General features: G+C 29.6%; 108 protein-coding genes, 14 tRNA genes, 1 other RNA gene and 2 pseudogenes (1 of these 125 running past the window's edge). 35 read left to right on the top strand and 90 right to left on the bottom strand.

The annotated features are described in order from the left end of the window. The 36 genes from aroC to rplM all read right to left on the bottom strand — a co-directional run. Positions 1 to 363: the beginning of a chorismate synthase gene (aroC, locus tag VF849_00815; GenBank protein HEX9232579.1), read on the bottom strand. It extends 708 nt beyond the left edge of the window; only the first 363 of its 1,071 coding nucleotides appear in the window; it begins with the start codon at positions 361 to 363; its stop codon lies off the left edge, out of view. A 168-nt stretch (positions 364 to 531) separates the two neighbouring features. Next, positions 532 to 672 (bottom strand): hypothetical protein, encoded by a 141-nt coding sequence (locus VF849_00810; GenBank protein HEX9232578.1) that lies wholly within the window; start codon positions 670 to 672, stop codon positions 532 to 534. A 5-nt stretch (positions 673 to 677) separates the two neighbouring features. Further along, positions 678 to 872: a hypothetical protein gene (locus VF849_00805; protein ID HEX9232577.1), complete on the bottom strand. Its 195-nt coding sequence runs from the start codon at positions 870 to 872 to the stop codon at positions 678 to 680. Between the two features lie 427 nt (positions 873 to 1,299). Then, positions 1,300 to 1,707, bottom strand: a complete 408-nt coding sequence (gene rplQ, locus VF849_00800) for a 50S ribosomal protein L17 (protein HEX9232576.1) — start codon at positions 1,705 to 1,707, stop codon at positions 1,300 to 1,302. Next, on the bottom strand, positions 1,704 to 2,708 hold the full coding sequence (locus VF849_00795) for a DNA-directed RNA polymerase subunit alpha (GenBank protein ID HEX9232575.1): 1,005 nt from the start codon (positions 2,706 to 2,708) through the stop codon (positions 1,704 to 1,706). The genes rplQ and VF849_00795 overlap by 4 nt, the downstream gene beginning before the upstream one ends. Positions 2,709 to 2,722: 14 nt before the next feature. After that, positions 2,723 to 3,340: a 30S ribosomal protein S4 gene (gene rpsD / locus VF849_00790; protein HEX9232574.1), complete on the bottom strand. Its 618-nt coding sequence runs from the start codon at positions 3,338 to 3,340 to the stop codon at positions 2,723 to 2,725. 10 nt (positions 3,341 to 3,350) lie between these two features. Further along, on the bottom strand, positions 3,351 to 3,722 hold the full coding sequence (gene rpsK / locus VF849_00785) for a 30S ribosomal protein S11 (protein ID HEX9232573.1): 372 nt from the start codon (positions 3,720 to 3,722) through the stop codon (positions 3,351 to 3,353). Between the two features lie 4 nt (positions 3,723 to 3,726). Then, a complete protein-coding gene (gene rpsM / locus VF849_00780) occupies positions 3,727 to 4,104 on the bottom strand; it encodes a 30S ribosomal protein S13 (GenBank protein ID HEX9232572.1) in 378 nt (125 codons plus the stop codon). A 2-nt stretch (positions 4,105 to 4,106) separates the two neighbouring features. Then, entirely contained in the window at positions 4,107 to 4,223 is a 117-nt protein-coding gene (rpmJ, locus tag VF849_00775) for a 50S ribosomal protein L36 (protein HEX9232571.1), read from the bottom strand. 1 nt (position 4,224) lies between these two features. Further along, positions 4,225 to 4,443, bottom strand: coding sequence for a translation initiation factor IF-1 (gene infA, locus VF849_00770; GenBank protein ID HEX9232570.1), 219 nt, complete (start codon positions 4,441 to 4,443; stop codon positions 4,225 to 4,227). After that, positions 4,419 to 5,783 carry a preprotein translocase subunit SecY gene (gene secY, locus VF849_00765; protein HEX9232569.1) on the bottom strand — a complete coding sequence of 455 codons (1,365 nt, stop codon included), beginning with the start codon at positions 5,781 to 5,783 and terminating at the stop codon, positions 4,419 to 4,421. Before secY ends, infA begins: the two co-directional genes overlap by 25 nt. Beyond that, positions 5,752 to 6,210, bottom strand: a complete 459-nt coding sequence (gene rplO, locus VF849_00760; protein ID HEX9232568.1) for a 50S ribosomal protein L15 — start codon at positions 6,208 to 6,210, stop codon at positions 5,752 to 5,754. The genes secY and rplO overlap by 32 nt, the downstream gene beginning before the upstream one ends. Positions 6,211 to 6,229: 19 nt before the next feature. Continuing rightward, positions 6,230 to 6,718 carry a 30S ribosomal protein S5 gene (gene rpsE / locus VF849_00755; GenBank protein ID HEX9232567.1) on the bottom strand — a complete coding sequence of 163 codons (489 nt, stop codon included), beginning with the start codon at positions 6,716 to 6,718 and terminating at the stop codon, positions 6,230 to 6,232. A gap of 2 nt (positions 6,719 to 6,720) precedes the next feature. Next, the gene (gene rplR, locus VF849_00750) at positions 6,721 to 7,056 is read right to left on the bottom strand and encodes a 50S ribosomal protein L18 (GenBank protein ID HEX9232566.1); all 336 of its coding nucleotides are present in this window, start codon (positions 7,054 to 7,056) and stop codon (positions 6,721 to 6,723) included. A gap of 3 nt (positions 7,057 to 7,059) precedes the next feature. After that, positions 7,060 to 7,605, bottom strand: a complete 546-nt coding sequence (gene rplF / locus VF849_00745) for a 50S ribosomal protein L6 (GenBank protein HEX9232565.1) — start codon at positions 7,603 to 7,605, stop codon at positions 7,060 to 7,062. Positions 7,606 to 7,617: 12 nt separating this feature from the next. Then, complete coding sequence (gene rpsH / locus VF849_00740) at positions 7,618 to 8,019, bottom strand: 30S ribosomal protein S8 (GenBank protein HEX9232564.1); 402 nt, start codon at positions 8,017 to 8,019, stop codon at positions 7,618 to 7,620. A gap of 16 nt (positions 8,020 to 8,035) precedes the next feature. Further along, entirely contained in the window at positions 8,036 to 8,305 is a 270-nt protein-coding gene (rpsN, locus tag VF849_00735) for a 30S ribosomal protein S14 (protein ID HEX9232563.1), read from the bottom strand. A 4-nt stretch (positions 8,306 to 8,309) separates the two neighbouring features. Further along, positions 8,310 to 8,858, bottom strand: a complete 549-nt coding sequence (rplE, locus tag VF849_00730) for a 50S ribosomal protein L5 (protein ID HEX9232562.1) — start codon at positions 8,856 to 8,858, stop codon at positions 8,310 to 8,312. A gap of 16 nt (positions 8,859 to 8,874) precedes the next feature. After that, positions 8,875 to 9,243 (bottom strand): 50S ribosomal protein L14, encoded by a 369-nt coding sequence (gene rplN, locus VF849_00725; GenBank protein HEX9232561.1) that lies wholly within the window; start codon positions 9,241 to 9,243, stop codon positions 8,875 to 8,877. Beyond that, positions 9,213 to 9,488 carry a 30S ribosomal protein S17 gene (gene rpsQ, locus VF849_00720; GenBank protein HEX9232560.1) on the bottom strand — a complete coding sequence of 92 codons (276 nt, stop codon included), beginning with the start codon at positions 9,486 to 9,488 and terminating at the stop codon, positions 9,213 to 9,215. The genes rplN and rpsQ overlap by 31 nt, the downstream gene beginning before the upstream one ends. Positions 9,489 to 9,499: 11 nt before the next feature. Next, positions 9,500 to 9,898, bottom strand: coding sequence for a 50S ribosomal protein L16 (rplP, locus tag VF849_00715; protein HEX9232559.1), 399 nt, complete (start codon positions 9,896 to 9,898; stop codon positions 9,500 to 9,502). A gap of 7 nt (positions 9,899 to 9,905) precedes the next feature. Continuing rightward, positions 9,906 to 10,574: a 30S ribosomal protein S3 gene (rpsC, locus tag VF849_00710; GenBank protein HEX9232558.1), complete on the bottom strand. Its 669-nt coding sequence runs from the start codon at positions 10,572 to 10,574 to the stop codon at positions 9,906 to 9,908. Continuing rightward, positions 10,564 to 10,956 (bottom strand): 50S ribosomal protein L22, encoded by a 393-nt coding sequence (rplV, locus tag VF849_00705; GenBank protein HEX9232557.1) that lies wholly within the window; start codon positions 10,954 to 10,956, stop codon positions 10,564 to 10,566. The genes rpsC and rplV overlap by 11 nt, the downstream gene beginning before the upstream one ends. Before the next feature lie 2 nt (positions 10,957 to 10,958). Next, entirely contained in the window at positions 10,959 to 11,255 is a 297-nt protein-coding gene (gene rpsS / locus VF849_00700; GenBank protein HEX9232556.1) for a 30S ribosomal protein S19, read from the bottom strand. Positions 11,256 to 11,259: 4 nt separating this feature from the next. Further along, a complete protein-coding gene (gene rplB, locus VF849_00695; GenBank protein HEX9232555.1) occupies positions 11,260 to 12,072 on the bottom strand; it encodes a 50S ribosomal protein L2 in 813 nt (270 codons plus the stop codon). 234 nt (positions 12,073 to 12,306) lie between these two features. Next, positions 12,307 to 12,939: a 50S ribosomal protein L4 gene (gene rplD / locus VF849_00690; GenBank protein HEX9232554.1), complete on the bottom strand. Its 633-nt coding sequence runs from the start codon at positions 12,937 to 12,939 to the stop codon at positions 12,307 to 12,309. Next, positions 12,929 to 13,558: a 50S ribosomal protein L3 gene (gene rplC, locus VF849_00685; protein ID HEX9232553.1), complete on the bottom strand. Its 630-nt coding sequence runs from the start codon at positions 13,556 to 13,558 to the stop codon at positions 12,929 to 12,931. The genes rplD and rplC overlap by 11 nt, the downstream gene beginning before the upstream one ends. A gap of 20 nt (positions 13,559 to 13,578) precedes the next feature. Further along, a complete protein-coding gene (gene rpsJ / locus VF849_00680; protein HEX9232552.1) occupies positions 13,579 to 13,881 on the bottom strand; it encodes a 30S ribosomal protein S10 in 303 nt (100 codons plus the stop codon). Next, the gene (gene fusA / locus VF849_00675; protein HEX9232551.1) at positions 13,878 to 15,971 is read right to left on the bottom strand and encodes an elongation factor G; all 2,094 of its coding nucleotides are present in this window, start codon (positions 15,969 to 15,971) and stop codon (positions 13,878 to 13,880) included. The genes rpsJ and fusA overlap by 4 nt, the downstream gene beginning before the upstream one ends. 3 nt (positions 15,972 to 15,974) lie before the next feature. After that, positions 15,975 to 16,508, bottom strand: a complete 534-nt coding sequence (rpsG, locus tag VF849_00670; GenBank protein ID HEX9232550.1) for a 30S ribosomal protein S7 — start codon at positions 16,506 to 16,508, stop codon at positions 15,975 to 15,977. Beyond that, positions 16,477 to 16,860, bottom strand: a complete 384-nt coding sequence (gene rpsL / locus VF849_00665) for a 30S ribosomal protein S12 (protein HEX9232549.1) — start codon at positions 16,858 to 16,860, stop codon at positions 16,477 to 16,479. The genes rpsG and rpsL overlap by 32 nt, the downstream gene beginning before the upstream one ends. Beyond that, positions 16,820 to 17,659, bottom strand: coding sequence for a type I methionyl aminopeptidase (gene map, locus VF849_00660; GenBank protein HEX9232548.1), 840 nt, complete (start codon positions 17,657 to 17,659; stop codon positions 16,820 to 16,822). The genes rpsL and map overlap by 41 nt, the downstream gene beginning before the upstream one ends. 16 nt (positions 17,660 to 17,675) lie before the next feature. Further along, on the bottom strand, positions 17,676 to 18,446 hold the full coding sequence (tsf, locus tag VF849_00655; GenBank protein ID HEX9232547.1) for a translation elongation factor Ts: 771 nt from the start codon (positions 18,444 to 18,446) through the stop codon (positions 17,676 to 17,678). A gap of 5 nt (positions 18,447 to 18,451) precedes the next feature. After that, a complete protein-coding gene (gene rpsB / locus VF849_00650) occupies positions 18,452 to 19,186 on the bottom strand; it encodes a 30S ribosomal protein S2 (protein ID HEX9232546.1) in 735 nt (244 codons plus the stop codon). 30 nt (positions 19,187 to 19,216) lie between these two features. Next, positions 19,217 to 19,612, bottom strand: coding sequence for a 30S ribosomal protein S9 (gene rpsI / locus VF849_00645; protein HEX9232545.1), 396 nt, complete (start codon positions 19,610 to 19,612; stop codon positions 19,217 to 19,219). Positions 19,613 to 19,615: 3 nt separating this feature from the next. Then, positions 19,616 to 20,071 (bottom strand): 50S ribosomal protein L13, encoded by a 456-nt coding sequence (gene rplM / locus VF849_00640; protein HEX9232544.1) that lies wholly within the window; start codon positions 20,069 to 20,071, stop codon positions 19,616 to 19,618. A 64-nt stretch (positions 20,072 to 20,135) separates the two neighbouring features. On the opposite strand from rplM, the gene dnaK reads away from it, so the two are divergent. Then, positions 20,136 to 22,016 carry a molecular chaperone DnaK gene (gene dnaK / locus VF849_00635; GenBank protein ID HEX9232543.1) on the top strand — a complete coding sequence of 627 codons (1,881 nt, stop codon included), beginning with the start codon at positions 20,136 to 20,138 and terminating at the stop codon, positions 22,014 to 22,016. 20 nt (positions 22,017 to 22,036) lie between these two features. Here the strand turns inward: dnaK and ftsH are convergent, their stop codons facing one another. Then, the gene (gene ftsH, locus VF849_00630; GenBank protein ID HEX9232542.1) at positions 22,037 to 23,920 is read right to left on the bottom strand and encodes an ATP-dependent zinc metalloprotease FtsH; all 1,884 of its coding nucleotides are present in this window, start codon (positions 23,918 to 23,920) and stop codon (positions 22,037 to 22,039) included. A gap of 905 nt (positions 23,921 to 24,825) precedes the next feature. Between ftsH and metE the strand changes: the two genes are divergently transcribed. Beyond that, positions 24,826 to 27,102: a 5-methyltetrahydropteroyltriglutamate--homocysteine S-methyltransferase gene (gene metE / locus VF849_00625; protein HEX9232541.1), complete on the top strand. Its 2,277-nt coding sequence runs from the start codon at positions 24,826 to 24,828 to the stop codon at positions 27,100 to 27,102. Here the strand turns inward: metE and lpdA are convergent. The 5 genes from lpdA to alaS are packed head-to-tail and all read right to left on the bottom strand — an operon-like array spanning position 27,099 to position 36,274. Continuing rightward, positions 27,099 to 28,511 carry a dihydrolipoyl dehydrogenase gene (lpdA, locus tag VF849_00620; GenBank protein ID HEX9232540.1) on the bottom strand — a complete coding sequence of 471 codons (1,413 nt, stop codon included), beginning with the start codon at positions 28,509 to 28,511 and terminating at the stop codon, positions 27,099 to 27,101. The genes metE and lpdA overlap by 4 nt on opposite strands. Positions 28,512 to 28,567: 56 nt before the next feature. Beyond that, positions 28,568 to 29,746, bottom strand: a complete 1,179-nt coding sequence (gene sucC, locus VF849_00615; GenBank protein ID HEX9232539.1) for an ADP-forming succinate--CoA ligase subunit beta — start codon at positions 29,744 to 29,746, stop codon at positions 28,568 to 28,570. A gap of 4 nt (positions 29,747 to 29,750) precedes the next feature. Beyond that, complete coding sequence (locus VF849_00610) at positions 29,751 to 30,884, bottom strand: 2-oxo acid dehydrogenase subunit E2 (GenBank protein ID HEX9232538.1); 1,134 nt, start codon at positions 30,882 to 30,884, stop codon at positions 29,751 to 29,753. A gap of 17 nt (positions 30,885 to 30,901) precedes the next feature. Continuing rightward, positions 30,902 to 33,604: a 2-oxoglutarate dehydrogenase E1 component gene (locus tag VF849_00605; protein ID HEX9232537.1), complete on the bottom strand. Its 2,703-nt coding sequence runs from the start codon at positions 33,602 to 33,604 to the stop codon at positions 30,902 to 30,904. A 30-nt stretch (positions 33,605 to 33,634) separates the two neighbouring features. Beyond that, the gene (gene alaS, locus VF849_00600; protein HEX9232536.1) at positions 33,635 to 36,274 is read right to left on the bottom strand and encodes an alanine--tRNA ligase; all 2,640 of its coding nucleotides are present in this window, start codon (positions 36,272 to 36,274) and stop codon (positions 33,635 to 33,637) included. A 25-nt stretch (positions 36,275 to 36,299) separates the two neighbouring features. On the opposite strand from alaS, the gene VF849_00595 reads away from it, so the two are divergent. Then, positions 36,300 to 36,376, top strand: a tRNA-His gene (locus VF849_00595). A 620-nt stretch (positions 36,377 to 36,996) separates the two neighbouring features. Here the strand turns inward: VF849_00595 and VF849_00590 are convergent. From VF849_00590 to VF849_00580, 3 genes are all read right to left on the bottom strand, one after another. Continuing rightward, complete coding sequence (locus VF849_00590) at positions 36,997 to 37,677, bottom strand: hypothetical protein (GenBank protein ID HEX9232535.1); 681 nt, start codon at positions 37,675 to 37,677, stop codon at positions 36,997 to 36,999. Positions 37,678 to 37,789: 112 nt separating this feature from the next. Next, positions 37,790 to 37,863: transfer RNA gene (locus VF849_00585), tRNA-Val, on the bottom strand. A 317-nt stretch (positions 37,864 to 38,180) separates the two neighbouring features. Next, positions 38,181 to 38,312, bottom strand: a complete 132-nt coding sequence (locus VF849_00580) for a hypothetical protein (protein HEX9232534.1) — start codon at positions 38,310 to 38,312, stop codon at positions 38,181 to 38,183. A gap of 765 nt (positions 38,313 to 39,077) precedes the next feature. Between VF849_00580 and aspS the strand changes: the two genes are divergently transcribed. Genes aspS through thrC form a run of 4 tightly spaced genes read left to right on the top strand, consistent with a single transcriptional unit; the run spans position 39,078 to position 44,127 of the window. Then, positions 39,078 to 40,781 carry an aspartate--tRNA ligase gene (gene aspS, locus VF849_00575; GenBank protein HEX9232533.1) on the top strand — a complete coding sequence of 568 codons (1,704 nt, stop codon included), beginning with the start codon at positions 39,078 to 39,080 and terminating at the stop codon, positions 40,779 to 40,781. After that, positions 40,778 to 41,890 carry a hypothetical protein gene (locus VF849_00570; GenBank protein ID HEX9232532.1) on the top strand — a complete coding sequence of 371 codons (1,113 nt, stop codon included), beginning with the start codon at positions 40,778 to 40,780 and terminating at the stop codon, positions 41,888 to 41,890. The genes aspS and VF849_00570 overlap by 4 nt, the downstream gene beginning before the upstream one ends. Continuing rightward, positions 41,878 to 42,804, top strand: a complete 927-nt coding sequence (locus tag VF849_00565) for a homoserine kinase (GenBank protein HEX9232531.1) — start codon at positions 41,878 to 41,880, stop codon at positions 42,802 to 42,804. Before VF849_00570 ends, VF849_00565 begins: the two co-directional genes overlap by 13 nt. 15 nt (positions 42,805 to 42,819) lie before the next feature. Next, a complete protein-coding gene (gene thrC, locus VF849_00560) occupies positions 42,820 to 44,127 on the top strand; it encodes a threonine synthase (protein ID HEX9232530.1) in 1,308 nt (435 codons plus the stop codon). On the opposite strand, the gene VF849_00555 is transcribed toward thrC, so the two are convergent. From VF849_00555 to glyA, 6 genes are all read right to left on the bottom strand, one after another. After that, a complete protein-coding gene (locus VF849_00555) occupies positions 44,110 to 44,463 on the bottom strand; it encodes a 4Fe-4S dicluster domain-containing protein (protein ID HEX9232529.1) in 354 nt (117 codons plus the stop codon). The two genes, thrC and VF849_00555, sit on opposite strands and share 18 nt — an antisense overlap. Before the next feature lie 285 nt (positions 44,464 to 44,748). Further along, positions 44,749 to 45,900, bottom strand: coding sequence for a hypothetical protein (locus tag VF849_00550; GenBank protein ID HEX9232528.1), 1,152 nt, complete (start codon positions 45,898 to 45,900; stop codon positions 44,749 to 44,751). 33 nt (positions 45,901 to 45,933) lie between these two features. Then, positions 45,934 to 46,668 (bottom strand): shikimate dehydrogenase, encoded by a 735-nt coding sequence (aroE, locus tag VF849_00545; GenBank protein HEX9232527.1) that lies wholly within the window; start codon positions 46,666 to 46,668, stop codon positions 45,934 to 45,936. Positions 46,669 to 46,673: 5 nt separating this feature from the next. After that, positions 46,674 to 46,758: transfer RNA gene (locus tag VF849_00540), tRNA-Ser, on the bottom strand. Further along, entirely contained in the window at positions 46,759 to 49,140 is a 2,382-nt protein-coding gene (gene lon, locus VF849_00535) for an endopeptidase La (protein HEX9232526.1), read from the bottom strand. A gap of 43 nt (positions 49,141 to 49,183) precedes the next feature. Continuing rightward, on the bottom strand, positions 49,184 to 50,428 hold the full coding sequence (gene glyA / locus VF849_00530) for a serine hydroxymethyltransferase (protein HEX9232525.1): 1,245 nt from the start codon (positions 50,426 to 50,428) through the stop codon (positions 49,184 to 49,186). Positions 50,429 to 50,459: 31 nt separating this feature from the next. Here glyA and rpmF point away from each other — a divergent pair, with 31 nt between their 5' ends. Beyond that, positions 50,460 to 50,642: a 50S ribosomal protein L32 gene (rpmF, locus tag VF849_00525; GenBank protein HEX9232524.1), complete on the top strand. Its 183-nt coding sequence runs from the start codon at positions 50,460 to 50,462 to the stop codon at positions 50,640 to 50,642. 47 nt (positions 50,643 to 50,689) lie between these two features. Here rpmF and VF849_00520 read toward each other — a convergent pair whose 3' ends face one another. Together VF849_00520 and VF849_00515 are read right to left on the bottom strand one after the other, a co-directional pair. Further along, complete coding sequence (locus VF849_00520; protein ID HEX9232523.1) at positions 50,690 to 51,769, bottom strand: bifunctional 3-deoxy-7-phosphoheptulonate synthase/chorismate mutase type II; 1,080 nt, start codon at positions 51,767 to 51,769, stop codon at positions 50,690 to 50,692. Positions 51,770 to 51,857: 88 nt separating this feature from the next. After that, positions 51,858 to 52,682, bottom strand: coding sequence for a prephenate dehydratase domain-containing protein (locus tag VF849_00515; protein ID HEX9232522.1), 825 nt, complete (start codon positions 52,680 to 52,682; stop codon positions 51,858 to 51,860). 11 nt (positions 52,683 to 52,693) lie between these two features. Here VF849_00515 and ileS point away from each other — a divergent pair, with 11 nt between their 5' ends. Then, positions 52,694 to 56,086 carry an isoleucine--tRNA ligase gene (gene ileS, locus VF849_00510; GenBank protein HEX9232521.1) on the top strand — a complete coding sequence of 1,131 codons (3,393 nt, stop codon included), beginning with the start codon at positions 52,694 to 52,696 and terminating at the stop codon, positions 56,084 to 56,086. Positions 56,087 to 56,099: 13 nt separating this feature from the next. Here ileS and VF849_00505 read toward each other — a convergent pair whose 3' ends face one another. From VF849_00505 to VF849_00470, 8 genes are all read right to left on the bottom strand, one after another. Then, positions 56,100 to 56,810 (bottom strand): NAD(P)-dependent oxidoreductase, encoded by a 711-nt coding sequence (locus VF849_00505; GenBank protein HEX9232520.1) that lies wholly within the window; start codon positions 56,808 to 56,810, stop codon positions 56,100 to 56,102. A 24-nt stretch (positions 56,811 to 56,834) separates the two neighbouring features. Next, on the bottom strand, positions 56,835 to 58,463 hold the full coding sequence (locus tag VF849_00500; GenBank protein HEX9232519.1) for an NADPH-dependent assimilatory sulfite reductase hemoprotein subunit: 1,629 nt from the start codon (positions 58,461 to 58,463) through the stop codon (positions 56,835 to 56,837). A gap of 6 nt (positions 58,464 to 58,469) precedes the next feature. Further along, entirely contained in the window at positions 58,470 to 60,161 is a 1,692-nt protein-coding gene (locus VF849_00495; GenBank protein HEX9232518.1) for a flavodoxin domain-containing protein, read from the bottom strand. Between the two features lie 4 nt (positions 60,162 to 60,165). After that, a complete protein-coding gene (gene cobA, locus VF849_00490) occupies positions 60,166 to 60,918 on the bottom strand; it encodes a uroporphyrinogen-III C-methyltransferase (GenBank protein ID HEX9232517.1) in 753 nt (250 codons plus the stop codon). After that, complete coding sequence (gene cysK / locus VF849_00485; GenBank protein ID HEX9232516.1) at positions 60,915 to 61,832, bottom strand: cysteine synthase A; 918 nt, start codon at positions 61,830 to 61,832, stop codon at positions 60,915 to 60,917. Before cysK ends, cobA begins: the two co-directional genes overlap by 4 nt. Beyond that, positions 61,783 to 62,628, bottom strand: a complete 846-nt coding sequence (locus VF849_00480; protein HEX9232515.1) for a serine O-acetyltransferase — start codon at positions 62,626 to 62,628, stop codon at positions 61,783 to 61,785. The genes cysK and VF849_00480 overlap by 50 nt, the downstream gene beginning before the upstream one ends. Before the next feature lie 3 nt (positions 62,629 to 62,631). Beyond that, entirely contained in the window at positions 62,632 to 63,321 is a 690-nt protein-coding gene (locus VF849_00475) for a phosphoadenylyl-sulfate reductase (GenBank protein HEX9232514.1), read from the bottom strand. 11 nt (positions 63,322 to 63,332) lie between these two features. Beyond that, a tRNA-Pro gene (locus VF849_00470) sits at positions 63,333 to 63,409 on the bottom strand. Positions 63,410 to 63,491: 82 nt separating this feature from the next. On the opposite strand from VF849_00470, the gene VF849_00465 reads away from it, so the two are divergent. After that, positions 63,492 to 63,562: transfer RNA gene (locus VF849_00465), tRNA-Cys, on the top strand. Here VF849_00465 and rsmI read toward each other — a convergent pair. Next, a complete protein-coding gene (gene rsmI, locus VF849_00460) occupies positions 63,561 to 64,223 on the bottom strand; it encodes a 16S rRNA (cytidine(1402)-2'-O)-methyltransferase (protein ID HEX9232513.1) in 663 nt (220 codons plus the stop codon). The two genes, VF849_00465 and rsmI, sit on opposite strands and share 2 nt — an antisense overlap. 15 nt (positions 64,224 to 64,238) lie before the next feature. On the opposite strand from rsmI, the gene ybeY reads away from it, so the two are divergent. After that, positions 64,239 to 64,673, top strand: coding sequence for an rRNA maturation RNase YbeY (gene ybeY / locus VF849_00455; protein HEX9232512.1), 435 nt, complete (start codon positions 64,239 to 64,241; stop codon positions 64,671 to 64,673). After that, positions 64,658 to 66,517: a tRNA uridine-5-carboxymethylaminomethyl(34) synthesis enzyme MnmG gene (gene mnmG / locus VF849_00450; GenBank protein ID HEX9232511.1), complete on the top strand. Its 1,860-nt coding sequence runs from the start codon at positions 64,658 to 64,660 to the stop codon at positions 66,515 to 66,517. The genes ybeY and mnmG overlap by 16 nt, the downstream gene beginning before the upstream one ends. Positions 66,518 to 66,521: 4 nt before the next feature. Here the strand turns inward: mnmG and leuS are convergent, their stop codons facing one another. Further along, positions 66,522 to 69,254, bottom strand: coding sequence for a leucine--tRNA ligase (leuS, locus tag VF849_00445; protein HEX9232510.1), 2,733 nt, complete (start codon positions 69,252 to 69,254; stop codon positions 66,522 to 66,524). A 65-nt stretch (positions 69,255 to 69,319) separates the two neighbouring features. Here leuS and VF849_00440 point away from each other — a divergent pair, with 65 nt between their 5' ends. From VF849_00440 to VF849_00420, 5 genes are all read left to right on the top strand, one after another. Beyond that, entirely contained in the window at positions 69,320 to 70,564 is a 1,245-nt protein-coding gene (locus VF849_00440; GenBank protein ID HEX9232509.1) for a peptidase U32 family protein, read from the top strand. Continuing rightward, entirely contained in the window at positions 70,552 to 70,782 is a 231-nt protein-coding gene (locus tag VF849_00435; GenBank protein HEX9232508.1) for a ferredoxin, read from the top strand. Before VF849_00440 ends, VF849_00435 begins: the two co-directional genes overlap by 13 nt. A gap of 107 nt (positions 70,783 to 70,889) precedes the next feature. Further along, a complete protein-coding gene (locus tag VF849_00430; GenBank protein HEX9232507.1) occupies positions 70,890 to 71,825 on the top strand; it encodes an RluA family pseudouridine synthase in 936 nt (311 codons plus the stop codon). 4 nt (positions 71,826 to 71,829) lie between these two features. Then, positions 71,830 to 72,402, top strand: a complete 573-nt coding sequence (pth, locus tag VF849_00425; protein ID HEX9232506.1) for an aminoacyl-tRNA hydrolase — start codon at positions 71,830 to 71,832, stop codon at positions 72,400 to 72,402. Positions 72,403 to 72,407: 5 nt separating this feature from the next. Beyond that, positions 72,408 to 72,480: transfer RNA gene (locus VF849_00420), tRNA-Arg, on the top strand. Positions 72,481 to 72,883: 403 nt separating this feature from the next. Here VF849_00420 and VF849_00415 read toward each other — a convergent pair. Then, the gene (locus tag VF849_00415) at positions 72,884 to 73,468 is read right to left on the bottom strand and encodes a tetratricopeptide repeat protein (protein ID HEX9232505.1); all 585 of its coding nucleotides are present in this window, start codon (positions 73,466 to 73,468) and stop codon (positions 72,884 to 72,886) included. A 19-nt stretch (positions 73,469 to 73,487) separates the two neighbouring features. Between VF849_00415 and ssrA the strand changes: the two genes are divergently transcribed. Next, positions 73,488 to 73,869: a transfer-messenger RNA gene (ssrA, locus tag VF849_00410) on the top strand. A gap of 4 nt (positions 73,870 to 73,873) precedes the next feature. After that, positions 73,874 to 73,947 (top strand) — tRNA-Asn (locus VF849_00405). A gap of 5 nt (positions 73,948 to 73,952) precedes the next feature. On the opposite strand, the gene VF849_00400 is transcribed toward VF849_00405, so the two are convergent. The 3 genes from VF849_00400 to VF849_00390 all read right to left on the bottom strand — a co-directional run bounded on the left by VF849_00400 (position 73,953) and on the right by VF849_00390 (position 75,947). Beyond that, positions 73,953 to 74,024: transfer RNA gene (locus VF849_00400), tRNA-Phe, on the bottom strand. A 20-nt stretch (positions 74,025 to 74,044) separates the two neighbouring features. After that, positions 74,045 to 75,652 carry a peptidylprolyl isomerase gene (locus VF849_00395; GenBank protein ID HEX9232504.1) on the bottom strand — a complete coding sequence of 536 codons (1,608 nt, stop codon included), beginning with the start codon at positions 75,650 to 75,652 and terminating at the stop codon, positions 74,045 to 74,047. A 34-nt stretch (positions 75,653 to 75,686) separates the two neighbouring features. After that, positions 75,687 to 75,947, bottom strand: coding sequence for a hypothetical protein (locus VF849_00390; protein ID HEX9232503.1), 261 nt, complete (start codon positions 75,945 to 75,947; stop codon positions 75,687 to 75,689). A gap of 245 nt (positions 75,948 to 76,192) precedes the next feature. On the opposite strand from VF849_00390, the gene VF849_00385 reads away from it, so the two are divergent. Further along, the gene (locus VF849_00385) at positions 76,193 to 77,299 is read left to right on the top strand and encodes an aspartate-semialdehyde dehydrogenase (GenBank protein HEX9232502.1); all 1,107 of its coding nucleotides are present in this window, start codon (positions 76,193 to 76,195) and stop codon (positions 77,297 to 77,299) included. Further along, positions 77,259 to 78,023, top strand: a complete 765-nt coding sequence (locus VF849_00380; protein HEX9232501.1) for an RNA methyltransferase — start codon at positions 77,259 to 77,261, stop codon at positions 78,021 to 78,023. Before VF849_00385 ends, VF849_00380 begins: the two co-directional genes overlap by 41 nt. A gap of 56 nt (positions 78,024 to 78,079) precedes the next feature. On the opposite strand, the gene VF849_00375 is transcribed toward VF849_00380, so the two are convergent. The 3 genes from VF849_00375 to VF849_00365 all read right to left on the bottom strand — a co-directional run bounded on the left by VF849_00375 (position 78,080) and on the right by VF849_00365 (position 81,681). After that, positions 78,080 to 79,318, bottom strand: a complete 1,239-nt coding sequence (locus VF849_00375; protein HEX9232500.1) for an aspartate kinase — start codon at positions 79,316 to 79,318, stop codon at positions 78,080 to 78,082. 1,284 nt (positions 79,319 to 80,602) lie between these two features. Next, complete coding sequence (tsaB, locus tag VF849_00370; protein HEX9232499.1) at positions 80,603 to 81,247, bottom strand: tRNA (adenosine(37)-N6)-threonylcarbamoyltransferase complex dimerization subunit type 1 TsaB; 645 nt, start codon at positions 81,245 to 81,247, stop codon at positions 80,603 to 80,605. After that, positions 81,238 to 81,681: a SufE family protein gene (locus tag VF849_00365; protein HEX9232498.1), complete on the bottom strand. Its 444-nt coding sequence runs from the start codon at positions 81,679 to 81,681 to the stop codon at positions 81,238 to 81,240. The genes tsaB and VF849_00365 overlap by 10 nt, the downstream gene beginning before the upstream one ends. A 1,892-nt stretch (positions 81,682 to 83,573) precedes the next feature. Here VF849_00365 and VF849_00360 point away from each other — a divergent pair. The 6 genes from VF849_00360 to VF849_00335 all read left to right on the top strand — a co-directional run bounded on the left by VF849_00360 (position 83,574) and on the right by VF849_00335 (position 88,662). Continuing rightward, positions 83,574 to 83,708: a hypothetical protein gene (locus tag VF849_00360; GenBank protein ID HEX9232497.1), complete on the top strand. Its 135-nt coding sequence runs from the start codon at positions 83,574 to 83,576 to the stop codon at positions 83,706 to 83,708. 305 nt (positions 83,709 to 84,013) lie between these two features. Next, a complete protein-coding gene (locus VF849_00355; GenBank protein ID HEX9232496.1) occupies positions 84,014 to 84,682 on the top strand; it encodes an ATP-dependent Clp protease proteolytic subunit in 669 nt (222 codons plus the stop codon). Between the two features lie 12 nt (positions 84,683 to 84,694). Next, entirely contained in the window at positions 84,695 to 85,942 is a 1,248-nt protein-coding gene (clpX, locus tag VF849_00350; GenBank protein HEX9232495.1) for an ATP-dependent Clp protease ATP-binding subunit ClpX, read from the top strand. A gap of 57 nt (positions 85,943 to 85,999) precedes the next feature. Continuing rightward, positions 86,000 to 88,510: a DNA mismatch repair protein MutS gene (mutS, locus tag VF849_00345; protein ID HEX9232494.1), complete on the top strand. Its 2,511-nt coding sequence runs from the start codon at positions 86,000 to 86,002 to the stop codon at positions 88,508 to 88,510. Next, positions 88,501 to 88,573 (top strand) — tRNA-Gly (locus VF849_00340). Before mutS ends, VF849_00340 begins: the two co-directional genes overlap by 10 nt. Before the next feature lie 3 nt (positions 88,574 to 88,576). Then, positions 88,577 to 88,662: transfer RNA gene (locus VF849_00335), tRNA-Leu, on the top strand. An 11-nt stretch (positions 88,663 to 88,673) separates the two neighbouring features. Here the strand turns inward: VF849_00335 and VF849_00330 are convergent. The 3 genes from VF849_00330 to VF849_00320 all read right to left on the bottom strand — a co-directional run bounded on the left by VF849_00330 (position 88,674) and on the right by VF849_00320 (position 88,929). After that, positions 88,674 to 88,747: transfer RNA gene (locus tag VF849_00330), tRNA-Arg, on the bottom strand. Between the two features lie 7 nt (positions 88,748 to 88,754). Beyond that, positions 88,755 to 88,829, bottom strand: a tRNA-Pro gene (locus VF849_00325). A gap of 10 nt (positions 88,830 to 88,839) precedes the next feature. Then, a tRNA-Ser gene (locus VF849_00320) sits at positions 88,840 to 88,929 on the bottom strand. A 16-nt stretch (positions 88,930 to 88,945) separates the two neighbouring features. Between VF849_00320 and tsaD the strand changes: the two genes are divergently transcribed. After that, positions 88,946 to 89,959, top strand: coding sequence for a tRNA (adenosine(37)-N6)-threonylcarbamoyltransferase complex transferase subunit TsaD (gene tsaD / locus VF849_00315; GenBank protein ID HEX9232493.1), 1,014 nt, complete (start codon positions 88,946 to 88,948; stop codon positions 89,957 to 89,959). 9 nt (positions 89,960 to 89,968) lie between these two features. On the opposite strand, the gene VF849_00310 is transcribed toward tsaD, so the two are convergent. Further along, positions 89,969 to 90,211, bottom strand: a complete 243-nt coding sequence (locus VF849_00310; protein HEX9232492.1) for a type B 50S ribosomal protein L31 — start codon at positions 90,209 to 90,211, stop codon at positions 89,969 to 89,971. A gap of 169 nt (positions 90,212 to 90,380) precedes the next feature. On the opposite strand from VF849_00310, the gene VF849_00305 reads away from it, so the two are divergent. From VF849_00305 to VF849_00290, 4 genes are all read left to right on the top strand, one after another. Further along, positions 90,381 to 90,659 (top strand): hypothetical protein, encoded by a 279-nt coding sequence (locus VF849_00305; protein HEX9232491.1) that lies wholly within the window; start codon positions 90,381 to 90,383, stop codon positions 90,657 to 90,659. Between the two features lie 199 nt (positions 90,660 to 90,858). Further along, positions 90,859 to 91,113, top strand: a complete 255-nt coding sequence (gene rpsO / locus VF849_00300) for a 30S ribosomal protein S15 (GenBank protein HEX9232490.1) — start codon at positions 90,859 to 90,861, stop codon at positions 91,111 to 91,113. Between the two features lie 29 nt (positions 91,114 to 91,142). Next, the gene (locus VF849_00295; protein HEX9232489.1) at positions 91,143 to 93,302 is read left to right on the top strand and encodes a polyribonucleotide nucleotidyltransferase; all 2,160 of its coding nucleotides are present in this window, start codon (positions 91,143 to 91,145) and stop codon (positions 93,300 to 93,302) included. Between the two features lie 28 nt (positions 93,303 to 93,330). Beyond that, entirely contained in the window at positions 93,331 to 94,215 is an 885-nt protein-coding gene (locus VF849_00290; GenBank protein ID HEX9232488.1) for an RNA polymerase sigma factor RpoD/SigA, read from the top strand. On the opposite strand, the gene VF849_00285 is transcribed toward VF849_00290, so the two are convergent. From VF849_00285 to VF849_00275, 3 genes are read right to left on the bottom strand one after another with little or no spacing between them, the layout of a single operon-like run. Next, positions 94,204 to 94,644 (bottom strand): nucleoside deaminase, encoded by a 441-nt coding sequence (locus VF849_00285; GenBank protein HEX9232487.1) that lies wholly within the window; start codon positions 94,642 to 94,644, stop codon positions 94,204 to 94,206. The two genes, VF849_00290 and VF849_00285, sit on opposite strands and share 12 nt — an antisense overlap. Further along, positions 94,641 to 95,168 carry a 50S ribosomal protein L25 gene (locus VF849_00280; GenBank protein ID HEX9232486.1) on the bottom strand — a complete coding sequence of 176 codons (528 nt, stop codon included), beginning with the start codon at positions 95,166 to 95,168 and terminating at the stop codon, positions 94,641 to 94,643. The genes VF849_00285 and VF849_00280 overlap by 4 nt, the downstream gene beginning before the upstream one ends. After that, positions 95,165 to 97,057, bottom strand: coding sequence for a VacB/RNase II family 3'-5' exoribonuclease (locus VF849_00275; GenBank protein HEX9232485.1), 1,893 nt, complete (start codon positions 97,055 to 97,057; stop codon positions 95,165 to 95,167). Before VF849_00275 ends, VF849_00280 begins: the two co-directional genes overlap by 4 nt. Positions 97,058 to 97,298: 241 nt before the next feature. Between VF849_00275 and VF849_00270 the strand changes: the two genes are divergently transcribed. Beyond that, a tRNA-Leu gene (locus tag VF849_00270) sits at positions 97,299 to 97,380 on the top strand. 17 nt (positions 97,381 to 97,397) lie between these two features. Here VF849_00270 and VF849_00265 read toward each other — a convergent pair. Then, positions 97,398 to 97,919 carry an OmpH family outer membrane protein gene (locus VF849_00265; protein HEX9232484.1) on the bottom strand — a complete coding sequence of 174 codons (522 nt, stop codon included), beginning with the start codon at positions 97,917 to 97,919 and terminating at the stop codon, positions 97,398 to 97,400. A 53-nt stretch (positions 97,920 to 97,972) separates the two neighbouring features. Further along, the gene (locus VF849_00260; GenBank protein HEX9232483.1) at positions 97,973 to 100,408 is read right to left on the bottom strand and encodes a POTRA domain-containing protein; all 2,436 of its coding nucleotides are present in this window, start codon (positions 100,406 to 100,408) and stop codon (positions 97,973 to 97,975) included. A 235-nt stretch (positions 100,409 to 100,643) separates the two neighbouring features. Here VF849_00260 and VF849_00255 point away from each other — a divergent pair, with 235 nt between their 5' ends. Then, positions 100,644 to 101,066 (top strand): type II 3-dehydroquinate dehydratase, encoded by a 423-nt coding sequence (locus VF849_00255; protein ID HEX9232482.1) that lies wholly within the window; start codon positions 100,644 to 100,646, stop codon positions 101,064 to 101,066. Here VF849_00255 and yihA read toward each other — a convergent pair. The 11 genes and pseudogenes from yihA to der form a co-directional block, all read right to left on the bottom strand. Next, positions 101,058 to 101,678 carry a ribosome biogenesis GTP-binding protein YihA/YsxC gene (yihA, locus tag VF849_00250; protein HEX9232481.1) on the bottom strand — a complete coding sequence of 207 codons (621 nt, stop codon included), beginning with the start codon at positions 101,676 to 101,678 and terminating at the stop codon, positions 101,058 to 101,060. The genes VF849_00255 and yihA overlap by 9 nt on opposite strands. Next, on the bottom strand, positions 101,665 to 102,900 hold the full coding sequence (gene fabF, locus VF849_00245) for a beta-ketoacyl-ACP synthase II (protein ID HEX9232480.1): 1,236 nt from the start codon (positions 102,898 to 102,900) through the stop codon (positions 101,665 to 101,667). Before fabF ends, yihA begins: the two co-directional genes overlap by 14 nt. Beyond that, a complete protein-coding gene (locus VF849_00240; GenBank protein ID HEX9232479.1) occupies positions 102,888 to 103,139 on the bottom strand; it encodes an acyl carrier protein in 252 nt (83 codons plus the stop codon). The genes fabF and VF849_00240 overlap by 13 nt, the downstream gene beginning before the upstream one ends. Positions 103,140 to 103,639: 500 nt before the next feature. Next, positions 103,640 to 104,062, bottom strand: a pseudogene (locus VF849_00235) (F0F1 ATP synthase subunit beta). A gap of 307 nt (positions 104,063 to 104,369) precedes the next feature. Continuing rightward, a complete protein-coding gene (leuB, locus tag VF849_00230; protein ID HEX9232478.1) occupies positions 104,370 to 105,425 on the bottom strand; it encodes a 3-isopropylmalate dehydrogenase in 1,056 nt (351 codons plus the stop codon). Beyond that, entirely contained in the window at positions 105,425 to 105,985 is a 561-nt protein-coding gene (gene leuD, locus VF849_00225; GenBank protein ID HEX9232477.1) for a 3-isopropylmalate dehydratase small subunit, read from the bottom strand. The genes leuB and leuD overlap by 1 nt, the downstream gene beginning before the upstream one ends. Continuing rightward, positions 105,963 to 107,390 (bottom strand): 3-isopropylmalate dehydratase large subunit, encoded by a 1,428-nt coding sequence (leuC, locus tag VF849_00220; protein ID HEX9232476.1) that lies wholly within the window; start codon positions 107,388 to 107,390, stop codon positions 105,963 to 105,965. Before leuC ends, leuD begins: the two co-directional genes overlap by 23 nt. After that, positions 107,371 to 108,567, bottom strand: a complete 1,197-nt coding sequence (locus VF849_00215) for a 2-isopropylmalate synthase (GenBank protein ID HEX9232475.1) — start codon at positions 108,565 to 108,567, stop codon at positions 107,371 to 107,373. Before VF849_00215 ends, leuC begins: the two co-directional genes overlap by 20 nt. A 103-nt stretch (positions 108,568 to 108,670) precedes the next feature. Further along, a pseudogene (locus VF849_00210) lies at positions 108,671 to 109,815 on the bottom strand (malic enzyme-like NAD(P)-binding protein). 516 nt (positions 109,816 to 110,331) lie between these two features. After that, entirely contained in the window at positions 110,332 to 110,568 is a 237-nt protein-coding gene (locus VF849_00205) for a hypothetical protein (GenBank protein ID HEX9232474.1), read from the bottom strand. Between the two features lie 209 nt (positions 110,569 to 110,777). Further along, complete coding sequence (der, locus tag VF849_00200; GenBank protein ID HEX9232473.1) at positions 110,778 to 112,076, bottom strand: ribosome biogenesis GTPase Der; 1,299 nt, start codon at positions 112,074 to 112,076, stop codon at positions 110,778 to 110,780. 2,357 nt (positions 112,077 to 114,433) lie between these two features. Between der and VF849_00195 the strand changes: the two genes are divergently transcribed. Beyond that, positions 114,434 to 114,742 (top strand): iron-sulfur cluster assembly protein, encoded by a 309-nt coding sequence (locus VF849_00195; GenBank protein HEX9232472.1) that lies wholly within the window; start codon positions 114,434 to 114,436, stop codon positions 114,740 to 114,742. Positions 114,743 to 115,343: the final 601 nt, after the last annotated feature.

The following is a 115,343-nucleotide window of genomic DNA, read 5'->3' as shown; positions in this document are numbered from 1 at the left end:
TCTATAATCTCTTAATCCATATTTTTTATCATATGTAAAATCCGAATGGGAAGGTCTATATACAGATTTTATATGCTCATAATCTATTGATTTTTGATTTCTATTGTAAATAGAAAATCCAATAGGGGTCCCTGTCGTAATTCCATTAAAAATTCCAGAGAAGAAGGTTACAAAATCATCTTCTCTACGTTGAGTAACAATGGATGATTGTCCAGGTTTTCTTCTAGATAGTTCGTATTGGATTTTTTCAAAATTTACTGAAAGCCCAGATGGGCATCCATCTATTATTCCACCTATAGCTCCTCCGTGACTTTCCCCGAAAGTGGTCAGCTTAAAAAGTTTACCGTAAGTATTACCAGCCATAATTTTAGAAAAATTAATACATTTACTTTAATTTGCTTATTTTTTTTGTAGCTACACAAGCAAGCTACTGTCAGAAATGAAGCAAAGCCCCAAAAAGCTAGCATTTATTCAATTATTATCAATTGATTATACTTCGCCATGCGAGAGAAGCTGATCCAGTTTTAAAAGCTACCGATAAATCATATATCGTATAATATTCACAGAACGATGAGACATTATCGTTCGTATAATTATGACCCTACCTTCCTTTAATCTAGAAAGATTTGTAACGAATAGATCATCCCCTACTAATTGGACATTTTTTCCTATTTTTTTCAGTTAAAAGTTTCCCAATCGTTTTGATCCATTCCATATTCAATAGAGATTATTGGATACTTTTCAATAAGCTTAATTAAATAATTAACTTGTTCTTCACTAGAACGTAAACAACCTTTTTCCCCTTCAAAACGAGTATAATCATATTTTACGTTTAAATAAAATTCGGAAGAAGCGCAATCTAAAGCAAGCATTATTTCTTCAACAGGTTTATATCCTGATTTTTCAATGGATTATGCATCTAATGCTTCTTCAGTACTATCAAATTTTGATTAAAATCCACCTTCATCTACAACTGAGACTACGTAAGAGTTACTCCCATTCTAACAGTTTACGAAAAGCTATTAGCAGATACTGGAACAATCAGAAATTATTGAAAATAAATAGGAGGAACTATATTCATCATGGTAACAGTATAAGCTGAGGCAGCTTTAGCATCAGCTAATGAAAAGAATAGCATTAGCTCCAAGACTACTTTTATTTTCTGTTACGTCAATATCAATCATTAATTGATCTCTAAGACTTTGAGACCCTTTATTTATGGAGCAATTATTTCATTCACACTGCTTCCATCCACTTCAATAGTGGGTATAATCTAATATTTTAAGGGCAAAAACATCTTTAATTTTGCTCATCTATTTTACTGATTTTCTTGTTTTTTTTGTATATTTCATTAAAATCAACTATTTCAATAATAGCAGTATCTGCTCCATCTCCCAATCTATACCCTGTTTTAATAATTCTTGTATAACCTCCTGGACGACTAGATACTTTTTCTGAAATAGAGTTAAAAAGTTCTGCAACCATAGCTTTATTTTGTAACCGTTTAAATATCATTCGCATAGAATGAATATCTCCCTTTCTACTTTTAGAAATTATTGGTTCTATATACCTCCTTAATGATTTAGCCTTTGCTAGAGTAGTATTTATCCTCTTATGTTTGAGAAGTGAATTCGCCAAATGAGCTAGAAGAATTTTTCTATGAGGTGCACTTTTTCCTAAGTGATTTATTTTTTTTCCGTGTTTCATGGATTATTGTCTCTATTTAGAAGATCTTTCGATGGATCCATTCCGAAATATAAACCTCTTTTCTTCATTTCATATTCTACTTCTTCCAAAGATTTTCTACCAAAATTCTTCAATTTAAGAAGAGTCTCTTCATTATAATAAACTAAATCTGAAAAAGTCTTTATTCCTGCTGCTTTAAAGCAGTTCAAAGTACGTTTTCCTAAATTTTCTACATCAGAAATATTTGTTTTTAACAGTCTCCAAATTTTTTCAGTATCCTCCTTTTTAGCTTCTTCATAAGTTTTTCTGAACTCGTCAGAGTCAGAGACAATAGAAAAATGTTGCATTAATATATTTGAAGCTTTTTTTAAGGCATCTTCTGGAGAAATGGAACCATCCGTTTTTATTTCTAACAATAGGGTCTCCAAGTTATGTTTTTTCGCCAAACAATATTTTTCTTCTATAGAATATTTAACATTTTTAATAGGGGTATGGATAGAATCCATGAATATAGTACCTAGAGACAACTCTTTTTTCTTATTATTTTCAGCAGGAACATATCCTATCCCTATTTCTATAGTAAAAATAATAGAGAGCGGTTCAGATTTATATTTGTTACAAATAATTAAATCTGGATTCAGTACTTTAAATGAAGTAATGAATTTTTCTAGAGACTCTGCAGTGACGCAGTCATTATCAATAAGATTTGCATAAACAGTCTCAATGTTTTTCTCATTACCGCTTTTTTTTATTTTTTTAAAGCGGATTTTTTTAAAATTTAGTACAATTTCAGTTACATCTTCCAGAACTCCTTTTATTGTAGAAAATTCATGCCCTACTCCCTCAATTTTTATTGAGGTAACAGCAAATCCATCCAAAGACGACAAAAGAACTCTTCTAAGTGAATTTCCAATGGTGCAACCAAAACCTGGAGCTAAAGGTTTAATCTGGAAAAGACCAGATTCTTGGTTTGAATTTAAAACTAAAGGTTTATCTGGTTTAATGAAATTTTGTAAATCCATTTATTTATTTATTTTTATTTGGAAAAAAGTTCAACAATTAATTGTTCTTTAATATTTTCTGGAATCTGTTCCCTTCTAGGTATACTTTGAAAAATCCCCGTCATTTTTTTGCTATCCCAAAACAACCAATCATTTATAGGATGAGTTCTCATACTTAGAGATTTATGAATTATTGGATGTTTTTTAGATTTTTCTCTAACTTTTATAGTATCTCTAGGTTTTAGGCTATAAGAGGGTATATTTACTATTCTATCATCCACCATAATGTGTCTATGAGAAACTAATTGACGAGCTGAAGCTCTTGAAGGAGCCAATCCAAGTCTATAGACCACATTGTCTAAACGAGATTCACAACTCTGCAAGAGTAATTCACCAGTAACACCTTTTTTTTTAGAAGCTTTTTCAAACATATTGAAAAACTGCCGTTCTAATATACCATATATATGCTTCACTTTCTGTTTTTCAGATAACTGAATAGAATATTCCGATCTTTTTACGATTCCTATTTTTTTTCTATTTAAGCCATGTTGGCCTGGAGGATATTTTTTTCTGCTAAAAGCTTTAGTTTTACCATATAAGGGTTCTCCAAATTTTCGTTCAATTTTTCCTCTAGGTCCTATGTATTTTGCCATAACTGTTAAATTAAACTCTTCTTTTTTTAGGAGGACGACATCCATTATGGGGTAATGGAGTTACATCTCTAATTGCCAGGATTTTCATACCTGTATTGCTTAATGCACGTAGAGCTGAATCTCTACCAATACCTGGGCCTTGTATAATTACGTCGATTTTTTTTAATCCATATTCCATACCTTCTTTGGCTACGGTTTCTGCTGTAATTTTAGCCGCATAAGGAGTATTTTTTTTTGCCCCCCTAAATCCTATTCTACCAGCTGAAGCCCATGCAATAACGTCTCCTTTTTTATTCGTAAGAGTAATGATAATATTATTAAAAGTAGACTTTATATGAGCCTCTCCAACATAATCTACAATAACTTTTTTATTTTTTTTCATAATTCTACTTGAAAGCTTTTTTCTTATTGGCTACAGTTTTTCTCTTACCTTTTCTAGTTCGACAATTATTTTTTGTTCGTTGACCTCTAACTGATAAACCTAGTTTATGCCTAATACCTCTACGACATCTTATGTCAATAAGTCTTTTTATGTTCATCTGATTATATGAACGTAATTCCCCTTCCACCTTAACCAGATTAAGAATATGGGTTCTAATACGGTTAATTTGGTCATTTGACCAATCTTTCACCTTAATATTCTCATCAATGTTTATCCTAGCTAAAATTTTTCTAGCTGTACTTTTTCCTATTCCATAGATATAGGTTAATCCTATAATCCCCCTTTTGTTTTTCGGTAAATCTACCCCTGAAATTCTAGCCATCTTTAACCTTGTTTTTGTTTAAATTTAGGATTTTTTTTATTGATTATTCGTAGACACCCTTTTCGTTTAACGAATTTACAATCATCGCTTCTTTTTTTTAATGATGTTCTTACTTTCATTTCAATATCTATACTTTATTCTAGCTTTGCTTAAATCATAAGCAGAAATTTCAAGTTTCACTTTATCACCTGGGTATAACTTTATATAATGCATTCTCATTTTTCCTGAAATATAAGCAGTTATTATTGATTTATTTTCCAACGCAACGCGAAACATTGCGTTAGGGAGAGATTCAATAATTTTTCCGTCAATTTCTATGTATTCTTTATTCCTATCCATAATTTTTGATGATACAAGCTAAGAAGATGATCATAATGATCATTTAAAAAATAGGGATCAATCTGCTGCATGGTATCTAAAAGAGATCCTACTATGATTAGTAGGGAAGTCCCACCATAGAATAAAGCTAAATTATTAGTAACCCCTATTTTAACAATAAAAGAAGGGAGTATAGCAATAATAACTAGTAAAAATGATCCAGGAATAGTTACTACTGCCAAAATATAATCCAAATAATCCAAAGTTTCTTTCCCAGGTTTCACTTTGGGAATATGTCCTCCATCCCTTTTAAGATCATCTGCAATCTGATGAACTGGAATCGTAACAGCTGTATAAAAAAATGTAAAAAATATAATAAAAATAGAAAAGACTAAATTATACCAAAACCCATAAACATTTTTAAATGTTTCTCTTAAATTAGCAGAAAGAATCATCGTAAAAAGCATAATAGACTGAGCAAATATAATTGGCATAACGCCTACACTAATGACCTTTAATGGTATATAATGTCTAGTCATTAAACGTATAGAATTCTGTTCAATTCGACCAACGTATTGAACGGGGACTTTCCTTACAGCCTGTATCAACGTTACGCAAAAGCAAACAACCAGCAACCATAACAAACATTCAAAAAACAAAAAAAATAATCCTCCCCTTGCTCCTAAATGACTAACTATTTCAGTATAAAGAGCGTTAGGAAATCGGTCCACAATACCAGACATAATAATCAAAGAAACCCCATTTCCTATTCCTTTATCCGTAATATTTTCCCCTATCCAAATAGTGAAAAATGTGCCAACTGTAAGAACTACGATAGAAATAACCCAAAAAAAAACTTTTTCCATAGAAATAGAAAGATCCAAGAGATAAGCTTTAGGTGCATAGGAAAAAGGAATAAATTTTGTGGTAAGAATATCACAATAAGTGGGAGCTTGTATAAAACAAGCTATTATTGTTACCATCCGTATAATCCTATTAATTCGGCCACTCTCCCCATCTTTTTTAAGAGAAGGAAAAATTAAAGAAATTAAATGTACAAAAATGGAGGAAGATATAAAAGGCATAATTCCTAAAGCCAAAACAGATGCTCTACTAAAAGCTACTCCAGAAAACGAATAGATAATTTGCAGTAGCCCTTTTTCCCCAGTATTTCCATTTTCCATAAAATGAATAACTCCTTGTGGATTTATTCCAGGAAGTGGAACATAAGAACTAAATCTGTAAACTAGAAGAAACCCTAAAGTTATTCCTATCTTAAAGCGGAGATCCTCTATTTTACAAATCTTTTTAATAGAACTGAAAAAGTATTCAAACATTGTCAAATAGAATTTTTCCTCCATAAATTTTAATAGCTGTTCCAGCTTTATGACTAAACTTATGTGCTGATATTGTAAGTCTTACATTTAATTCACCTCTACCCAAAATTTTAATAAAATCATTTTTTCCTATTATTCCATAATCTAATAAAACATTTTTCGATACGTTTTTCCCTTCCTTAATTCTTCCTTGATCTACCAGGTACTGTAAAAAATCTATATTAATTACGGTAGACTTTTTTTTAGAAATTTTTTTAAATCCTACTTTTGGTATTCTCCTATGCAAGGGCATCTGCCCTCCTTCGAAGCCTAATTTTCTAGAATTTCCTGAACGTGACTTTGCTCCTTTATGGCCTCTAGTACATGTTCCCCCTTTTCCAGAACCTTGGCCTCTTCCAAGCCTTTTTTTTTTATTTTTTCTATTGCTTTGGTTTAAACTACTTAAATTCATAATTTTTACAGTTAAAAAACTATCCATTGTACATTTTATCGATAGATATACCCCTTCCCTTAGAAATTTCAGAAGCACTTCTCATTTTAACTAAGGCTTTTATAGCTGCTTTAACCATATTGCAAGGATTCGAAGAACCCTTAGATTTAGATAAGATATTTGTAATTCCAGCTAATTCAAAAACAGCTCTTATTGATCTGCTTGAAAGTATTCCTGTTCCTGTAGAAGCTGGTTTAAGAAAAATTCTTACCCCTCCAAATTTGGCTTCTTGTTCATGTGGGATTGTCCCCATAGATATTCTGGTGATTTTTACCAGGTTTTTTTTAGCATTTTCCCCAGCTTTATAAATAGCATCAGAAACTTCTTTAGATTTTCCAAAACCATATCCCACAGTTCCATTTCCATTTCCCCTAACTACAATAGCATTAAAACTGAAACATCTTCTCCCTTTAGTTACTTTACATATTCTTTTTACTGAAATTAACCTTTCTTTAAACTCAAATGGCATATTCAAAAATCCAATCCCATTTCTCTAGCTCCTTCAGCTAGAGATTTTATCCTTCCGTGATATTTATATCCGTTTCTATCAAAAACTACTTTTACAAGTCCAAACTTTTTAGCTTTTTCCCCTAAACCTTTCCCAACTTCTCCAGCTAAGAAGACTTTTGTTCCATTTAATGATGTAAAACATTTTTCCCTTGAAGAAGCAGATATCAAAGTTATTCCTTTCATATCGTCTATAATTTGAGCATAAATTTCTTTATTACTTTTAAATACAGAAATCCTTGGCCTTTCGGCAGTTCCAAAAATCTTTCTAATTATATTTTTTATACTTTTCTTTTTCATTATTTAAGCTGATTTTCCAGTTTTTCTTAGAATAATTTCTCCAACATATCTTATTCCTTTTCCTTTGTATGGTTCAGGTTTTCTAAGGGAACGAATTTTAGAAGAAACTATTCCAAGAAGTTGTTTGTCATAAGATGTAAGAATAATAAAAGGATTTCTACCTTTTTCAGTTAAAGCTTCTATTTTTATTTCAGAAGGATATTTGATGATAATATTGTGAGAAAAACCCAAATTTAATTCCAGAATATTCTCTCTAGCAGAGGCTCTGTATCCGACTCCAACTAATTCAAGTTCTTTTTTAAATCCTTCCTTAACGCCTATTATCATATTATTTACAAGTGCACGAAATAAACCATGAAATGCACGATCCTTTTTGTTATTGCTGAACCTTCTAACCAACAACATTTCTCCTTCAATACTTAATTGAAGATTATTAGGAATCTCTTTAGATAATTCTCCTAATTTTCCTATAACCTTTATTCTCTCTTCCTCTATTTTTACAATAACTCCCTTTGGAAGTGTAATAGGAAGCTTACCAATTCTAGACATTAGAGATTCATTTCAATAAATATAACATATAATTTCCCCCCCTATGTTTATTTTTTTGGCTTCTTTATTGGTCATTATTCCTTTCGAAGTCGAAAGGATAGCTAAACCCAATCCATTCAAAACACGAGGTAAATTATCAGCACCGCAATATTTTCTCAACCCAGACTTACTTACTCTCTTTAGAGACTTTATAATGGGGTTGTTTGTAACTCGGTCATATTTAAGATAAATTTTTATCTTCCTTATAGGTTTTATCTCATCTTCAAATTTATATCCAGAAATATATCCTTGATAAAATAAAATCTTAGTTATTTCCTTCTTCATCTTGGATGAAGGAATAGAGACTATCCTATGTCCAGCTTTATATGCATTCCTTATGCAGGTTAAATAATCAGATATAGGATCTATATTCATATTTTTTTTTTTAAATTTACCAACTGGCCTTTCTAACTCCAGGAATAAATCCCTGAGATGCTAATTCCCTAAATTTTATACGAGAAATACCAAAATCCCTCATATACCCCCTTTTTCTACCAGAAATACTACATCGATTACATAATCGAACAGGAGAAGCATTTTTTGGCAACCGCTGCAATCCTTCATAATTCATAGATTTTTTTAATATTTTACGTTTTTTAGCATACTTTTGCACAATTTTTTCTCTTTTTCTTTGTCTTGCTTTCACAGATTCTTTTGCCATAAGATTATTTTTTTTTAAAAGGAATACCCAAAAAAGACAATAAAAACCTTGCCTCTTTATCGCTTTTAGCAGAAGTTACAAAAGTAATATTCATTCCTGATATTCTCTTAATATGATCAATATCTATTTCTGGAAAAATAATTTGTTCTAAAATTCCCATGTTATAATTTCCTTTTCCGTCAAATATAGTTTTAACTCCGTTAAAGTCTCGAATCCTTGGCAAAGCTACCGTAATTAACCTATCTATAAATTCATACATTTTAAGATGACGCAAAGTAACTTTACACCCTATTGGAACATTTTTTCGTAATTTAAAACCAGACTCATCCCGTTTAGATAAACAAGGAACTGATTTTTGTCCAGCTATCGCTGTAATTTCTTTTAAAGCATGTTCCAAAATTTTTTTATCATAAATAGATGCTCCGAGTCCTTGATTAAGAACCACCTTTTTAACTCTTGGGGCTTCCATCAAAGAACGATACCCAAACTCTTCCATTAAAAGGGGGATAATTTTTTCCTCGTATAAGATCTTAAGTCTTGGAAAATAGTTCATTGAAAATATTTTTTAGTCAAAAGACTTCTGTAGCTAGGGAAATAATTTTCATATATTCTTTTTTCCTTAATTCTCTAGCTACTGGTCCAAATACGCGAGTTCCTCGCATTTCGCCTGAAGCATGTAAAAGTATGCATGCATTATCATCGAAGTTAATGTAAGATCCATCACTTCTTCGTATTTTTTCTTTAATCCTAACAATTACAGCTTTAGAAACCTGCCCTTCTTTTACACTTCCTTTAGTAGAAGCTTCTTTCACAGAAACAATGATGGAATCTCCTATAGAGGCATATCTTTTTTTACTTCCCCCTAATACACGAATAATTAACGCAATCTTAGCTCCTGTATTATCTGCTACTCTAAGTCTAGATTCTTGTTGTAACATTTTTTCTCAATTTTTATTAATCTCCAACGTTTTTTTTTGCTAAGAGGTCTAGTTTCCATAATTCTGACAATATCATTCTTATTAGCACTATTTTCTTCATCATGTACAGTGTATTTTTTTGTTTTAAAAATACCTTTTCCATATCTGGTATGGGGAACCCTTTTCTCATCATAAACTATGATAGTCTTATTCATTCTATTTTTTAAAACTATCCCTATTCTTTCTTTTCTAGAATTTCTTTTCATATTTTAAAATGTTAAATAAATTTAGTTTTTAAAGGTAATTTATGAGAGGCTAATCGAAGAGCTTCCTTAGCTGTTGTTCTATCAACTCCATCAACTTCGAAAATAATCCTACCTGGTTTAACTACTGCAGCCCAAAATTCTACAGATCCCTTCCCCTTCCCCATTCTAACTTCTTGGGGCTTTTTTGTCATTGGTTTATCAGGGAAAATACGAATGATTAACTTTCCTTCTCTTTTCATAGATCTAGTAGCAGCGATTCGTGCAGCTTCTATTTGACGTGAGGTTATCAAAGTTAACCTCAACGCTTTAATACCATAAATTCCATATGAAAGTTGAGTTCCCCTAATTGCTTTTCCTTTTATCCTTCCTTTTTGTTTTTTATTATATTTAGTCTTGTTAGGCTGTAACATAAGTCAATTAGCTAATGGTTGAAAATTCTCTTTTCCCATAAACTTCCCCTTTATTTATCCAAACTTTAATCCCTATTCTACCATATGTAGTATGAGCTTCTGCTGTAGCATAATCAATATCCATTCGGAAAGTAGAAAGAGAAATTTTGCCCTCTTTGCAAGATTCAGTACGGGCAATTTCAGCTCCATTTAAACGTCCAGAAACTTGAATTTTTATCCCATACACGCTATTCTCCTTATTCTCATCGCTAATTCGCATAGCGGCATAAACGGCCTGTTTAATTACCTTCTTAAACGAAACTCTTTTCTCTATCTGACTTGCAACATTCTTAGCTATTAAACGAGCATCTAACTCAGGCCGTTTAACTTCATGGATATTAACTTGAATATATTTTTTTTTTGTAATGACTTTTAACTCTCTTCTTAACTTATCCACTTCCTCTCCACCTTTTCCTATAACTAAAGAAGGACGAGAAGTAAAAATAGTAACGGTTAGGAATTTAGGGCGCCTCTCTATGTAAATGAGGGAAACGATTCCTTTTAATAAAGATGCTTCTATGTGTTTTCTTATTTTGTAATCTTCTTGTATTCTTTCTGGATAACGTCCAAACCAACTAGATTTCCACCCAGAAATGATACCTAATCTATTAGATATAGGATTTGTTTTATTTCCCATATTTTCTATTTTCTATTTTAACTCTAACGTGGTTAAACCTTTTTCTTATTTGGTGGCCTTGTCCCTGAGGAACAGGGCGCAGTCTTTTCAAAAAGTAAGAATTATCCACTTTAATTTCTTTAACGTACAAATATTCTTCGCTAATGTCTTTGTTTTTCATTTTCCAATTAGCTAAAGCTGAAAACAAAAGTTTCCTCAAAAAGTAAGAGGCCTTTTTTTTATTGAATTCCAAAATGCTTAAAGCGTTCTCTATTCCTACACCTCTAATAAGATCAGCCATAACACGCATTTTTCTAGGAGATATTGGATTACTTCTCAAAGAAGCATATACTATTTTTTTTTTCTTCCGTTTTTCTGAACTTTTTTTATTTAAAATGCCCATTTTTATTTTTTTAATTTTTTCATCTTACTAGTTCTAGTTTTTGATCCTGAATGACCACGAAATACTCGTGTTGGAGAAAACTCTCCTAACTTATGGCCAACCATGTTCTCCGTTATATACACGGGTATATGTTTTTTACCATTATGCACGGCAAAAGTTTGACCCACAAATTCAGGAATAATTGTAGAAGATCTAGACCAAGTTTTGATCAAAACTTTTTTTCCAGATTTCTTATTTGAAAGAACTTTTTCTATTAGTTTGTAAAATACAAACGGACCTTTTTTTAAAGAACGTGCCATATACTTACTTTTTATTTGTAAAATATTTTTGGTATCGAATAGATCTGGTTCTTAATCCTTTGGAGTATAATCCCTTTCTACTACGTGGAAGACCACCTGAAGCTTTACCTTCTCCACCACCCATTGGGTGATCCACAGGATTCATTGCTACGCCTCTTACACGAGGCCTCCTTCCTAAATGACGTGATCTTCCTGCTTTTCCTGATTTAACAAGCTGATGTTCTGAGTTAGATACAGAACCTATAGTTGCCAGACAAGAAGCAAGAATCCTTCTAATTTCACCTGAAGGTAATTTAACAGTTGCGTATTTTCCTTCTTTAGCAGATAATTGTGCATATGAACCTGCACTCCTAGCAATAACTGCACCTTTACCAGGGTTTAATTCTATGCAAGAAATTAACGCTCCAAGCGCTATTTTAGATAAAGGAACAGCATTTCCTAATTTAGGGGTAATCTCTTTTCCAGAGATGACTTTTTGTCCAATATGGATACCCTCCGTAGTAATAATATACCTTTTTTCTCCATCAACATAGAATAATAAAGATATAAAAGAAGATCTATTAGGATCATATTCAATAGATTTCACTATCGCAGGAATTCCAAATTTATTTCTTTTATAATCAATCTTCCTATATTTTCTCTTATGCCCTCCCCCAACATTACGAATAGTCATTTTCCCATAATTATTTCTCCCTCCCCTCTTTCGGATTCCTTTAGTTAGAGACTTTTCTGGAGTCCAGCTAGTGATTTCTTTAAAACTATTCAAGACTTTAAATCTCTGAGATGGAGTCGTTGGTTTAAGTCTTTTTACTGACATATTATTTTTTTTATTTTTTTTAGATATTAAGAATCTCTCCTTTTTTAAGCTCTACTATAGCCTTTTTTCTTTTATTCCGACATACTATGGTTCTTACTCGCTTAACAGTAACATTATACAAGTTGGATATTTCATTTTTAATTTTCATTTTGTTAGAATTAGGATTTACTAAGAAAGTGTAAAAAGCCCCTAAATTATATACAGATTTCTCTGTAATCCAATATTTAATTAATATCATACTTCCATTAAATTTTTATGGACTTCTTCAAGTGAATCTTCCATGAATAAAATGTTCGAAGCATTTAACAGATCATAACTGCTTACCTCATTATAGGTTGCTAATTTAATCTTTTCTAGATTTCTAGAAGAAAGAAATAAATTTTTATTTGGTTTTCCATAAACCATCAAAACCTTTTTTTTCCTTAGATTGAGTAAACTCAATATCCCTAAAAATAGCTTAGTTTTTGGATTTTTTAATAAAAAATTTTCTATTACTTTTAATTTACCTTCTTTCAATCTTTGACTTAGTATAGAACGTTTAGCCAATTTTTTAAATGATTTATTCAATTTAAAAAGGTATTTCTTTGGAATAGGGCCAAAAACTCTCCCTCCTCCTCTAAATAAAGGATTATTGATATCTCCTTTTCTAGACCCTCCTGTTCCTTTTTGACGATGTAACTTCCTAGTACTTCCAGAAACTTCACTACGTTCTTTAGTTTTATGAGTACCTTGACGTTGTGCAGATAAATATCTCTTTATTTCCATGCTAATAGCATGAGTATTAGGATTTATACCAAAAACCTGGTCCTGCAAAATTACTTTACGTCCTGTTTCTTTTCCAGTTATATCAAAAACTTTAACCTCCATATTTTTTAATAATTAAGTAGGAATATTTAGTACCAGGTACTGAACCTTTAACAATTAGAAGATTTTTTTCCAAGTCTATTTTTAGTATTCTGAGATTTTTTACTGTAACCCTTCTATTTCCCATTTTCCCAGACATTCTAACCCCCTTAAATACCCTTGAAGGATCTGATCCTGCTCCAATAGATCCTGGAGCTCTAAGTCTATTATGTTGACCGTGTGTTCTTTCTCCCACTCCAGAAAAACCATGCCGCTTAACAACTCCTTGAAAGCCCCTTCCTTTGGAAAATCCAGTTACATCTACAAATTCTCCTACATTAAAGGAGTTTACAGTAATTTTTTCTCCTAATCTTAATTTATCGCATTTATTTACATAGAATTCTGCTATTTTTTTTTTAGGAGAGACATTTGCTTTTTTAAAATGTCCCAGTAAAGATTTACTGATGTTTTTTTTCTTTTTATCTTCAAATCCTAATTGGATCGAAGAATATCCGTCTTTTTCAAGTGTTTTTATCTGAATAATTGAGCAAGGACCAGCTTCTATAACTGTAGAAGGGATGTTTCTCCCTTGTTCATCAAATAAACTGGTCATTCCAATGTTTTTACCTATTATACTTTTCATAAATAAAAATTAATAGATGCTTAAACTTTAATTTCAAGTTCAACCCCGCTATACAATTCTATTTTCATCATAGCTTCAACAGTTATTGAATTAGCGTTTATTTCTAAATATCTCCTATGTTTGGGCAATAAGTACTGTTCCCTAGATTTTTTATTAACATGTGGAGAACGCAAAACAGTATAAATTTTTTTTTTAGTAGGTAAGGGAATAGGGCCATGAATAATAGATCCAGAACATAATGCAGTTTTTAAAATTTTATTAGCATATCTATCTAGCAATATATGATCATATGACTGCAATTTTATTTTAATTTTTTTATTCATTTTACTTTTGATTTTTCGATTATTTTTTCAGATATGTTAGTTGGTACCTTTTCATAATGAGAAAATTCCATAGTGGATATAGCTCTTCCAGAAGAAAGTGTACGAAGAGAAGTTACATAACCAAACATTTCTGATAGAGGAACTTTAGCTTTGATTATCTTCGTATTATTTTTATCTTCTACGCCTTGCATTATTCCTCTACGTCGGTTAATGTCACCGACGATATCTCCAATATTCCCTTCGGGTGAAACAATTTCTAACTTCATAATAGGTTCTAAAAGAATAGGATTAGCATTTTTTGCAGATTCTTTAAACCCTATTTTAGCAGCTAGTTCAAAAGAAAGTTGATCTGAATCTACTGGATGATGTGAACCATCTATCAAAGTAAGTTTCATAGAATCTACTTCATACCCAGCTAAAGGGCCATTTTTCATAGCCTCCCTAAATCCTTTCTCTATAGAGAGAATGAATTCTTTTGGAATATTTCCCCCTTTCACCTTATTCACAAATACTAAGCCAGATTCTCCCTTTTCAGTTGGTCCTAAATAAAAAATAATGTCTGCAAATTTTCCTCTTCCTCCTGTTTGCTTTTTATATACTTCTCGATGAGAAACCGTAGAAGTTAAAGATTCTTTATACTCAACTTGAGGTTTTCCTGGATTAACTTCTACTTTAAATTCTCGCTTCATTCTATCGATTAGAATTTCTAAATGAAGTTCCCCCATTCCAGAAATGATTGTTTGACCTGTTGATAGATCGTTTCGGACTTGAAAAGTAGGATCTTCTTCTGATAATTTAGAAAGAGCTAAATTCATCTTATCTTGATCAGCTTTAGACTTCGGTTCTACAGCTAAACCTATAACTGGTTCAGGAAAGGATATACTGTCTAAAACAATGGGGTAATTCTCATTACAAAGAGTATCTCCTGTCTTAATATCTTTAAAGCCAACAACAGCTCCAATATCACCTGATTCAAGATTTTCAATTGGATTTTGTTTATTAGCATGCATTTGATATATTCTAGATATGCGTTCTCTACTCCCAGAACGAGAGTTCAGAACATGAGAACCTGCATGAAGAGTACCTGAATAAACACGAATAAAGGCTAAACGACCTACGAATGGATCTGTAGAAATTTTGAAAGCCAATGCTGAAAAAGGTTGATTATTTCCTGGGCTCCGCTTTTCCTCTTTTTCATTTTTTGGATTCTTTCCAAGAATTTCTTTCCTATCAAGTGGAGAAGGAAGGTATTGACAAATCGCATTTAATACGCATTGTACCCCCTTGTTTTTAAAAGAGGAACCACATAACATTGGTGTTATATTCCTGTTAATAGTCGCTCTTGTTACAGTTGAAATAATTTCCTCTTCTGACAAAGAATTTTGATCTTCAAAAAATTTCTCCATTAGAGATTCATTGGATTCTACAATCTTCTCTAAAAGTATTCTACGATATTCTTTAACCTTTTTTTTTAAATTTATAGGAACTGGAATTTCTTTATAAGTCATACCAAAATCATATTCATTCCAAACTAAAGCCTTATTATAAATTAAATCAACTACGCCCTCAAAATACTCTTCACTCCCTATAGGTAGTTGCAAAAGCAAAGGCTCTCCTCCAAGAATTTCTTTTACTTGACGACAAACTTCAAAGAAATCAGATCCCTTACGATCCATTTTATTAACGAATCCGATGCGAGGTATACGATATTTATTCGCTTGTCTCCAAACGGTCTCTGATTGAGGTTCTACCCCTTCTACAGCACTAAAAAGCGCTATAATACCATCTAATACCCTAAGAGATCTTTCTACTTCAACAGTAAAATCTACATGCCCAGGCGTATCAATTATATTTATTTTATATTTTTTATCTCGATACAGCCATTCACAACGAGTGGCTGCTGAAGTGATTGTAATCCCTCTTTCTTGTTCTTGTTCCATCCAATCCATAGTAGCTTCTCCATCATGGACTTCCCCTATTTTATGAGTAATTCCAGCATAGAAAAGAAAACGTTCTGTTGTCGTAGTCTTTCCTGCGTCTATATGAGCTGCTATTCCTATATTCCTTGTATATTTTAGTATTTTTTCCATACATCAAAATCTAAAATGTGAAAATGCTTTATTAGCTTCAGCCATTTTTTGGAGATTTTCTTTACTCTTAACGGCCATTCCTTCTCCTTTGGACGCAGCTATACTTTCTAGAGCCAATCTATCTGCCATAGACTTTCCTTTTCTTTTTCTTGCAGATTCAATTAAATATTTGATAGATCGAGTTATCTTAATTTCTGAAGGGAGAATAACAGGAATTTGTATATTGGATCCTCCAACACGACGAGCTTTTATTTCTACATGAGGCATAACATTTTTTAAAGCTTCTTTCCAAATTTCTAATGCTCCCATTTTTTGATTTCCTTTATTTAAATCTATACTTTTCATAGAATCATAAAATATCTTATATGCCAAGGTTTTTTTTCCCTTTTTAATAATATGACTAACAAAGCGAGTTACTAACGGATCATTGAATTTATAATCAGGTAAATATGTTTTTTTTCTAATTTTTAATTTTCTTAAATAATCTTTTTGATAGATTAATGATTTATTTTTTTTCTTTAGTACGTTTGGTTCCATATTTGCTTCTACTTTTTTTTCGTTTAGATACACCTTCTGTATCTCTACACCCACGCTCTACATGAAGTCTTACTCCTGGTAAATCTCTAGCAATTTTCCCTCCGCTTACTAAAACTATGGAATGCTCCATTAGATTATGCCCTTCCCCTCTAATGTAAGCAATTACTTCTTTTCCATTAGTTAATCTTACTCTACAGACTTTCCTCATAGCTGAGTTAGGTTTTTTAGGAGTAGTTGTGTATACCCGTGTACATACCCCCTTTTTTTGAGGGCAAGAATCTAGAACAAGAGATTTACTCTTTTTTTTCGTTTTATTCCTCCCCTTTCTTATGAGTTGTTGTATTGTTGGCATTGTAAGCAAAAATTTCTTCTTCGGAAGATTCAATATTCAAAACTTCATAAATATATTTAAAAGTGGAAAGCAATCTAGGAAAACCGTCAATTATAGCAATGTTATGTTCAAAATGTGCAGATAGTTTTTTGTCGAGAGTAGTAACTGTCCATCTATCTGGATGAAATTTTATTTTATTAGTTCCTTCGTTTACAATGGGTTCTATGGCTAGAACAAGCCCATCATTTAATTTATTTCCTTTACCAATTTTTCCATAATTAGAAACTATAGGGGGCTCATGTATTTTTCTGCCTAATCCATGCCCTGTGAATTCTCTTACGACAGTAAATCCATTCTTCTCAACGTTATTTTGAATAGCATATCCAATATCTCCAATAAAATTTCCTTTTCTACAAGATTTTACGCCTAGGTATAAAGATTCTTTAGTTATTTTTAACAGCCTTTTGGCTTTAAAAGAGACTTCTCCCACTTCGAAAGTGTAAGCTTGATCACTATAAAAATTATTCATAAAAACTCCACAATCAATAGAAATAATGTCTCCATTAAGTAACGGCTTATTATTAGGGATACCATGTACAACTTGTTCATTCGTGGATCCACAAATTGTATGAGAAAATCCGTAAAGACCTAAGAAAGCTGGAATACCACCATAATCCTGAATAAACTCTCTTGCTAAACGATCTAAATAAAGTGTATTAATTCCTGGTTTTATCTCAGATGAGATCATACCGAGAGTTTTAGAAGCAAGAATAGCACTTTTACGAATCAAAATAATTTCCTCTTTACGATGACTCATCATCTCTAAGCGCTTTAATTCATAAACTAACCCTTATAAAATCTACAATTTTTAAATAAGGATCAAAACTTTTCAAATACTCTCTTACTTTTATTTTTCTATCCAGAAGATAAGATTGATTCAATAAAGTAACTTCAGAAAAGAAGTTTATTAACTTTCCATCAAAAATTCTTCTTTTTACTGATTTTTCTTCTATAATTTTTCGTACACTAGGGTTTTCATCTAAATTCATCGAAGCTATTTGCATAGCAATATTTTTAGATACTTCCTTTATGGAAGGTAAAGCATGAGAAAAACCAACCAATGCTGCTATTCTATTTCCTGTGTGTACGTAAGAATTAACAAAAGAAGCTTGTACTTTTTGAAAATGGCTCAATACAATTTTTTCTGAGAAAAAACCAGATTGCTCTACAATTTTTTCTTTAAATGTTAAATTTTCTGAATAAAAACTATTCAATAACTCTTCTTTTGTATTAACAAAGAAAGATTTATCCACTATTTTCGTAGATAATTTAACGAAATTCTCGTTTCTAGATACGAAATCAGTCTCACTGTTTAATGCTATAATGACTCCTAAATTATGTTCCGAATTTACCTTAGCTGTTAATACTCCCTCGTTAGTTCCTATATGGAAACGTTCTTTAATAATCCTTTTACCTTTCTTTCTAAGTATGCCAATGGCTTTTTCTAAGTCTCCCAAAGATTCCTTAAGAGCCATTTTGCAATCTATCATTCCAGCTCCTGTGTTTTTTCTAAGCTCTTTAATTTGAGAAATTTTTACTTTATACATTTTTTTTATTTATCAGAATCTGTATGATTTTCCTCATTTTCTGTTTTTCTTAAATTAAATCCCTCCAAAATAGATTTTGAAATATAGGATGCTATTACTCTTATAGATTTAGAGGAATCATCGTTAGATGGTATCGGATAATCTACCTTTGTAGGATCAGAATTCGTATCTACCATAGCGAATACTGGTATTTTAAGCTTTTTAGCTTCTGATAAAGCTATATGCTCTTTGCAAATATCTACAATAAAAAGAGCAGATGGTATCTGGTTAAGATTAGATATGGAACTTAGATTTCGTTTAAGTTTTTCCTTAATTCTATCTGCAAATAGTCGTTCTTTTTTTGATAGCATATCGTAAATTCCTTCCTTTTTCTGATTTTCCATATCATCCATATTTTTTATCGATTTTCGAATAGTTGAAAAATTCGTCAGAAGACCAGCCATCCAACGTTCCGTTACATAAGGCATATTTACCGTACGGGCAAAATCCTCTATAACATATTTACCCTGCTTTTTCGTGCATACGAATAAAATTTTTTTGCCTAAAGAAGCAATAGTTCGTAAAGAATTGCAAGCTTCTTCAAGCTTTTTAATTGTTTTTGATAAATTTATCAGATGAATACCCTTTTTTTTAATGAGAATATAAGGCTCTATTTTAGGATTCCATTTTCTAGTTAAATGGCCAAAATGAACCCCAGCCTTTAAAAACTCTTGTTGAATTTTAGCATTTTTTATTTGCATTTTATGTAAATTTTATTTTGATTTAAAATCTTACCGCTTTGTAAATTGAAATTTTTTTCTTGCCTTCTTTTGTCCAAATTTTTTACGTTCTACTTTTCTGGAATCACTAGATAAAAACCCATGGGATTTTAAAATACTCCTATTTTTGGGAGTGAACAAACAAAGAGCCCTAGAAATAGCCAATCGGCATGCTTCAGCTTGCCCATTTATTCCTCCTCCAGAAACATTAATCCTAACCTCAAATTTTTCCAGAGATTCTGTTAAAGAAAAAGCTTTTAAAAGCTTTTCCAGAAGAAGAGTATTACTAAAATACTCTTTATAATTTCTTCCGTTAACTTTCATTTTACCCTTTCCTTCTTTTAAATAAACACGTGCAATCGCACGTTTTCTTCTCCCTATGGAATGATGGGGGTAGTTTAGACTCATTAATTAAATGTCTTTTAAAATTTTAGGATATTGCGAAGCAAATTTATGTTTTTCCCCTTGAAAAACAAAAAGGTTTTTTCTAAGAATTTCTCTTCCTAATTTACCTTTCGGAAGCATTCCTTTTACAGCTCTTTCTATTAATATTTTAGAATTTCTCTCAAATATAAATTTTGCGGGTTCTGTTTTTTTTCCTCCAGGATACCCTGTATAACGTATGTAACATTTTTTTTTCCATTTATTTCCACTTAAATAAATCTTCTTGGAATTAAGAACCATTACTTTATACCCGTTATTTAAATTTGGGGTGTAATTAGTTTTATGTTTTCCTCTAATTATTTTTATTATCTTAGAGGCAAGACGCCCTAGACACTGGCCATTTGCATCAAGTACTACAATTTCTTTTTTATTATTTTCTTTTTTATTACTTGCCAGAATAGTTCTAAAATTTAACGTTTTCATATAATATTACTTCTTATATTTATAAGTTCATATAACTAAAAAAAAAAAAATAAGTATGAGTAAAATTAGTAAAATAATAGGCATAGATTTAGGTACGACAAATTCTTGTGTTGCAGTAATGGAAGGAAATGACCCAGTCGTTATACCAAATTCAGAAGGAAAAAGAACTACTCCTTCCATTGTAGCCTTTGTAGATGGAGGAGAAAGGAAAATCGGAGATCCAGCTAAAAGACAAGCAGTTACCAACCCTGAGAAAACTATTTCCTCCATAAAACGTTTTATGGGAAGAAAATTTTCTGAAATATCAGAGGAGGTAACCCATATTCCTTATAAATTGGTTAAAGGTGAAAATAATATACCAAGAGTGGACATAAATGGGAGGTTCTATTCTCCTCAAGAAATTTCAGCAATGATTCTTCAGAAGATGAAAAAGACTGCTGAAGATTATCTTGGACAAGAAATAAATCGTGCAGTAATAACTGTTCCTGCATACTTCAATGATTCACAGCGTCAAGCAACTAAAGAAGCTGGAGAAATTTCTGGATTAAAAGTAGAAAGAATCATTAACGAACCAACTTCTGCAGCTCTAGCTTATGGCTTAGATAAGAGCAAAGAAAATAAAAAAATTGCTGTATACGATCTTGGAGGAGGAACTTTTGATATTTCTATTCTAGAACTTGGCGATGGGGTTTTCGAGGTTTTATCAACTAATGGAGATAGCCATTTAGGGGGAGATGACTTTGATAAAAGTATAATTGATCTTCTAGCAGAGGAATTCATCTTGAATGAGGGAATAGATCTTAGAAAGGATCCTATGGCTTTACAACGCTTAAAAGAAGCTGCAGAAAAAGCTAAGATTGAGCTTTCTTCTGGAGCTAAAACGGAAATAAACTTACCATATATTACGGCCACTGATTCAGTACCTAAGCATTTAGGAATGAATCTTTCACGTTCTCAATTTGAACAATTATCGGAACGTTTAATTCAACGGTCAATTGATCCTTGCAAAAAAGCATTAGAAAGTACTGGTTTGAGCTATAGAGATATTGACGAGGTTATTCTTGTTGGAGGATCTACAAGAATTCCAAAAGTTCAAAAAGAAGTGGAGAGTTTTTTTGGTAAAAAACCATCAAAGGGAGTTAATCCTGATGAAGTTGTTGCAATAGGTGCCGCGATTCAAGGAGGAGTTCTTTCAGGTGATGTGAAAGATGTTCTTTTATTAGACGTTACACCTCTATCTCTAGGTATAGAAACACTAGGTGGAGTATTTACTAAACTAATTGAAAGCAATACTACAATTCCTACAAAAAAATCAGAAGTTTTTTCTACTGCATCAGATAATCAGCCAGCTGTAACTATTCGCGTAGGACAGGGAGAACGTCCACTCTTTAAAGATAATAAAGAGATAGGTCGTTTTGATTTGATAGATATTCCTCCAGCACAAAGGGGTATTCCTCAAATTGAGGTAACTTTTGATATAGATGCTAATGGTATTTTAAACGTTTCAGCTAGAGATAAAAGTACCAACAAAAAGCAATCCATACGAATTGAAGCTTCTTCAGGATTAAGTTCTGAAGAAATTGAAAGAATGAAGAAAGAAGCTGAAGAAAATGCAGCTAAGGATCAGAAAACTAAAGAAGAAATTGAAAAATTAAATGCATCCGATAACTTAATCTTTCAAACTGAAAAGAATCTAAAAGAATATGGAGAAAAATTCTCTAAAGAGAGTAAAGAAAAAGTGGAGAATGCATTAAAAAAGCTAAAGAAGGCTCATAAAGAGAAAAAAATTGGGGAAATAGAATCTTATATGAAAGAACTTAACGATGTTTGTTCAGGTATTTATAAAGACCTTTATAATCAGAAAAATACTGAAAACACAGAAAAGAATAAAAACAAAAAAACATCTGAAGATGTTCAAGATGTAGACTTCGAAGAAGTTAAGTAAAATAATTAATCTGCACCACACTAGTGTGTGGTGCCCCTACTCTGGGGTTTTTTCCCTAATAGTTCTTCTAAATTTTCTTTTAAAATTACTTCTTGCTCTAAAAGTCTATCTGCTAATAGATCCAATTTATCCTTATTTTTATTAAGTATAGATTTAGCTCTTTTATACTGAGTATTTATAAGTTTTGATACTTCTTCATCTATAATTTGAGCAGTTTTGTCACTATACGGGTTTACAAAAACGTACTCAATCCCATTTTTAAGACTGGAATACGAAATATTCCCAATCCGATCGTTTAACCCCAACATAGAAACCATAGATTGGGCTTGTTTTGTTATTCGCTCTAAATCATTCAAAGCTCCTGTCGAAATATCATTGAAAATATTTTCTTCTGCAGCTCTTCCTCCTAAAAGAGCACAGATTTCATCTTTCATCTGGTCTCTAGTAATAATTTTTCGATCATCTGGAAGATACCAAGCAGATCCCAGTGATTTTCCTCTTGGAACTATAGTTAGTTTAACTAATGGAGCTGTATGCTCAATAAACCAACTTACTACAGCATGCCCTGCTTCATGATAAGCAATTCTTTTTTTTTCATTTGTCGTAATTATTTTACCCTTTTTTTCCAGTCCCCCAATAATACGATCGATTGCATCAATAAAATCTTGATTTTCTACACTTTCTTTGTTTTTTCTTGTGGCTATAAGAGCTGCTTCATTACAAATATTAGAAATATCAGCTCCGCTAAATCCAGGAGTTTGCTGGGCTAACAAATCAATATTTATTTTTTCTGAAAAAATAATCTTTTTCATATGTACTTTAAATATTTCTTTACGTTCGTTTAGTTCTGGGAGGTCTATAAAAATAATTCTATCGAATCTTCCAGGACGAAGCAAAGCTCTATCTAATATTTCAGCACAATTTGTAGCTGCTATAACTATTACGTTTGTATTTGTATCAAAACCATCCATTTCAGTAAGTAATTGATTTAGGGTATTTTCTCTTTCGTCATTAGAACCATTGATACTAGACCTTCCACGTGCCCTACCTATTGCATCAATTTCATCAATGAAAATAATTGATGGAGATCTCATTTTCGCTCTGTCAAAAATATCCCTTACTCTTGAAGCTCCTACACCAACAAACATTTCCACGAATTCAGAACCAGCTAATGGAAAAAAAGGTACTTTAGCTTCACCAGCTACAGCCTTTGCTAATAGAGTTTTACCTGCACCAGGTGGTCCTATTAATAGAGCCCCTTTAGGTAGTTTTCCTCCAAGTCTAGTATATTTTTGAGGATATTTTAAAAATTGAACAATTTCCTGAACTTCTTCCTTCGCACCTTCCATTCCTGCTACGTCATCAAACTTAATTTTTGTCTCCTCAAATGAGTGTATTTTAGATTTTCCAATCTTAAAAAGATGTCCTCCTACTCCAGGAATAATTATTCTAGCTGCGAAAATACAAAGGTAAATAAATAATCCAATAAAAAAGCCATAATCTAAAATAACCCTGATTAGAGGCCAATACTGATTATTTTTGAAATCAATACTTGTATTAAGTTTATATATTCTTCTATATTCCTCGAATTTTTTTTGAAATAATTGAAGATCTCCAATTTCAAATTCATATTTTGTAAAACTTATAATGTTTTTGAGTTTTTTTTCAAAAAAACATCCATTTTTTTTATAAATATTCCTTTTTTTTAGGAATACATCAACTATTTCTTTACGACGAACAGTAACTTTTTCAATTTTTCCCAAAGAAAGTATTTTAAAAAACTTATCCTGATCGATCCTTCTAATCTTAGAGAAGGAAGATTTGTAGGAAACAAATACTCCTATAAAAAAAAATAGGATAATTGCGTATATACAAAATATATTCTTTTTATATTTTTTTTCCATACTTAATTTTTTTTTAAAAAAAACTATAAAAAAAAAAGTAGTTGTATTAAAAATTTTTTAGTTTATATTTTTTTCCTAATTTTATTTTCGTCCAACAAAATTAAATGCTTAATGAGAAATAAAAAAATATATTAATTATATTATCCCTTATGGAATATAAGTAAATAGCATAGTTGTTTATGAATAATAACATCAAAATATATAATCCATAGGTATAAAGCCTGTCCTGGATATATTTGAGTAATATACAAAAAAAAAACCAAAGCTGATATAAAAGTAAGTGTAGGTAGTTCTAAAATAGAATCTTAATAAGTTAAGTCATTTACCCATAGAAAACTTTTTACTCTTAGATTAAGAAGATTGGTAAAAAATCTCAATATAGAAGAAAAAATGGTAAGTTGTAGAAAAGAAGAACTGACATTGGACTAATGCCAATTTATACTGCTGTTTCTTTTTAATATGCACTTTGCTTCTCATATAGATAGATATTCCATAATGAATTTTTTTTCTAAATATATAAACATATTCCAGTAAATTTGACTTAAAACTTAGTCGTAAATAGTCTCTCTCCTCTTTTAGTTTTGTCAAGTAACAAGTATTAATTGTATATTTCGATAACAAACTTATATTTGAATAAAAAAGAAAACTTTTTTAAGGATTAAATGCTTTTTGTCATATTTAAATTTTTTAACTCAATACAGTTCCCCCTATATTAGAAACTTCTATTTTCAATACATCATTTTCCAAAATTGTTTTTCTAGAAGAAGGATCTTTTTGAGAAAAAAGTTTGTTAAAAATAATTTACCTTAGAGACCATTTTCCTGAAGAAAAGGGTTAAAATAGAGAAAAATAGTCCATATTAACCCAATTCCTACAATAAAATGATCTTTTAGCATCAAACAATAATGTTAAAACACAATCTGGGCTATCCAAGAATAGGGGTCCATAGAGAGTTAAAAAAAAACTGTGAAAAATATTGGGCTGGAAGCCTCAGTAAGAAACATTTTTTGTATTTATCCAAAATACTTCGGAAAAAAAATTGGTCTATACAAAAAGACGCTGGATTAGACCTTATTCCGTGTAATGATTTTAGCTTTTATGATCATGTACTAGATGTGTCTTTTCTACTAGGAGCTATTCCCCATAGATATTTTTCATTACTTTCTGAGTCTGAGGTAGAACCGATAGACTTATACTTTACAATGGCAAGAGGATATCAAAAAAATAAACGAGATATACCTGCGATGGAAATGACAAAGTGGTTTGATAGCAATTATCACTACCTCGTTCCAGAGTTTTCGTTGGATCAGACCTTTTTCCTATTTTCGAAAAAAGTTTTTGATGAATTTATACAAGCTAAAAAAATTTTAGGAAAAAAAGCTAAACCAGTTTTACTTGGACCTATTTCCTATCTCCTATTAGGTAAGGAAAAACAAGAGAATTTTTATAGAATTGACTTAATTTCAAGAATAATAACAGTATTTATAGATGTTTTAAATAATCTTAAAACTCTTGGTGCAGAGTGGATACAATTAGATGAACCTTTTTTATCCTTTCATCTAACAGAAAAAGATAAAAAAGCTTTTCTGTATGTTTACCAAGAAATAAAAAAACACACAGAACTCAAAATTATTTTGAGTTCTTATTTTGAAAGTATTGATCTAAATATAGATTTAGCATTTAATCTTTCTACAGAAGCTATTCATGTTGATTTAATTCAAAATCCTAATCAATTAGATGTCATATTAAAATTTTTTCCTAAAAATTGTTTTCTTTCCCTAGGCGTAGTAGACGGAAGAAATATATGGAAGAATGATTACACGGAATCAATAAAAAAAATTAAAAAAGCAAAGGAGTTTTTAGGTGAAGATCGTTTAATGCTTGCTCCAAGTTGCTCCCTCATCCATGTTCCTATGGATTTGGATTTTGAATATAAAATTCATCCTGATCTTAAAGAAAGAATGGCTTTTGCCAAGCAAAAACTTAAAGAACTTTATGAACTTGATAGAATCATCAAAGGGGAAACCAATTTGCTTCAAATAAATAAAAAAGAAAGGTCTGCATTTATTCCCAATAAAAGTGGGAAGGATCGTGTAAAGATGGAGCTAGTGGAAAAGGATCTTAATCGTAAAAATTCTTTCAAAATACGGAAGAAAATTCAGAAAAAAAAACTTCTATTACCGAATTTTCCAACAACAACTATAGGATCTTTTCCACAAACGCCTGATCTAAGAAGTCTTCGATATAAATTTAAAAATAAACTTCTTTCTCAGAAAGAGTATAATGGAATCATTAAAAAGTTCATCAAAAAGTCTATAAAAATCCAAGAGGAAATTGGATTAGATGTTTTAGTACATGGAGAGTTCGAGAGAAACGATATGGTGGAATATTTTGGAGAACAACTTAATGGCGTATTATCCACGAAAAATGGATGGGTTCAAAGTTATGGTAGTAGATGTGTTAAGCCTCCTATTATTTATGGAGATGTAAGCCGAGCTAAGGATATAACTGTATATTGGTCTAGTTTTGCTAAAAGCCTAACTAGAAGGCCCATAAAAGGAATAGTAACAGGTCCTGTTACTTTTCTGCAATGGTCATTTGTACGAAATGATCAAAACAGATCTCTAACAGCTTTAGAGCTTGCTTGTGCTATCAGGGATGAAGTCCAGTCTTTAGAGAGAGCTGGAATACAGATCATTCAAATTGATGAACCAGCTTTAAGGGAAGGATTACCCCTGAAAAAAGAAAAATGGGAAAATTATTTTGATTGGGCCATTCAAGCTTTTCATATTTCCTCTAACGGAGTGAAAGATGAAACGCAAATTCATACTCATATGTGTTATAGTGAATTTAACGATATATTAGAATATATCGCTAATATGGATGTGGATGTAATTTCCATAGAAAACGCTCGTTCTCATATGGAATTATTAAAGGCTTTTTATAATTTTAAATATCCCAATGATATTGGTCCAGGTATTTATGATATTCACTCTTCTAGAATACCATCAATAGAGGAGATGTGTTCCTTACTTGAAAAAGCTTCTATGGTTTTATACGGTAAAAATATTTGGGTTAATCCAGACTGTGGGCTTAAAACTCGAAAATGGCCTGAAACAATTGAATCCCTAAAAAATATGGTAAAAGCTGCTCAAATAGCTAGGGAAAAATTTTTAAACTAAATATGTAAAGGATTCCCATTAAAAGCAGAAAGTGCTGATTCACGAATAGCTTCAGAAAAAGTTGGATGTGGATGAGAAATTCTATATAGATCTTCAGAAGAAGCCCTAAATCCCAGAGCTATTACCGCTTCCATAATTATATCTGAAGCTCTCGCCCCAATCATATGTACTCCCAGTATCTCATCTGTCTCTTCAGATGCTAAGATTTTCACAAATCCTTCTACATCTCCACTAGATGTAGAACGTCCCAAAGCAAACATTGGGAAACTTCCTATTTTGTATAGTATATTTTTCCTTTTTAATTCTTCTTCGGTAAACCCGACAGATGCTACTTCAGGCCATGTATAAATTACTGCAGGGATAAGATTATAGTTAATTTTCAGGGGTTTTTGGCCAGACAAATGTTCAATTACAAATAAAGCCTCTTCTTCAGCTTTATGAGCTAGCATGGATCCTCCTATTACATCCCCTATTGCGTAAATATTATTTACATTAGTTTGTAAATATTTATTGACTAGTATGTACCCGCTCTTATCTATTTCGATTCCAATATTTTGTAATCCCAGACCTTCTGTATAAGGTTTCCTACCAATAGCTACTAAACAATAGTCTCCAGAGATTTCGAAATCTCTTTCTCCTTGAGATTTACCTTTTATAATGACTTCATTATTTTTAAACTTTACTTCTTTAACATAGGAAGAAAGGTTAAATTTAATCCCTATTTTTTTTAGAATTTTTTGTAGATATTTACTTATACCTTTATCCATTTTTGGAATGATACGATCAGAAGATTCAATAATGGAAACTTCACTACCCAATCTTTGATAAGCTACTCCTAATTCTAAACCTATTACTCCTCCCCCAATAATCGTTAACCGTTTAGGTACCTCAGTTAAAGAAAGAACTTGGGTAGACGAAAGGATTTTTTTTTTGTCTATTCTTAGAATGGGTAAATCACTGGGCTTAGATCCAGTAGAAATAATAGCGTTTTTAAATTTTATTTCTACAATATTATCTGGTTGATAAACCATTAAATGATTTTCTTCTTTAAAGCTACCTACTCCATGATAAATATCTATCTTATTCTTTCGAAGAAGAAACTTTAACCCCTCTAGAATTTTCTTTACGACTTTTTCCTTTCTGAAAATCATTTTCTGGAAATCTAAAGTTAGAGAGTTAAAACTGATACCGTGATTTAAAAAAGTTTTTTGGGATTGAAAGTAATGTTCAGATGAATCTAAAATAGCTTTTGATGGAATGCAACCAACATTTAAACAAGTTCCACCTAAAGTATTATATTTTTCAACAAGTGCAGTTTTAAATCCAAGTTGAGAAGCACGTATAGCTGATATATACCCTCCAGGTCCAGATCCTATAACAACGATATCATAATTAATTAATTCATTCATCATAATGCCTTTTTTTAGTAGCATATTGACTTATTGTACATACAATGCTTTGTGATTTAAGAACTTTTATATAAAGTTTTCAATTTTTCTGCGGCTTCTTTCATAGAATTTACTGAATGAAAGTGTAACCCGCTTCGATTAATTATTTCCCTAGATCTTTCAAAATTAGTCCCTTTCAATCTAATAACAATAGGAATTGTATCACAAAAATCCTTTGTGCAAGTAATGATTACCCTTGCGACTAAATCGCAACGTACAATACCTCCAAATATATTAATAAGGATAACTTCAACAGATGAATCTTTCAAAATTATGCTAAAAGCATTTTCGATGCGATTTTCATCCGCTGTTCCCCCTATATCTAGGAAATTAGCTGGACTTCCACCTGAAAATTTTATCATATCCATTGTTGCCATAGCTAATCCTGCTCCATTCACCATACAAGCTACATTACCGTTTAATTTAACAAAGTTTAATCCAGCTTTAGAAGCTTCCACTTCTTCAGTATTTTCTTCTTGATTATCCCGCAAAGTTTTGTAATAAGAATGACGAAATAAAGCATTTTCATCGATAACTACCTTAGCATCTACAGCTAGAATTCTCTCATCATAAGTTTTAATCATTGGGTTAATTTCCAATAATGAAGCATCACTTTTAACATATGCTCTATATAAAGTAGTAATAAATTTTACGAAAGCTTTAAACGCTTTTCCTTTTAAATGGAGATTAAAAGCAATCTTTCTTGCTTGAAAAGCTTTCATCTCTTCTGAGTCTATAATCTCTGTTTTAACCTTTTCTGGATTAGAGACACTTTCTATATCCATACCTCCTTCTGGAGAATACAAAATCATATTTTTTCCTAAGGACCTATTTAGAAAAATCGAAATATAATACTCCATAGTTCCAGGATAATAAACATCTTCAGAAACTAAGACTTTTCGGACAAGTTTTCCTTTTTCAGAGGTTTGAGGAGTAACTAAATACATTCCTAAAATTTTATAAGCCTTTTCTCTAACCTCTTTTAAGTTTTTTGCCAGTTTAACTCCTCCACATTTACCCCTTCCTCCTGCATGGACTTGTGCTTTAATAACATAAGATTCTAAACAGGAGAAATTTACAGAAAGCCTTTTAGCGGCTTCTAAAGCCTCTTGTTCCGTATAAACCAAAAATGATTTCGGAGTTTCAACTACGAAAAAATTTAGTATTTCTTTTCCTTGAAATTCGTGGACATTCATTTTTCTAGAATAATTCTAAAGATTTTTCTGGATCTGATCCCATCAAATAATTTATGGGATCTTCTATTGATTCTTTTATTGAGAGTAGAAAACCTACAGCCTCTCTCCCATCAAGAAGACAGTGGTCATAAGAAAGAGCTAAATACATTATAGGTCGTATTTGTACTTTACCATTAATTACAACAGGACGTTCTACAATTTTATGCATTCCTAAAATTGCACTCTGAGGTGGATTTATAATAGGAGTAGAAAGCATGGACCCAAAAACACCACCATTAGTTATGGTGAAAGTTCCTCCTGTCATTTCATCAACAGAAATGACGCCCTTTTGCACACGTATATAAAGACGTTTTATTTCTTGTTCAATACCCTTAAAGGAAATAAACTCAGCATTTCTCAAAACTGGAACAACTAATCCTTTAGGCCCAGAAATTGCAATACTTATATCGCAATAATCAAAACTAATTTTATTTTCTCCATCAATCATTGCGTTAACATCAGGATATAGCTTCAAAGCTCTTACACAACTTTTTGTAAAAAAAGACATAAATCCTAAGTTTACCCCGTGTTTTTCTTTAAATTTTTCCTGGAATTTATTTTTCAAATAAAAAATTTGGCTCATATCTACTTCATTAAAAGTAGTGAGAATGGCTGTATTATTTTTTACTGAAACTAATCTTTCTGAGATTTTTCTTCTAAGTTTAGAAAGCATAGATATTTTAAACGATCGGGAAGTCCTTGTAGTAAAGCTTCCCATATTTGCATTTAAAGCATCTTTTTTTAGAATTTTGCCTCCTTTAACTGTATCAATTCCTTTTTCAGAAAAAATTTTTTTTCCAGATGGAGCCTGTATGTAAAGAGTTACTTCTTCTTCTGGTACTTCTGGGGCCTCTTCCAAAGAGTAATCGGTATCGATTAGCCCAATAATATCACCAACTGATACTATATCCCCTTTTTTAGCTTTTAGCCTAATTTTTCCACTATCTGGGGCTGATATTTCCAATGTTGCCTTATCTGAATCTATTTCTGCAATAATTTTTCCTTTAGGAACATAACTTCCATCTTTTACGAGCCAAGATGAAATTTCTATTTCAGTTATTGATTCTCCAGTGGAAGGAGCTTTTATTTCTAAAATCATAATTTTTAATAAATTAACTATTGAAACGCTTTTTCTAGTAGAGATACCTGTATTTTTAAAAAGTTTTGATAAGATCCAGTAGATGATACAGAGCTTTCTTTAGGAGAAATTAGCTCCCAAGGAAACTCTCGAAAACTTTTTATTAAATAAGACCAAGCCCCCATATTTTCTGGCTCTTCTTGTACCCATATCATTCTATTTTTACTAGGATAACGCTTTAAAATTTTTTCAATACAAGATCTTTTTAAAGGATAAAGTTGTTCAAAACGAATAATAGCCGTTTTTTCATTTAAAGTTTCTTTCCTCTTATTAAAGAGGTCGTAATAAATTTTTCCAGAACAGAATATTAAATTCCTCACTTTTTGAGGATCCACAAAATCATCGTCAAGAATTTCCTTAAAAAAACCATTAGCCAATTCTTCTAAAGAAGAAGAACAAAGAGAATGTCTTAGTAGACTTTTAGGAGTAAAAACAATTAATGGTTTACGAAAGGAAACCTTCATTTGTCTTCGTAAAAGATGGAAAAAATTAGCTGGAGTACTGCAATTTGCCACTAAAATGTTTTTATCGGAGCAAAGCTGAAGAAAACGTTCTACTCTAGCGGAAGAATGTTCAGCTCCTTGTCCTTCATATCCGTGTGGAAGGAATAAAACTAATCCACTCTGGATCTTCCATTTTTCTTCAGCTGAAGAAATATATTGATCAATTATGACTTGACCAACGTTACTAAAATCCCCAAATTGAGCTTCCCAAATAGTTAAAGTATTAGGAGAAGTTATAGAATATCCAAAATCAAATCCTAGTACCCCATATTCAGAAAGTGGGGAATTATAAACCTGAATTTTTCCTTGTCCATTTCTTATATAATTGAGTAAAATAAAGGGTTCTTCATCTTCTGACTTTATTAAAGAATGACGATGGGAAAAAGTTCCTCTTTCCACATCTTCCCCAGATACACGAATATGGTATCCCTCGTCAAGAAGACTCCCATATGCTAATAGTTCAGCTATTCCCCAATCAACTCTTTTTTCTTTTGAAACTATTTGATATCGATGATCAAATAGTCTTTCAGTTTTTTTAGAAAAATTTCTTCCAAGTGGAAGTGTAAAAATTATTTTTCCAATATCACATAATCGATCTATGCAAAATCTAGTGTCAATTTTTTCAAAAACTTTTTTGTATTTTGAAAACCTTTTCCAGGCATCGGACATAAAAACATCAAGTTTATTGAATTCAATTTTCTTCGATTCTTCGAAAGATTTTTCTAGAGATTTTTTGTAGTTGTTTTCAACTTTTTTTCTAAAAGTAGAATCAATTACCCCCTCTTTTTCTAATTTTTTTCTGTAACTCTCTTTAGTGCTAATTTTTTTAGCTATTATTCTATAGAGAGATTTTTGAGTGAAACGAGGTTCGTCACTTTCATTATGTCCGTATTTTCTATAACCAAGTAAGTCAATAAAAACATCTTGGTGATATCGCATTCTAAAATCGACGGAGAAACGAATAGCATGTATTACAGATTCCATGTCTTCAGAATTAACGTGAAGCACTGGAGAAAGCAAAACCTTGGCTATATCCGTACAATAAATGCTTGATCTACCAGAAAAATAGTTTGTAGTAAATCCAACTTGATTATTAATAACAAGATGAATAGTTCCTCCAGTTTTGTATCCTTTAAGAAAGGATATTTGAACCACTTCGTAAACTATTCCCTGTGCAGAAATTGCAGCATCGCCATGTATGATAATAGGAAGCACTTTATCTGAATCTCCCGCATAATGCAGATCAATTTTGGCCCTACTAATCCCTTCTACAATAGCTCCGACAACTTCTAGATGAGAGGGATTCGGGGTCATATTTATTTGGATGGAATTACCCCTTCTACTTTTTTTTATAGTAGTTAATCCCAAATGATATTTTACATCTCCAGAAAAAGAAGAATTTTCATATTCTTTACCTGAAAATTCAATAAAAATTTTAGAAAAATTCTTCTTGAAAAGATTGGAAAGAACATTTAATCTTCCCCTATGTGCCATTCCAAAAACAATATTCTCTACTTTATAAAAATCAGAGGCATATTCCACTAACTCGTAAAGAGCTGGGACAAGAGATTCATTTCCTTCAATAGAAAATCTTTTATGTCCAATGAATTTAGTATGAAGAAAATCTTCTAGAAGAACAGCCTTACTAAGTTTTTCAAATAAAAGTTTTTTTTTCTCGAAAGAGAGTTGGGGATGATTTTTCTTGTAATTAATCCACTTTTGTATCCATTCTATTTTTTCAACATCATGAATATGCATGTATTCAATACCAATAGATTCGCAAAAAACAGTTTTGAGATGTTTCAAAATCTTTTTTAAGGAAGTGGGGGGTAACCCAATTATCTTGGGTGCTTTAAAAACTGTATCTAAATCTTCTTCAGATAAACCAAAAGAATCTAGTGCTATTTCGGGATGTTTATTTAGTAGAGGATTTTTTAGAGCAAAAAAATGGCCTCTAGTTCTAGAGGCATTTATCAAATCAATAACCTTGAATTCTTTAGAAGAAATTTCTGAGGAAAGACAATCTTTTTTTCTAACGTAATTTTCTTGGAAAAAATCAAATCCCTGAAAAAAAGATTTCCAGGTTGGTTCGATAACATCTGAATCCTCCAGATATTTATGATAAAGCTCTTCTATATGTTCTGGATGTACAGCGTTTAAAAAGGAGTATTTTTCCATAATTTTTAAAAAAGTTTACCCTAAAAAATTCTAGTAAAAAGAATAGTTCATAGAATTTATGAACAATTTGGCTTTACGAAAAGCTTCTTCCAAACCTTCCAGATTATCTACTTTAGCTTCAGCAAAAAAACTTTTTCCCCCAAATTTTACTCCTATGTTAGTAGCTAAATATTGAACAATAGCATAAGCACTCATACCCCTATGATGAATAAGATTATCCGAAATAGCGGAAAAAATCACTACTTTTTTTTTAGAATGAAAGCAAACTAAAATAATTATTAGGCTGGAGATTTCTCTCCGAAGCTCCAAAGCAATTTTCTTTAAAGAATCAGTATTTAAATCTGATTTTTCAACAATTAGTTTTAAATCCTTCTCTTTTTTAGAGTCTTTGAATCTAGAAGACAATTTTTTTTTTAAAAAATTCATCTTTTGCCTAGTAATATTTTTTAAATCGCATTTAAAAATATTATTTTCTTCTAACAGATTTTTTACTTTTTTAATAGTATCATTGGGGAAATTTAAAACTTCTAGAAGTACGTTATACTTTTTACATACCTTTTCAAGGTATCGAACTACTTCAATTGAAGTAATTGCTTCAATTCGACGAATTCCAGAGTAAATGGAAGATTCAGAAAGAATTTTAAAGTATTCTATATGCTCTGTATTAGAAACGTGAGTAATACTGCAAAGTTCCACTGAATTACCAAAACGGATGCTTCGGACTTTTTCTCTATACTTTTTAGATAAAAGAGCGATTCCTCCTTCTCTTCTAGCTTCTAGCAATAAAATAGATTTATTCTCCTCTATTGAAAGTTTTTCTTGAATCATTTTATTTACACGATCTTCTACTAACTCAAGAGTTGAGACACTTAATTTTTCTGAGTTAGAAAAATCTAAACGAAGTCTATCTGGTCCTATATAAGAACCTTTTTGCCTAATTACTAGAATCTCCCGGAGAATATAATAAAGTAAATGTGTCGCCGTGTGATTTTTTTCTATTTTTCTCCTTCTAATAGCATCAACACGTATTTTAAAAAATTTTAAAGGATGCAGTGGTATATTTTTCACTAAGTGAACAATGAGATTTTCTTCCTTTTTTGTATTAAAAATATGAATATTATCTTCAGACTTATTAATAATCCAACCAGTGTCTCCTAGTTGCCCACTTCCTTCAGGAAAAAATGGAGTTTTATCAAAAACAATTTGGAAATATTTTCCAGAAGAATCTTCCATTTTTCTAAATTTTCTAATTTTAGTATCAATTTCTAGTTGATCAGACACGATCAAACAATTCTCTGAATTTTCTAGTAGTACGATCCAATCAAATTTTTCTGTATATCCTCCTTTTTTAGATCGTTTTTTCTGTTTCATCATTTCTTTTTCAAAGCCATCTTTGTCTATTTTTAAATCGTTTTCTCGGGCTAAAATTCTAGAAAAATCTAGAGGAAATCCATAAGTATCATATAATTCAAAAATATGAACTCCGTCAATAAATTTTTCTTTTTTGTTTTTGTATTCTTTTATAAGATTATTCATGCGAATAATTCCTTGATTAAGAGTTCTCAAGAATATATTTTCTTCTTCTTTAACAATTTTTTTTATGGATGCTTTATGCTTGAAAATATCAGGGTAAATTTCGCCCATTTCATCAGACAAAGTATCTACAAGTTTGTATATAAAAGCCTGTTTTTTGGATAAAAAACGGAAGGAGTATCCCATAGCTCTCCTAAGTATTCTGCGAACAATGTATCCTGCTCCAGTATTAGAAGGATTCTGGCCATCAGAAATAGCGAATGAAACTGCACGTATATGGTCTGCCAAAACTCGCATAGAAATATCCAGATTTTTATCTTCTCCGTATTTTTTTCCAATGCATTTTTCAATTTTCCTAATTAATGGAAGAAAAAGATCAGTTTCGTAGTTGGAAGATTTCTTCTGTAAAATTCTACAGAGACGTTCAAGCCCCATTCCTGTATCAATATGACGATCAGGTAGCCTATATAGAGAATTATCTGATTTTCGAAAGAATTCTATAAATACCAAATTCCATATTTCTATAACATAGGGATGTCCTTTATTGATTAATTTTGAAGCAGGTTTTTTAGCTTTTTCTTTATGATTTCGTAAATCTATATGAATCTCTGAACATGGGCCACATGGCCCAGTAAATCCCATTTCCCAAAAATTATCTTTTTTCCCAAAAGGGATTATGCGATTTTTAGTTAAAATTTCTTTCCAAGAGTTATAAGATTCTTCATCTGCTGGTAAATTGGGATCTCCGTTAAAGAATGTAACGTAGAGATTTTCTTCAGAAATTTTATATTTTTCTGTTAAAAGTTCCCATGCCCAAGAAATTGCTTCTTTTTTAAAATAATCTCCAAAAGACCAATTTCCTAGCATTTCAAACATTGTATGATGATAAGTATCATTACCAACATCATCTATATCGTTATGTTTTCCAGTAACACGAAGACATTTTTGACTATCGACTATTCTTGTATACGGAGGTTTTTCATTTCCTAAAAAATAATTTTTGAATGGATTCATTCCAGCATTAACAAAGAAAAGGGAAGGATCATCTTTTAAAACTATAGGAACTGAAGGAATAATTTTATGATTTTTTTTTTGGAAAAATTTAAAAAATTTTTTTCTAACCTCTATAGATTTCATCTATTTGTAGATTTGGATTTTTTTTGGTGGATATAGCTCAGTTGGCTAGAGCATCAGATTGTGGTTCTGAAAGAACACCGGTTCAAATCCGGTTTTCCACCCAAACTAAAATGTTTGTTCCAAACGTTAATATATCAGCTCCTTTCTCTAAGTGATAAGAAGCATTCTTCTCCTCCATCTATCTCAATTAATGCAGGTTTTGAAAATTAAATCCTTAGTATCGGAAAGTTTTTGATAAATATGTACAATAATTTATTGTACACCAAAACCTGGATTTACCCATCAATAAAATAATATCTAATTCTTTAGATACATTTGGTAATATCTTAACCAGAGTATATTGCTACTCCAGCTTTTATCCTTAATTAAGGAAATGGTTCTATGAAGATTACGTCTTCTTTCTGAAGCATGAAAGTAGATACAATCTACACCTAATTTTTTAATTATTTGAATATATCTTTCAGGTTCTAATATCATCAAATGTATATAAAGGTTTTTTTTTCATATTTTTTAACATATTTTAAACCGTAATTCCAAATGAAATGTTCGGTACCTAATAGGATGTTAGCATACTAGCCTAATATCGCATACTATTAGGTACAAACATACTATCCATATTGATATCAATAATCCGCTTTGTTATTGTTTAGCATTTTTCTCTCTTTATGAATATTAGAGAAATTTACTGATAGTATCGAAAGTGAAAGAATTTTTTTCAGAAATCATTCATTAAACGTGTAATCTAGTCCTAGTCTAAAACTAAGAATATGATTAGGAACCACGTCTCTTTTCCCATAAACTTTTGTTATATTCATTTTACATGTCAAATTTATACCAAAATTTTCTGTTATCTCATAATTTATTCCTAATAAAGATCCAATAGAAAAAATATTAGGCACAAAATTTTTTATTCTTTCTATATTATACTTATACGCCTGAGTAACAGGAGTTTTGTTTTTCTTCTTTTTCTCTCGTATTAAATCAATTTTATCACCAGTTAATTTTAACCCAAACACAGGGGAAAAATAGAAATTTACCCCACCAATAAGATTATATCTGAATCCAGGAGAAACCTCCAGATATATTATTTTTTTTTTGACTTTGACCATAAATTTTTTTCCTATTTTTCTTCTCATTTGATAAAATCCCTGAAAACTATGAATAGAAAGAATAAAATCAATTTGATAAGCCATATAATCATCAATAACATGCCCTCTATAAAGACCTGCATAAAAGTCTATCTCAAAAACAGAGTTAAATCCTTTAATCATTGATAGATTGGGTCCAATTTGGATTCCAAAAAAGTTTGCCCCAAAACTACGATTAAATCGGGCATAGGAAGGAAGAAAAATAAAAAATGAAAAAACAAGAACCCAAATATTTTTTAGCATATTTTTATTCATATTTTTTTTATATTTTTGTTTAATTAAAAAACATTTAAAATAAAATTAAAATAAAATAAATAAAATAAATAATAAATAAAATTAATAAAAAAAATTAAATAAATAAATAAAATGGGTGATGCTGGATTTGAACCAGCGACCTTTTGATTGTAAATCAGCTGCTCTAAACCTCTGAGCTAATCACCCTTAAAAAGTAAATATAAACAAATATTATAGAAAACAAAATTTTCTAAAAATTATTAAATAATTTATAAAAATAAAGTCCTATTCTGATTCTGAGGCTGAGAAATCAGCCTCAAAAAGAGCTTCTTTTACCGTAAAAAAATATTTTGCATTTTTTTTTATAGTTATTACGAACCAATTTTTCAATATCTTCTATCTGTAAACGTCTAGGTAAATTCGGTTTACAAAAATAATAATAAGCTTTAGTTGTAAAATGATATAGTATTTTTAATACCTCTTTTACTCTAACAAAACCTAAAATTAAATGCAGTTTATTTCCCTCATAAGTTTATCGTTACCCATTTTATCCCTTCTTCATTATGTACAGTATCACAGATAATTTTAGGTTTTTGTCTTATCACTTGCCACCGTCCTTGTAGATTAGTATTCTTAATAACATTTTTAAACCCCAAAATTATGGAGTTTTCAGGAATTTTTAATCCTAAACTTTGGAAAACATCTATAGATTTTATTACTGTTTTTTATTTAATATTTGATAGTTCCCATTTAATGGGATTGCATAGTAATCAGAATTACTGCAATTATCAGAATAGAAAATTGGTGCTTTTTTTTTTAAAAGCAACTTATCGAAAAACTTTATCCGTTTCATCATGAAACGATCCTAAAACTACTGGAATTTTTGGCATTAATAATGCCTTCTTTTTCATAAGCAATTTTAGATAAATTTTTTCAGCGCAAATTTTGGTGAAACGAACATAACTAACGAGAAAATCTTCTTCAATTAATAAACCGATATAACGGATACGTTAACGCAAATTTTTCATATGAGGAGAAGTAAGCAATCCTGTTTTTAATCCTGATTATTGAAGAATGGAAGATAACATGTGAGCCACAGATCCTTTACCATTAGTTACACCAATGTGAATTGATTTAAAACTTTGTTCAGTATTTACCAAATAATTGCAGGAAGATTGGATTCTTAGCAAATCAGTTTTACGATTATTGCGTATCTTATCTGGGTGTAATTTCCTTAAAATCCATTGTTCAGATTGATAATATTCCATATAAATTTATATTTTAATAATTTATTTAAATTATATAGAAAAAAATATTAAAATATATTTTTTTTTTAGGATTTATAAATTAAATTATAAATATAAGCAATTTTTATTTACCCAAAAACATCTTTTCGTCCATAAATCTCTAATTTAAAAAAAATGTTTCGAACATATAATTGTGGAACTCTTCGTAAAAAAAATGTTGGGGAAGAGGTTATTTTAGCTGGATGGGTTAAAAGAGTTCGAAATTTAGGAACAGTAAGTTTTATAGATTTAAGGGATCATTATGGAATAACTCAACTAACTTTTTATGGAAAAAATACTTTAAAAAAGAAAGCAGATCAATTGGGTAGAGAATTCGTTATACAAGTATGCGGAAAAGTTATTGAGAGAAAATCTAAAAATCTTAAAAATCCAACAGGATTTATTGAGGTTGTTGTTTCTAAACTTAGAATTCTAAGCTATTCAAAAATACCCCCATTTATTATAGAAGAAAAAACAGATGGAAATGAAGATCTTCGAATGAAATATCGTTATCTTGACTTACGTAGAGATTTTATTAAAAAAAAACTTATTACTCGTCACAAGATAGTTTTCGAAATCCGAAAATATCTTTCAGAAAACGGGTTTCTGGAAATAGAAACCCCCCTTTTAGTAAAATCCACACCAGAAGGAGCACGAGATTTCGTGATTCCATCAAGAATAAATCCTGGACAGTTTTATGCTCTCCCTCAATCTCCTCAATCTTTCAAACAACTCCTAATGATAGGCGGAATAGATAAATATTTTCAAATTGTTAAATGCTTTCGTGATGAAGATTTGCGTTCAGATAGACAACCAGAATTCACTCAAATTGATTGCGAAATGTCTTTTGTTGAAGAAGAAGATGTCATTAAGATATCCGAAAATCTTATTAATTATATTTTTAAAAAAATAAGGAATTGCAGATTTGCAAAGAGTTTTCCAAGAATTTCCTATAAAGAGGCTATTAAACGATACGGATCTGATAAACCAGATATACGTTTTGATATGATTATTAAGGAATTAAATGATGTAATCCCAAATAATAGAGTAGCAGGCATTTCGATACCTGGATGTGCGAATTACAGCATAAGACAATTAAATGATATTACCGAATGGTGTAAACTCCATCATATAAGAAATCTTACGTGGGTGAAATGTTTGATTGATGGAAAATTTCAATCCCCCTTTTTTGGTCAAAAATATTTTAAAATTTTTTCTGAACGCTTAAGCGCTAAACCTGGAGATCTTTTATTAATACTTTCAGGTTTAGATGAACAAACAGTTAGTAGACAACTAGGAAAAATTCGAATTGAGATGGCTGACCGTTTAGGCTTGCGAAAAACGAATCAATTTTCCCCTATTTGGATAGTTGATTTTCCTTTGTTTGCGTGGAATAATGAAAATAATCGTTATGATTCTTTTCATCATCCTTTCACTTCTCCTAAAGAAGAAAATATTTACCTTCTTCAAAAGAATCCAGAAAAAATTATCGCCAAATCTTATGATTTGGTTATTAATGGAAAAGAAATCGGAGGGGGATCTATTAGAATAAATAAACGTTCCATACAAGAATCTATTTTCAATCTATTGGGATTTTCTAGAAAAGAAATTTTATCTAAATTTGGGTTTATAATGGAAGCTTTTGAATATGGGACTCCACCACATGGTGGAATTGCTTTAGGACTTGATCGTTTGGTAGCTCTTCTTGAAGGCGAAGAGAGTATAAGGGATTTTATTGCTTTTCCAAAAAATAATTCTTTTAGAGATCCAATGATAGGAACTCCTTCATATTTAAGTGACTCTCAATTAAAAGAGCTTCATATTTTCATAAAGCGATGAGATCATATTTTGAGAACGTTGGAAACGCTCATAAAATGAATATTTTCATCATTGGTCTGGGAAAAGTAGGTGCAAGCTTTCTTAAGAAAATCTTCCAACAGAAAAATTCTTTACAAAAAACGCTAAAACTTGATATTCGAATTATCGGATTAGCTAATAGTAGAAATATGTATTTTAACGAATTCGGAATTGAATTCAATGAATGGGAAAAAAAGTTATCAGAATCTGATATAATGAACGTAGAAAAATTTCTAGAAAAAATAGAAAAACTTGATCTATGTAATAGTTTTATTATTGATAATACAGCTAGTGAAGAAATAGCACTGATTTATGAAAAAATTTTAAAAAAGGGGATTGGAATAATTACTTGCAATAAAATTGCTTGTTCTTCCACTTACTCGTATTACAAAAAACTAAAAACGGTATCAACTAATTTGGGAGTTCCTTTCTTTTTCGAAACTAATGTAGGAGCTGGTCTTCCAATTATTGATACTCTAAATAGTTTAATAAAAAGTGGAGATGATATTCGTTCCATAGAAGCTGTACTTTCTGGTAGTTTAAATTTTATCCTTAACAAATTTTCTGAAGGAACCCATTTTTATGAATCCGTAAAGGAAGCTCAAAAACTAGGATTTACTGAACCTGATCCTCGCATTGATTTAAGTGGAAAAGATGTTATGAGAAAAATACTTATTTTAGCAAGAGAATGTGGAGAAAAACTTGAATTAGAGGATATTTTTAAAAAATCCTTTATTCCTGATTTCTGCTTAAAAGCTACCTCTATTGAGAGGTTTTATGGAAATCTAGTAGATCTGGAATCTAGTTTTTTCAAAAAAATAAGAATATCAACGAAAAAGAATAATAGACGGTTGCGTTTCGTTGCCAGATATAAGAAAGGTATTGCTTCAGTTGGATTAGAAGCTATCAATTTAGGCCATCCATTTTATCAGCTTGATGGAAAAGATAATATAATTTCATTTACTACTAGGCAATATATTGATCATCCTTTAACAATAAAAGGAGCAGGAGCTGGTTCAGAAGTAACTGCTTCTGGAATTTTTTCAGATGTTATTAAAGCCAGTAGTAGATCAATAAAATGGAAAAAATAAAAATATTTGCTCCAGCTACTGTTGCAAATTTAGTTTGCGGGTTTGACGTAATAGGATTAGCGTTGAATAATCCTAGTGATGAGATTCTTTTGAAAAGATTGAATAAATCAGGAATAAGTATTCTGAAAATAGATGGAGCTGACTTCCCTAGAGAGACAAACAAAAATGTTTGTCTTGTTTCTTTACAAGAGTTTATTAATGAATGTCCCTTTCCTTTAGGATTTGAGATAGAAATACTAAAAAAAATAAAACCTGGTAGCGGAATAGGATCCAGCGCTGCAAGTTCGGCAGGAGTTGTTGCTGGAGCTAATCTCCTATTAGGAAATCCTTTCAGTACTCTAGAATTGATACTATTTGCTATGGAAGGGGAACGTTTAGTTAGTGGGGGTAATCATGCTGATAACGTGGCTCCAGTTTTAATGGGAGGAATTACGTTAATAAGAAGTTATAATCCTTTAGATATGGCAAATATCCATGTCCCTAATGATTTATGGATTAGCGTAATTCATCCCACGATTGAGATAAAAACATCTGACGCACGTAAAATTCTAAAGAAAAAAGTATTTATGAAGGATGCCGTAAAACAATGTGGAAATTTTGGATCTTTTATTGCAGGTTTATATCAAGGAAATTATGAGCTAATAAGTAGATCATTAGAAGATGTAATGATTGAACCAATCCGAGGTCTGCTTATTCCCTCCTTTTACAAAGTAAAAGCTAAATGTCAAGAAGTTGGAGCTTTAGGAGGAGGTATATCTGGATCTGGACCTTCGATATTTATGTTAAGCAAAGGTGAAAAAACTGCATATATTGTTACTTCAGTTATGGAAGGTATATATGATTCTCTAAAAATAGAATATCAAGTTTACACTTCCTCAATAAATCAAAAAGGAGTAAAATGGTATGATATTTAAAATTTTCGAATAGTTATGATATATCATAGTCTAGGAAAGACTAAGCATTATGTTTCTTTTAAAGAAGCTGTAATAAGAGGATTGGCTCCAGATAATAGTCTTTTCTTTCCAGAAAAAATACACAAAATAGAAATTAAAAATTTTTCATCACAAAGCATATATTCCATAGCAATGGAAGTGATTAAACCTTACATAGTACCTGATATACCAGAAAAAATTTTAGAAGAAATCATAGAAGATACACTTTGCTTCCCATTCCCTTTAGTAAATATTCACAAAGAAATTTATGCGCTAGAGCTTTTTCATGGACCTAGCATAGCATTTAAAGATGTCGGTGCTAGATTTATGGCAGGGTGTTTAAGTTATTTACGAAAAGAAGAAAGTAAACCCATAACTGTTTTAGTGGCTACTTCTGGAGACACAGGAGGTGCTGTAGCTAAAGGATTTCATCAAATAGCAGGAGTAGAAGTGGTTCTAATTTTTCCACAGTCTAAAATTAGCCTGTTTCAGGAAAAACAGCTTTCTTCGGTGAAAGATAATATTACTTCTCTAGAAATAGAAGGTACTTTTGATGATTGTCAAAAATTGGTAAAAGAAGCTTTCCTGGATAAGGACCTACAAAATAAATGTGCCTTAACTTCAGCTAATTCAATAAATATAGCAAGATTGTTGCCACAAATTTTGTATTATTTCATAGTTTACAAAAATATAAGTCCTTCTGAAGCTGAAGAAGTCTTTTTCTCTATTCCATGTGGAAATTTTGGAAATCTTTGCGCAGGTATGTTGGCAAAAAAAATGGGACTCCCTATAAAACATTTTATAGCTGCAATAAATTCTAACGATACGGTAAATCGATTTATAAAAACTGGAAAATATGCTTTCCTTCCAGGAAAATATACTTTATCAAATGCTATGGATGTAGCTGATCCAAGCAATTTCACTAGAATTTGGCATCTTTCTGATAGAAGCTTTTCTAAGCTAAAGGAAAAATTGGATACTTATAGCTTTACTGATGAAGAAACTATTTGTGCAATAGAATCTATTTTCCATAAAAATGGGTATATACTGGACCCACATGGAGCCTTAGGGTATCTAGGGCTTCAAAAATATTTTCAAGTGAACTCTCAAAACTCAAGAGTTTTGGGTGTTTTTTTAGAGACAGCTCATCCATTGAAGTTTACGGAGAAAATTCCTTATGATCTGCAAAAGCAAGTCATCCTTCCTAAGCACTTAAAAAAGTTACTTAAATCAGAAAAAAAATCCATTATACTTCCTAATAATTACCCTGCCTTAAAAGAGCATTTATTAAATAGGGGGATGTAAAAATTTTTTTTTCTCAAGTAGAGATTTCTTGGATTCTACATTTTCTTCATCTAAAACACAGCAATCAACTGGGCAGACCGCCATACATTGAGGTTCATTATAAAATCCTACACACTCTGTACATTTATCTTTTACAATAAAATAAATATCCCTTTTCTCTGGAGTTTGAGAAGACTCTGCATCAATTAAAAGTCCTGAACTTATTTTTACTATTCCTTTAATATTTGTTCCCTCTGAAAGAGACCATTCTTCAGATCCCTCATAAATAGCGTGATTAGGGCATTCAGAGGCACAAGCCCCGCAATTAATGCATTCATTAGTTATTTTTATAGACACCTTTTTGGAATTTTATAAAGTACCACTACAAAATAAAAATAATATCTTGTTTGTTCATAACAACTAAAAGTGTTTCACTAAAACCTGCTACCACTTCTATTTATATTCAACTTACTTTTTCCTTTCACTCTTTCGTTCGTACCCCTTGAAATTATTTTTTTTTTATAATTAAATAGGAGCTACTTAAGAGGCACGTAAATAGTAGTTATTCAGCATGACATCCTTCTCACTTTTTTCTTTCCCTCCATTTTTAGCTTCTTTTCAGTAAAACTTACTGTCATCTATCTAAATGATCTTTTCTAAGATTTCTAAAAATTCAATTATATTATTTGTATAATTGAATTTATTCATAAAAAAATTAACATTTTTATGATCTAATGATTTTTTTTTTAAAAACGCTTTTTTATCCAAAAATAAAGTTAGGATATTTTTACGATTTTTCAATATTTCGTTTGAAATTATTTCCATATACTTTAAAAGCTTTTTTTCTAAAAAGTCATATTTATCAAATAAAAATTTGGAATAAAGTTTTTTAAATCTAAGAGATGTTAATTCCTTTAAGAAAGTATCAATAGAAAACTCAGTATAAATAGAAAAATCATTGAATTTTTTGATAATATCTATCTCAAGTCTTTTATTAATAAAATAATTTGAATTATCTTGAAATTTTCCAATTTTTTCACTATAATACTCGTTATAGTAATGTATTTTTGCTTTATGTATTTTTTTAAAATGATAAAATGATTTAATAGATTCTTTATTTTTAAAAGAAAAAAATTTGAAAAAAAAATCATTTAAATTATTTATTTTTTCTATGATTTTTTTAGATATTAGTAAATAGTTGGTTTTCCTACATTTTTTTTTTCTTAGGTGATGCAAGTGATAAAGTTCATTTAAATTCTTTGGAAGTTTGGTCTCTTTAATAAGCTCTTTAACCCTAGAAATAATCTTAAGTTTTTGAATCTTATGCTCATATTCTAGAGATTGAAAATTTTTGTTGAAGTTTAAATACTTCAAAAAGTTTTCCAAATGGAAACGATAAGTTTTAAAAACGTATTCCACTTTAGTGTGAAAAATATTCCTAGAATGTTCCCAACGATCTTTAATATCTTTTATTTTTTTAAGAATATTTAAAACCATTTTGTCATTATCTGTAAATCTATAAAGATTTTTTAAATATTCTATTATTTTATAAAGAACATTTAGTTTTTTATTAAATTCTTTAAAAGTTTTAGTTTGTTTTTTTTTAAAAAAAAAATGATAAAATTTTTTATTTAATGTAAACGACAAATACACTACGAAAAAATTTAAAAGTTTTTCTTTTCTAATTTTTTGTATTTTTTCCAAAAATTTTTTGTATAATTGATGAACTTTATTTCTAAGTTGGTTAACTGGATAATTTTTAATTAAAAAATGTAGATACAAAAATCGTTCCATTTAGTTTTCACATTAAAAAACATATAGCCTTTATCATTTTCTATTCCAGAGACTCCAGGCTTTATCTGCCTGTAATTGCAACATTTCAAATCCATTTTTCGTAAAGCATCCCATTTTACAGCCCTCTCTAAGTAATCTACTTTCAATAGGGTTGTATACCATATCATATAGATAATGTTTTTGGTATATTTCCCAATATGGAATTTTTGGACAATCATTTATGATTGGATAAGTACCAACTGGTGTACAATTAATAATTACTTTAAAATCTTTTAAAACGTATTTTGTTATTTCTTCGTAAGTATAATTTTTATATTCATTTCTAGAAACACATCGAAAATCGATTCCTAATTTTTTTAGGACAAAAATTACAGCTTTAGAAGCTCCACCTGTACCTAATATAAAGGCTTTTTTATGATTAAATTTTATATGTTTTTTGAAAGAAAATTCGAATCCAAAAATATCTGTATTGGATCCAATATACCCTTTTTGCATTATTTCAATAGTATTAACTGCTCCAACATTACTGGCATCCGTACTAATATCATCAATAAAATGGATAATATTTTGCTTATAAGGGATAGTAACGTTCAATCCAGAGATATCTCTTTTTTTTATTCGAAGAAACTCTTTTAGTTTATTAATATTTTCGATATAAAAAAGTTTATAACTAGAATTTCTGATATTTTTTTTAATAAATTTTTCTGAAAAATATTTCTTTGAAAAAGAATAATGAATATTTCTTCCAATTAATCCAAAAACTTTCATTTGAGCGGAGAGAGAGGGATTCGAACCCTCGGAGGAATAAACCTCAACGGTTTTCAAGACTGTAGCAATAGACCACTCTGCCATCTCTCCTTATCTCTCTAAAGCTAGTTCAATTACTTCTTTCATGTTAGAAACATAATTAAAAAAAATTCCGAGTACCTCTTTTGACTTAATATTATCCACGCTTTTTTTATTTTCTTTTGGAAGAATTATTTCATGAATCTCAGCTCTCTTAGCTGCTAAAATCTTTTCTGGGATTCCTCCAACAGCGAGTACTTTGCCTCTAAGTGTTATTTCCCCAGTCATAGCTAAATGAGATTTAACCTTTTTTCCAGTGTAAACAGATATTAAAGAGCAAAGAATTGCTACTCCTGCAGAAGGGCCATCTTTAGGTACAGATCCACCTGGTACATGCAAATGTACATTGTACGTTTCAAACATTTCTGGATCAATTCCAAAATCCTCATTATAAGCTTTCGCGTATTGCCAGGCAATATACGCAGATTCTTTCATCACCCAACCTAAGTTGCCAGTAAGATTCAATTTTCCGTTACCTTTTGCAAGAATTGACTCGATAGATAAAATCTCTCCTCCATATGGAGTCCAAGCTAATCCAATGACAACTCCAGGAATATTATTTCCTTCGTAATTAAGGAAAGGGTAAGGAGTTCCTAGTATCTCTTCAATTTTATCAAAATTCAAACGTTTAACATATTTTTTATTCATTGCTTTTTGTCTTGCCGAAGACCGAGTTAATTTAGAAATCTTTTTTTCAAGACTTCGTATTCCTGATTCAGATGTATACCCTAATATAATCTTTTCAAGATTTTTAGAATTGACTTTCAAGTCCCCTATATTAAGACCGTTTTTTTCTAATTGTATAGGTAATATATGTTTTTTTACTATTTGAATTTTTTCCTCAACTGTATAACCATTTATCTCAAGGAGTTCTAAACGATCTAAAAGAGCTGGCTTTATTGAAGAAATTGAATTGGAGGTAGCGATAAACATTACCTTGGATAAATCATAACTTATATCAAGATAATTATCATAAAAATGCACATTTTGTTCTGGATCTAGAACTTCCAAAAGTGCAGCAGAAACATCTCCGTGTAAGCCAATTGAGATTTTATCAATCTCATCAAGGATGAAAACAGGATTTGATGTTCCTGATTTTATCATTCCCTGAATCAATCTTCCAGGCATAGCCCCAATATAAGTTCTTCTATGCCCTCGTATTTCAGATTCATCATATATTCCACCTAAAGATATTCTCACATATTTTCTATTTACGGCTGATGCTATAGATCTTCCTAAAGAAGTCTTTCCAACTCCTGGAGGCCCATAAAAACATAAAATAGGAGATCGCATATCCCCTTTAAGCTTTAAAACGGAAAGATATTCAATAATTCGTTCTTTTACTTTTTCTAGACCATAATGATCTCGATCTAGAATTTTTTTAGCATGTTTAAGGTCGAAATTATCCTTAGAATATATTTTCCAGGGCAAATCAAGCATTATTTCAAGGTAATTTATCAATGAAGGGTATTCTGGCAAATGAGGACTAGTGCGTTGTATTTTAACTAATTCGCGTTCAAATTTTTCTTGAGCTTCTTTAGTCCAATTTTTTTTTTCCCCCATTTCCCGAATATTTTCAATTTCCTTATCGACCGAGAACTCTCCAAGCTCTTCTTGAATAACTTTTATTTGTTGTTGCAAGAACAACTCACGTTGTTGTTGATCTATATTGTTACGCACACGATATTGTATATCATTTTTTAGCCTAATTTGCTGATACTCAATAGTTAAAAAACGAAAAGCTTCCATTGCTCTATTTTTCATATTGTTCTGTTCAAGTAAGCTTTGCTTATCTTTGATAGATAAATTCATGTTTGTCGATATAAAATTAACCAAAAAATAGTTATTTTCTATATTCTTTAGGGCAAATCCTATTTCAGAAGGAAGATTAGGATTTTCTTGAACTACTTTTATAGACAAATCTTTGATAGCTTCTATTAAAGCATTATATTCTTCATCCTTGTCAGTTGGAATATTCTCGTTTAAAATTATATATTCTACTTTTATATATGGTTTATATTGTATAACACGATTAACCTTGAAACGACATTTCCCTTGAATAATTACTGTAATGCTGCCATCTGGCATTCTTAGAAGTCTAAGAATCTTAGCTACAGTACCTATTGTGTAAAGATCTTTTTCAGAAGGATTTTCTACCCTAAAATCTTTTTGGGTAAGAACCCCTATAATTTTATTATTCGAGTTATAGGAATCTTGCAACAGTTGCAAAGACATATTTCTGCCAGCTGTAATAGGAGCTCCTACTCCAGGAAACAAAACTATATTCCTAATAGGGAGAATGCATAATTGATCTGGGATTTCTTCCCTTGGAAAAGTATCCTCTTCCTCCTGTACAATTAATGGTATGAATTCAGTTTCTTCAGTTAGCATCATATTTATTTAATTTTATTAAATTTATAAAAACTAAATGCGAGATCTATCCTTTAAATAAGGGATAATATCTCATTTTATTGTTAATTTCCTTTTTAATTATATCAATTTTTAATGAATCGTTTTTCCAGCGTAAAACTTCATCGATCCAATTAGCTATTTCTTCCATGTCATTATCTTTTAGCCCTCTAGTGCTAATAGCAGATGTTCCTATCCTAATTCCTGAAGGAACAAAAGGAGACTGGTTATCAAAAGGAATCATATTTTTGTTAACTGTAATATCGGCAGTTGCCAAAAGTTGTTCTGCTTCTATCCCTGTGATATTTTTATTACTTAAATCAAGTAGCATACAATGATTTTCCGTTCCATTTGAGATAATTTTATAACCTAGGGAAACAAAGGATTTTGCTAATTTTTTAGCATTTTTTACAACTTGCTTAACGTAACGCTCAAACGACTCTGTTAAAGCTTCTCTAAAAGAAACAGCTTTTGCGGCAATAACATTTTCTCCCCCTTTAAATCCTGTAAATACAGCATTTCTAATAAGTTGGGATATTTTTTTTGATTTTCCGAGTTTAGAAAAATCTTTTCCCAAAAGTATCATTCCTCCTATTGGCCCTCGAAGAGTTTTATTCGTAGTAGAAGTTACTATATGACAATGGGGAAAAGGATTGTTTAGGAATCCTTTAGCAATTAATCCAGCTGTATGCGATATATCTGCCATCAGAATAGCTCCAATTCTATCTGCGGTCTTTCTAAAGATGGAATAGTCAATATCCCTAGAATAAGAAGAAGCCCCACATATAATCAATTTAATTTTTTTTTCTTTTTCCACTAAATTTTCTACTTGTTCATAGTTAATCAATCCACTTTCTTTTTTTAAACCATAAAATAAAGATCGATAAATTTTTCCAGAAAAACTTCCATAAGAACCATGTGGAAGATGGCCTCCATGTGTTAAATCAAACCCAAGGATTTTATCTCCTGGGTTTAAGCAGGCCATGTAAACCGCTGCATTTGCCTGAGATCCTGAATGAGGTTTAACATTTACATATTCAGCATGAAACAGTTTTTTAGCTCGATCAATAGCTATCCTTTCTATTTTATCTACAATTTCACATACCCCATAATATCTTTTACCTCCTTCAGCGTATTTGTTTGTCAAAATTGACCCCATAGCTTTTAGTACATTCGTACTTACGTAATTTTCCGAAGCGATAAGCTCAAGTCCTCTAACTTGTCTATCTTCTTCTTTTTTAAGAAAATGAAAAATAATCTCATCTAGAGTCATTAATTTTTTTTTTCTTTTTAATATTAAAAATATGGCACATCCTAAAAAGAGACAATCTAAATCTAGAAAACGAAAGAGGAGGACTCATCATAAATCTAAAGCTACTCAACTAACGATTGATCCAATAACAAAGAAGTTACACCCTTACCACCAGGCTTATTGGTTCGAAAATAAATTATACTATATAGGTCAAGTTCTTTTTGTTAAAAATTAGATGTCAGTAGCTCCTTTTGTTGACATACAAGATAATAAAGAGCATTATTAGAATTGTTCTTGAATATTTATAGATTCTTTATGTAAGAGATTTAATATTTTTTCTATGAATTCTTCTGAAATTCCGAAATATTTCGACAGTTTTTTGTTTTTTAGCAAAATTTCTTTCCAGCGATTTATCTGAATAACAGATTTATCATATTTGTTTTTTACATAACCAATCTCCTTAGAGAGTTTCAATCTCTCATTCAAGAGAAAAATAAATTTCTGATCTATTTCATCAATCTGAATTCTAAGTTTTTCTAGAATATCCTTAGATGGATTGATTTTTTTTAGAATTTCTGAAAATTTTTCAGGAGTTATTTGTTGTTGAGAATCGCTCCAAGCTTTGTTAGGAGAACAATGAGTTTCCACTATAAGACCATTATACTCAAGGTTAAATGCTTGCTTTACTATATCATAAATTTTTTCCCTATTACCACAAATATGAGAAGGATCACAAAGTACAGGAATATGGGGATAAAGATTTTTAAAATCTAATACCATTTTCCAATTAGGCTGATTTCTAAATGGTATTAGATTCTCAGAAGAGAACCCCCTATGAATCACACCTAAATTTTCAACACCTTTACTTAAAAAACGTTCCAAGGCACCTATCCACAAATCAAGACTAGGATTAATTGGATTTTTTACCAAAACAATTTTATCGGATCCTTCAAGAGCATTTGCTATTTCTTGTACAGAAAAAGGATTCACAGTACTTCTAGCTCCTATCCAAAATACATCAACAACATTATGTTTGAGGGATATTTTTACGTGTTCAGCTGAAGCTACTTCAATGGCTATCTTTAGCCCAGTTTTATCTTTAACCTTTTTAAGCCAATAAAAGCCTTTTTCTCCAATTCCCTCAAAAGAATTAGGTCTCGTTCTAGGTTTCCAAATACCAGCTCTAAAGATTTGAACATAAGATTTATCAAGCCTTTGGGCTGTCTCTAGCACTTGCTCTTCACTTTCTGCACTACATGGGCCTGAAATAATTAAGGGGGTGTTGAATTTCTTTATCCAAGACTGCTCTATGTCATTAAGCTTTTTCATCATTTTTAATGATTTCAACACAGTTGAATTCATTTTCATTTATAAAAATAAAGAATTTTGGAAATTTTCTTATTAAAAACGCAATATTTTCTAGTAATAGAGGATTTTCTTTTAGAGAAAATTAAATTATTTTCCACCCATTTTTATATTCTCCAAATATGAAAATATCAAAGGTTTCTTTAGAAAGAAGATCCATCATTTTCTTAAAATGACCATATTCTTCGAAAGAAAAATCCATAAAAAAAATATTTTCCCAAGTTTTTTCAAAGAAAGTAATTGACTGAATACTTGTTATATTCCAATTTTTTGAAAATATACGAAGCAACCTAGAAATAGTGGCAATTTTAGAATCTATTCGTAATTTAATAGAAGCTCTATCAGAAAAATTTTTAGAAGAATCTTTTGAAGAACTTACGATAAAAAAACGCGTAAAATTATAAGAATGATCTTGAATATTCTTTTCTAGAATATTCAAACCATAAATGATAGAAGCAATTTCTGTGGCTATAGCTGCTAGATTTTTCATTTTATTTTTAGCAATATATCGAATTCCTTCTGAAGTATCAGTACATTCAAGTACTTTAATATTTGTAAACTGATTAAAGTATTTTTTACTCTGAAGAAGAGCCATTGGGTGAGAAATTAATTCCTTAACATTTTTTAAAGATTGACCTGAGAAAGTAATTAAACACTGATTTATAGGAATAAAAACCTCTCCAATAATTTTAAGTTTATATTTGGATAGCATCACATAATTTGTTAAAATAGAACCAGCGATAGAATTTTCCATCGCCATTATTCCCTTCTTAGGATTAAGAGAAAAAACTGATTTGACAACTTCTTCGAAAGAAGAACACTCCATTAAGTGACACTCTTCCCCAAAAAATTTAATAGCAGCAATATGATGATAAGATCCCATTATTCCATAGATAGCAATTTTATGCATTCTAAAAAAAAATGTTTAAAAATTACAAAAAATTAGATCTTCAAAAGATTTTTGAAGAAATAAATCAATATTGGAAGGATCATCAAATTTTTCAAAAAAGCGTTTACTCTAGAAATGGTAAAAAACTTCATGTTTTTTATGAAGGCCCACCATCTGTAAATGGTATGCCTGGGATACACCATTTAATGTCAAGAACTATTAAAGACATATTTTGTAGATACCATACTTTAAAAGGAAAACAAGTTAAACGTAGAGCAGGTTGGGATACACATGGATTGCCTATTGAACTTAGCGTAGAAAAATCTCTGGGTCTTACTAAGGAGGATATTGGTAAAAAAATTAGCATAGAAAGTTATAATAAAGCTTGTAAAAAAGCTGTAATGCTTTATACTAAATTTTGGAAAAATATTACTGAAAAAATTGGATACTGGGTAGATTTGAATGAACCTTATATAACTTTTGAATCAAAATATATAGAAAGTATTTGGTGGTCTTTAAAGAAACTTTATAAAAAAGGTTTTTTATACAAAGGATATTCGGTACAACCTTATTCTCCAACATCTGGAACAACCCTAAGTTCTCATGAATTGAGTCTACCTGGATCTTACAAAGAGATTACAGATACTGCACTAGTTGTTAAATTTAAAACTATTAAAAATAGTCTTTCGGAAAATTTTAAAAAAATCTTGGGTGACATCTTCTTTTTAGCCTGGACAACAACAGCTTGGACCCTTCCTTCCAATACAGCAATTGGTATTGGACCTAACATAGATTATGTTATTGTAACAACTTACAATCCTTATACCTTTCTAAAAGAAAATCTTATACTTTCCAAAAATAGAATTTGGAAACTTTTTCCAAAAAAGTTTTTTTGGGTAAAAAATGAAAAAGAATTCAAAAAATTTAAAAAAACGGATAAAAAAATCCCTTATAAAATTTTAAAAGAATTCAAAGGATATAGTCTTATAGGAAGTCGTTACGAACAATTATTATCTTGGGTCCTTCCTTCTAAAGGAGCAGAAAAAGCGTTTAAAGTTATTCCGAGCGATTTAATCAACACAAATGAAGGAAGCGTAATTGTCCACTTAGCTCCTACATTTGGAGTAGAAGATTCTTATGTAGCTAAACAGAACGGAATTCCTTCAATGTTAGTAAGAGATGAAAAGAGTAAAAAACAAATTCCACTTGTAGATTTACAAGGGAGGTTTATCAAAAACCTCCCTATTGAAGGAGAATATGTTAAAAAAGAATACTCTAAAAATCTCTTAAATCAGAGATCTGTAGATGATAAAATTGCAGAATTATTAAAATCTGAAAACAGAGTTTTCTATAGAGAAAACTATACCCATTCCTATCCACATTGTTGGCGAATGGAAAAACCATTATTGTATTATCCGTTAGACTCATGGTTTATGAAAACTTCTAAAAGAAGACGTAGAATGGTAGAATTAAACAAATCCATTCATTGGAACCCTAAAACTATAGGAGAAAATAGATTTGGAAAATGGCTAGAGAATATTAATGATTGGAATCTATCCAGATCTAGATTTTGGGGAGTTCCTCTTCCTATATGGAAGAATGACGGAGAAGAAATAATTATAGGTTCTGTTGAAGAATTAGTTAATGAAATTGAAAAATCAATCCAAAAAAAAATTATGAAAGAAAATCCTTTCAAAAACTTTATTAGGGGGGATATGAGTCCAAGAAATTATAAACAAATTGATCTACACAAACACGTGCTTGATAAGATTATATTGGTATCTCCTTCTGGTCTACCAATGAAAAGAGAACCTTATTTAATAGATGTTTGGTTTGATTCTGGAGCTATGACATATGCTCAATTTCATTATCCTTTTGAAAATTCTGATTTTATCGAAAAAAGAAAAGAATTTCCAGCTGATTTTATAGCTGAAGGAGTAGATCAAACTAGGGGGTGGTTCTATTCTTTACACGCTATTTCCTGTATGCTTTTTGATTCTATTTCTTACAAAAATGTTGTAGTTAATGGATTAATTCTTGATAAGAATGGGCAAAAGATGTCTAAAAGTAGAGGAAATACGATAGATCCTTTTGATATAATTGAAAAATTTGGACCTGATGTTATTAGATGGTATCTGGTATCGAATACATCATTTTGGGAAAATATTCGTTTTAATCCAGAAGGCATAGAAGACGTTAAAAAAAAATTTTTTGGGACTCTTTATAATTCTTACACTTTTTTTGCTCTATACGCAAATATAGATGGATTTCTTTTTAAAGAAAAACTTTTTTCGTTAGAAGAACGTCCGAACGTAGATCGGTGGATTTTATCAGAATTAAACAACTTAATCCAAAAAGTTGACAAATATTATTCAGAATATAATCCTACAAAAGTAGTTCGAGAATTAAATAACTTTGTTATAGATCATCTCAGTAATTGGTATATCAGAATTTGTCGTAAACGTTTTTGGAAAGAAACATATAATAATAACAAAATTTCAGCTTATCAAACTCTTTACTATTGTCTTTTTAATGTATCGAAGCTAATTTCACCTATTGCTCCTTTTTTTTCTGATAGACTTTATCAGGATTTAAATAAAATCACAAATAAGGAGACTTTTGAAAGCGTCCATTTGTCATATTTTCCTATATTCAATCCAGATCTTCTGGATGAAGATCTTCAAGAACGTATGTACCTTGGCAAAAAGATTAGTTCGATGGTTCTTTCTCTAAGAAAGAAAAAGAATCTTAAAGTTAGACAACCTTTACAAAAGGTATTAATAATAACGAAGAATGAGCGTATAAGAAAACAACTAAAATTAGTATCAAGATTTATAGCAAAAGAAGTTAATGTAAAAAAAATAGAGGTTTCAGATCCTGAAGTATCTATTTTTAGAAAACAGATTAGTCCTAGTTATAAAAAATTAGGGCCAAAATTTAAAAAATCTCTAAAAAAGATAATATCTGTTATAGAAAAATTTACACAATCTGATATTGTGCAAATAGAAAAAAGGGGAAAAAAAGAAATTTTTTTAGAAAAAAAAAAACTATTTATTCATTTAGAGGATGTTTTAATATCTACCAAAGAAATTCCTGGTTTTTCTGTATTTTCAGATCCAGAAAAAAAATTTACAGTAGCATTAGATGTTCGTTTAACGAATAGTCTTAAACAAGAAGGGTTAGCTAGAAGCTTTGTTAACAAAATGCAAAATCTTAGAAAACAAAAAGGATTTAATCTAACTGATAAAATTATCAGTTATATAGATTCTTCTAAAGAATTCATTGAGGCTATTGAAAATAACAATAATTATATTTGTGAAGAAACACTCTCTGTTGATCTTATTTTATCTCCAACTTTTGAATGGGAAGGGGAAGAAGTAAAAGTTGAGGGATTTCAAGCAAAAATTGCTATTATGCAAATATGAAATATATTAATTTTTAATAAAAATATTTATTAATACGACTAAATATGTTTTCACTTTTTTGATCAAAAAAAATAAAAGAAAAGAGAAGAATAATATAACCAAAAATGTATATAAAAAATATACATTTATTTTTTTTCCATATGATTACCCTATTTAATTTTTCTCTAATTAACTCAGAAGTTATAATGTTTAAAACTCTCATTTTAGAAGACAGATTTCCTTTAAGTTTTTTTCGTACTGTGTATAACCTATCTAATATAAGACTAATATCTTTGGTTAAAACTTCTGATAGTAGATCTCTAAAACGTTTAGACAATGTAGGGGATTTTCCATTAGTTGAAATAGAAATTTTAAGATTTACTTTCTTTAAAAGTGACCCAAAATAAAAATCACAAAAAGATGGAAAATCAGAAAAATTTATAAGCTTACCAAATTTTTTAGCATCCATCCAAATCTTCTCTAGAATAAAAAAGTTATCCTCAGCTAAAATAAGGATATCCGTTTTTTCAATTTCTTTTTTATTAAAAAAAAATTTACTCAATTTAATTTTTTTATTTATTATATAGTTTATTTTTATAGGTTTTTCCATCTTATCAGAGATAAGGGAAACAGAAGTAAAAGTAAAATTTTTTTTAATAAAAAAAAGTCTATTTAAAACTAAATGCCCACCTCCCAAAATAAAAAAATAAAAATTTTTTTGATGTAAAAAAAAAAGGTAATAAATTGTTTTTTTCTTGTTTTATTCCCTTCATTTAAAATATACCAAATTATCTTTAGTGTAACTAGAAAAATAAGCAAAAAGAATATCAAATTCACGAATAATTTCCGTTTCATTTATATTTTCTTTATAACTCTTATTTAGTAGCAGACCATGCTTATCTCCCCCTAAATTGATATTATAACAGCCATAAGAGCTCCCAATTAATCCAATTTCAGCTACATATGGACGAGAACATCCATTTGAACATCCAGTAATCCTGATAATTATTTTTTCTTTATTCAAGAGATGTTTCTTAAGGAGAAGATAAATCTTAGAAAGAAAAATAGGAAAGTAACGCTGACTTTCAGAGTAAGCTAAAGGGCAAGTATTAAAAGCTACACAAGCCATAGAATTTTTTCTAATCTTCGAAAGAATTTCCATATAAGAATTTATACCATATTTCTCTAAATAGAGATTAATTTCATGGAAGTATTCCACTCTAACATCACTAAAAATTATATTTTGATGACAGCTCAGTCTAAACTGAACTTTTCCAAGTTTAGCGATTTTAAGGAAAAAAGTTTTCCTAAAAATAGGAGGTTCATCGAAAACTCTTCCATTTTCTATAAAAATGGTAGAATAAAAAAATCCATTTGAATCTTTATTCCATCCAAATAAGTCTGACCGATCGGTAAAAATAAATACTTTCGTATTTTTTAAAAAAAAACCGCATCTTTTTTCAAGTTCATTCTTAAACCAAAGATCTCCGTATTTATCAAAAGTATATTTTAAACGAGCTTGATTTCGCTCATTTCTATCTCCGTAATCTCGTTGAATCTTGAGGGTTTCATAAACTACTTTAAGTATTTTTTCTTCTTTATCCGCAAAACCAATTAATGTTCCTAAACGGGCATAAGTTTTTGAATTTCCAGGGGTAGTAGAAAGTCCCCCACCAATCGTGATGTTAAATCCTTTTAGTTGTTTATTTTTAACAATAGCAATAAGTCCTATATCATTTGTGAAGACATCTACGTCATTATTAGGTGGAATAGCAACTGCAATTTTAAATTTCCTGGGCAGAAAATGATCTTTATATAGAGGATCTTCTTCATATCTTTCAAGGATTTTTTTTTCATCTAACCATATTTCATAATATGCCCTTGTTTTTGGCAAAAGAAAAAGGCTTATTTTTTTTGCATAATGAAAGATTTCGTAAAAAGCAGGAGAAGTGTTTATTTGTGTGCTACAAATTACGTTTCTATTAATGTCTCCACAAGTAGCAAGAGAATCAAGACCAGCTAGATTAAAAGCTTTAACAGTAGGTTTTATTTTTGATTTTATTATTCCATGTAATTGGAACGTTTGTCTGGAAGTAATTTTTATTGTTTTTTTAGCTTTTTTGCAAGCGATACTATCTACAATTACCCATTTTTTAGGGGTCAGAAAACCTCCTGGTAGTCTAAGCCTAATCATGAAGGAATATGATCTTTCAAGTTTTTTAAAGGCTCGTTCTTTTCTTCTTTCACGATTATCTTGCTGATATACTCCATGAAATTTAATAATAAATTGATCACTCTCATTTAAAGATCTAGTAATTTCATTATTTATTCCGTCAATAAGACTCCCTCTTAAACCTTTACTTGACTTTTTAATTTTTTCAATTGGAGAATGATTCATATACAATCAATAAACGTCTTTTAAATAATGTCCCCTTTCTTTTAAACGGTTAAAATAAATCTTAGAAAATTCTCCTTTTTTTTCTTCAATAATATTGAAGATCGTTTTTTCCACCTCTAAACTCATAGGTTTTTTTTTACCACAAACATATAAGTACGCACCTGAATCTATCCACTCAAAAAATTTAGTTTTGTATTTCCACATTTTTTGTTGGACATAAATTTTTTTTTCTCTAGAAAAAGCTAAATTCACTCTATTAAGAATACCTATTTCTACCCAAAATTTAATTTCAGTTTGATATAAGAAGTCCGTTTCAAAACTCCTGTTACCAAAAAACAGCCAGTTTCTTCCAGAAGATGCTGTTATTTCCCTTTCCAGCAAGAAAGCTCGAAAAGGGGAAAATCCTGTACCTGCGCTAATAAGAATAATATCTTTATCATTAGGTGGTAGTTTAAAAAAATTATTGGGTTTTATATAAAATTTTAAATTATCTCCTTTCTTTAATAAGGAAAGCTGATTAGAGCATATACCATATCTTATTTTTCCTTTATGTAAAAATATATTCTTTTCTACAGTTAAATGGATTTCTCCATCCTGGGCTTCAGGAGATGAAGAAATGGAATATAATCTAGGAATGATTGGTTCTAATATTTTGATAAATGTTTCTATTTTTTCAGGTTCTATTAAGGGGAAATTCTTTAGAATATCTAAAAAATCCATTCGCATATTCGGGATATCCTTTTGGATAAGTTCCGCATATTTTTTTACTATTCTTTTAGGTAAGAAAAAAATATTTAGTCGCTTCTTTAAGAGCGTAAAAATAGATACATTTCCAACAACGGGATGTTTAATATTTTTATTAAATTTTATATTACTTATTTTTATAATATCTTCGACAACATCTAAAGGATTTTCTGGAAAAACTCCTAAAGCATCTCCAACTTTAGAACGAAGTTCTTCTTTGTTTAAAGAAATTTCTATGTGATGTGTTTGTTTTTCTGAACCTATATCATTCAAAATAATATTAGTTTGGACTTTTCCAAAAAAAAAATTTGTTCCATACTTTTTTTCTTTATTGAATTTTTCAATAAACTTTTTTTGGGAAAAAAATTTAATTTTACTTAAAAGTGTGACCATCCATTCTTTAGCTTCTTCATAAAAATCTACGTCACACTTTTTTAAGGGAAGATAACGTTGGGCACCTAGTGATTCTAAATGAGAATCTAGATCTTCTCCTGCTTTGCAGAAAAGAGTATATGATCTATCTCCAAGAGCTAAAACAGCATATTTAATATGATGAAGTTCTGGAGATTTCTTATTTAATAATAAATTAAAAAAATCTTTAGCTGAATCAGGAGGCTCTCCATCTCCATAGGTGCTAATAATTACAAAAAAATAAGTTTCTTTTTCAAAATCACTAACTCTATAATTATCTAAATTAGTAAGTTTTACTTGAAAACCAGAAGATTTTATCTTACTAGAAAATTCTATTGCAAGTTTCTTGGAATTTCCACTTTCACTTCCATAAGCTAATGTTATCTTTATCTTTTTAGGATAAGAATCATCATCTAAATAACCCTTGTTTAAGGAGAAAGATAAAAAATGATGGTCTAGAAATCCAGAAAGATATCCATGCATCCAAATAATTTCCTCTTTTGAAGAATTTAAAACCAATTTAAGAAAAGTTTTATTTAGCATATCCCTAGCCTCTAGAAAAGTTTTTAGTAACCCACTGAAAATATCTGTGGAATTTTACAACCCTTCCTATTATGGCCAAGTAAGGAGTACTCCTTTTTTTTTTAATTTTTCGTTGCTGCAAGTAATTTGTTCTCATATATTGCGAGGGGGTTCCAGCTTGTTCAATTATTGCTAACTTTTTACCACTAGAAATTCCATATTTTAGAAGATATTTTATAAGTTTATCGATATTTTTTATCATGTAAAAAACTAAAGTGTCTTCAGTCTCTGAAAGAGCTTTCCATTGAAAATCTTGAATTAGATTCTGGTGATGATATGTAAGGAAACGAATTCCAGAAGAATACCCCCTCGCAGTTAAAGGAATTCCGAAGCTTGCAGAAGAAACGAATGCTGAAGTTACTCCAGGTATTATTTCATAAGGAATATGGCATTGGATTAACACATCTAACTCAGCAATAATATTAGAAAATATAGAAACGTCCCCTCCCTTAATGCGAAGGACAAGTTTTCCTTTTAAGGCATTCCTAACCATCAAATCATTAGTATACGTTTGAGATATAGATTTTTTATTTCCACATTCTTTTCCTACATGAAGAACTTGAGAAGCTGGATTAAGATAATATTTTAATATATCTTGGCTAACTAATCGATCAGTTAAGACAATATCCGTATTTCGCATATAACGAAAGGTTTTCAATGTGATAGATTCTGGATCTCCAGAACCAGAAGAAGTTAAAATCACTTTACCTATTCTCATTCTTTAAAAAGACTCTCTACTGAGAGATATCTTTCTCCCGTGTCATAATTAATAGTCAAAAATTTTGAAGGTTTTAAAATTTCTGAAATCTTTTTATTTACAGCAGCCAATGCTGCTCCAGTAGAAATACCAACAAAAAGTCCTTCTTCTTTAGCTGCCCTTTTTGCATATTCAAAAGCTTCTTCTTTACTTACTGTAAATATTTCGTCTAGAATATTGATATCTAGAATATCTGGAACAAACCCAGCTCCAATTCCTTGAATTTCATGTGGCTCGGAAATATTCCCTGATATAACAGCAGATTCTTTAGGTTCAACTGCAATAATTTTCATATTAGGGAATCTCTTTTTAAGAATTTCAGTTATTCCCATAATATGACCCCCAGTGCCAACTCCAGTTATGAAATAATCAAAACCTTCAGAAAAATCATCTAGTATTTCTCGTGCTGTTTTTTTTTTATGTACATAAATGTTTAACTTATTATTAAATTGCTTCGCCATCCAGGCGTTTGGTATGGATTCATAAAGATCTTTAGCTTTTTCTAAAGCTCCTTTCATCCCTTTTTCTTTTGAGGTTAAGACTAATTCAGCTCCAAAAGTCGACATAATATAACGTCTTTCAATACTCATAGATTCTGGTACTACCAGAATTAATCGGTATCCTTTAACAGCAGAAACCATAGATAATGATATTCCAGTATTTCCTGAAGTAGGCTCCACAATGATACTATCTTTTTTTAGAAATTTATTTTTTTCAGCTTCTTCAATAAGAGCTATGGAGATACGATCTTTAATGCTATTACTTGGATTATTTTTTTCAAGCTTGATCCAAACCTCATGTTCTTTAGGAAAAAGCCTATTAATTCTAACATGAGGAGTTCTTCCTACTGTTTGCAAAATGCTTTGCAATTTCATTAATACGTATTTTTATAATACTTTTTTGAGAAACTATAGAAAATGGGGGAATACTCTCTGTAATCCAGCTTTTTCCTCCAATAATACTGTTATTCCCTATAACAGTTTCCCCCCCCAAGATGATAGATCCTACATAAATAATTACATTATCTTCAATAGTTGGATGCCTTTTTTTATTAGCCAAGCTTTTCTTTACTTTAATAGCTCCAAGAGTCACCCCTTGATAAATTTTTACATGATTTCCTATACAGCTACTCGATCCAATAACAATCCCACTTCCATGATCAATTACCAAATACTTTCCTATACAGGCCTCTGGATTAATTTCCATACCTGTTTTACTACGAGTAAAATTATAAATAATATTAGGAATCAATGGAATTTTTTGATTCCACAATTCATGGGAAAAACGATAAAAAGCAATAGCAAAAAATCCTGAATGAGAAAGAAAAATTTCTTCAAGAATATCTATTGCAGGATCAAATTGAGATATAGCTTTAGCATCAAAAATTAATTTTTCATAAATATTCGGAATTTTTTCTAAAAATTTTTGACTAATAAATTTACATTTTAATGTATTTTTATATATTTTTGAGAGAATTTTACAAAAACGTTTATTCATTTTTTTCCAAAATTCTCTAAAAATACTTTTTTCAATAATAAATGGGGAACGATTAAACAAAAAGTTAAATATTTCTTCAAATAAAGAAAATATCTCCTTTTGATAAGAAAAATTAAAGAAATATTTTCTGCCTTTAAAAGAGTATTTTAATAAGGAATGTAAATTTTCTCTCATTTTTTAAGCATGCAATCCACATTCTTTCCCCATTTTTTTTTCCCAACACCACCGTCCAGCTCTTATGGAGCTAAAAATGTGAATAGTTTTACTACACGGATAACATCCGAGACTAATCCCCCCCTTATCATGTAAAGAATTATAAAGCAAATAATGAATTTTTGTAAATTCTTTGACCTGGATAGGAATCCACTTTAAAAGTGGGTTGTATTTAATTAAATGTTGGGAATTATCCCAATCTAGAAAGTCTAAAGACTTTCTGGAAGTAGAATGTGAAATTCGCAAACCAGTTATCCAAAGTAATTTTCCTAAAAAAGCTCTTTTTATAGGCTCTATTTTTCTTATGAAGCAACATAATTTTCTTTTTTCTAAAGATTCATAAAAAGCATTAGGTCCGTTTTCTAAAATAGATTTTTCAATATTTTCGTACTTAGGATAGTATGCTAAAATACAGTTTTTATAAAGTTTATTAGTAGAACTCCAGACTTTATATGTCTCAGGAAGTAAACGCCCTGTATCAATAGTAAATATCTTTATTGGTATTTTTTTATCAAAAATTATATGAGTAATGATTTGATCTTCCATACTAAAACTTGTAGAAAAAACAGCTTGACCTGTAAATTTTTTGGATAAAAATTTAAGAAAATCCTTAATTTTAAGATTTTTAGCTATTTTTCTGGGTAAACAGAACATAATTCTTCGTGTCGGGGTGACTGGATTCGAACCAGTGACCCCACACCCCCCAGATGTGCACTCTAAAACCAGACTGAGCTACACCCCGAAACGAAAAACTGGAAAATGTGTAGAAGAAAGTTAAATGGAGTGGAAACTTCGAAAAATAAGTTGTATATTGATTTTATAACGGCACTGTGGCCGAGTGGCTAGGCAGAGGTCTGCAAAACCTTCCACAGCGGTTCGAATCCGCTTAGTGCCTATCTCAATCCTTCTAAAACTAACACAAATTCTCCTATAGGAGTGTTATTCTCAAAATAGATAATAATTTCCCTTAAACTTCCTCTAAGTTTTTTTTCAAACTTTTTTGAAATTTCTCTACAGAGGACCAAATATCTTTCTGAACCTAAAAAATTTTGTAACTCTTTAAGAGTCTTTAAAAGTTTATGAGGTGACTCGTATAAAATTAATGTTCTTTTTTCTTTTGAAAGAACTTCTATTTTGGATTTTCTTCCTTTTTTGGGGGGTAGAAATCCAAGATACGTAAATTCTTGAATAGAAAGTCCTGATTGAACTAATGCTGGAATGATAGCTGTCGAACCAGGTAAACATTCTACATCAATTCCTAATTTTAGACATTCTCGGATAATAAGATATCCTGGATCAGAAATTCCCGGAGTTCCAGAATCAGAAATCAAGGAGATTTTATCTTTCTTAATTAGTTTAAGTATTTTAGTATAAATTTTATATTCATTATACGAATGATACCCCATTAGGGGAGTTTTAATTTTATAATGATTTAATAGTTTCTTTGATGTTCTAGTATCTTCCGTTAAGATTAATTCAGATTCTCTAAGAATACGTAAAGATCTAAATGTAAGATCTTCAAAATTTCCTATAGGTGTTGGAATAATATACAACATTGCCAAAAAAATTTAATGATTCGATATTTTTTTGAAACAAATTTTCAACTAAAAAATAAAAGGTTAATTAGTAGATGGATTCAAAATATAGCAAAAAAAGAGGGTAAAAAAGTCAATTATCTCAATTATATTTTTTGCAACGACCAATTTATTTTGAAACTAAATTTCAAATTTCTTAAACACGATAATTATACTGATGTAATCACTTTTGGGTATTCTTCTAGTAAATTTTCAATCTATGGAGATTCTTTTATTAGCGTGGAACGATTAATGGAAAACGCATTTATGTGGAAACAAGATGTTCAAATTGAGCTAATACGCGTTATGGTTCATTCTTTATTGCATCTTCTTGGATACAAAGACAAAACAAAATCACAAAAAAGTATAATGCGAAGAAAAGAAAATTTTTATCTGAATTTTATTCATAATAATTTATGTTTTACGACGTAGTTGTAGTTGGAGGAGGTCACGCTGGAGCTGAAGCAGCTGCTTCAGCTGCTCTAATGGGATCTAGGGTGTTACTAATAAGTATGAATCTACAAACAATAGGACAAATGTCCTGCAATCCAGCAGTTGGGGGAATCGCAAAAGGGCAAATTGTCAGAGAGATTGATGCTTTGGGAGGCCAGTTAGGAATAGTTACGGATTCCACAATGATCCAATTTAGAATGCTTAACAGATCCAAGGGACCTGCTGTATGGAGTCCTAGAGCTCAATCTGATAGAAAACGTTTCTCTGAAACATGGAGAAGGATTTTAGAAAAGATTCCTATGTTGGAACTTTTTCAAGATATGGTAGTATATCTTATACTAAAAAGAGAACGAGTTATTGGAGTAAAAACTTTACTTGGTCTTGAAATTCAAGCTAAATCCGTTATTTTAACAAACGGTACTTTTTTGAATGGAATTATCCACATAGGAAAAAAAAAAATTAATGGAGGAAGATTCAGCGAATCTTCCTCAATAAATATTACAGAACAATTAAAAAACCTGGGATTCTTTTCAGGAAGAATGAAGACAGGAACTTCTCCTAGAATTGATGGTCGTTCTTTAGATTTTTCTAAAATGAATCCTCAACTAGGAGATGAGCCTCCAGGAAAGTTTTCTTATCTGGAGACTCCAAGGTTAAAAAATCAACGATGTTGTTATATCACTTATACAAATACTGATGTACATAAAATTTTACAATCTAATTTTAACCAATCCCCAATATTTAATGGAACTATTAAAAGTCTAGGTCCTAGATATTGTCCCTCTATTGAAGATAAAGTTTATCGTTTTTCTAACAAAGAACATCATCAAATTTTTGTAGAACCTGAAGGATGGGATACAAATGAAGTATACATTAATGGATTTTCGACTTCTTTGCCTGAGAGAGTTCAATACATGGCTTTGAAAAAAATTACTGGGTTTGAATCAGTTAAGATTCTAAAATTAGGTTATGCTATCGAATATGACTATTTTCCACCAACTCAGTTAAAATCTACTTTAGAAACCAAAAAAATTAATAATCTATTTTTTGCAGGCCAGATTAATGGAACAACTGGATATGAAGAAGCAGCTGCTCAGGGAATAATGGCTGGAATTAATGCTCATTTAAAGACTAATGAAAAAGATTCTTTCGTTTTAAAACGAAATGAAGCCTATATTGGCGTATTGATAGATGATCTTATTACTAAAGGAACCGAAGAACCTTATAGAATGTTTTCTGCTAGAGCTGAACACCGTATTTTACTAAGGCAAGATAATGCTGATGAAAGACTTACGCACCTTTCCTATAGGATAGGATTAGCTGATTCGCAAAGAATGCGTTTAGTAGAAAAAAAAGTTCGGAAACTAGAAAAATCCTTTAATTTTTTAAAAAATTTTAACATAACCAAGAAATTTGCAAACTTAATTCTAAGTAAGAAAAATTCTCCTAAAATTAATCATTCTTTAAATGCAAATAAATTTCTCTCTCGTCCAGAGATAAATATTCAAGATATTTTATTTATTCCAGATTTGGAAAAATTCGTTAAAAAAAAAATTTTCGAAGAAAGAATTTTAGAGCAAACATCAATACTAATAAAATATAAAGTATACATTGATAGAGAAAAGAAAAACGCTGAAAAATTATCTCGTTTAGAGAATATAAAAATCCCTGAGCATTTTAATTACCAAAAAATAAAATCTTTATCTTCAGAAGCTAGAGAAAAATTAATGAAACATCGTCCATATTCTATGGGACAAGTTTCTAGAATTAGTGGTATCTCTCCAGTGGAGATAAATATTTTGCTGATTCACTTGACTTTTTAATCTTTTATGTAACAAGATTTATTATTTTTTTATTAATTATAAAAATTCTTTTCAAGATATTTCCGTTCAAATATCTTTTTGTCTTAGGGTTATTTAGTACTTTTTCTTTAATTTCAGATGTAGAAGCTACCCTTGAAAAGAAAATTTTAAATCTTAACTTTCCATTGAATAGTATAGGATATTCAATAGCCTCATCTGAGAGATATTTTACATCATACTTAGGGAGTTTAGCAAAACTAATAGATTTTTCATGTCCTAATTTCTTCCATATTTCTTCTGCAATATGAGGAGCAAAAGTAGAAAGGAGGATTACGATTGGTTCTAATACCGAGCGCTTGGAACATCTACGTTCACTTAAAAAGTTTACCGCAATCATAAAAGCAGTAACTGAAGTATTAAAAGAAAAATTTTCTATATCTTCTCTAACTTTTTTTATGGTTTTGTGTAAAACTCTATATTCTTCCTGTGAAGGAGGCTCCTCTATAAGAGAGATAAATGCTCCATTATGGAGAAATAGTTTCCAAAATTTTTTTATAAATTGGTGGACTCCGTTTATTCCTTGTAGATTCCAGTTTTTTGTTTGTTCAATTGGTCCAAGAAATACTTCATACAGACGTAAAGTATCTGCTCCATATATTTCGCAAATTGTATCAGGATTAACTACATTAAATCTGGATTTAGACATTTTTTCCACCTGCCTTTGGCAGAAAAATTTTCCATTTTCTAAAATAAGATCAGAAGTAATAAACTCTTTTCTCCAATTTTTAAATTTTTCTATATCCAGAATATTATTTGTTTTAAGTAAACGAATATCAACCGTTAATTTTTGAATATTTTTATTCTGACCAATTAACCCTTCAGAAATAAATTTATTTGTTCCTTTTAATCGGCTTACAAAAGCTGATCTACTCAAAATCATTCCTTGGTTTATTATTTTTCTGAAGGGTTCCTCCTCACTTACTAGAGCATAATCTTTAAGAAATTTTTGAAAAAATCTCGCATAAAGCAAATGACCAGTTGCATGTTCTGCACCTCCAATATAAAGATCAACATTCTTCCAATATCTTTCATACTTTTTTCCTACGAATTCTTTTTCGTTTTTAGAATCCATAAATCGTAAAAAATACCAACTAGATCCTGCCCATACTGGCATAGTGCTTGTTTCAATAGGAAATGTTCTTTTATAGTCTAGATTTGATATTTTTTTTTTATCTTCATCCCAAGCCCAAGTTTTAGCTCTCCTTAATGGAGGATTTACACTTTCTTTAGGTGTAAATTTATTTATAAATGGTAATCGCAAAGGTAATTTTTCTTCAGGAATAGACTTTAAAACTTCCCCTTCTTTGTAAAAAATTGGAATAGGCTCACCCCAGTATCTTTGTCTGGAAAAAACTGAATCTCTCAAACGATAATTTATACTAAATTTTCCTATTTTTTTTTCCTCTATTTTTTCTAGAACTATTTTAGTAGCTTTTTCTACAGGTAATCCTGTGAGGAAACCTGATTTTATACATTTTACATTTGAAGAAAGTACCTTCAAAACTTTTAATCCAAATTTTTGAGCAAATTTATAATCTCGTTTGTCTAGAGCAGGAACTGCCATTATAGCACTTGTTCCATATTTACCTAGTACATATTCACTCACGTAAATAGGTAATTTATACCCAGTAATAGGATGCAAAGCATGATAACCAGAAAATACTCCTGCTAATTCATTTCTTTCTTTCGTCTTTTCAATATAGTTTTTTAACTCAGAGTTAGTTATTTTCTCTATAAAATGATGTTTCGAAGCTAAAACAAGGAAACTAACCCCAAAAATTGTTTCTGGTCTTGTAGTGAAGATTTCAATATTATCCCCATCTATAGTTGGAAAATTTATCCTTGTTCCATAGGATTTTCCTATCCAATTTATTTGAGATTCTTTGAGAGAATCTGGCCATAAAAGATTCTCAAGTCCTTTTAAAAGTCTTTCAGCATAAGCCGTAATCCTTATCCTCCACTGTATCATTTCTCTTTGATAAACTGGATATCCCCCACGTTCACTTTTTCCGTTTTTCACTTCATCGTTAGCTAATACGGTTCCTAAATCAGGACACCAATTAACTATCGCTTTATCTCTATAAGCTAAGCGATAGTTAAGCAAAATTTTCTCTTTACTTTTTGTAGTAAATTTTGCCCATTCCTTATTTGAAAATAAAATTTTTGATGGTTCTGAAGCTTTTATGTCAATATTTCCTTCTTTTTCAAAAATGTTGATCAATTCATTAATTTGTCTAGCTTTTTCCATTTTATGGTCGTACCATGAATTAAAAAGTTTTATAAAAATCCATTGCGTCCAATGGTAATAAGAAGGATCACTTGTTTTTAATTCTCTGCTCCAGTCAAAAGAAAAACCAAGTCGGGAAAGTTGGTTTTTATAACGACAGATATTAATCTCTGTTGTTTTTTCAGGATGTTTTCCAGTTTGAATAGCATATTGTTCAGCAGGTAATCCAAAAGAATCAAAACCCATTGGGTGAAGAACATTGAAACCTTCCAAACGTTGATATCTAGCGTAGATATCAGAAGAAATGTACCCTAAAAGATGTCCAACATGTAATCCAGATCCAGAAGGATAGGGAAACATGTCTAAAATGTAATATTTGGACTTTTTAAAGTTTTCTTCAGTCTTAAATGTCTGATGTTTTTTCCAATATTTTTGCCAAAAACTTTCAATTTCTTTGAAATCGTATTTCATTATCTGCAAATTTAATTAATCCTAGTTATAATTTATTGACTTTATATAAGACAATAATAAATTTTATGGAAAAAATAGAACTTATGGCTCCTGTTGGAGATTTTGAATCTCTCAGAGCAGCTATTGACTCTGGGGCTGATTCTATCTATTTTGGTGTAGATCATCTTAATATGAGAGCTAGATCTTCTGCAAATTTTTCCATAAATGATCTTCCAGTAGTTGGAAAAATTTGTAAGAAAAAAGGTATCCGTTGTTATTTAACACTAAATACAATTATCTATGATCATGACCTTTCTATTATTAAAAAATTATCTGATAAAGCTTATGAATCTGGGATAAACGCAATTATAGCATTGGATCAAGCGGTAATTTTATACGCCTATAAAATAGGAATGGAAGTTCACATATCTACACAATTAAATGTAACTAATATTGAAACAGTAAAATTTTACTCTTCATTTGCAGATACTATCGTTTTAAGTAGAGAGTTAAGTCTTAATCAAATTAAAAAAATTGTCTATAAAATTGAAAAATATAAAATAAAAGGTCCTTCTGGAAAATTAATAAGAATTGAGATTTTTTGTCATGGTGCACTTTGTATGGCTGTTTCTGGAAAATGCTACTTAAGTTTGCATTCTAGAAATTCTTCAGCTAATAGAGGTGCATGTTCACATAATTGTCGTAAGAAATATACTCTCCTTGAGAAGGAAAGCGGGTTTAAAATAGATATTAATAACGAATATTTTTTGTCTACAAAGGATCTTTGTACTATCCATTTTTTAGATAAAATTATTGAATCTGGCATTAAAGTTCTTAAAATAGAAGGCAGGGGAAAATCCCCTGAATATGTAGCTGTGGTAACAACTTGTTACCGAAAAGCGATAGATTTTTTATATCAAGGAAATTTTGATATAAAAAAGGTTATGTATTTTACTAAACGGCTTAAATCAGTTTATAATCGTGGATTTTGGGGAGGGTATTACCTTGGCCAAAAACTTGGAGAATGGTCTAAAATTAGTGGATCACTAGCTACAAGAAAAAAGATCTTTCTTGGTAAAGGTCGTCATTATTATTCAAAGGCAAGGATAGGCGAATTTTCTATTGAAGCTAGTAAGGTAAAAGTTGGGGATAGAATCCTAGTAACAGGACCTATTACAGGGGTAAAAGAAGTTGAAGTTCTTTCTATTATGGTTAATGATTCCTTATCAGATATAGTTGTTAAGGGTCAGGTATGTACTATTCCTTTGAATTTTAAAATTCGTTCTTCAGATAAACTTTATAAATTAGTGAATACGGAATGTATATCATAACATTACAAAGAAATAAATGTATTGGATGTAATTATTGTTCAGAATTAGCTCCAGAATATTTCAGAATTTCTAAAAAAGACGGAAAATCCGTTTTATTGCATTCAATAGATAAGAATGGCTTTTTTGTTTTAAAAAAATCTTGTTACTTTTCTTTCGAAAGTTACAAAAAAGCTTCAAGAGTTTGTCCAGTAGGTATTATTACTATAAAAAAATTCTGATAAAAGGTTAAAAAAGCTAAACAAATAGATAATACATGAGTATAAAGGAATTTTTTATACTTTATCTGTGAATATCTTTATCTTAGGCTTCTTAATTTAGGAACCATATGTACAAACATATAAAATTTATAGTAGAAAAGGAACATGGCAAAGTTAGGGTTGATAAATTTTTGACTAATTTTATTAAAAATATCTCTAGAAGAAAAATCCAAAATTCTGCTATTTGGATAAACGAAAAACCTGTTAAACCTAGCTTTCTAGTAAAGTACTCTGATAGAGTAAGCGTTTTAATGAATTTAAAACAAGAAATGAAATCAGAAAATGTTACTTTAAATATTATTTATGAAGATAAAGAAATCATCGTAGTAAATAAGCCACCTGGAATGGCGGTTCATTCTGGTATAGGAAATACCAAAGGTACCTTAGTTAATGCTTTAAAATATCATCTGAACAAAGATACTTATCGTTTTGGATTAGCACATAGAATAGATAAGGATACATCTGGTTTACTTGTTGTTGCAAAAAATAATAATAGTTTGGAACAGTTAATGAAACAATTTTTTTATCATAAAATACAAAGAGAATATCTTGCTATTGTATGTGGTAACCTTTCTAAGGAAAAAGGAAGAATTGTTGGAAACATTGGGAGAAATCCTAATCATCGCAAAAAGATGATGGTTTTTCCTGATGGAAGTAGAGGAAAAAATGCAGTAACACATTATAAAGTATTAGAAAATTTTAGATATGTTACTTTTATTTCTTGTCATTTAGAAACGGGTAGGACACATCAAATTAGGACTCATTTAAAGTTTTTAGGTCATCCAATTTTCAATGATCCACGATATGGTGGAGATAAAATTTTTAAGAAAATTTCTAAAGAGCATAAAATTTTTTTAGAAAAATGTTTCGAGATTTGCCCGCGACAAGCTTTACATGCAAATTATTTAGGATTTGCACATCCAAAAAGTGGAAAATATCTTCATTTTGAGTGCGATCTTTCTAAAGATTTTCTTCATTTATTGAAGAAATGTAGGGGGTTATAAAAGTATGGAAAAATTTCTCGTTGTTGGATTAGGAAATGTTGGAGATAAATACGCTAATACAAGGCATAACATAGGATTTAAAATACTAAATGAAATTTCGAAATTTCATTTAGCAGTTTTTAATATGAAAAGATTAGGATTTGTTGCTCAATTTTATTTTGAAAAAAATAATATTTTTTTATTAAAACCTTCTACATTTATGAATTTGAGTGGAAAAGCCGTAAACTTATGGCTGGAAAAGGAGAATATTTCTTTCGAAAAAATTTTAGTAATAACGGATGATCTCCATTTAGATTTTGGAGTTTTGCGGCTTAAATATAGAAGTAGCAGTGGGGGGCATAATGGATTAAAAAACATTCAAAATATTTTAAATACTTCTAACTACGCCTGTCTTAGATTTGGTATTGGAAAGAAATTTCCAAAAGTAGGTCAAATAGATTATGTTTTAGGAAAATGGACAGATATTGAAATAATAAAACTTCCTCTTTATTTAAGAAGAGCTAAGGAAGTTGTATTTAGTTTCATTTTAAATGGTAGAAAAAGAACAATAAACAGTTGTAATAGTTGGAAAATTTAAGATTAGGTCTCGTAGTTTAACTGGATAGAACGTGGGATTCCGATTCCTATGGTGGGGGTTCAAGTCCCTTCGAGGCTTCTTTTTGTTTTAATTGTTTAAGATGTTTTTTAAACAAGCCATTTTTATGGCTGTTTTCGCAGATTCAATTCCTCTATTTACAATTTTTATATTTTTTATTTTCATAGTTTAAAATACAAAGAATTACAGGAGTCTCATATACAATATTAATATTTTTTATTCCTTGTAATAAAGATTTACATATGAACTTAAAATATTCAGTTTCCCCCTTTAATAGGGATTAAAATTAGAGAATCCAATTCGGAATTGCTACATATTTTATCTCTAGCATAGATTAATTCAAAGCTTCCAGTTGTCTCCCAACTATCCAAGATAAACTAAAGTGTTAAAAACATTTTTATAAAGGTATCTCGTAACAGATTCATTCCATTTAGATAGAATAATTACAAATTTAAAAAACTTTTTAGAATACTCTTCTAGTTTCATAGATTTGTAATATCTTATTTATCATGGATAAATATGTATCTATATCTTTTACAAAAGGAGAAGTTGGATATTTATTTATGATTCTATAAAAATTTCTTTTAGATTCTTTATATTTATTTATACTCAAGTAAATAATAGCAACTTGACGAATATAAAATGGAGTAGTGAATTTATTATTTCTCTTATAAACTGCTTTAATATAGTATTGTATCGCTCTTTCGTTCTTTTTTAATTCTACAAAAGAATCCGCTATAATACCATATTTTATGGCTGAAAGCAGTTTATCTTTAGATGAAAAAGCTTTGAAAAATTTTATTGCTTTTTTATACTTTCTTAATTTATAGGAACAAACACCAGCGTAAAATTTAGCAATGTTACCTGATTTAGTTTTAGGAAATATATTAACAATATCAATAAATCCTATATAGGATTTATTTATGTAGTTTTTAATAAAAAGTTGTCTAGGATAAAAAAGCATTTCCCTTGCTTCTTTTTGAAGCAAAATGGCATGTAATATGCAGAGAAAATATCCTATACCTAAAACTAATTTCTTAATATCCATACCATAAATTAAATTTATTGGGGCTGATATGGATTTGACAGCAAAATTTCTGCTTGAGTGTAAGCATACCGTGTTAAGTAAGTAATACACGTTAATCTGTTCTTACTAAATGAGAAACGGAAACGAAAATTACGCTCTCGCTGCTTAATTTTATCTGCCATTGATGGTAGAGCGGGATATCTTCTATCAGAAGTCGTTCCTTGTTTCTTCTGAAAGAAGATAAGAAAAAAAACAAGGATAGGAAATCAGATACTTCTAAGATTTCTGAAAAAATAGAAGTTATACCATAAAGATTCGATCTCCGACATTCGATTTATGGATGAAATAAAATTCGGATAAGTATGTAGAAAGCTTAGGCATTGTTTGTTTGGACGCGGGTTCGATACCCGCCAGCTCCACAATAACTCCTCAGTAGCTCAGTTGGATAGAGCACTTGCCTGTTAAGTAAGAGGTCGCTGGTTCGAAACCAGCTTGAGGAGCTCTGTGGTAACTCCCGGTATCGAACCGGGCCGCCTGGATTTTCAGTCCAGAGCTCTACCATCTGAGCTAAGATACCAGAAATATTCTCTTATCCATCTATTTTTTAAAATTTTTAGCTATTTTTTTATTTTTTATAATTTTTTTTACCTCATTTTTAACACTAACTCTAGATAGAGATGAAATCCGAGCAATAATGTAGCTAGAGTTTAAAAAAACTTTAAATTCTCCTAATTTTCTTTTTTTATCAAAAGACCATTGTATAATTTCAGAATATAAATCTAATATTGTAGAATCAATCTTAGTTTTCACCTGAGAACCTTTTTTTCTAGCGTTTTTAGCACAAAAACTAAAATTAGCTTTTCCGTTTTCTTGAATAAATTCTTTTACTCTTTGGTTCTGAGTTTTATCAGTTTTTTTTGAGGAATTAATGTATTTAAGAAAAATAGAAAGTTTATAAAATGGACGTAAAGGGCTTTTATCATCAATACGTATTATATGATAACCAATCGGTGTTTCGAAAACTCCTATTTTCCCTTTAGGATTTTCAATTAAAAAATTCTGAAAATCAGACGTTTTTTTTATCCCTCCTATATCGATCCATCCTAATCCTAGATATCCATTATTTTTAAAAGATTCTTTTTTAACTAATGCTTTAAATAGTTTTGGCTTTTTCTTTAGTATAAAAAATAATTCATTTATTTTTTTTATAGATTCTTTTATACTTCTTCGTTTTTTAGAATAAAAAAAAGTATTAGAAAAGGATCCTTTATGATCAATAAAAATATGACTAGCACGTATTGAATCGTATATCATTTTTTTTCCAGTAATCTTTGCTAGAAGATAATAATTTTTCCTTGTTAAAAAACTTACCCTTTTCGAATTTTTTAGTAAGTTTCTTAAAAAGTATGGGAAAAAATTATAGGAATAATATATGGGATTATAAGAAACATCAGAATGATAATTAATCAAATATTTAGTTTCCTTTTTAAATTCAAAAAATAAACTTTCCATTTGTTTTTTTCTGATTTCAGAATCCATTTTAGAGAATTTCCTCGCAAAATTTATAAAAAAAAATTCAATATCTCCTAGATTGGAGAAAAAAGAATTTGCCTTCATATAATCTGCTATTTCATCAGCTCTAATTTTTTGTTTTTTCTTGTAAAGATAGTCTACTATCTTAGACTTAGAAATAAATGATTTTTTTGTATTTAATCCACATAAACACATATCAAGATATTGATGAATCAAAATTTGATCATGAATATTTTGTTTTTGTTGAAACCAAACAAACCCGTGATTTTTAATCTTTCCACTATTTAGTAAATAATATTTAAATTTTTTAGTATTGAAACTCCCTTCTTTTTTTTTATATTGAGTAATATGTTTATATAAAGATTTTTTGTACAAAAAATTCCAAAAATCTTTATTCATAAACTGGATTCCTATTTTTTTAGCACTCTGTATTATATGCTTTTCCTCCTTAATTTTAGGTAAAATTTTATCATATAATGATGTAGGGTATAATTTTTTTTTTAACTTCAAAAAATTTTGAAGTTTTTTTCCATCAATTTTAAAAACAGCATGAAAACTAAAGAAATTTAAAAGAGTTTTTGGATTAAAAATAAAAGAAAAAATAATCAATCCAATAAAAAAAAAGGAGTGATCCCTAATCTTTCCAAATAAAGACATTTTTTTATTTTTCATACTAGTTAGTTTTTAGAAAATTTATGACTAAATTTTATGAGTCTTTCTTAGACTTTTGAAGATCATTATTTATGATAATAAAATCAAAATAGTTAGCGTAAATAATTTCATTTTCAGCTTTAATTAAACGTTTAGATAAATATATCGAATTTTCTGTTTTTCTCATTTTAATACGAGTTTTTAAAACTTCAAAAGAAGGAACTTTTCCAAAAATAGATAAGGAATTTTTGGAAAACCTATTTATTAAATTCATACCTACTCTAACATCTAGATCAAAAATTACACTAAATACCAAATTCTTTCAATTTCACTATTTAAAGTGACGTATAAAATACCTGGGCCATTCTCCCTGATTTATTTTTTTTAGAAAAGCTTTTCTTCTTCTTTCAGAAGAATATACTTGATCTTTATCAGAAATTCTAGGTGAAAGAGTTGTACAATAAATAGAAAAACCTAATTATGGAAAAATTTTAATTAAGTGCTTAATAATTGTGGAGAAGGGTCTGAAAATATAATAATTTTTTTCATAATTTTAAAATTATGCAATTTATCAGCAAAAAAGTAGATACATTTTTTATATTTTTTTGGTATTTTAGAGGAACTATAAATATTCTCAAAATGAGAGTAGCTTTGGTTGGAGCAACTGGAATTGTTGGACGGGTATTGCTAAAAATTTTTAAGAAAATTTCTGGAAAAAAAGTACTTTCTGTAGCTTCAAAAAAATCTTTTGGATTTGGAGAAGAAATCTCTTTTAAATTTAAAGATACCCATTGTAGAATTCTTAGCCTAGAGGAGGTTATTTCTTTAAACCCTTATTTCTCCCTATTATCCGCTGGATGTGAAATTTCCAAAAAATGGGCTCTACGTTTTGTAGAATATGGAAGTTTTGTAGTTGATAACTCTTCAGCGTGGCGTATGGATCCAAATAAGCTTCTTATAATTACAGAAATAAATGTAGGAGATATTTCAGAAAAAGACAAGGTTATTGCTAACCCAAATTGTTCAACTATCCAATTGCTAATAATTTTAACTCCTTTACACAAACGCTATATAGCCCATAGACTAGTTATCTCAACTTATCAATCTGTAACTGGAACGGGTAAAAAATCTAGGAATCAATTGGAAAAAGAATCTCTGGGAAAATTTGTGGAAAAAATATATAAACATCAAATATATAAAAATGTTTTACCTTATTGTGACCTTATAAAAGAAGGAGGATGCACTAAAGAGGAAATTAAACTAATAAGAGAGACTAAAAAAATTCTAAAAGAGGATAGGATCTCTATAACAGCTACAAATGCACGACTTCCTATTACAGGGGGACATTCTGAATGTGTAACCATTTATTTTAAAAATAAAATTTATTTAGATGAAATCCTAAATATTTTTTCAAATACTCCAGGAATTCTTGTTCAAAACTGTCCAGAAAATTGTTATTTTCCTATGCCAATTTTATCTAAAGGAAAAGATGAAGTATTTGTTGGTAGAATACGAAGATATTCTACGAATTCGTTGAATTTATGGATTGTAGCAGATAATTTGCTAAAAGGAGCTGCAAATAATGCCATACAAATTTATGAATATTTATTCAATAATCAGTTTTTAAATGAAAAAACTCTCAAAGGTGAAGGAGTTATTATCCCTTAAAAAAAAAAGTAGAGAAAGGAGTAGAAAAAAATTATTTATTGTTGAAGGAATTAAGGAGTTTCAAATGGCCTTGAAAGGAGGATATCTTCCAGATAAAATTCTTCTTTGCAGAGAAATACTTAAAACAAGAAAAGTAGAATTTTCTGAAAAAATTACAGAAATTAGTTCAGCATTTTTTTTAAAGATTGCTTACAGAAAGAATAGTGGAGGAATTATTGCAGTTTTTAACCAAAAACAAAAGCTTTTAAAAACTCTTAAGTTGAAAGATTATCCTTTAATTCTAGTTCTAGAAAGTATTGAGAATCCAGGAAATATTGGAGCAATATTTCGTACTGCTAATGCTGTATCTGTTGATGCTATTGCTCTTTGTAATCCAAAAACAGATACGTTTAATCCTAACATTATTCGCTCAAGTTTAGGTAGTATTTTTACTACAAATTTTTTTGTTGAAACTTCTTATAGGCTAATATCCTTTTTAAGAAAAAAAAAAATAAAAATTTTTTCTACAGTTTTGCAACAAAAATACTTTAACATTTATAAAGTTTATTTTAGAGATGGACTAGCTCTAGTAATAGGCAATGAAGCAGAAGGTCTATCTAAAATATGGATGGAAATTTCCGAAAAGCTTATAAAAATTCCAATGAATGTAAATGTGGATTCTCTGAATGTAAGTAATGTAGCAGCTATAGTTCTTTTTGAAATTCTTCGACAACGTTCATTCTAAGCTATTCTAAGAATAATATTATTAAAAATCTTCTAAACTTAAGAAGTATAAATATCTTAATATGTTTTTATGGCCAACTTAACTATACCATTTTTTATTTTATGATAAATTATATTTATTATACAGGTAAACTCACCAAGATAAAAGATATCAAAATTTTTTATTGTATAGAAATATATTCTTTCATAAAACTTCATTTTATACCTTTTTTTTAAAAAACTAAAAAAAGTTTCCATAAAATGAAAACTCTCTTCTATACAAAGAGTCAATTTTAAGGAAAAATTTTTCATTAAATGGACCCTTAAAATGGAAAAAGAAATATATTGGAATATTCTTCCAATATATTCATTTTTAATGAAAAAGAGATCTATACTGTAAAATGATAATAAAATATGATTTTTCTTAAAAAAATAAGGTAGATTATTTGGTGCAATAACCTTTTTTATGCTTCTTACGGAAGTTCCTAATTTTTCATTCATTAAATATGATAAAAAATGTAATTTAATTTTTCTTTTTTGTATACTTACTAAAGTTTTAGTATGTAAAAAGGATGCTCCATAATAAGAAAATTCAACAGATCCTTCATAGGATAGACAATACAAAAGTCTTGAATTTGAAAAAACCCAAGGATCCGAATTTATAATTCCTGGAACTTCCTTACAAATAATTTTACTTTTCGCTTCTAGTAAAGAAGCGAAAATAGATGAACTATAATCTGATCCTTCCCTACCCAAAGTTGTAGTAAAATAATTAAAATCAGAACCTATAAAGCCTTGAGTAAAGTTTAGTCTATCTATAATAAATCTAGTGATTTTAGAGAATGATTTTGTACAATCTATTATTCCATACCTATATATTTTATTCGTACTAATAGATTTTCTAACATCAAGCCAAATATTCTCAATACCTATACAATGTAAATATTCGCTAATAATTTTTGTAGATATTAGTTCCCCTTGACAAATAACTTGATCATAAATGAAATCTACCTTTAATTTATCTTTTTTTAGGAAAATTTTTAAATCAGAAAAAAAAATATCAATTTTGTTAAAAAAATTATTACTTTTTGGTAATAATTCATATAAAATTTTAATATGATTTTTATATACTTTATAAATATTTTTATTTAAAAAAGACTTTTTTATAAAACTTTCCAGAAAATTAGTTGTCTTTCCTAGAGCTGATGTTATTATTATTTTTTTTCCCCCTATTTTTCTAAAAAATCTATAAATTTTTTTTATCCTTTGAGCATTTCTTACTGAAGATCCCCCAAATTTTGTAATTTTTATCTCCAATTTGCCAAATTTTTTAATCCGTCATATGTACAATTATTGTTTATTTTTATTGTCACACATCAAAAACTAATTTGAACGGCAAAAAGTCTATTCGTATTATTTTTAAAATTGGAAAATCTTTTTCAGTAGAAAATTTCTGCCTGTTCTATCTTGAGAAAGATGGTATTAGACCTTTTCATCGTAAAATTTATTTTTTTATTTTAAAAAAAAAAATTAAAAGATCTGTGGATCGTAATAGAATTAAAAGGTTGCTTAGATCTTTGTTTAGGAGAAACAAAGATAGAAAAGAATTCTATCTATCTGTTAGATACACAGTAAATATACTTACAATATTTAGCAAAAAATATTAATTTTTAAAGAAAATGTAGAAAATTAAATGGACATTTAACGTAAAAATTATAAAAAGACAATAAAACAATTCCAAAAATTTTATACACTTTTTCCTATTATATTTTCGAAAATATCAGAATATTCTCTAGCTAAGTAGAATTAGTTATAAATCAATGCTAAAAGACAGACTGGAACGGGATCGCATATAAATCAAAGAAGTTAAGGAGCCTGTTATAGTAAAAGATACAGTCAGAAACCTGTTCACTTTTACTAAATTACAGTCCTAAAATCATTTCATTGTAAATAAAAAACAAAACGCTAGATCAAGCGATCGAAAATGAATAGATATCAATCCCAATAATTTTCAATAAAGCATTTACTGATAAAAGTAGAAAGATAAAAATAGATGATCACTTTTTTAGCATCATAGATGCTTTTAGGCTTAAAATAATAGGGAGATTACCTAATCTATCGATTATGCTATTTAGCATACTGAAACAAATGAATTTATAAATTCCATATTATTTTTTTTATATAATATACATTTATTTTTTTAAAATTTTTTATCTATTTATGAATACTTAAAAATGGTCTCTATATTTAAAAAATGTCAACTTTTAATAGTCATTATATGCATTATATAGCTAAATATATGTTTTCCACTAGCTTATTATGGACTTATTTATGGAATTTATTTTATGCTGTATGGAATATTTCCATAAGAGGTATCTTATTTTCTTCAAAGATCTGACCATTTTTGTCCCCCTTACTTTTATTGGTCTAATTAGAAGCAATGTATAGGACATAACATATAAATTTATAACATAATCAGGCATGATTGCGTAGGATGTATTTGGATTGGGAGTTTTTATTTATGAGTGTATTTTTTCTCTTTTTTAAAAAATCGAATATGTCATCCATTTTTTATTGAGAGGAAATATTATGAGTATCCATTTAATGGTCTATTTTTTTAAAATAAAATGGTTCAAAGAATAAAATATTTTCATTTTTTTTCTGCTGAAAAAGTATATCAGAGATTTCTCCCATATTCTTAGCTGAGGGGAGTATATTAGGATGATATTCAAAGTCCAGCTTTAAAACATTCAAAGCTTTGAATGCTCCATCTCCTATTATATGAATTTTTTTATTGGAATATTCTTTATAAGAATTATTATTTAATATAATAGCCTTTATGGGAAAAAGCATTTTACCAAATGAATCAAATACGGTTGTATAAACTTCTTTACTATTAGCATCAATCATAGGGATCAAAAACCCAGATGAAGGATTCATTTCTTTACTAATTACAGTAAGAGTATCTATTGATAGCAGAGGAATATTCAATACGTAACAAATACCTTTAGCTGAAGCTACTCCTATTCTTAAACCAGTATAGGATCCAGGACCTTTACTAACGCAGAGAGCGTTTAAATTGGAGAATTTTATTCTTGCTTCTTTCAAAGATTTTTTGATAAAAACATGTAGATTCTCGGAATGAGAATAGTTTTTAGTCTCAAAAAGACTAATGCAGTTTCCGTCTTTAGAAATACTTACAGAACAATTTTTTGTGGAAGTTTCTATATTAAGTATTATGGCCATATCTTCTGAAGAATCTTTGCATAAAATTTAATTTTGTTAATCATAGAGAACATTCCATTAGTTCTAATAGGGGAGATTAACTCATTCAGTCCAATATGATAAATAAAATTTATTTTTGCAGGTATAATTTCTTTGGGATATTTATCTGAATAAACTCTACTCATCAAAGCAGCAATTCCACTAGGTAAAATAGCATCACTATCAGCTCGTAAAATTATATTGCCATTTCTTAAATATGCGCCAATCCAAACTTTAGATTGGCATCCTCCTATTAGCTTATCTTCACTTCGTTCTTCCATTTTTGTAAGTGATTTACCAATATTTATAATATGTTCATATCGTTCTTCCCAATTTGAAAAGTGGGAAAATTCTCCTATTATTTCTCTTTCCACTATACTCATATAACTTAATTCATCTATCCTTTTTAGATTCATCTTCTTGGTTTTTATCTTCAAAATCTTCTTGAGTTGCTTTTTTAAACTCTCTCTATACCCCTTTCATTAGTTATGCCCTAAGTCGAGATAAAATCTCAATTCCTATAATTTATGTTTGTTCCAAAAGAACCCAATGCCATTATTTAAAAAGCAGGAAACAATCATTAAATATACTGCTTGTTCTAAAATATTTAGAACAATTCCATTTGGAACACAAGTAGTAGATACAGCCTATCTAGGCTAAAAATAGTAAAAATATCATTTTCCATTTAGGATAATTCACAGGATAGTTCTTTTGTACCCATATCTAGGAGCCGAAGCATAGGCTAGGCTGAGTAGTAATGTTCCTAAAGAACTTATTAAAATTCCAAATTTGGATAATAAAACTAAAATATTAAATAAAATTGGAACAGTATTCCTATTAAAGAAATATATACTCCAATAATAGTTCTATCAACAACTTTATAGGAAATAGAAAAATTTCTATAAATTCCTCAGCCATCATAATTAACGGAACAGTAGATAAAGTTCTATTATATTTTTTTGTTTATCATAAATTTTGCTATTTGCTGGACATTTTAACAAATGAAAAAAAATAAATAACGGATCCTACTAGAGTGAATAAATAAGTCATTTTGCTATAAATAATTTTAGCATCTACAGCTTTATTGATAAAGAAAGGCTCTATACAGATCCTAAAAGACATAACATAGGAGCTTATGAAAGCTGCTATACGATAGCATGCCGTCCGTTCATTTAATCATAAATACATCGTTTAATAATAAGCAAGCTTTTGATTAATAGAAAAAACAATAGCTCCTATCATTAGGGTATAAGCCTTTTAATAATTAAGGGAATATTTATTTTTTTTTAAAATTTGTCTTTATAAGAATTGGGAGAAAATAGATAAAACTTACTAATGAAGCAACAAAATTTTAAAAAAAAATATATACAGTTCTATCTGTATGTTTTTTTGATAAGATCAATTGGTAAGAAAACAATATGATTAACCGATGAAAGCATGCTAACATAAAAAAAATATTAAAACCCCCTCTCTAACGTCCATATCATTAGCTCTGAGCCAATGATATGGAAGTACACAAAGAATATCAAGGAATGAGAACATTAAGAACATTAAGAGATATTCTTCATGTCCTTTCCCAAGGATATAAAAATCAATCCAGAAAGGAAAACTCCTAAGGAGAGTTCAATCATTCCATTTGAAAACACAGTATCCTCTGTTTTTATACAGAAAACGTAAATAAGAGTTTTCTAGCCCAAAGTAATAAAATTAATTAGCAAAAAAGAGTATGAGTACATATCACTGTAAATATAAAATTCAATTGGGGCTAATTTTGTGGTAAATAATTTTAAAAATAGATAATTAACTTTTTAAACAGAACCAATCCAAATGGATTGGTAGCAAAAAAATACAAAAAAAATGTATATTACGAAACATAAAATTGACGAATTTAATTCAGTAATTTCTTTATCAATTTTCGAAGAGGATTATAGTAAAATCGTAAAGAAGATAATAAAAAAATACAGAAAAAAAACCTTTTTGCCAGGTTTTAGAAAGGGACGAGTTCCGAAAGAATTTATTCGGTAAATATATGAAGAAAAACTAACTAATTATGAAGTTAAAAAAATTTTTAAAAAGGTAATTCAAGCCTCTATATATCGATAATATATTTTAGTAAAAGCAATTACTTTAGGGGCAAATAGAAAATCCAAGTATTTTTTTTTTTAAATTTTATAGAACTTTTCCTCCTAAATTTAAAATATATTTTAAAAAAATAAATACTCCTTCTAAAATACTTTTAGAATAGAAGGAGGTTTCTAAAAAAATAAAGAGTATCCAAAGAAAATTTGGAATTTCTTCATATAAGAGAATGGATAATAAAAAAATTGGTAAATATAGAACCTTAAAGGAACTTTACCCAAAAAAATACGCTAATGAATTTAATTCAGAAATAAGTGAAATACTTTTATCTTCGTATGACAGTAAAGTCTACGATTATTTGTAGAATGATATTCTGTTAGAGAAACTTGTGGAAAAAACTTTATTCAAGTTTACCAAAGATTTTATTCATAGATATATGAATTCATATTCTACGGAATATATGAATAACAAGGAGAAATATTTAAATAAAAAGAAAGAAATAGAGCATTTTTTTCGTTTTAAATTTATTGAAAATAAATTGGTTAATGATTTAAAAATTTTCCAAATTCTTATAAAGAAAAAAAAATTTTAAGATTGGATGAATTTCTATCTCTTGATTTTTTTTTTATAAATGCTTATATTAATTTAATTAATTAAAACTAAAATTCAGTGGATTTTAAAAAATATGCTATCAAGAATAAGGGCATTAGCAGCTTGTCCTTACATTATTATGAGGATTCTTTAAAATCTTTTTATGAATCTTCTATAACACCTTATATTACTGAAGAACGTAAATTAAATGTTGCTCAAATAGATGTTTTTTCCAGGTTAATGATGGATAGAATCTTATTTCTAGGGACTTATATAAATGATCAAGTAGCTAATATTATTCAAGCCCAGTTATTATTTTTGCAATCAGTTAATAATAAGGAAATTCGGATTTATATTAATTCTCCTGGAGGATCCGTTTATTCTGGATTGGGTATTTACGATACAATGCAAATGGTTTCACCTGATATTGCCACAATTTGTACAGGAATGTCGGCTTCTATGGCAGCAGTATTGCTTTGTGCAGGCACAAAGGGAAAAAGAGCAGGATTAAAGCATTCCAGGATAATGCTACATCAGCCTATAGGTGGAGTATATGGCCCAGCTTCTGATGTTGAGATTTCATTGCGTGAAATCAATAATATAAAAAGGGAAATATATGAAATTATCGCGCATCATAGCAAACAATCTTTTGAGAAAGTTGAAAAAGATTCTGATAGAGATTTTTGGATGACTTCTGAAGAAGCTTTGAAATATGGAATTATTGATGAAGTATTAGGGGCAGAATAAAAATAAAAAGTAATGAAAAGAGAGTTTAAATGTGGTTTTTGTGGCCGAAAAAGAGCAGAAGTAATTGTACTCATAGGTGGAGTAGAAGAAGAAGGGTATATCTGTGATCATTGTATATCTCAAGCTAGTCTCTTAATGAAAAAGAGATCCTTTTTCAAATTCAAAAGGCCTATACTTCATACACCTCAGTATACTCAGAATAACAATAAAAATTTAAGAAATTTTATGACTCCTAAAGATATTAAATTTTATTTAGATAAACATGTTATAGGCCAGGATGAGGCTAAAAAGACACTTTCTGTGTCGATTTACAATCACTATAAATGCATCGCATCCTATGATTATTTGGAGGATGGATTAGATTTGGAAAAATCTAATATTTTGATGATTGGGGCTACTGGAACAGGAAAGACTTTACTTGCACAAAGTATTTCCCAACTTTTAAAGGTACCTTTTACCATAGTAGATGCAACTGTCTTTACAGAAGCGGGATATGTGGGGGAAGATGTAGAAAGCATATTAACCAGATTATTACAAGCTGCAGATTACGATCTAAAATATGCAGAACAAGGAATAGTTTTTATTGACGAATTAGACAAAATAGCTAGGAGAGGAGATAACCCTTCTATTACCCGTGATGTTTCTGGGGAAGGGGTACAACAAGCTTTGCTGAAAATATTAGAAGGGTCTATTGTTCACATACCACCTCAAGGTGGTAGAAAACATCCAGATCAAAGAATGATCCCAATAAATACTAAGAAAATATTGTTTATATCAGGAGGGTCTTTCGATGGTTTAGAGAGAATAATCTCCAATAGATTGAATTTATCCAGAATAGGGTATCAAACAAAAAAAAAAGAAATGAAAAATAGAGAAAACCTTTTACAGTTTGTTCTGGCTCAGGATATTCAGGAATTTGGCTTAATTCCTGAGCTAATAGGGCGTTTTCCAGTTCTTGTTCACTTGGATCCTTTGGATCCTAGTATTCTGAAAAGGATTTTATTAGAACCCAATAACTCCTTGATTAAACAATATCAAAAGATCTTCTCTTTGGATAAAAGATCTTTAAATTTTACCGATGAAGCTTTAGATATTATTTCTGAAAAGTCTTTGGAATTTAATTTAGGCGCTAGAGGTTTGCGTTCTTTTTGCGAATATCTTTTAAGAGATCTAATGTTTGATATAGATGGTCCTGTAAATCTTTTAATTGATAAAGAGTTTATCCTCAATAAGATTCGTCCACTTTGTTACTTAAATTAAATAAATTTTAATAGGAGCTTGATTAAAGCGTGTAGCGTATACAATTTAGTAAATAATGTGAAAACAAATGAAGATAAAAATACCCCACTTCTTAAGCAGTATTATGCTATAAAATCAAGATATACAGATGCATTATTACTCTTTAGAGTGGGGGATTTTTACGAAGCTTTAGCAGAAGATGCTATTAAATGTTCTCAAATACTTAATATTGCTTTGACAAAACGTTCTAATATTGATTTAGCTGGATTTCCATATCATTCCATTGACTCTTATCTACCAAAACTTGTTAGAGCTGGTTTTCGTGTAGCTATTTGTGATCAGTTAGAAGAATCTCAGTCTAATTCTCTTCTAAAAAGAGATGTTACAGAATTAGTTACCCCATCTCTAGCGTTAAACGATCAAATCTTTGATTCTCGTACTAACAATTTTTTAATCTCTCTTTTCTGGGAAAGAGAGAAGGGTGGAGCTGCATTATTGGATATTTCTTCTGGAGAATTTTTTCTTTTAGAGAATTCCACAAAACATTTAAATGATTTAGTGAAACGTTTTCAGCCAAATGAAATTATTTACCCAAAAAAATTTAAAAATATATTTAATATTGTTTTTGGGGTAGAGTATAGGAATTATGCTATGTTTGATTGGGTTTTTGAATATAACGCAGCTTACGAAAAACTGACTCGTCTCTTTCAAATAAAATCTCTTAAAGGGTTCGGAATTGAAAATTTATCTTTAGGGATCTCAGCTGCTGGAGCTGTTTTACAGTATCTTTCTGATACTCACCATCATTGCCTTGAACATATATCTTCTATTAACCAAATGGAAGAAGAAAAACATATATGGTTAGATGATTTTACTTTGAGAAATCTTGAAATAGTAAAATCTCTTAACGATAAAGGTTTGTCACTAATTGATATTCTTGATAAAACAGTATCTACAACAGGAGCTAGGCTACTGAAAAGGTGGATTTTATTTCCGCTGAAAAATATTTCAAAAATTGAAGAAAGACATAATGCCGTATTTGAATTTTTGGATAAAAAAAACATCTCTTCAAGAATCTTTGATCAACTTAAAAGAATATCGGACGTGGAAAGACTCACCTTTAAAATTTCTTCTAAACGTATCTCACCTAGAGAGGTAATCGTTTTGCATAAATCTTTGGTAGCAATTTCTACAATTAAAAAAATTTTTTCAAATGAAAAATCATCTGTATTTAAAATTTTAGCTGAAAAACTCCATTCTTGGAATGGAGTTAACGACATAATTATGAAAACACTTTCTTCTGATCCTCCTTATCAAATTAATAAGGGAAATGTTATCGCAAAAGGTTATTCTAAAGAGCTAGATTATTTACGTGACTTGATGTCTTCAAGTCAAGATTCTATTGAAAAACTTTGCTTAAAAGAGCGTAACTGTACAGGTATTGGAAGTTTGAAAATTTCTTTCAACAGAATCTTTGGGTATTATATAGAAATCAGAAATGCATATAAAAATAAAGTTCCGAGTAGATGGATTCGTAAACAAACCTTAGCAAATTCTGAACGATATATTAGCGAAGAGCTAAAAGAGTATGAGGCTAAAGTTTTGGGAATTGAAAAAAAAATCTTTTCCTTAGAAAAGGAGATTTTTAATAAATTAATTCTCCATCTTTCTGGATTTATAAAAATTATGCAAGAAAACGCAAGAAATATAGCTTGTATTGATGTTTTTCATTCTTTTTCTATTTGTTCGTCTGTAAATAATTACATCAGGCCAGTATTAGACGAATCTTTTGATTTAGAAATTTTTAAGGGAAGACATCCTATAATTGAAAATATTGGTAAAACTTATATAGTTAATGACATTATTCTTAATAGAGTTTATCAACAGATTTTAATGATTACAGGGCCTAATATGGCTGGAAAATCTGCGATCCTTCGGCAAACAGCATTGATTGTTCTAATGGCACATATTGGAAGTTATGTTTCGGCTAAAAGTGCTAAAATTGGTATAATAGACAAAATTTTTAGTAGAGTTGGAGCTTCTGATAATATCTCTCTCGGAGAATCAACTTTCATGGTTGAAATGAGTGAAACTGCAAATATTTTGAACAATTTTTCAGATAGAAGCTTGATAATTTTTGACGAAATTGGAAGAGGGACAAGTACTTATGATGGAATATCCATTGCTTGGGCGATAACGGAATTTCTCCATAAGCATGTTAAAAGACCTAAAACTTTATTTGCTACACATTTCCATGAATTAAGTGAAATGTCTAGATTTTTTAAAAGAATTAAAAATTTTAATGTTTCCGTAAAGGAAATAGATGGAAAAGTAGTTTTCTTGTATAAACTTATACAAGGAGAAAGCGAACACAGTTATGGTATTCACGTTGCAAAAATGGCTGGAGTTCCCTTTCTCGTAATTCAACGAGCTACTGAAATTTTCAACTTTCAATTAAAGTTTTTTAAAGATAAAACTCTTGAATCCATAAGAGATAATCTTCTAAAGATAGATTTGAATCTTTTCTCTCCTGTAGAGGCATTAATAAAACTGCATGAGTTTAAAAAAATGATAAAAATGCGAGAGTAGCTTAGTTGGCAGAGTACGACCATGCCGAGGTCGAGGTCACGGGTTCGAAACCCGTCTCTCGCTAATGCCTGTGTGGTGGAATTGGTAGACACGCTGGACTTAAACTCCTGTAGCCTTTATGGGCTATACGGGTTCGAATCCCGTCATAGGTACACTGTAATTGGGATCACGACAGGTTTCGAACCTGTGACCTCTTACTTAGAAGGCAAGTGCTCTATCCAACTGAGCTACGCGACCTTTAGGATCGGGGTGGAAGGATTCGAACCTTCGATCGCCTGGTCCCAAACCAGGCGCGATACCCAAACTACGCCACACCCCGTGTAGTGGAACGGAGAGTGTGGGATTTGAACCCACGCGACAGAATATTTCTGTCGACAGTTTAGCAAACTGTTCCGTTTAACCATCTCTGGCAACTCTCCTTTAATTTTTCTAAAAATGAGAGAAACTGTAACACCTATTATTTTGGGTATAGAATCATCTTGCGATGAAACATCAGCCTCCCTTTGTAAAGGGTTTCGGATACTTTCAAACGAAGTATCCACCCAAGAAATCCATAAAAACTTTGGTGGAGTAATACCAGAATTAGCCTCTAGATTTCACCAAAAAAATATAGTTTACATCATTCAAAAAGCTCTTTCTTCAGCAAAAATATCTAAAGATCAGTTGAATGCAGTTTCTTTTACTATAGGTATTGGTCTTATTGGGTCTTTATTTGTAGGTGCTTCTTTTGCTAAATCTTTAGCTTTGACACTAAATATACCACTAATTGGAGTGCATCATGTTAGAGCTCATATTTTAGCTCATTTTATTGAAGGGGTTCATTATACTCCTCCAGATTTTCCTTTTTTATGTTTGACTATAAGTGGAGGACATACAAAAATAGTACTTGTAAAAAATTTTTTCAAAATTAATTTGTTAGGTCAATCGGTTGATGATTCTGTGGGAGAAACTTTTGATAAAGTGGCAAAACTCTGGGGGTTTCCATATCCAGGAGGGCCTTTAATTGATAAATATGCGATTGGGGGAAATCCTAATCGTTTTTCTTTTTCAAAACCTAAGATAAATGGATTAAATTTTAGTTTCAGTGGATTGAAGACTCATATTTTATTTTTTACTAAAAAACAATTAAACATAGATTCCATGTTTATTAAAAAAAACTTACCAGATTTATGCGCTTCTTTCCAAAAAGTTATTTGTGATCTTCTAATTGAGAAAATTGAAAACGCTGTTTTGATAACAAAAATTCATAAAGTAGCTATTGCTGGAGGAGTTTCCGAAAACTCAGAATTTCGGAAACGATTTTTCCATATTTCTTTCCAAAAAGGGTGGGAAAGTTATCTTTTACCCAAAGAATATACTTTGGATAATGCAGCTATGATTGCGCTAGTTGGTTTTCTAAGTTATAGAAAAAAGAAGTTTTCCCATTTTAGTATGGGTCCTAAAAAATAGGAGAAAAAATCATTTTTTATATTTTTTAATAAATTTTTCTATACGTCCTTCTGTATCCACGAATTTAATTTTCCCTGTAAAAAATGGATGAGATTTGCTGGAAATTTCCATCTTATACAGAGGATAGTCCATATCTTCAATTTTTATCGTATCTTTTGTTTTAACAGTTGATCGACTAATAAACCAATCTCCACTACTTATATCTTTAAAAGCAACTAATCTATAATTTTCTGGATGAATATTTTTTTTCATATTAAAAAAAAAATTTATCCGTATAAATTATGAATATTTATAAAAATAGTCAAATTTCAAAAATGTTTGATCGTATTTATTCTTTCTTTTGGAGCTTCTTTTACATGGCGTAAGAAAGTAGTCTCTGTTATTTATTCTTTTTTATCCAAAAAAGTATTGGATTTAGCATATGGAACAGGAAGTTAAAATAATAAAGGGACTAGATGTTATAGGTCACGATATTTCTGATGGAATGCTTGAAATAGGAAGAAAAAAAATAAAAACTCTAAAATTAGAGAATCGTATAAAAATGTTAAAGGGACTATGCTTTTTTAAAGTAATTTTTTTTACGCAGTTCCAGTGTCTTTTGGCTTGCGAAGATCTTTGTTTCAAAGAAATTCATAGAGTGGGTGGAGTTTTCCAAACCAAAAAGAAAGATTCTAAAATATTTATATACCTTTTACCCTAAAATTTATATCTCTGTGACAAAATTGTTTACTATTACTTACAACGTTCAATATTTTCTTTTTCGCATATATCTCATATAGAGAAAGTGTTTCTGGATAAAGGGTTTTTAGTAAAAAAAATTATTACTTTGACTTTAGGAATAGTTTCCATATATGGCTCTAATAAAATGGAATAATTTTTTATTTTAAAAGTTGTTAATTATGCACTTTTCTAAAAAAAAAATTTTTAAAAAATATGGAGGATTTGAAGAAAATACAGGTTCTACTCAATCCCAAATAGCTTTATTATCCTTTAGGATAAACCATTTAAATAAGCATCTTGAACTAAATAAAAAAGATCTCAATTCAGAGAGAGCTTTGGTAAATTTGGTAGGTAAGAGAAAGAGATTGCTTAAGTATCTAAAAAAAAAGAAATCATTATACGATAATATTATAGAAAAATTTAATCTTAGATAAGAAGATTATTTTTTAAATAAAAAAATTATATGACGTTTAAAGTTACCAATAAAGCAATAAAAGAAACCGTATTTTTGAAAGACGGAAGGGTTCTTACAATAGAAGCAGAGTTCTTAGCTAGAAGAGCAGATGGATCTGTTGTAGTTCGTATGGGAAATACAATCCTTTTAGCAACAGTAGCAATAGGAGATAAAATTGAAGAGCATAAAGAAAATTATTTTCCTTTGAAAGTTTCATATAGAGAAAAATATTATGCAGGAGGTAAAATTCCAAGCGGATTTGTTAAAAGAGAAGGGAGACCCTCTAACGAAGAAATATTAACCATGCGTTTAGTTGATAGGGTACTTCGCCCATTATTACCGAAAAACTTTTCAAAAGCGATTCAGGTAATGATTACTCTTCTATCTTATGGAGAAGGGGAGGTTTTACCTGATAGTCTAGCAGGTTTAGCTGCTTCTGCGGCTCTAATTATATCTGGGGTACCATTCAATGGGCCTATATCAGAAGTACGTATTATTAAAAATAATGGTAAATTTATTCTAAATCCTATAATTGAGCATATTGAAAAATTGGATATGGATTTGGTCATAGGGGCATCTAAAGATGCTATTGTTATGATAGATGGAGAAATGAAAGAAATTTATGAAGAACATTTTCTACAAGCCCTTAAAGAAGCTCATGAATATGTTAAAATTCAGATAGAAGCCCAACACAGATTATTACAGAAAATAAAACCTAAAAAAAAATATTATTCTTATTATATAAACAATAAGAATTTTTTTGAAGAAAAAATAAAAAATAGGCTTTATGAGTTTTCATACGAGGAAATTAGAAATATTTCTAAAAGTTTCTTAGGGAAGAAAAAGAGATCTAGGAAATATGAAAAAGTTTTAAAAGCTTTTAAAAAGCTTCTAACTGAAGAACTTTATGAAAGAAAAGAAATCTGTATAAAAAAATATTTTAATGATATAAAAAGACAAGTTGTTCGTTTTTTGATACTAAAAAATTATATTCGTATTGATGGAAGAACCCTGAAACAAATTCGTCCAATATGGAGCTTAGTCAATTATCTTCCAAACGTGCATGGGTCTGCGCTTTTTACTAGAGGAGATACTCAATCTCTAGTAACGGTAACTTTAGGTTCTTCCATTGATGTTAACAGAATTGATAGTGCAGTTTTAGAAAATAGAGAAAAATTTTATCTACATTATAATTTCCCTCCATTTTCTACTGGAGATATTAGGCAAATACTAGGCGTTTCTCGAAGAGAGATTGGGCATGGAATCTTAGCACAGAGAGCTTTAAATAGCATCATTCCAAATGAAAATCCATATACTATTAGGTTAGTTTCGGATACACTTGAATCAGATGGGTCTTCTTCTATGGCTTCTGTTTGTTCTGGAACCTTAGCATTAATGGATGCTGGTATTTCTATTAAAAAGCCAGTAGCTGGAATTTCTATGGGATTCGTTTATGACGAAATAACAAACGAAGGGGTAATAATTTCAGATCTTTTAAGTGAGGAAGATTATTTTGGGGATATGGATTTTAAAATTGCAGGAACAAAATTTGGGGTAACAGCATGCCAAATGGATATTAAGAATAGAGGAGTTCCTTATAATATTTTAGAAAAAGTTCTCTTTCAGGCTAGAGAGGGAAGGTTGCAAATTTTTCAAAAAATTATAGAAACTCTTCCAGTTTCAAGAAAAAATCTTAAAGATAGTGCGCCAAAAATTATTTATTTGGATATTCCAAAAGATTTCATTGGTTCGGTAATAGGTTCAGGCGGAAAAGTCATTCAAGAAATACAGGAGTATACAGATACTTCTATTTCTATAGAAGAAAAAGGAGGAGTTGGATTAGTAGAAGTTTTTGGAAAAAATTTTAATAAAATTCATAAAGCAATTGATATTATAAAGTCTATTACTTTTTTTCCAAAAATAGGGGGTATTTACAAGGCAAAAGTAAAATCAATTAAAGATTTTGGGGCTTTTGTTGAATTAGCTAAAGGAGTGGAAGGATTACTACATATTTCTGAAATTGATAATAAAAGATTGAATAAAGTAGAAAATGTTCTAAAAATTGGAGATGAAATCAAAGTAAAATTGATAGGAATTGATGGAAAAAAAATTAAACTTTCTAGAAAAGTACTTCTACCTCAGAGCATAAAAGAGTCCTATGTTGAATAGATCTTTAAATTAAAAATATAAATTAAATATGAGACAACTTAAAATTACCAGGCAAGGAACTAATTGGGATTCCGAATCTTTAGATAAATATCTTAAAGATATTGGTAAAATCCGTCTTCTATCCCCCAAAAAAGAAAGAGAATTTGCTAGATCAATTAAAGATATTTCTAATAAACGAGTAATTAAAACTGCTTATCAAAGACTTATTGAAGCTAATTTACGCTTTGTGGTATCTGTTGCTAAGAAGTATCAAAATCAAGGTCTTTCTTTGGGAGATATCATTAATGAAGGAAATTTAGGCCTTCTAAAAGCTGCTTCTCGTTTTGATCATACAAAAGGGTTTAAATTCATCTCTTATGCGGTTTGGTGGATTCGCCAATCTATTATGCAAGCTATTGCAGAACTGTCTCGCTGCGTTCGTCAGCCTACCAATAAAATAGGATTATTAAACAAAATTAATAAGACAGCAACTCATTTAGAGCAAAAACTTCAAAGAACCCCTTCCATAAGAGAAATTGCAGAAAATTTAAATATTCTTGAAAAATCTGTAGAAGATTCTATAAAAAATTCTGTACGTCAAATTTCTATGGATGCTCCATTAGTAGATAGAGAAGATGCTAATCTATACGATGTAATTAGACACGAAGAATATACTAGACCAGATAGATCTCTAGATCAAGAATATCTACGCAAAGATATTGAAAGAGCGTTAAATTCAACACTTAATGATCGTGAAAGGCTCGTTATAACTTTACACTTTGGTCTTGGAGGGTCCCCTCCAATGACCTTAGAAGAAGTAGGAAAGGTATGCTCTTTGACAAGAGAACGTATTAGACAAATTGAAACTTGTGGATTGAAAAAATTAAGACATTCTTCAGTAATAAATTTGCTTGTTCCTTATTTAGGTGACTAAATTATTTTTTCTTTTAGTACGAAAGAATTTTTGTAAAATGTCTTTACATTCTTTTTCCATTATTCCTTTCGTAATCCTTGTTCTAGGATGTAACAAATGCCTTTCATTTATCATTTTTCTTGCTCCAAAGACTACTCTTTTTATTTTTGCCCAAAACAGAGCTCCAGTGCACATAAAACATGGTTCTAAAGTTACATAAATGGTACATTTTTGTAAATATTTACCTTCTATTTTAGAAGCTAAAATAATTGACTGCATTTCAGCATGAGCTGTCACATTGCTTAATCTTTCCACAAGGTTATGTGCTTTTGTGATAATTTTTCCGTTTCTAACAATTACAGCCCCAATAGGAACCTCGTCCTTTTCAAAAGCACATTTAGCTTCTTTCAAAGCTATATTCATAAAGTAAAAATCAGGCGAAAAAATCATTTTATTGTTAAAATAACAGATTCATAATCGTTTAATATTTTATATTTAGTTAAAATCTCTTTAACTCTAAGACTATCTCCTATGTCAAGATCCGTAATATCTAATTCTATATAATTAGGCATTTTTTCAGGAAGAGCTCTTATTTTAAGATTTTTTAAAAAAATGGTTATTTTACCTCCCTTACCTATTCCCAGAGAACGACCTATAATTTTTATAGGGACTTCTAATTCAATTTTTTGACCTTCCAATAATTTTGAAAAATCTGCATGTAAAATAGTATCAGATACTGGATGGAATTGGATCTCCTTTAGAATTGATCTAATTTTTTTCTTCTCCTCTAGAAATTCAAGGAAAACAATGGAAGGATAAATTAACTTTTTAAAGAGTTCTGATTGGACAGAAAATAAAATATTCTCCTTTCCTCCATAAAGGACACAGGGAATTTTTCCATAATTTAACAAAATTTTTCTGGCTTTTTTCCCTAAATTTTTTCTATTTTCTACTTGAATTATTATTGTATTCATAAGTTTTTTTTTAATTGGAAGTTAATGGTTCTTTTTTCTATATTAACCTCTTCTACTTTTACTAGAACCCTTTGTCCTAAATGGTAGCTACGTCCGTATTTTTCACCTATAACTCTGTATTTAGGAGAATAAAATTCATAATTATCATCCTTCATATTACGAAGAAGTATAATTCCTTCAACTTTTGATAGTTCCAATTCTACAGAAATTCCAAATTCGTTAAATCCAGATATTATTCCTTCAAATTCATTTCCATGAAAACATTCCATGTATTTGACCTGCATGTATTTTATGTAAACTAATTCCACTTCATAAGCTATTTTTTCTTTAGAACTGCAATGTTCTGCTTTTTTTTCGTATATCTCTTTTGATGGAGATTTTCCATTTTTTAAATAGATATCTAATAAACGATGGGCCATAATATCGGAATATCTACGAATAGGAGATGTAAAATGGCTATAATAATAAAAAAATAGACCATAATGTCCAATATTATTTGTCGAATACTTCGCTTTACTCATTGCCTGCATCGCAAAAGTAATAATAATATTTTCCTCTGGTTTATTTTTAACGAATTCTAATAAAGAATTCATTGAATAAGCCATCGTTTTACTATTTCTTAGATTTATTGTATATCCCAATGTTTTTATTATTTTCTTTAATACTAACAATTTTTCTGAGTTGGGTTTATCATGAACTCTATAAATGTAAGGGCTTAACTTTTTGATACTTACAAATTCTGATACCTTTTTATTTGCTAATAGCATTAATTCTTCAATAAGAAAATTTGCCATTTTGTTTTTTTTTAAAAAAATTTTTTTAGTATTATGGTGTCCATCTAAAATAAATTTAATTTCTGCTTTATTAAAGTTTATAGATCCTCTATCTAATCGTTCTTTTCTTAATTTTTTGGCTAATTTTTCTATAATAATAATTTCATCATAGAAAGTTCCGTAAGGTTTTTCTATTATTTCTTGCACTTCTTCATAAGTAAATCTTTTGTCTGACTTTATAATGGTTTTTCCAAACCAACTTTTTAAAAGTTTAGCTTTTTTGTTAATTTCATATTCAAATATGGCAGAAAAACAAAGTCTTTCTTTATCTGGAAGAAGAGACCAAAAATGGTTAGATAAAATTTTTGGGAACATTGGAACTATAAAATCTACAAAATAAATTGATGTAGCACGTTTAGAAGCTTCCATGTCAAGGAAACTTCCTTCTATAAGATAATAAGAAACATCAGAAATATGTACTCCTATTTCCCAAGTCTTTTCTCCAAGTTTTTTTAATGATAGAGCGTCGTCAAAGTCTTTTGCATCAAATGGGTCTACGGTAAAAGTTATTTCTGATCTAAAGTCTCTTCGAAGTCTTATTTCTTCTAAACTAATTTTTTCTGGTATTTTTTTTGATTTTATTTCAACTTTATCTGCAACTGGCCATCCATATTCTATTAATATAGCAGAAATTTCTGTTTTCTTAAATCCAGAAACCCCTAATATTTCTATAATATTCCCTCTAGGATGGGTAGAGATTGTTTCCCAATAAACAATCTCTACAATAACCTTATCTTTATTCTTTGCTTTATTAAGATTTTTTTTTTTAATAAAAATATCTACGTAAATATAATTATTATCTACCTGTACAAATCCATAAGATGCTGTTTTAGCTAAACTTAACGTACCTAAATAATATTTTTTTTTAATCTCAATATCAAGAGTATATACTACTTTACCTTCAGGTCTATTTTTTTTTTTTATTTTTACGATAACCTTATCTCCTCCTAAAGCTTGTTCCGTTTTTTTTTTTGGAATAAAAATATATTTTTCAATACCATATACACTTACAAAGGCATATCCAAAATGGGTAATGTTAATCCTACCTACATCCATTTTTTTTTAGCTGATAGTTCATCATATGAATAAAAATACTTTATAAATTTTTGTTAAAAGTTTTTAAAAAAAAAAAAACGGAACAAGCTTGATTATGTTCCAAACAAATGATATATTATATCATATAAAAAATAAAAAATATGCCAAACGGTAGAAAAAGAAAAAGAAGAAAAATTGCAACTCATAAAAGAAAAAAAAGGAGTAGGCTAAATAGACAGAAAAAGAAGAAATAGGGCTGTATGCGGGTGTGGTGAAATTGGTAGACACGCTAGATTTAGGATCTGGTGCTTAGATGCTTGGGGGTTCGAATCCCTTCACCCGCACATTTATTTTATACACCCTAAATACCAAGTTCTTTTTTAACATTTTTTGTTATATTAGGGCCCCTATTCACTAAAACACATTTTCCAGTACTACAATCAAGTACTCTAATTATGCTTTTATCTTTTTCCATAACTCTATTAATAGCATTTTCCATTTTTTTATAGAGTGGATCCATAAGAGCTTTTTGTTTTTGATTGAAGGCATCAAAAGCAATTCTTTGATAAGCTTCTCCTCTTTTTTGGAGATTTTCCAGTTCTACTTTTAATTCGACAGAATCTGGATCTTCCACAAATTTTTCCATTGTTTTCTGTATTTCTTCTTCTATTTGATCCAAAATATTTTGATGGTACTTCCCAATTTTTACTAATTTTTCTTTTACCTTATCTATTTCTGTAATTCTTTCTAGAATTTCTTCTGTATTTAGACAGACTTCTTTATTTTCTGTATTTAGACATTTTTTAGTTTCTTTTGGTGCTAAATAAATGCAAAATAGAGAAAATAAAAAAATAGAAAAAATCAAAATAATTTTTTTTTTCATATATTCAAATATTTAAAATTCTAAATTAGATTAAAAAAAATAAAAAAGATTAATTACCCAAGGATAAGATGTATTTGCCATTTATGGACGTTTTCTGTTTTTTGATCTAAACCATATCCAAAATCAACGCCTAAAGTACCAAAAATTGGGAAAAAAGTTCTGAATCCAAATCCAAAAGATTTTTTTAGTTGAAATGTTTTATAAAAATTATAATGAGAGGAAACATTTCCCCCTTCCAAAAAACCTAATAACCAAATTATTCCATATTCATTCCTAAGAATAGGGTAACGAACTTCCATAAGAATTCTATTATAAAATAATCCCCCTATTTTAGGAGAAATTCCTCCAAATATTCCTGGATTAGGATATCCTCTCAAAGGAGTATAATCTTTACCACTTTTAAGATTAGAGGATTCATTTCCTCCAATGAAAAATCTTTGGAATGAGGGTATCTCTTTATATTTATTGTAGTTCATTAAATATCCGAACTCTCCTCCAGTTTTTAACACAAATTTTTGTAGAAAACTCTTATACCAATAAGTTTTAAGTTTTATTTTTAAATATTCCACCCATTTTTGGGTATATTTATTTTTTTTTCTCTGGAAAAGAGAATATGGAAGAGTAAAAACAGTTGTCATGTCAAATTCTGACCCACCTACCTTAAAAATAGGATCTGGTACAGAGGATATTCTATTCAATGAAAATGAATATCTCAAGTCATGGATTACCCTTACTTTGGATAAATCTTTGAAAGCCCATTCTTCTCCATAAGAATAATGGGAATAATTATAATTAACAAAAGCTGTCCAAGAAAAATAATCGTCTGGCCATTTTAACCTCCTAGATATTCCAGATGAAAATCCAATATTTTTATTTTTTTCTGGTTGAAAATCATCTTTTTTATTTAGATGATTAACATCCTTCACTATTTTAGTTTTATAATTTTGTGAATAGTTTCCTTCAAAGTAAAAAGAAGTTGGAAAATACTTTCCTATCCAAGGGTCAGTAAAAGAAAATCCATAATTTTGAAAATTTTTAGAAACTTGAGCAGATAAGGATAACCTTTGTCCATCTCCTTCTGGAAAGAGATGATAAAATCTTTTTTTAAGAAAATTCTCTAAAGAGAGATTATTTAAATAAATATTTAAATTTCCTATCAACTGATTCCCTACATATCCACCTTGTATTTTAAATTTACCAGATACTTTTTCCTTTAGTTTCCATTCAAGATCTACAGTATTTTTATTCTTTTTTTCTATAAAAAATGGGAAAATATTATTATTGTCAAAAATTCCTAACCTTGTTAAATGTAAAAAGGTTTGTTTTATATTTCTTTCAGAAAATACATCTCCAGGAATAGTTTTCAGTTCTCTGAGAATAACATGATCTTTAGTTACAAAATTTCCAGAAAAAGTAATTCTGTCAAAAAAAGTTAATCTTCCTTCTTCTATCCTAACTTCTACATAAACTTTATGATCTTTAACAGATTTTTCTACTGTAAAAACCTTAGAGAAATAATACCCTTTATTTAAATAAAGAGAATAAATACTAGATTCGTTTTTTTGGTCTTCTGTACTTTCTATTATACCAATAGGATTATAAGGATCTCCCTTTTCAAAATTCAATAATTTTTTTAATTGTTTTTTTTCGAATACCGTATTACCGATAAACGAAACATCTCCTATTAGATATCTTTTACCTTCATAAAGCTTTATTTTTAGCAAAAAATTTTTTTCATCTAATCTCAAAATAGATTTTGATACTATATGTGCATCTAGAAATCCCAAAGATTGGTATTTATCGATAATATCTTTTTCAACTTCTGTAACAGAAGTTGATTTCTTTTTATTCAAGATATCTAATAATTTAACTTTTTTTTTTATTGAACTAACAAGTTCTTCACTTGATACCTTTTTATTCCCTTCCAAAAAAATTTTTTTTATCCTTATTCCAGGTCCTTTTTGTACATGAAGCTTTTTTAAAGCTTCTTTATTCCTATTTTCAGGATGTACAAATACGATTACATAGGGAAATCCCTTTTTTATATAATCATTTCGGATGTCTTTTTTAAGAGAACTAAGAAAATCTCCATTTATTTTACTACCAATTTTAACATTAAATTTTTGTATGTTTGACCTGTAAATCCCAGTTCCTTTTAAATCAGAGAGCTTATCTACTTCTTCGATAAGAATTTTCAAAAAAATTTTTTTTCCCTTTATTTTTTCCACAAAAATAAAGATATTTTTTAAAAGATTAGTCTTCCAAAGATCTTTTATAAAATCATTAATTTTTTTTCCTTTTATTTCCTTACCTATTTTAGAGTAAATTATGTTAATAACTTTTTTTTTAACATAATTTCGATAAACTCCTTTTATCTTAACCCCAGATAAGATGTAAGTACTCTCTTTTTTATATTTATCCCCATATCCTATGGAAGGCAATATAAAAAATAATAAACATAAAAAAAAATTATATAGAGTAAATTTCATTCGCTTAGTTAATAGTTGGGATCTAAAAAGCCCTTGAATGTCATAAATTAGGTATTTAAAATAAATTTTGTATCAAAAAAACATCAGAGCATAAGAGGAAAATTTAAAATATTTATTATTTTTTCTTAATGTTTTAAACCTATCTACCCTAGTACCATCTACTCCATTAACAAAATTTTATTTTAGGTTCAATATTCCCAGACCTCTATTGAATTTTTGATTAAAAAAAAACTAAATGAAAAGAGTAATAATTATTAACGGCCCAAATTTAAATCTTTTAGGGAAAAGAGAACCTGATTTTTATGGGGTTGAACGATTTGAAAGTTTTTTCAAAAAACTGAAAAAGAAATATTTCTCTGGTATAGAGATTATTTCTCGTCAGAGTAACCACGAAGGAAGTATTGTGGATTTACTACAAGAAGTTGGATTTTCTACAGAAGTAGGTATTGTACTTAATGCAGGAGCTTATACACACACTTCTATTGCTATATCGGATGCTATACGATCCATACCAGCTAAGGTAATAGAAGTCCATATGACAAATATTTATGCAAGAGAACCTTACAGAAAACAATCATTCATCTCTTCTGTGTGTGATGGAAGTATTTGTGGTTTTGGTTTACGCTCATACGAGTTAGCTATTATGGCTTTAATCTAAAAAATCTAAAATGTTTATGTTCGTATGATAAATATACTTAAGTATATCTTCTCTTCCTTGTTTTGTTTTAGAAGAAGTTTTAAACAAAATAGGAGAAATCTTCCATTCATTAATAAGAATTCTTTTATATCGCTCAATATTCTTCTGGCAAAGGTTTTTATTTACTTTATCTGTTTTGGTAAAAACCAGACAAAAAGGTATTTGGTTTTGACCTAACCATCTCATAAAACTTATATCGATATTTTTAGGTGGAAATCTATTATCAATCAAATTGAATAAGCATAAAAGGGTTCTTCTTTTTAAGATATAATCAAAAATTGATTGGTGAAAATTAAATCTCTCTTTTTTAGAGACTTTAGAAGAACCATATCCAGGTAGATCTACCAATATCCACTTTTTATCTACGATATAATGATTAATTAATCTTGTTTTACCTGGATAAGAAGATGTTCTAGCTAAATTTTTTCTATTTAGGATCATATTGATTAAACTAGATTTTCCTACATTAGATCTTCCAGAGAAGGCATATTCCGCTAAATTAAATAATGGAATTTTTGATAATTTTTGACTGCTTGATATAAATTTTACACTATGGATATTATAATCTATCATATTTTTTAAATATTATACAAACATTATGTCCTCCGAATCCAAAATTATTACACAAACTAATGTTTAGGGTTCTTTTTTGAGCTTTTTTAGGCGTTAAATTTAACCTAGTATCGATTTCTTCATCAATTTCTGAAAGATTAATCGTAGGAGGAATTATGCCTTTTGAAAGGGGTAATATAGAAGCTACGGATTCTATAGCACCTGAAGCTCCAAGTAAATGTCCCGTCATAGATTTTGTTGAATTAATATTTATATTAAAAACGCTTTTTCCAAAAACATCTTTAATAGCTCTTATCTCAGAAAGATCTCCTAAGTAAGTAGAAGGTCCATGCGCATTGATATGTTCAACTTCTGATGGTTTAATTTTTGCATCATCTATAGCATTTTTGATAGCATGGATAATTCCAAGACTCAAAGGATGTGGAGCTGTTATATGATGTGCATCAGAAGAAATTCCCATACCAGCAATTTCTGCATAAATTTTAGAGTTTCTGCTTTTCGCATGTTCATATTCCTCGAGTACTAGACTTCCAGCTCCTTCTCCCAATACAAAGCCATCACGTTTTTTATCAAAAGGACGTGAAGCACTTTTGTGTTTTTCATTTTTTGTAGAAATAGCATTTAGAGCGTTAAACCCCCCTATACACGTTTCTGTGATAGCTGATTCAGATCCTCCAGTAATAATAACATCTGTTTTTCCTAATTGGAGGATATTAAATGCATGGAAAAGTGCATTTGCTGAAGATGTACAAGAGGAAACAGTTGCATAACTTGGACCGAGAAGTCCATGTTTTATTGACAGAAAAATAGAAGTGATATCTTTCATTGTTTTAGGAATGAAAAATGGACTATACAGTCCATTTTTAAGTAAGTGACATTCGGACGAAGTCCCCATTCCTGATCCCCAAATAACTCCAATACGTTCTCTATTTTCTTTAGAAAAATCTAACCCACTGTCTTTAATTGCCTCTTCCGAGGCAATAATTCCATATTGAGTACAGGAATCTAATTTTCTAATTTCTTTCTTAGAAAAGAAATTTTCTGGAAAGTATCCCTTAATAGAACATGCAAATCTAGTTTTTAAATTACTAGTATCAAAATATTTGATTAAATCAACCCCGTTCTCTCCTTTAACAAGAGAGAACCAGAAATCTTCTACATTATTTCCAATAGGGGAAAGTATTCCTAACCCAGTAACAACTACTCTTTTTAAATGGGGCATTTTAAATCTTTCTTAATAAGACTATTCACATAAAATACAATATCCTTTATCCTAAAGATAGATTCCACATATTCGTCAGAAATTTTAATATGAAACTCTTCTTCAAGAGTCATAATTAATTCTATATAGTCTAAAGAATCTAGACCTAAATCTTTTATTAGAGAACTTTCTAGGGGAAGTTCATCAATTCCTAATTTTTTTGCTAAAATATCCTTTACTCTTGATTCTATGTTATTCATACTGTCTGTATTAAGATGTACTTTACAATAATATCAAATTCCAAATTAACTCCTCTTTTTTCAGAAGTATATGGAATAACAACTACACTAAAAAAAAATTTTTTTATTATCCAGTTAGGCTAACTCCATTAATCGTGACTGATCCCAGTATCACTACTATTTTTAGTATGGACTCAATAGATTCACACTCCCTAGAACGTTCTAAATTTATCACTAATAAATATAAAGAGTCCAGCATTTACTGGATATTTTTTCTCCATTATGTGGAATAAAGTTTTAAATTTAAACCAGATTATACACAGTTATGTAAATAAATATTTTATTAATATCGATACAATGCCTAACTCCACTAAACATACAGTAGTACAGTTACTTCCTTCACCAGCAATGATATACTGCAAGTTTTTATACTTTGTAGAACTTCTTTTACACGTCGCACATTCAGGGCTGAGAATTCTTTAAGATGAGTCTAGAGTGAAGGATAAATTCCCAAAGAAGAGAGAAAGTACAGTTGTTGCATCAAGATGAGAAAATGTTGTAGCATTAGCAGGAACGTAAATTGCTTGTACAGATGTAATGGCCCATTTAAGATGCTAGTGTGGGTTTATAGCCAACAGCTGAAGGATAACCAGCTTGAGTAAAACGAAAAATGTTATCGATAAAGAAAAGCACGTCTATTCCTTTATTTTTTTTTACAGTATCTAAAATATTCTGCAAGGGTTAATCCAGATAAAACTACACGAGCTCTGGCTACAGAAGGCCAAAAACAAAAGTTGCTTTAGATTTTTTCAAGGCATCTTGATCTACTTTGCCCATTTACCTTTTTTCAGGTATTTTATTAATTCATCTCCTGATTCAATCATTTCACGGAGTAAATCATTTCCTTCTCTAGTTCTTTCTCCAACTCCAGCAAATACAGAAATGTAAACCGTCCAGCTCCACACACTATAAGGGTTATAAAATCAATAACCTTTATTCCACCTATTTTGTGGGGTAAAGTTATTCTAATTTTGCGTTACTCGTTACTTAGATCCATCACAACCTTCCATATAGTCAGTATAATCCATAGATATGCACATTACACAATGTGCTTTCCATAGGAAGTTTTTTACCGTAAAAACCCTAAACTTCTAGGGCTTCATAAATTTTAGGAATAAATGAAGTCTTTTCAAAGATTACATCAATTACAGGTCCAATAATTTTCCCTTTTGGCTAAGCATTTTAAGTTTTTTAATTTTGTAAAATACATTCTGTAATGAAGTCTCCAACTTCCTCAGTTCCTAGAGGTGAGGAAGCTTCAATATCTTTAGTTACCATTTTTTTGTCAATAGAATATTTTACTGACTTGTATATTTCTTTCCCTTCTTTAAAAAGCCCAAAATGATCCAGCATCATTGCTACAGAAAGTATACTAGCTATAGGATTTGCGATATTTTTCCCTGCAGCTTGAGGGTATGATCCGTGTATAGGTTCAAACAGGGAGACTTTTTCCCCTATAGATGCAGATGGTAAAAGCCCAATGGATCCCCCTATAAGACTAGCTTCATCTGATAAAATATCTCCAAACATATTTTCCGTTAAAATTACATCAAACCTTTCAGGATTTATAATAAGTTGCATAGCAGCATTATCGATAAATAGAAAATCCAACTGGATTTGACGATAATTTTTGCTCATTTTTTTTATAGTTTCTCTCCATAACCTAGAGGTTTCTAACACATTTGCTTTATCAATTAAAGTAAGTTTTTTACGTCTTTTTAGTCCAGCTTCGAATGCTGCTCGTCCTATTCGTTCAATTTCTCTTACAGAGTAGACGCAATGATCGTAAGCTACATGTCCATCAATGGATCGTCCCTTTTTTCCAAAGTAGATGCCACTAGTTAATTCTCTATATATGACAAAATCAATATTTCCATAAGTCTGAATCTTTCTAAGTGGAGGCATAGAGGGATAAACTTTTATGGGTCTTATATTACAGTATAATCCCATTATTTTTCTTAGCCTGAGTAATCCTTCTTCAGGTCTTACCTTTGCTTTGGGATTATCGTCATATTTAGGATTACCTATCGTACCAAAAATAATAGCATCTGATTTTGAGCAAATATCTAAAGTTGCTGTAGGTAAGGGATCTCCAGTTTCATCTATAGCAGATGCACCTACAAAACCTTCAAGATATTTGAAAGTATGACCAAATTTTTTTTCAATAGCATTTAAAACTTTACGTGCTTGTTTGATTACTTCTGGACCTATTCCATCTCCCGCTAGAACAGCAATATTTTTTTCCATTATTTGAAATTTTCAAAAAAATCAACTTCTTTTTTAAGATTTGCTAAATATTCTATATCTTCATATCCTACAATAAAACAAGTTTTCTTGTAGTAATTTATATTAAATTTTTCTGTATGATTTTCTAAAAAAACATTTTGATTTTCCAAATCAACGGAAATAATGGATTTTGGATATTTAATAACAGTTTCAAAAATATTTTTTAAAAAAATTTCAGAAATCTCTATTGTAAGAAGACCATTATTTAGAGCATTTTCTTTAAAAATGTCTGCAAAAACACTTGAAATAACTACTCTAAATCCATAATCAAGGATAGCCCAAATTGCATGTTCTCGGCTTGAGCCACATCCTAAATTTCTTCCAGAAATTAGAATTTTCCCTCCATAAAGGGAATTATTTAATACAAAGTCAGGATTAAAACGCCAATCTCGAAAAAGATTTTTTCCAAACCCTTCTTTAGAAGTATTTTTTAAAAATCTTGCAGGTATAATTTGATCTGTATCAATATTTTCTATAGGTATAGGTACAGCCGTACTCCTAAGTAGTCGGAATTTTTCCATTATGGAAAATATTATTCTTTTTTAAAAATTCATCAATATCAACAATTTTTCCTTCTATAGCAATAATAGCTGCTACCAAAGGACTTGTTAGTAACGTTCTAGAACCTAGACCTTGCCTACCTTCAAAATTTCTATTTGAAGTGGAAACACAATATTCACCTGAAGGTATTTTATCTCCATTCATACCAATACAGGCTGAACATCCTGCTTGTCTAAGTTCAAATCCAGATTCTTTTAGGATTTTATTCAATCCTTCTTTTTTTGCTTGATAATAAACTTTTTTAGATCCTGGTACAATCATTGCTTGAACATGATTAGCTTTTTTTCTACCCTTTACTACTTTAGCGAAAAGTCGGAGGTCCTCTATGCGAGAATTAGTACAACTTCCCATAAATACATGTTTTATCCGTTTCCCTATAAGAGATTCCCCTATTTTTAATCCCATATATCTTAGAGATTTTTCCAATTCTTTTTTAGAAAAGTTCGTTTTGGGTATTTTTTCATTTATTTTTATACCCATGCTAGGATTTGTTCCGTAAGTAATCATCGGTCTAATATTTTTAGCATCAAAAATGTATTCATAATCAAAAATTGCCCATTTATCAGTTAAAAGGGTTTTCCAATATGAAATAGATTTTTTTAAAACTCCTCTTTTAGGAGAAAATTTTTTACTTTTTATATATTTAAAAGTAGTCTCATCTGGAGAGACTAAACCTCCTTTTGCCCCCATTTCTATACTCATATTACATACAGTCATTCTACCTTCCATACTCATTTCTTCAAAAAGAGGTCCAGAATATTCTACGAAATAACCTGTACCACCAAAATAACCCAATTTGGAAATAATATATAGAATGACATCTTTTTGGGTCCCACTTTTTCTAAGAAAACCCTCTGCAAGAAAACGCATTTGTTTAGGTTTATTCTGCAGAATACATTGACTAGCCATTACCATAGCTATTTGACTCGTACCTATTCCAAAAGAAATACTGCCAAAAGCTCCATGAGTAGAAGTGTGACTATCTCCACAGACTATAGTCATTCCAGGTAGAGTTAACCCCAATTCTGGACCTATTACGTGAACTATTCCTTGATATCGAGTACCTACACCATAAAACTGAATTCCATGTTTCCTACAATTTTTTGACAGAGTATTCACTTGTTTTTTTGCTAAGGGATCTTTAATTTGTAAATTTTGATTCGTAGTAGGAACGTTATGGTCTGTAGTTGCAATAATCTTCTTTGGTCTAAAGATGGTAAGATTCCTTTCTTTTACCTCATTAAAAGCCTGAGGGCTTGTTACCTCATGTATATAATGTATATCTATATATAAAATGTAGATATCCCCTTCTATATTTTTTACGGTGTGAGCATCCCAAATTTTGTCAAAAAGTGTTTTTCCCATAACTTTTAATCTTTTTCAGATTCAGAGATGTCAACGGTATTTTTTTTATCATCTTTATAAGATCTTTATCCGAAATTTCTTTTTTATTATCAGCTTCTTTAAGAAAAAGAGAGTAAAGATTATCCAAATCTTTTTTTTGGGTAAAATATCCAAGTTTTCTACATCGATAAGCTAATGCAGCACGGCCACTTCTAGCCGTTAATATTATGGAAGATTTTTCAACACCTACTTCTTTAGGATTTATAACTTCGTAAGTTTCCCGTTTTTTAAGAACACCATCTTGGTGAATCCCAGATGAATGAGAAAAAGCATTTCTTCCAACAATAGCTTTATTAGCTTGTACATAAATTCCTGTGTACTTACAGATCAGTTTACTTGTTGGAAATATAAATTTTGTATTAATATTAGTGGAAAAACCTAAATGGTTATGTTGTTTCATTATCATTACGATTTCTCCTAAATCTGTATTTCCTGCTCTCTCTCCTATTCCGTTAATTGTACATTCAATTTGATCAGCTCCATTAATTATTCCATACAAGGAATTTGCAGTAGCTACCCCAAGGTCATTATGACAATGCGTGGAAATGGTTACTCTATGAATTCCTTTAACATTTTCTTTTAAAAATCGTATTTTTTCTCCATACTCTTCAGGAAGACAATATCCTGTTGTATCTGGTATATTTAATACGGTAGAACCAGCTTTAATAGCTAATTCGCAAACTTTAGCAAGAAATTCATTTTCTGTTCTACCCGCATCCTCTGCGTAAAATTCTACATCTTCAACAAAGCTCTTAGCATACTTAATAGCTCCAATAGCTCTTTCCAGAATATCACCTGGGGTGCTATTGAATTTGTATTTTATGTGCCAATTAGATGTTCCTATTCCTGTATGGATTCTTGGATTTATAGCCTTTTTTAGAGCAGAAGCAGCAACTTCTATATCTTTCTTTTTTGCTCGAGTAAGCGCACATATTACTGGTTTTGTAATATTTTTACAAATTTCTTCTACAGATTTAAAATCACCTGGACTAGAAATAGGAAACCCAGCTTCTATAATATCCACTCCTAAAAATTCTAGTTGTTGAGCTATTCGAATTTTTTCGTAGGTATTTAATTTACACCCAGGAATCTGTTCTCCATCTCGTAAAGTAGTATCAAAAATTTTTATTTTTTTCATTAAGTCAAAAACTTACTCTTTTACTAAGTTGAGCTTCGTATGCCTTCCAATCTAGAATAGGGAGCTACTTTAGATTTTATAGCAGCTAAAGCAGTATCTGCAGTAACATTGTTATCAAACGGGTATCAAGTGGTTTGGGTATAATATATTCTTTTCCAAAGAAAAGATTCTTATTATAAGCAACTTTTGCTTTATTTGTAATAAAGCAAAAGATTCTTATTATAAGCAACTTTTGCTTTATTTGTAACAGATTCTTTAGCTAGAGAAGCGAGAGATTGGATGGCAGCAAGTTTCATTGCTTCGTTAATTTTCTTAGCATGAACATCTAAAGCTACTCTAAATAGATAAGGAAATGCGAATACGTTATTCACTTGATTGGGATAATCACTACGCCCTGTTGCTGGGATTATATCTGTCTTGTTTTAACAGCTAATTCATATTCTATTTCAGGAGAAGGATTAGCGCAAGCAAAAACAATAGGATTTTCAGACATCTTCAAAAGCATCTTTACTGTAAGAGAAACAGAAAAAATATCTGCTCCTTTAATTGCTTATTCTAAGGTTTTTAGAGACGCATCAACTGCGAATTATTGCTTTTCTTTGGTTAAGTCTTTTCTGGAACTTTGCCCTTTGCTATATAACATAATAATGTTTTCCCAAGTTTTTAATAAATTCTAGCACAAGCTATTGCAGCAGCACCTGCTCCATTAATGACATTTTCACATTTTTTATGTTTCTATTTGTCAATTCCAAAGAATTTATTAACGCTGCCCCAGAGATTGTTGCTGTTCCATGTTGGTCGGAATGGATGATTGGTATATCAATATCATTCTTTAGTTTTTCTTCAATTTTAAAAGCTTCTGGAGCTTTAATATCTTCAAGATTTATTACACCAAAAGTAGGTGATATAGCTTTTATTACTTGTACAAATTTTTCTGTATCTCTATCATTAATTTATATATCGAAAACATCAATACCAGCGAAGATTTTGAATAATAAACCCTTTCCTTACATTACAGGTTTAGGCCTAATACAGCTGTTACGTTATAAATTACAGCGATTACTTTAGCTGTGTATTTATAAATATTATTCATATTTTTTGCTATTTCCAATGAATAGCAACGCCTGTAGAGGAAGCAAGAGATAATTCTTTTTGACTACCATACTACTTTGTTGGAGAAATCTGTATTTTCCCAGATGTAAATTTTTCATTATATTCTAAAGCTTCTTTTTGTAATTTTTGGTTCATTTATCTTTTATAAAATAAACATAGCTGGCCTGTAGCTACTATCATTGTTGGATTATTTTTACTACCGTTATTAGAGAATAAAGAAAAATATTTTCTTCAATACCTTCTCTAAGCCCAAGAATAGATATTGAATAAAAAAAAATTTTAATATTTATCTAAATCTTGATAAGTTTTTTTTAAAAATTTTCCTAGAAAAAAAAACTAACCAGTTAAACTATCTAAATAGCCTGTACCTAAATTATAGGTTATATCGTATATACTTAGCCAGAAAATTGTTATTATTCCTAAACAAATTGGAAAATCAATATTGATACATTTATTTTTAAAAGTAAAGTATGCTGATTGGAAATAATTTGCATAATAAAAAAATAGTACTGGAAAAGATAGGATTAACATTAATATTCTAAAAAAATATTTGTTTTCGATTAGCCATTTATCTCCATATCCTATATATTCAGGGATAGCTAATAGCATAATATTTACAAGGAAAAAAAAAATAAAAATCTATTTGATAGATCAGTTTTTTATAGAATTATATATTGATTTTTCATTAAAATTTGGAGTATAACCAAGTTTCCTAAGAAAATAAGCTAATTTGCTTAATGGTAGTTCTTTCTTATTGAAAAGAACACAGATCTTTTTGGTTGTAAAATTTACCGTTGATTGTATAATTCCAGTATGGAGTTTGGGTAAACTTTCAATAATCCATATACAGGAACTACAATGGATTGATGTAACAGATAATCTAATCAAAGTAATTTTATCGTTTCAAAATCAACCAGTTTTCTATAATTTTTTCGAAAAATAAATAAAATATATTTATATTATTTTTTTTTTTTTATTAGTAATCATACCTGTATGAGCATTAAGCTCATAAAACTTATTAAGTTTATGATACTGCAAAATTTTAGAAATTTCTTTCTTATTTAAGAAGATTACACCCACAATGAAAACAGGTTTTTTCACGCATTTTTAAAATAAATATTAATAGGAATCCCTTTTAAAAAACTGAAATACCCCCGTAATTTATTTTCTAAGAATCTCTTATAGGAATCTTTAACATATTTTGGATTATTAGAAATAAAAACAAATCTCATTTTGGAGAATTGAGTACAATATTTTACTTTAATTTGTTTTCCATTAACTTTTGGAGGAGGATTATTGAAAATAATCGGTAAAAACAAATCATTTAAAACTTTTGTTTTTATCTTTCTTTTACAATTTTCATTAATTCTCATTAATTCTTCCATTATTTTTAATATCTCCTTCTTCTCTTTAGAGAAAGCTGAAAAAAAAAAGATAGGAATATCCTCAAAATAGGAGATTTTTTCTTTTATTTTTTTTTCATTTTTTTTTTTTTCTATTTTTTCAATCAAATCCCATTTATTAACAATAACAATAAATCCTTTTCCGTTCTTTTTAAGAATTCTAAGAATATTCATATCTTGTTTTTCCCATCCACTAACAGCATCAATTACCAATAAACAAACAGTGGATCGTTCTATCGCCCTTATCGTTCTAAGAATAGAATAAAATTCTAAATCTTCGTTTATTTTTGAATTTTTTCTAATACCTGCCGTATCTGTTAAAACACATTCAATTCCAAATTTTTGATAAAATGTATCAATGCTATTTCTAGTAGTTCCAGAACTATTCGTAATTAGAGCTCTTTCTTCCCCTAAAAAAGTGTTAATAATTGTAGATTTTCCTACATTTGGGCGACCAACTATAGCAAATTTTTTTAAATATTTTGTTTCTCTTTTAGAAATTTTTGAAAATATTTTTGTTAGCTTATCGAGAAAATCGCCTGTACCCCAGCCGTTTAATGATGATATACAAAAATAATTACTGAATCCTAATTTCTGAAATTCAAGTGAATGGTAAATATATTTTTTAGAATCTACTTTATTGATTATTAAAAATACTTGTTTTTTAGATTTTCTAAGTAATTTAGCTATTTCTAAATCTAGATTTGTTAGTCCATCCATAATATCTACAACAAATAAAATTATATCTGCCTCTTCAATTGCCAGATACACTTGTTTTTTTATTTTTTTTTCTATAATTTCTTTACTAAGAGTATATCCTCCTGTATCCACGATGATAAAGCTTATACCGTTCCATTCAGAAAATCCATAATCTCTATCTCTTGTTACACCACTTTTTTCATTCACAATAGATTTATTATGGCCAATTATTCTATTGAATAAACTTGATTTTCCTACATTTGAACGACCAACTATAACTGCAATAAAATTCATTTTTCAGATATAAATTAGTTTTAATATATGCATATAAAAAATTTATTTTGAATAGAAAACTCTCTCCAATGGATTTAAGGTAATTTTGCATAAGGATAGCCCTTGGTTGTAATATCATTGTTATACATGTTGGATCTAAAAATGAATTGGAAGGTCGTAGAGGATTCGCACATTTTTCGAACATTTGATGTTTTAATGTTCGAAAAATATTAATAGAGGAGAGACTTGTAATGAGTAATGGTGGCCTTACGAATGCCTTATACTACTCCTGATGAAACTTTTTCCTATGATATTTTACCATCTAATGATATTGCTTTAGGTTTCTGTTATAATCAGAACGTATGATGAATGCTAAAATTGATAAAAAAAAGTATAGATATACAACGTAAAGTGGTAAAAGAGTAAAAAAAATTAAGTATAGAGAACCTTGCTCTCTTCTCTACTTGAAGAAGTACCTAAACATCTTTTAAAAAAGCATCCATATAGGACTAGGTTTAGACAATCCTCATAAATGGATTCTATAAATTTTTATTAAACTTTTTATATTTCTAACAATGCTGTTTTAGTTCTTTCTGGAGAAAATTGATTTTAAATCAACATAAAAAATGATAGACTATCCCTAAACCCATTACCGTTTTAGCAATTAAAGAAGAATTTATTTACGAAGAAATCTTTCCCATTTGCTATTAAAAAAACGTAGTTGTTCCATCGCTAGTTTTTGCTTATCGAACTCCTGCTAGGATTAATAAAGACACTAAAGTTATTGATATAATACAGAAATTGCTTTCTATAGGAGAAAGTTCTCGTTTAAAAAACGTTGTTAAAATAAATTAGCTGCTAATGCAGCTTCATTTTTTAAGTCAATGGAGGGTGCAATAAAAAATACTGGAGTAGACTTAGATATTCTAGAGCATTATATGAATAAATATAAAAAAATGAAGGAATTAGCATAAGAGAACTAGAAAAAGTAGTTAATAACTTAGAAAGATAATTTTTTAATAAATTAAACTATGTTGGGAATAACTGAAAGTCTATCTTTTTTCCATATGCATTTTTAGAATGCATAAAGAATAAATACTTCTTTACAAGAATATAAACAAATAAAAGTGGAATACGTAAAAATAGTTGCGATTAAATATTTTAATAAGTCTCAACGTCTTAATATTAAAATTTTAGGTCCTAAATAATTTTATTATGTTAAATATTTTAACATTCGAAGAAGTAAAACAATTCTCATTAGAGAATGGATTAAAAATTATTATTTGAGAAAATCATCAATTTCCTATAGTTTATGTTAATTTACTGTTTGATAGAGTATTATTTTACGAAGGAAATAAATCTGGTTGTACATGCTTCGATCTGGAACCAAAAATAGTACTAAAGAGTACAAAATATTGGATTTATTGGAACTAAATTTTCTGCATCATTTGATTAAATATCCATTTATTCTATTCCTTCTCGATAATGAGAGATGTACTATTTAATCCTATTTTTAATAATACTAAAGAGTTTGAAAAGATAATTGGACAAAAAATTGTCTATTTAAAAATAAATGAAAAAAATCCCCATACTATCGCAAAACGGGTTCAGAGAGTTTTGTTTTTTGCCATCCTTTTGGATAAATTAAAACTATTGATAGTTTAAATAATATTAAAGATTTCGATGGTTTTTCTCGTTCCTATATTAAACCTAATGTAGCTTATTTAATTTTCATAGGAGATATTAATCTAGAAAAGGCTAAAAAAATAAGTGAAAAGTATTTTTACTTATTAAGTATTTCTCCTACTTTTGATAAAAAGTATGATACGCCTCCATTACTTTCTAAAACTGCAATTGGACTTGTAGATATTCCTTATGTGAATCAATAACCCATTTTGGGTGGGAATAAAGTAGATTTTAGAAAAAATACTTTTGATTATTTATCAGCTTTACTAGCTAACAGTGTAGATTATTTTTAAATATAAGTAAAGGATGTGCATAGAATGTATGCTCTAATCTTATTCCAAACATATTAGTTCATTTTATGTTTACACTCAAGTAAGGTCATAAGTTACTGCATAAGCAGTAACCCGTAACTTATGAAGAACTTCAAAATTATAAAAAAGAAAAAATTGGGTATAGGTTTAGAATATCTCTCTGTTAGAGCAAAATTTACTCTATATGAGCTTAGGTCCCTATTGGGGAAATTATTTAAAATATCTTCAGTAAGTTACATCTTTAGATGTTAAGAATGCAGCGAATAAATACATTCCTACTGAAAACTTTTGGAGTTTAATAGTTGTAGATGTTAATAAACTTCTGGAATAAGTTGGACAACTAGGTTATCCAATATTTTTCTTGGATGAATTAGGTTCTATATGATTAATTTAGAAAAACTTGTTCTTTTTTACTTAAAAGAGATTCCAGATCCTGAAATTCAGGTAAATATTTATGATTTAGGTCTTGTTTATGATATTCAGGTAAGTCAAAATCTTGAAGTAAAAATTTTGATAACTCTTACGACATATAATTGTCCTATGATTGAAACTTTACCTCTTGAAATTGAAAAAAAAATTAAAACTATTGAAAAAATTAGATCAGTAAAACTGGATCTTACCTTTGATCCAAAATGGAGTATGGAAATGATTAGTGAAAATGCTAGAGTAGCATTGGGAATATTATTTTAACAAAATTAGATCTGCAAAAGATCTTTAAAAGCTCCATCTCAGAGAGATTATATGGAGCATAAAATTCTTTATTTTTCTGAAAGAATGAATATCGTATCTATGATTTTTCATGGTAATATTTTAGAATTCTCCCCATGAAAAATGATCCAATTATACTTGGACTTATTGGAAGAGTTCCAATTTTTTTCTAAAATTGGAACTATTAAATAGTTATTTAATGTCTGTTTTTTATGAACAAAAAATAATTCTTGGTATTTAGCTTATAAATTTATTGAGGAGCTTCATCTTTATCAAAGAATATATGGAAAAAAAGTTTTTATTTAAACTCTAAAAATTAGAGCGTAAATACTTTATAATAGATTTAATCTATTATATAGAATAATTTATTTTTATTTTAGGAGTATTCTAGCTTTTACTAAAATTTTTTTTAGGGGCCTTTATGGCTTAAGTATTTATTTTTCTTGGTTTTTGTTTCCAATTTTTATTTATCATACATTTGTATTTATTTTGCGATGGATATTTCTAGTCATGCACATTGAACGCTGTTTATATTTACTGTTCAATGTTCCTTTCAGTTTTTTTTTTTTTTCTATAATTCCTT

This window comes from Blattabacteriaceae bacterium (assembly GCA_036390115.1).
Taxonomy (GTDB): domain Bacteria; phylum Bacteroidota; class Bacteroidia; order Flavobacteriales; family Blattabacteriaceae; genus DASQPV01.
Note: the sequence above shows the minus strand (reverse complement) of the source record. Positions and strands in the feature narration are given on the sequence as shown.

Excerpts from the sequence above, each read along its gene's own strand:
- VF849_00805 (HEX9232577.1), bottom strand. The coding sequence starts at position 872 with ATGCTTGCTTTAGATTGCGCTTCTTCCGAATTTTATTTAAACGTAAAA.
- rplQ (HEX9232576.1), bottom strand. The coding sequence starts at position 1,707 with ATGAAACACGGAAAAAAAATAAATCACTTAGGAAAAAGTGCACCTCAT.
- VF849_00795 (HEX9232575.1), bottom strand. The coding sequence starts at position 2,708 with ATGGATTTACAAAATTTCATTAAACCAGATAAACCTTTAGTTTTAAAT.
- rpsD (HEX9232574.1), bottom strand. The coding sequence starts at position 3,340 with ATGGCAAAATACATAGGACCTAGAGGAAAAATTGAACGAAAATTTGGA.
- rpsK (HEX9232573.1), bottom strand. The coding sequence starts at position 3,722 with ATGAAAAAAAATAAAAAAGTTATTGTAGATTATGTTGGAGAGGCTCAT.
- rpsM (HEX9232572.1), bottom strand. The coding sequence starts at position 4,104 with ATGGCTAGAATTTCAGGGGTAGATTTACCGAAAAACAAAAGGGGGATT.
- rpmJ (HEX9232571.1), bottom strand. The coding sequence starts at position 4,223 with ATGAAAGTAAGAACATCATTAAAAAAAAGAAGCGATGATTGTAAATTC.
- infA (HEX9232570.1), bottom strand. The coding sequence starts at position 4,443 with ATGGATAGGAATAAAGAATACATAGAAATTGACGGAAAAATTATTGAA.
- secY (HEX9232569.1), bottom strand. The coding sequence starts at position 5,783 with ATGGAGGAAAAATTCTATTTGACAATGTTTGAATACTTTTTCAGTTCT.
- rplO (HEX9232568.1), bottom strand. The coding sequence starts at position 6,210 with ATGAATTTAAGTAGTTTAAACCAAAGCAATAGAAAAAATAAAAAAAAA.
- rpsE (HEX9232567.1), bottom strand. The coding sequence starts at position 6,718 with ATGCCATTTGAGTTTAAAGAAAGGTTAATTTCAGTAAAAAGAATATGT.
- rplR (HEX9232566.1), bottom strand. The coding sequence starts at position 7,056 with ATGAAAAAGAAAAGTATAAAAAATATAATTAGAAAGATTTTTGGAACT.
- rplF (HEX9232565.1), bottom strand. The coding sequence starts at position 7,605 with ATGTCTAGAATTGGTAAGCTTCCTATTACACTTCCAAAGGGAGTTATT.
- rpsH (HEX9232564.1), bottom strand. The coding sequence starts at position 8,019 with ATGAATATAGATCCTATATCTGATTATTTAACCTGCATAAGGAATGCA.
- rpsN (HEX9232563.1), bottom strand. The coding sequence starts at position 8,305 with ATGGCAAAAGAATCTGTGAAAGCAAGACAAAGAAAAAGAGAAAAAATT.
- rplE (HEX9232562.1), bottom strand. The coding sequence starts at position 8,858 with ATGAACTATTTTCCAAGACTTAAGATCTTATACGAGGAAAAAATTATC.
- rplN (HEX9232561.1), bottom strand. The coding sequence starts at position 9,243 with ATGTTACAACAAGAATCTAGACTTAGAGTAGCAGATAATACAGGAGCT.
- rpsQ (HEX9232560.1), bottom strand. The coding sequence starts at position 9,488 with ATGAAAAGAAATTCTAGAAAAGAAAGAATAGGGATAGTTTTAAAAAAT.
- rplP (HEX9232559.1), bottom strand. The coding sequence starts at position 9,898 with ATGTTACAGCCTAACAAGACTAAATATAATAAAAAACAAAAAGGAAGG.
- rpsC (HEX9232558.1), bottom strand. The coding sequence starts at position 10,574 with ATGGGAAATAAAACAAATCCTATATCTAATAGATTAGGTATCATTTCT.
- rplV (HEX9232557.1), bottom strand. The coding sequence starts at position 10,956 with ATGGGCATTTTAAATAAAAAAAGTTCAGAAAAACGGAAGAAAAAAAAA.
- rpsS (HEX9232556.1), bottom strand. The coding sequence starts at position 11,255 with ATGGCACGTTCTTTAAAAAAAGGTCCGTTTGTATTTTACAAACTAATA.
- rplB (HEX9232555.1), bottom strand. The coding sequence starts at position 12,072 with ATGTCAGTAAAAAGACTTAAACCAACGACTCCATCTCAGAGATTTAAA.
- rplD (HEX9232554.1), bottom strand. The coding sequence starts at position 12,939 with ATGGAGGTTAAAGTTTTTGATATAACTGGAAAAGAAACAGGACGTAAA.
- rplC (HEX9232553.1), bottom strand. The coding sequence starts at position 13,558 with ATGAAAAGTATAATAGGTAAAAACATTGGAATGACCAGTTTATTTGAT.
- rpsJ (HEX9232552.1), bottom strand. The coding sequence starts at position 13,881 with ATGAATAAAAAAATTAAAATAAAATTGCAGTCATATGATCATATATTG.
- fusA (HEX9232551.1), bottom strand. The coding sequence starts at position 15,971 with ATGGAAAAAATACTAAAATATACAAGGAATATAGGAATAGCAGCTCAT.
- rpsG (HEX9232550.1), bottom strand. The coding sequence starts at position 16,508 with ATGGAACCAAACGTACTAAAGAAAAAAAATAAATCATTAATCTATCAA.
- rpsL (HEX9232549.1), bottom strand. The coding sequence starts at position 16,860 with ATGCCAACAATACAACAACTCATAAGAAAGGGGAGGAATAAAACGAAA.
- map (HEX9232548.1), bottom strand. The coding sequence starts at position 17,659 with ATGATGAGTCATCGTAAAGAGGAAATTATTTTGATTCGTAAAAGTGCT.
- tsf (HEX9232547.1), bottom strand. The coding sequence starts at position 18,446 with ATGTATAAAGTAAAAATTTCTCAAATTAAAGAGCTTAGAAAAAACACA.
- rpsB (HEX9232546.1), bottom strand. The coding sequence starts at position 19,186 with ATGCAAATAAAAAATGCTAAAATTCAACAAGAGTTTTTAAAGGCTGGG.
- rpsI (HEX9232545.1), bottom strand. The coding sequence starts at position 19,612 with ATGAGTCTAAACTACCCCCATCATTCCATAGGGAGAAGAAAACGTGCG.
- rplM (HEX9232544.1), bottom strand. The coding sequence starts at position 20,071 with ATGAAAACGTTAAATTTTAGAACTATTCTGGCAAGTAATAAAAAAGAA.
- ftsH (HEX9232542.1), bottom strand. The coding sequence starts at position 23,920 with ATGGAAAAAAAATATAAAAAGAATATATTTTGTATATACGCAATTATC.
- metE (HEX9232541.1), top strand. The coding sequence starts at position 24,826 with ATGTTAAAACACAATCTGGGCTATCCAAGAATAGGGGTCCATAGAGAG.
- lpdA (HEX9232540.1), bottom strand. The coding sequence starts at position 28,511 with ATGAATGAATTAATTAATTATGATATCGTTGTTATAGGATCTGGACCT.
- sucC (HEX9232539.1), bottom strand. The coding sequence starts at position 29,746 with ATGAATGTCCACGAATTTCAAGGAAAAGAAATACTAAATTTTTTCGTA.
- VF849_00610 (HEX9232538.1), bottom strand. The coding sequence starts at position 30,884 with ATGATTTTAGAAATAAAAGCTCCTTCCACTGGAGAATCAATAACTGAA.
- VF849_00605 (HEX9232537.1), bottom strand. The coding sequence starts at position 33,604 with ATGGAAAAATACTCCTTTTTAAACGCTGTACATCCAGAACATATAGAA.
- alaS (HEX9232536.1), bottom strand. The coding sequence starts at position 36,274 with ATGAAATCTATAGAGGTTAGAAAAAAATTTTTTAAATTTTTCCAAAAA.
- VF849_00590 (HEX9232535.1), bottom strand. The coding sequence starts at position 37,677 with ATGAATAAAAATATGCTAAAAAATATTTGGGTTCTTGTTTTTTCATTT.
- aspS (HEX9232533.1), top strand. The coding sequence starts at position 39,078 with ATGTTTCGAACATATAATTGTGGAACTCTTCGTAAAAAAAATGTTGGG.
- VF849_00570 (HEX9232532.1), top strand. The coding sequence starts at position 40,778 with ATGAGATCATATTTTGAGAACGTTGGAAACGCTCATAAAATGAATATT.
- VF849_00565 (HEX9232531.1), top strand. The coding sequence starts at position 41,878 with ATGGAAAAAATAAAAATATTTGCTCCAGCTACTGTTGCAAATTTAGTT.
- thrC (HEX9232530.1), top strand. The coding sequence starts at position 42,820 with ATGATATATCATAGTCTAGGAAAGACTAAGCATTATGTTTCTTTTAAA.
- VF849_00550 (HEX9232528.1), bottom strand. The coding sequence starts at position 45,900 with ATGGAACGATTTTTGTATCTACATTTTTTAATTAAAAATTATCCAGTT.
- aroE (HEX9232527.1), bottom strand. The coding sequence starts at position 46,668 with ATGAAAGTTTTTGGATTAATTGGAAGAAATATTCATTATTCTTTTTCA.
- lon (HEX9232526.1), bottom strand. The coding sequence starts at position 49,140 with ATGATGCTAACTGAAGAAACTGAATTCATACCATTAATTGTACAGGAG.
- glyA (HEX9232525.1), bottom strand. The coding sequence starts at position 50,428 with ATGACTCTAGATGAGATTATTTTTCATTTTCTTAAAAAAGAAGAAGAT.
- rpmF (HEX9232524.1), top strand. The coding sequence starts at position 50,460 with ATGGCACATCCTAAAAAGAGACAATCTAAATCTAGAAAACGAAAGAGG.
- VF849_00520 (HEX9232523.1), bottom strand. The coding sequence starts at position 51,769 with ATGAATTCAACTGTGTTGAAATCATTAAAAATGATGAAAAAGCTTAAT.
- VF849_00515 (HEX9232522.1), bottom strand. The coding sequence starts at position 52,682 with ATGCATAAAATTGCTATCTATGGAATAATGGGATCTTATCATCATATT.
- ileS (HEX9232521.1), top strand. The coding sequence starts at position 52,694 with ATGTTTAAAAATTACAAAAAATTAGATCTTCAAAAGATTTTTGAAGAA.
- VF849_00500 (HEX9232519.1), bottom strand. The coding sequence starts at position 58,463 with ATGAATCATTCTCCAATTGAAAAAATTAAAAAGTCAAGTAAAGGTTTA.
- VF849_00495 (HEX9232518.1), bottom strand. The coding sequence starts at position 60,161 with ATGCTAAATAAAACTTTTCTTAAATTGGTTTTAAATTCTTCAAAAGAG.
- cobA (HEX9232517.1), bottom strand. The coding sequence starts at position 60,918 with ATGAGAATAGGTAAAGTGATTTTAACTTCTTCTGGTTCTGGAGATCCA.
- cysK (HEX9232516.1), bottom strand. The coding sequence starts at position 61,832 with ATGAAATTGCAAAGCATTTTGCAAACAGTAGGAAGAACTCCTCATGTT.
- VF849_00480 (HEX9232515.1), bottom strand. The coding sequence starts at position 62,628 with ATGAGAGAAAATTTACATTCCTTATTAAAATACTCTTTTAAAGGCAGA.
- VF849_00475 (HEX9232514.1), bottom strand. The coding sequence starts at position 63,321 with ATGTTCTGTTTACCCAGAAAAATAGCTAAAAATCTTAAAATTAAGGAT.
- rsmI (HEX9232513.1), bottom strand. The coding sequence starts at position 64,223 with ATGTTGTATATTATTCCAACACCTATAGGAAATTTTGAAGATCTTACA.
- ybeY (HEX9232512.1), top strand. The coding sequence starts at position 64,239 with ATGATTCGATATTTTTTTGAAACAAATTTTCAACTAAAAAATAAAAGG.
- mnmG (HEX9232511.1), top strand. The coding sequence starts at position 64,658 with ATGTTTTACGACGTAGTTGTAGTTGGAGGAGGTCACGCTGGAGCTGAA.
- leuS (HEX9232510.1), bottom strand. The coding sequence starts at position 69,254 with ATGAAATACGATTTCAAAGAAATTGAAAGTTTTTGGCAAAAATATTGG.
- VF849_00440 (HEX9232509.1), top strand. The coding sequence starts at position 69,320 with ATGGAAAAAATAGAACTTATGGCTCCTGTTGGAGATTTTGAATCTCTC.
- VF849_00435 (HEX9232508.1), top strand. The coding sequence starts at position 70,552 with ATGTATATCATAACATTACAAAGAAATAAATGTATTGGATGTAATTAT.
- VF849_00430 (HEX9232507.1), top strand. The coding sequence starts at position 70,890 with ATGTACAAACATATAAAATTTATAGTAGAAAAGGAACATGGCAAAGTT.
- pth (HEX9232506.1), top strand. The coding sequence starts at position 71,830 with ATGGAAAAATTTCTCGTTGTTGGATTAGGAAATGTTGGAGATAAATAC.
- VF849_00415 (HEX9232505.1), bottom strand. The coding sequence starts at position 73,468 with ATGGATATTAAGAAATTAGTTTTAGGTATAGGATATTTTCTCTGCATA.
- VF849_00395 (HEX9232504.1), bottom strand. The coding sequence starts at position 75,652 with ATGAAAAATAAAAAAATGTCTTTATTTGGAAAGATTAGGGATCACTCC.
- VF849_00385 (HEX9232502.1), top strand. The coding sequence starts at position 76,193 with ATGCAATTTATCAGCAAAAAAGTAGATACATTTTTTATATTTTTTTGG.
- VF849_00380 (HEX9232501.1), top strand. The coding sequence starts at position 77,259 with ATGAAAAAACTCTCAAAGGTGAAGGAGTTATTATCCCTTAAAAAAAAA.
- tsaB (HEX9232499.1), bottom strand. The coding sequence starts at position 81,247 with ATGGCCATAATACTTAATATAGAAACTTCCACAAAAAATTGTTCTGTA.
- VF849_00365 (HEX9232498.1), bottom strand. The coding sequence starts at position 81,681 with ATGAATCTAAAAAGGATAGATGAATTAAGTTATATGAGTATAGTGGAA.
- VF849_00360 (HEX9232497.1), top strand. The coding sequence starts at position 83,574 with ATGGATAATAAAAAAATTGGTAAATATAGAACCTTAAAGGAACTTTAC.
- clpX (HEX9232495.1), top strand. The coding sequence starts at position 84,695 with ATGAAAAGAGAGTTTAAATGTGGTTTTTGTGGCCGAAAAAGAGCAGAA.
- tsaD (HEX9232493.1), top strand. The coding sequence starts at position 88,946 with ATGAGAGAAACTGTAACACCTATTATTTTGGGTATAGAATCATCTTGC.
- VF849_00310 (HEX9232492.1), bottom strand. The coding sequence starts at position 90,211 with ATGAAAAAAAATATTCATCCAGAAAATTATAGATTAGTTGCTTTTAAA.
- VF849_00305 (HEX9232491.1), top strand. The coding sequence starts at position 90,381 with ATGGAACAGGAAGTTAAAATAATAAAGGGACTAGATGTTATAGGTCAC.
- rpsO (HEX9232490.1), top strand. The coding sequence starts at position 90,859 with ATGCACTTTTCTAAAAAAAAAATTTTTAAAAAATATGGAGGATTTGAA.
- VF849_00295 (HEX9232489.1), top strand. The coding sequence starts at position 91,143 with ATGACGTTTAAAGTTACCAATAAAGCAATAAAAGAAACCGTATTTTTG.
- VF849_00290 (HEX9232488.1), top strand. The coding sequence starts at position 93,331 with ATGAGACAACTTAAAATTACCAGGCAAGGAACTAATTGGGATTCCGAA.
- VF849_00285 (HEX9232487.1), bottom strand. The coding sequence starts at position 94,644 with ATGATTTTTTCGCCTGATTTTTACTTTATGAATATAGCTTTGAAAGAA.
- VF849_00280 (HEX9232486.1), bottom strand. The coding sequence starts at position 95,168 with ATGAATACAATAATAATTCAAGTAGAAAATAGAAAAAATTTAGGGAAA.
- VF849_00275 (HEX9232485.1), bottom strand. The coding sequence starts at position 97,057 with ATGGATGTAGGTAGGATTAACATTACCCATTTTGGATATGCCTTTGTA.
- VF849_00265 (HEX9232484.1), bottom strand. The coding sequence starts at position 97,919 with ATGAAAAAAAAAATTATTTTGATTTTTTCTATTTTTTTATTTTCTCTA.
- VF849_00260 (HEX9232483.1), bottom strand. The coding sequence starts at position 100,408 with ATGAAATTTACTCTATATAATTTTTTTTTATGTTTATTATTTTTTATA.
- VF849_00255 (HEX9232482.1), top strand. The coding sequence starts at position 100,644 with ATGAAAAGAGTAATAATTATTAACGGCCCAAATTTAAATCTTTTAGGG.
- yihA (HEX9232481.1), bottom strand. The coding sequence starts at position 101,678 with ATGATAGATTATAATATCCATAGTGTAAAATTTATATCAAGCAGTCAA.
- fabF (HEX9232480.1), bottom strand. The coding sequence starts at position 102,900 with ATGCCCCATTTAAAAAGAGTAGTTGTTACTGGGTTAGGAATACTTTCC.
- VF849_00240 (HEX9232479.1), bottom strand. The coding sequence starts at position 103,139 with ATGAATAACATAGAATCAAGAGTAAAGGATATTTTAGCAAAAAAATTA.
- leuB (HEX9232478.1), bottom strand. The coding sequence starts at position 105,425 with ATGGAAAAAAATATTGCTGTTCTAGCGGGAGATGGAATAGGTCCAGAA.
- leuD (HEX9232477.1), bottom strand. The coding sequence starts at position 105,985 with ATGGAAAAATTCCGACTACTTAGGAGTACGGCTGTACCTATACCTATA.
- leuC (HEX9232476.1), bottom strand. The coding sequence starts at position 107,390 with ATGGGAAAAACACTTTTTGACAAAATTTGGGATGCTCACACCGTAAAA.
- VF849_00215 (HEX9232475.1), bottom strand. The coding sequence starts at position 108,567 with ATGAAAAAAATAAAAATTTTTGATACTACTTTACGAGATGGAGAACAG.
- der (HEX9232473.1), bottom strand. The coding sequence starts at position 112,076 with ATGAATTTTATTGCAGTTATAGTTGGTCGTTCAAATGTAGGAAAATCA.
- VF849_00195 (HEX9232472.1), top strand. The coding sequence starts at position 114,434 with ATGATTAATTTAGAAAAACTTGTTCTTTTTTACTTAAAAGAGATTCCA.